Origin of the sequence: Nesiotobacter zosterae (assembly GCF_033843645.1) — a bacterium.
GTDB classification, from domain to species: Bacteria; Pseudomonadota; Alphaproteobacteria; order Rhizobiales; family Stappiaceae; genus Pseudovibrio; species Pseudovibrio zosterae.
Genome location: NZ_JAWXVZ010000009.1, coordinates 113,433 through 201,337, shown reverse-complemented (window position 1 = coordinate 201,337; position 87,905 = coordinate 113,433). Strand labels below are relative to the sequence as shown.

75 protein-coding genes, 2 tRNA genes and 1 rRNA gene (1 of these 78 only partly in view) are annotated in these 87,905 nt (G+C 56.6%); 46 read left to right on the top strand and 32 right to left on the bottom strand.

Translation table 11 applies throughout. The features are described 5' to 3' along the window. The 9 genes from rrf to otsA form a co-directional block, all read left to right on the top strand. A 5S ribosomal RNA gene (rrf, locus tag Q3Y58_RS14855) occupies nt 1-103 on the top strand; the annotation flags it as partial. 312 nt (nt 104-415) lie between these two features. Continuing rightward, the gene (locus Q3Y58_RS14850) at nt 416-1,117 is read left to right on the top strand and encodes an energy-coupling factor ABC transporter ATP-binding protein (protein ID WP_319622772.1); all 702 of its coding nucleotides are present in this window, start codon (nt 416-418) and stop codon (nt 1,115-1,117) included. A gap of 2 nt (nt 1,118-1,119) precedes the next feature. After that, a complete protein-coding gene (locus tag Q3Y58_RS14845) occupies nt 1,120-1,740 on the top strand; it encodes an energy-coupling factor transporter transmembrane component T family protein (protein ID WP_319622771.1) in 621 nt (206 codons plus the stop codon). Nucleotides 1,741-1,844: 104 nt separating this feature from the next. Continuing rightward, nucleotides 1,845-2,402, top strand: a complete 558-nt coding sequence (locus Q3Y58_RS14840) for a biotin transporter BioY (RefSeq protein ID WP_319622770.1) — start codon at nt 1,845-1,847, stop codon at nt 2,400-2,402. Continuing rightward, nucleotides 2,399-3,850, top strand: coding sequence for a class I adenylate-forming enzyme family protein (locus Q3Y58_RS14835; protein WP_319622769.1), 1,452 nt, complete (start codon nt 2,399-2,401; stop codon nt 3,848-3,850). Before Q3Y58_RS14840 ends, Q3Y58_RS14835 begins: the two co-directional genes overlap by 4 nt. A gap of 10 nt (nt 3,851-3,860) precedes the next feature. Then, complete coding sequence (locus Q3Y58_RS14830; RefSeq protein WP_319622768.1) at nt 3,861-4,997, top strand: thiolase family protein; 1,137 nt, start codon at nt 3,861-3,863, stop codon at nt 4,995-4,997. Nucleotides 4,998-5,347: 350 nt separating this feature from the next. Continuing rightward, the gene (gene otsB / locus Q3Y58_RS14825) at nt 5,348-6,085 is read left to right on the top strand and encodes a trehalose-phosphatase (protein ID WP_319622767.1); all 738 of its coding nucleotides are present in this window, start codon (nt 5,348-5,350) and stop codon (nt 6,083-6,085) included. Nucleotides 6,086-6,132: 47 nt separating this feature from the next. Next, complete coding sequence (locus Q3Y58_RS14820) at nt 6,133-7,959, top strand: glycoside hydrolase family 15 protein (protein WP_274219868.1); 1,827 nt, start codon at nt 6,133-6,135, stop codon at nt 7,957-7,959. Between the two features lie 38 nt (nt 7,960-7,997). Beyond that, a complete protein-coding gene (gene otsA, locus Q3Y58_RS14815; RefSeq protein ID WP_274219869.1) occupies nt 7,998-9,395 on the top strand; it encodes an alpha,alpha-trehalose-phosphate synthase (UDP-forming) in 1,398 nt (465 codons plus the stop codon). A gap of 55 nt (nt 9,396-9,450) precedes the next feature. On the opposite strand, the gene hppD is transcribed toward otsA, so the two are convergent. Beyond that, complete coding sequence (hppD, locus tag Q3Y58_RS14810; protein WP_274219870.1) at nt 9,451-10,563, bottom strand: 4-hydroxyphenylpyruvate dioxygenase; 1,113 nt, start codon at nt 10,561-10,563, stop codon at nt 9,451-9,453. A 120-nt stretch (nt 10,564-10,683) separates the two neighbouring features. Between hppD and Q3Y58_RS14805 the strand changes: the two genes are divergently transcribed. The 15 genes from Q3Y58_RS14805 (at nt 10,684) to Q3Y58_RS14735 (ending at nt 27,468) form a co-directional block, all read left to right on the top strand. After that, entirely contained in the window at nt 10,684-11,163 is a 480-nt protein-coding gene (locus Q3Y58_RS14805) for an Lrp/AsnC family transcriptional regulator (protein WP_274219871.1), read from the top strand. A 72-nt stretch (nt 11,164-11,235) separates the two neighbouring features. After that, nucleotides 11,236-12,003, top strand: a complete 768-nt coding sequence (locus Q3Y58_RS14800) for a tellurite resistance TerB family protein (protein WP_274219872.1) — start codon at nt 11,236-11,238, stop codon at nt 12,001-12,003. A gap of 76 nt (nt 12,004-12,079) precedes the next feature. Next, nucleotides 12,080-12,547, top strand: a complete 468-nt coding sequence (locus Q3Y58_RS14795) for a DUF1203 domain-containing protein (RefSeq protein ID WP_319622766.1) — start codon at nt 12,080-12,082, stop codon at nt 12,545-12,547. A 159-nt stretch (nt 12,548-12,706) separates the two neighbouring features. Further along, on the top strand, nt 12,707-13,471 hold the full coding sequence (gene modA, locus Q3Y58_RS14790) for a molybdate ABC transporter substrate-binding protein (protein WP_319622765.1): 765 nt from the start codon (nt 12,707-12,709) through the stop codon (nt 13,469-13,471). Then, complete coding sequence (gene modB, locus Q3Y58_RS14785; protein ID WP_319622764.1) at nt 13,464-14,165, top strand: molybdate ABC transporter permease subunit; 702 nt, start codon at nt 13,464-13,466, stop codon at nt 14,163-14,165. The genes modA and modB overlap by 8 nt, the downstream gene beginning before the upstream one ends. Beyond that, nucleotides 14,162-15,250 carry a molybdenum ABC transporter ATP-binding protein gene (modC, locus tag Q3Y58_RS14780; RefSeq protein WP_319622763.1) on the top strand — a complete coding sequence of 363 codons (1,089 nt, stop codon included), beginning with the start codon at nt 14,162-14,164 and terminating at the stop codon, nt 15,248-15,250. The genes modB and modC overlap by 4 nt, the downstream gene beginning before the upstream one ends. Before the next feature lie 57 nt (nt 15,251-15,307). Next, complete coding sequence (locus tag Q3Y58_RS14775; RefSeq protein WP_319622762.1) at nt 15,308-17,107, top strand: sensor histidine kinase; 1,800 nt, start codon at nt 15,308-15,310, stop codon at nt 17,105-17,107. 3 nt (nt 17,108-17,110) lie between these two features. Continuing rightward, entirely contained in the window at nt 17,111-18,454 is a 1,344-nt protein-coding gene (locus tag Q3Y58_RS14770) for a sigma-54-dependent transcriptional regulator (protein ID WP_319622761.1), read from the top strand. 198 nt (nt 18,455-18,652) lie between these two features. Beyond that, on the top strand, nt 18,653-19,657 hold the full coding sequence (locus tag Q3Y58_RS14765; RefSeq protein ID WP_274219879.1) for a DctP family TRAP transporter solute-binding subunit: 1,005 nt from the start codon (nt 18,653-18,655) through the stop codon (nt 19,655-19,657). 114 nt (nt 19,658-19,771) lie between these two features. Continuing rightward, nucleotides 19,772-20,395, top strand: a complete 624-nt coding sequence (locus Q3Y58_RS14760; protein WP_319622775.1) for a TRAP transporter small permease — start codon at nt 19,772-19,774, stop codon at nt 20,393-20,395. A 5-nt stretch (nt 20,396-20,400) separates the two neighbouring features. Next, nucleotides 20,401-21,801, top strand: a complete 1,401-nt coding sequence (locus Q3Y58_RS14755; RefSeq protein ID WP_319622760.1) for a TRAP transporter large permease — start codon at nt 20,401-20,403, stop codon at nt 21,799-21,801. A gap of 427 nt (nt 21,802-22,228) precedes the next feature. Next, complete coding sequence (locus tag Q3Y58_RS14750) at nt 22,229-23,191, top strand: LysR substrate-binding domain-containing protein (protein ID WP_319622759.1); 963 nt, start codon at nt 22,229-22,231, stop codon at nt 23,189-23,191. 194 nt (nt 23,192-23,385) lie between these two features. After that, the gene (locus tag Q3Y58_RS14745; protein ID WP_319622758.1) at nt 23,386-25,032 is read left to right on the top strand and encodes a U32 family peptidase; all 1,647 of its coding nucleotides are present in this window, start codon (nt 23,386-23,388) and stop codon (nt 25,030-25,032) included. Between the two features lie 243 nt (nt 25,033-25,275). Next, nucleotides 25,276-26,451 carry a M20 aminoacylase family protein gene (locus Q3Y58_RS14740; RefSeq protein ID WP_319622757.1) on the top strand — a complete coding sequence of 392 codons (1,176 nt, stop codon included), beginning with the start codon at nt 25,276-25,278 and terminating at the stop codon, nt 26,449-26,451. A 78-nt stretch (nt 26,452-26,529) separates the two neighbouring features. After that, complete coding sequence (locus tag Q3Y58_RS14735; protein ID WP_319622756.1) at nt 26,530-27,468, top strand: threonine/serine dehydratase; 939 nt, start codon at nt 26,530-26,532, stop codon at nt 27,466-27,468. 48 nt (nt 27,469-27,516) lie between these two features. Here the strand turns inward: Q3Y58_RS14735 and Q3Y58_RS14730 are convergent, their stop codons facing one another. Together Q3Y58_RS14730 and Q3Y58_RS14725 are read right to left on the bottom strand one after the other, a co-directional pair. Beyond that, nucleotides 27,517-28,215 carry a TenA family protein gene (locus Q3Y58_RS14730; RefSeq protein ID WP_319622755.1) on the bottom strand — a complete coding sequence of 233 codons (699 nt, stop codon included), beginning with the start codon at nt 28,213-28,215 and terminating at the stop codon, nt 27,517-27,519. A 276-nt stretch (nt 28,216-28,491) separates the two neighbouring features. Further along, the gene (locus Q3Y58_RS14725) at nt 28,492-29,526 is read right to left on the bottom strand and encodes an aspartate-semialdehyde dehydrogenase (protein ID WP_274220114.1); all 1,035 of its coding nucleotides are present in this window, start codon (nt 29,524-29,526) and stop codon (nt 28,492-28,494) included. A 1,340-nt stretch (nt 29,527-30,866) separates the two neighbouring features. On the opposite strand from Q3Y58_RS14725, the gene Q3Y58_RS14720 reads away from it, so the two are divergent. Together Q3Y58_RS14720 and Q3Y58_RS14715 are read left to right on the top strand one after the other, a co-directional pair. Then, entirely contained in the window at nt 30,867-31,370 is a 504-nt protein-coding gene (locus tag Q3Y58_RS14720; RefSeq protein WP_319622754.1) for a hypothetical protein, read from the top strand. Between the two features lie 173 nt (nt 31,371-31,543). Next, nucleotides 31,544-32,128 carry a DUF2726 domain-containing protein gene (locus Q3Y58_RS14715; protein ID WP_319622753.1) on the top strand — a complete coding sequence of 195 codons (585 nt, stop codon included), beginning with the start codon at nt 31,544-31,546 and terminating at the stop codon, nt 32,126-32,128. A 63-nt stretch (nt 32,129-32,191) separates the two neighbouring features. On the opposite strand, the gene Q3Y58_RS14710 is transcribed toward Q3Y58_RS14715, so the two are convergent. Beyond that, on the bottom strand, nt 32,192-32,608 hold the full coding sequence (locus tag Q3Y58_RS14710; RefSeq protein WP_274219888.1) for a hypothetical protein: 417 nt from the start codon (nt 32,606-32,608) through the stop codon (nt 32,192-32,194). Nucleotides 32,609-32,915: 307 nt separating this feature from the next. Between Q3Y58_RS14710 and Q3Y58_RS14705 the strand changes: the two genes are divergently transcribed. Continuing rightward, the gene (locus Q3Y58_RS14705) at nt 32,916-34,043 is read left to right on the top strand and encodes a choloylglycine hydrolase family protein (RefSeq protein WP_319622752.1); all 1,128 of its coding nucleotides are present in this window, start codon (nt 32,916-32,918) and stop codon (nt 34,041-34,043) included. A gap of 64 nt (nt 34,044-34,107) precedes the next feature. On the opposite strand, the gene Q3Y58_RS14700 is transcribed toward Q3Y58_RS14705, so the two are convergent. The 5 genes from Q3Y58_RS14700 to Q3Y58_RS14680 all read right to left on the bottom strand — a co-directional run bounded on the left by Q3Y58_RS14700 (nt 34,108) and on the right by Q3Y58_RS14680 (nt 37,688). Then, on the bottom strand, nt 34,108-34,647 hold the full coding sequence (locus tag Q3Y58_RS14700; protein ID WP_319622751.1) for a GNAT family N-acetyltransferase: 540 nt from the start codon (nt 34,645-34,647) through the stop codon (nt 34,108-34,110). Between the two features lie 137 nt (nt 34,648-34,784). Beyond that, nucleotides 34,785-35,903, bottom strand: coding sequence for a 3-isopropylmalate dehydrogenase (gene leuB / locus Q3Y58_RS14695; RefSeq protein WP_319622750.1), 1,119 nt, complete (start codon nt 35,901-35,903; stop codon nt 34,785-34,787). Nucleotides 35,904-35,999: 96 nt separating this feature from the next. After that, entirely contained in the window at nt 36,000-36,395 is a 396-nt protein-coding gene (locus tag Q3Y58_RS14690) for a VOC family protein (protein WP_319622749.1), read from the bottom strand. A gap of 106 nt (nt 36,396-36,501) precedes the next feature. After that, the gene (locus Q3Y58_RS14685) at nt 36,502-37,167 is read right to left on the bottom strand and encodes a carbonic anhydrase (protein ID WP_274219893.1); all 666 of its coding nucleotides are present in this window, start codon (nt 37,165-37,167) and stop codon (nt 36,502-36,504) included. Nucleotides 37,168-37,304: 137 nt separating this feature from the next. Continuing rightward, nucleotides 37,305-37,688, bottom strand: a complete 384-nt coding sequence (locus Q3Y58_RS14680) for a RidA family protein (RefSeq protein ID WP_274219894.1) — start codon at nt 37,686-37,688, stop codon at nt 37,305-37,307. A 201-nt stretch (nt 37,689-37,889) separates the two neighbouring features. Here Q3Y58_RS14680 and Q3Y58_RS14675 point away from each other — a divergent pair, with 201 nt between their 5' ends. Beyond that, nucleotides 37,890-38,951 (top strand): MaoC family dehydratase, encoded by a 1,062-nt coding sequence (locus Q3Y58_RS14675; RefSeq protein ID WP_319622748.1) that lies wholly within the window; start codon nt 37,890-37,892, stop codon nt 38,949-38,951. A 67-nt stretch (nt 38,952-39,018) separates the two neighbouring features. Here Q3Y58_RS14675 and Q3Y58_RS14670 read toward each other — a convergent pair whose 3' ends face one another. The 5 genes from Q3Y58_RS14670 to tsaD form a co-directional block, all read right to left on the bottom strand. Next, nucleotides 39,019-39,447, bottom strand: coding sequence for an EVE domain-containing protein (locus Q3Y58_RS14670; protein WP_274219896.1), 429 nt, complete (start codon nt 39,445-39,447; stop codon nt 39,019-39,021). A gap of 1 nt (nt 39,448) precedes the next feature. Next, entirely contained in the window at nt 39,449-39,739 is a 291-nt protein-coding gene (locus Q3Y58_RS14665) for a YciI family protein (RefSeq protein ID WP_274219897.1), read from the bottom strand. 86 nt (nt 39,740-39,825) lie between these two features. Beyond that, nucleotides 39,826-40,839, bottom strand: a complete 1,014-nt coding sequence (locus Q3Y58_RS14660; RefSeq protein ID WP_319622747.1) for an NAD(P)H-dependent glycerol-3-phosphate dehydrogenase — start codon at nt 40,837-40,839, stop codon at nt 39,826-39,828. 18 nt (nt 40,840-40,857) lie between these two features. Then, nucleotides 40,858-41,331, bottom strand: a complete 474-nt coding sequence (locus Q3Y58_RS14655) for an NUDIX domain-containing protein (RefSeq protein WP_319622746.1) — start codon at nt 41,329-41,331, stop codon at nt 40,858-40,860. Between the two features lie 39 nt (nt 41,332-41,370). Beyond that, nucleotides 41,371-42,474, bottom strand: coding sequence for a tRNA (adenosine(37)-N6)-threonylcarbamoyltransferase complex transferase subunit TsaD (tsaD, locus tag Q3Y58_RS14650; protein ID WP_274220115.1), 1,104 nt, complete (start codon nt 42,472-42,474; stop codon nt 41,371-41,373). A 104-nt stretch (nt 42,475-42,578) separates the two neighbouring features. Between tsaD and hemC the strand changes: the two genes are divergently transcribed. The 6 genes from hemC (at nt 42,579) to Q3Y58_RS14620 (ending at nt 49,391) form a co-directional block, all read left to right on the top strand. Continuing rightward, nucleotides 42,579-43,517 (top strand): hydroxymethylbilane synthase, encoded by a 939-nt coding sequence (gene hemC / locus Q3Y58_RS14645; protein ID WP_319622745.1) that lies wholly within the window; start codon nt 42,579-42,581, stop codon nt 43,515-43,517. Then, entirely contained in the window at nt 43,517-44,239 is a 723-nt protein-coding gene (locus Q3Y58_RS14640) for a uroporphyrinogen-III synthase (RefSeq protein WP_319622744.1), read from the top strand. The genes hemC and Q3Y58_RS14640 overlap by 1 nt, the downstream gene beginning before the upstream one ends. Before the next feature lie 123 nt (nt 44,240-44,362). Next, the gene (locus Q3Y58_RS14635; RefSeq protein WP_319622743.1) at nt 44,363-46,246 is read left to right on the top strand and encodes a hypothetical protein; all 1,884 of its coding nucleotides are present in this window, start codon (nt 44,363-44,365) and stop codon (nt 46,244-46,246) included. Nucleotides 46,247-46,264: 18 nt separating this feature from the next. Continuing rightward, nucleotides 46,265-48,097: a heme biosynthesis protein HemY gene (locus Q3Y58_RS14630; protein ID WP_319622742.1), complete on the top strand. Its 1,833-nt coding sequence runs from the start codon at nt 46,265-46,267 to the stop codon at nt 48,095-48,097. 158 nt (nt 48,098-48,255) lie between these two features. Beyond that, nucleotides 48,256-48,331: transfer RNA gene (locus tag Q3Y58_RS14625), tRNA-Thr, on the top strand. Between the two features lie 226 nt (nt 48,332-48,557). Continuing rightward, entirely contained in the window at nt 48,558-49,391 is an 834-nt protein-coding gene (locus Q3Y58_RS14620) for a hypothetical protein (RefSeq protein WP_319622741.1), read from the top strand. 398 nt (nt 49,392-49,789) lie between these two features. On the opposite strand, the gene nagA is transcribed toward Q3Y58_RS14620, so the two are convergent. From nagA to Q3Y58_RS14605, 3 genes are read right to left on the bottom strand one after another with little or no spacing between them, the layout of a single operon-like run. Beyond that, nucleotides 49,790-50,959: an N-acetylglucosamine-6-phosphate deacetylase gene (nagA, locus tag Q3Y58_RS14615; RefSeq protein WP_319622740.1), complete on the bottom strand. Its 1,170-nt coding sequence runs from the start codon at nt 50,957-50,959 to the stop codon at nt 49,790-49,792. Further along, the gene (locus tag Q3Y58_RS14610) at nt 50,959-51,996 is read right to left on the bottom strand and encodes an SIS domain-containing protein (RefSeq protein WP_319622739.1); all 1,038 of its coding nucleotides are present in this window, start codon (nt 51,994-51,996) and stop codon (nt 50,959-50,961) included. Before Q3Y58_RS14610 ends, nagA begins: the two co-directional genes overlap by 1 nt. 23 nt (nt 51,997-52,019) lie before the next feature. Further along, on the bottom strand, nt 52,020-52,781 hold the full coding sequence (locus Q3Y58_RS14605; RefSeq protein ID WP_274219908.1) for a GntR family transcriptional regulator: 762 nt from the start codon (nt 52,779-52,781) through the stop codon (nt 52,020-52,022). Nucleotides 52,782-53,082: 301 nt separating this feature from the next. Between Q3Y58_RS14605 and Q3Y58_RS14600 the strand changes: the two genes are divergently transcribed. The 3 genes from Q3Y58_RS14600 to nagE all read left to right on the top strand — a co-directional run bounded on the left by Q3Y58_RS14600 (nt 53,083) and on the right by nagE (nt 58,041). Beyond that, nucleotides 53,083-53,979 carry an N-acetylmuramic acid 6-phosphate etherase gene (locus Q3Y58_RS14600; protein WP_319622738.1) on the top strand — a complete coding sequence of 299 codons (897 nt, stop codon included), beginning with the start codon at nt 53,083-53,085 and terminating at the stop codon, nt 53,977-53,979. Then, the gene (ptsP, locus tag Q3Y58_RS14595; protein ID WP_319622737.1) at nt 53,976-56,531 is read left to right on the top strand and encodes a phosphoenolpyruvate--protein phosphotransferase; all 2,556 of its coding nucleotides are present in this window, start codon (nt 53,976-53,978) and stop codon (nt 56,529-56,531) included. The genes Q3Y58_RS14600 and ptsP overlap by 4 nt, the downstream gene beginning before the upstream one ends. A 67-nt stretch (nt 56,532-56,598) precedes the next feature. Further along, entirely contained in the window at nt 56,599-58,041 is a 1,443-nt protein-coding gene (gene nagE, locus Q3Y58_RS14590) for an N-acetylglucosamine-specific PTS transporter subunit IIBC (protein ID WP_319622736.1), read from the top strand. Between the two features lie 68 nt (nt 58,042-58,109). On the opposite strand, the gene Q3Y58_RS14585 is transcribed toward nagE, so the two are convergent. Continuing rightward, a complete protein-coding gene (locus Q3Y58_RS14585) occupies nt 58,110-58,457 on the bottom strand; it encodes a hypothetical protein (RefSeq protein ID WP_274219912.1) in 348 nt (115 codons plus the stop codon). Nucleotides 58,458-58,718: 261 nt separating this feature from the next. Here Q3Y58_RS14585 and Q3Y58_RS14580 point away from each other — a divergent pair, with 261 nt between their 5' ends. Both Q3Y58_RS14580 and Q3Y58_RS14575 read left to right on the top strand, forming a co-directional pair. Then, complete coding sequence (locus Q3Y58_RS14580) at nt 58,719-59,891, top strand: AGE family epimerase/isomerase (protein WP_319622735.1); 1,173 nt, start codon at nt 58,719-58,721, stop codon at nt 59,889-59,891. Between the two features lie 42 nt (nt 59,892-59,933). Further along, on the top strand, nt 59,934-60,956 hold the full coding sequence (locus Q3Y58_RS14575; RefSeq protein ID WP_319622734.1) for a Gfo/Idh/MocA family protein: 1,023 nt from the start codon (nt 59,934-59,936) through the stop codon (nt 60,954-60,956). A gap of 10 nt (nt 60,957-60,966) precedes the next feature. Here Q3Y58_RS14575 and Q3Y58_RS14570 read toward each other — a convergent pair whose 3' ends face one another. The 3 genes from Q3Y58_RS14570 to Q3Y58_RS14560 form a co-directional block, all read right to left on the bottom strand. Next, nucleotides 60,967-62,466 carry a nicotinate phosphoribosyltransferase gene (locus Q3Y58_RS14570; RefSeq protein ID WP_274219915.1) on the bottom strand — a complete coding sequence of 500 codons (1,500 nt, stop codon included), beginning with the start codon at nt 62,464-62,466 and terminating at the stop codon, nt 60,967-60,969. 87 nt (nt 62,467-62,553) lie between these two features. Beyond that, nucleotides 62,554-63,723: an alpha-hydroxy acid oxidase gene (locus Q3Y58_RS14565; RefSeq protein ID WP_319622733.1), complete on the bottom strand. Its 1,170-nt coding sequence runs from the start codon at nt 63,721-63,723 to the stop codon at nt 62,554-62,556. Between the two features lie 245 nt (nt 63,724-63,968). Beyond that, a tRNA-Arg gene (locus Q3Y58_RS14560) sits at nt 63,969-64,045 on the bottom strand. A gap of 249 nt (nt 64,046-64,294) precedes the next feature. Between Q3Y58_RS14560 and Q3Y58_RS14555 the strand changes: the two genes are divergently transcribed. Then, nucleotides 64,295-65,080, top strand: a complete 786-nt coding sequence (locus Q3Y58_RS14555) for a thermonuclease family protein (RefSeq protein ID WP_319622732.1) — start codon at nt 64,295-64,297, stop codon at nt 65,078-65,080. Continuing rightward, a complete protein-coding gene (locus Q3Y58_RS14550; protein WP_319622731.1) occupies nt 65,077-66,543 on the top strand; it encodes a M48 family metalloprotease in 1,467 nt (488 codons plus the stop codon). Before Q3Y58_RS14555 ends, Q3Y58_RS14550 begins: the two co-directional genes overlap by 4 nt. A gap of 47 nt (nt 66,544-66,590) precedes the next feature. Here Q3Y58_RS14550 and Q3Y58_RS14545 read toward each other — a convergent pair whose 3' ends face one another. The 5 genes from Q3Y58_RS14545 to Q3Y58_RS14525 form a co-directional block, all read right to left on the bottom strand. Continuing rightward, nucleotides 66,591-67,463 carry an RNA polymerase factor sigma-32 gene (locus Q3Y58_RS14545; protein WP_319622730.1) on the bottom strand — a complete coding sequence of 291 codons (873 nt, stop codon included), beginning with the start codon at nt 67,461-67,463 and terminating at the stop codon, nt 66,591-66,593. Nucleotides 67,464-67,635: 172 nt separating this feature from the next. After that, the gene (locus tag Q3Y58_RS14540; protein WP_274219920.1) at nt 67,636-68,211 is read right to left on the bottom strand and encodes a CarD family transcriptional regulator; all 576 of its coding nucleotides are present in this window, start codon (nt 68,209-68,211) and stop codon (nt 67,636-67,638) included. A 394-nt stretch (nt 68,212-68,605) separates the two neighbouring features. Next, nucleotides 68,606-68,944: a ferredoxin FdxA gene (gene fdxA, locus Q3Y58_RS14535; RefSeq protein ID WP_274219921.1), complete on the bottom strand. Its 339-nt coding sequence runs from the start codon at nt 68,942-68,944 to the stop codon at nt 68,606-68,608. A gap of 169 nt (nt 68,945-69,113) precedes the next feature. Beyond that, nucleotides 69,114-69,500 (bottom strand): RNA-binding S4 domain-containing protein, encoded by a 387-nt coding sequence (locus tag Q3Y58_RS14530; protein ID WP_319622729.1) that lies wholly within the window; start codon nt 69,498-69,500, stop codon nt 69,114-69,116. Between the two features lie 7 nt (nt 69,501-69,507). Then, a complete protein-coding gene (locus Q3Y58_RS14525; RefSeq protein ID WP_319622728.1) occupies nt 69,508-72,522 on the bottom strand; it encodes a helicase-related protein in 3,015 nt (1,004 codons plus the stop codon). 909 nt (nt 72,523-73,431) lie between these two features. Between Q3Y58_RS14525 and Q3Y58_RS14520 the strand changes: the two genes are divergently transcribed. From Q3Y58_RS14520 to Q3Y58_RS14510, 3 genes are all read left to right on the top strand, one after another. Then, complete coding sequence (locus tag Q3Y58_RS14520; RefSeq protein ID WP_274219924.1) at nt 73,432-74,151, top strand: LuxR family transcriptional regulator; 720 nt, start codon at nt 73,432-73,434, stop codon at nt 74,149-74,151. A gap of 287 nt (nt 74,152-74,438) precedes the next feature. Then, nucleotides 74,439-77,900 carry a pyruvate carboxylase gene (gene pyc / locus Q3Y58_RS14515; RefSeq protein ID WP_319622727.1) on the top strand — a complete coding sequence of 1,154 codons (3,462 nt, stop codon included), beginning with the start codon at nt 74,439-74,441 and terminating at the stop codon, nt 77,898-77,900. 228 nt (nt 77,901-78,128) lie between these two features. Continuing rightward, on the top strand, nt 78,129-78,734 hold the full coding sequence (locus Q3Y58_RS14510) for an acetate uptake transporter (RefSeq protein ID WP_319622726.1): 606 nt from the start codon (nt 78,129-78,131) through the stop codon (nt 78,732-78,734). A gap of 95 nt (nt 78,735-78,829) precedes the next feature. Here Q3Y58_RS14510 and Q3Y58_RS14505 read toward each other — a convergent pair whose 3' ends face one another. Together Q3Y58_RS14505 and Q3Y58_RS14500 are read right to left on the bottom strand one after the other, a co-directional pair. Then, nucleotides 78,830-79,573 (bottom strand): glutamine amidotransferase, encoded by a 744-nt coding sequence (locus tag Q3Y58_RS14505; RefSeq protein WP_319622725.1) that lies wholly within the window; start codon nt 79,571-79,573, stop codon nt 78,830-78,832. A 26-nt stretch (nt 79,574-79,599) separates the two neighbouring features. After that, on the bottom strand, nt 79,600-80,061 hold the full coding sequence (locus Q3Y58_RS14500) for a tellurite resistance TerB family protein (protein ID WP_274219928.1): 462 nt from the start codon (nt 80,059-80,061) through the stop codon (nt 79,600-79,602). 372 nt (nt 80,062-80,433) lie between these two features. Between Q3Y58_RS14500 and Q3Y58_RS14495 the strand changes: the two genes are divergently transcribed. Continuing rightward, nucleotides 80,434-83,310 carry an AsmA family protein gene (locus Q3Y58_RS14495; RefSeq protein ID WP_319622724.1) on the top strand — a complete coding sequence of 959 codons (2,877 nt, stop codon included), beginning with the start codon at nt 80,434-80,436 and terminating at the stop codon, nt 83,308-83,310. Between the two features lie 60 nt (nt 83,311-83,370). On the opposite strand, the gene Q3Y58_RS14490 is transcribed toward Q3Y58_RS14495, so the two are convergent. Then, nucleotides 83,371-85,653 (bottom strand): xanthine dehydrogenase family protein molybdopterin-binding subunit, encoded by a 2,283-nt coding sequence (locus Q3Y58_RS14490; protein WP_319622723.1) that lies wholly within the window; start codon nt 85,651-85,653, stop codon nt 83,371-83,373. Nucleotides 85,654-85,666: 13 nt separating this feature from the next. After that, nucleotides 85,667-86,119 carry a (2Fe-2S)-binding protein gene (locus Q3Y58_RS14485; protein ID WP_319622722.1) on the bottom strand — a complete coding sequence of 151 codons (453 nt, stop codon included), beginning with the start codon at nt 86,117-86,119 and terminating at the stop codon, nt 85,667-85,669. Between the two features lie 122 nt (nt 86,120-86,241). Between Q3Y58_RS14485 and Q3Y58_RS14480 the strand changes: the two genes are divergently transcribed. After that, a complete protein-coding gene (locus Q3Y58_RS14480; protein ID WP_319622721.1) occupies nt 86,242-86,910 on the top strand; it encodes a TetR family transcriptional regulator in 669 nt (222 codons plus the stop codon). On the opposite strand, the gene phnN is transcribed toward Q3Y58_RS14480, so the two are convergent. Both phnN and Q3Y58_RS14470 read right to left on the bottom strand, forming a co-directional pair. Continuing rightward, complete coding sequence (gene phnN, locus Q3Y58_RS14475; RefSeq protein WP_319622720.1) at nt 86,892-87,527, bottom strand: phosphonate metabolism protein/1,5-bisphosphokinase (PRPP-forming) PhnN; 636 nt, start codon at nt 87,525-87,527, stop codon at nt 86,892-86,894. The two genes, Q3Y58_RS14480 and phnN, sit on opposite strands and share 19 nt — an antisense overlap. Next, nucleotides 87,517-87,905: the 3' end of an alpha-D-ribose 1-methylphosphonate 5-triphosphate diphosphatase gene (locus Q3Y58_RS14470; protein ID WP_319622719.1), read on the bottom strand. It continues 805 nt past the right edge of the window; 389 of the gene's 1,194 nt are visible here — the last part of the coding sequence; its start codon lies beyond the right edge, outside the window — the gene reads right to left on this strand; the stop codon is at nt 87,517-87,519. Before Q3Y58_RS14470 ends, phnN begins: the two co-directional genes overlap by 11 nt.

Sequence of the window (87,905 nt, the reverse complement as noted above, 5' to 3'; positions counted from 1 at the left end):
GGCGGGGCGCCCCCACCCGATCCCATCCCGAACTCGGAAGTGAAACGCCCCTGCGCCAATGGTACTTCGTCTCAAGACGCGGGAGAGTAGGGCGCCGCCGGGCATGATAACAACAATCAAAAAAACACTCTCCAGCATCAAACAGAACAAGCAATCCAAAAGCCCCCGACGCATCATGCGCGGGGGCTTTTTGCATTCCAAAACAAAAACAAAACATGCATGCCCCGCGCAGAACAAACGCACAAAGGCAAAAGGCTCCATAAAGGCCTCTGGAGGCGGACATAAGGCGTCCGGAAGCTGCCATGTATCGAACACATGAGCAATGCTCATTTGACTTTGAAGCCTCGCCGCATTAGGCAATCCCCAACGTAAATTAATGAAGCAGGGCCCGCTTTTGGATCTCCAAGGCATTCATTTGACAGGCGTTTCAATAGAGCGCGGTGATCAGCTGGTTGTGAGGGATGTCACGGCTACGCTCAACTCGAAGCGTGTTGGGATCATTGGCCGCAATGGGTCAGGCAAGAGTTCCCTGCTTCGCGCTCTGAATGGCTTGTTGCCTCTGGCTGCCGGTTCTTTGAGTGTTCATGGCATATCCCACGCTACGCCGAAGGAGTTGAGCCGAACAGCAGGGTTTGTTTTTCAAAACCCTGATCATCAGCTTATTTTTCCGACGGCTGCCGAAGAGCTTGGGTTTGGACTGAGACAGCTTGGCGCCGACAAGAGGTCAGCTTCAGCCCAAGCGCTTGCCTATTTGAATGATCATGGGTGTGGCCGTTTTGCTGAAGAGCCCGTTCATCAGCTGTCCGAGGGACAGAAGCAGCTGGTATGCATATTGGCGATCCTCATAATGGAACCAAAGGTACTGCTGCTTGATGAGCCGTTTTCTAGCCTAGATCATGTTACCCGCCGGATTCTGCTGAATAAAATTGACGCGCTTGAGCAGCAGATAATATTCGTCAGCCATGAGTTGGACGCGCTCTCAACCTTTGATGAAGTACTCCTGATCGAAGGTGGTCAGCTGAAGGACCAGGGCAAACCAGCAGATATTATTGCGGGTTACCTTGAAGGCGAACTTGAAGAAGCTGCGCGCCGAAGCCAACTGGTGGAGGCACTCTGATCATGGTGTCACTCTACATCTCCGGTCCCAGTTGGGCGCATCGGTTACCTGCCTCAGTAAAGTTGGTGTTTTTGTGCCTGATAACGCTTCTACTGTTTCCCCTTGATCAATGGTGGCAGCAAGCGATTGGACTTGCTGCCGTGCTGGGGTTTTATGGTTCTCTTGGCAAGAAGGGTCTGAAGGCGCTGAAGGTTCTCAAGAACCTTCTATGGATGCTATCGTTTATTTTTCTGATCCATTTGGCTTTTACGAGCTGGGAAGACGGGATCGTCATCAGCTTGCGTCTGGTGACTTTGGTGCTGCTCGCGAACTTTCTGAGCATCACGACTAAGATGGACGATCTGATGGATGCGATTGAGCCTCTGTTCAGGCCGCTATCTGTCTTCGGCGTCACATCGAAGAAGATCGCCCTTGCCGTCGCCTTGGTAATCCGATTTGTCCCTATGCTGATGGCCGTCTTCATGAGTTTGCAGGAGGCCTATCGTGCGCGCACCGGGAAGGGGAGCAGCATGAGGTTGCTGGCACCGTTTGTCATTCACGCATTGAAGCTTGCAGACGAGGTTGCCGAGGCCCTTACGGCTCGAGGCGGTGCCGACGGCTATAAAAACACGGCGTCGCGATAATTGGAACTTTGGCCGAGGTGCCTCTGTGGATTGAGGGTCTTGGCCATGGCTGGTGAAAATGAAGTCTGTTTTGCTTCGGCTTCTTGAACAAATGGGGGTAGAGAATGGGTCAGGATAAGGCGCTTGTCCAAATTGCATTTTACGCAGCTTTGATTGCTGCACTCGGATTGTTGCCAGCCGTGGCGATTCCATTCGTCAGCGGTGTTCCCATTACTGCGCAAACACTCGGCGTGATGCTCGCTGGCGTGATGCTCGGCCCGCTCCGTGGCGGGCTTGCTGTTCTCCTAGTGCTGTTCCTCACGGCACTGGGCCTTCCGCTTTTGGCCGGTGGGCGTGGTGGTCTTGGTGTGTTCATGGGGCCGTCCGCCGGTTTTCTGATCGGCTGGTTCTTTGGTGCGATCACCACTGGCTACATAATGCAGCTGATGAAGAACCAGAGTGTGCTTGTAAGCGCCGCGATTGCGTCAATTGTCGGTGGGATTGGTGTTGTTTATGTGCTTGGCATTCCAGGGCTGAGTGTCATGGCTGGTTTGCCGTTGGACAAAGCGGCGTTGGGAAGTGCGGTTTACTTGCCGGGTGATCTGGTGAAAGCCGCAATTGCCGCTGTTGTGGCACAAACAGTTGCCCGTGGTATGCCTTCCGCGTTGCATTCACGCTCATGAGTTACATTGGCTCCTTCTTGAAAGAAAGATCCCGCCAGCGCCCTGATGCGCTGGCTCTGCACTGTGACGACCGAGTGTGGTCCAACCGCGCTTTCACAGATTGGGTCTGCCAGCTGAAGGTTGAGCTGAGGAAGCGTAGCGTGGCCGGTGACCGCATTGCTCTGGACTGTCACCGTGCAGACGCTCTGTTGGCGGGCTTTTTCGCTGTAGCGGGAATTAGGCGCACGGCTGCGGTGCTTGATCCACGATCCAACCTCGATGCGAAGACAGCCAACACGCTTGCCGCTGCCAGTGCCCTGCTTCTCGATGATGATTTCATCTGCCGTGAGGCATCGCACGGGGAACGGGGGCCACTGGCGGTTTTCAGCAGCTCGAGGGACCGTTCGGCAGATCGACCGAGCCTGGAGGATAGCTTTTACATCGGCTTTACCTCTGGCACCACCGGTGTTGCCAAAGGCTACATGCGCAGCCACGGATCATGGCTGCATAGCTTTCAAATCATTGAAGAGCTGCTTGGGTTTAACGAAAAGGACCGGGTGCTGATACCGGGTCCATTGGCTCATTCCCTGCATCTGTTCGGGGCGGTGCACGCTTTGCACGTCGGTGCGTCGGTCTACGCTCAGTCTGCCTTTCACCCGCGCCGTAGTCTGGAGATGCTCAGGCAGGGACGCTGCACGTTCGCCTATGCGACACCAACGCAGCTTCTCACTCTCAAGAAGCTGGCCGGTCAAGAGCGGTATCCGTGCGTTCGGACCATCCTTGTGGGTGGGGCCGAGTGGACGGAGGACATGGCTGCTACAGTGAAGCCGATGTTTCCGAATGCTCATATCCTGACATTCTATGGTGCTTCTGAGACGAGCTTCATCAGCATGCGGCGTCCGGGCGAGGTGCTGCCGACAGGAAGCGTGGGCAAGCCGGTGCCTGGCGTTATCGTGGATGTGCGCGCCGCGGATGGAGCCCATCTGCCAGCGGGTGAGGTTGGCCGCCTTTGGGTGGCAGGGCCGCAGAACTTCCAAGACTACGTTGGTGCAGCGAAGGATCAGTTGCTGCGTGAGGGCGAGTTCATTTGCGTCGGCGATCTGGGGTACTTTGACGCTAACGGCTATCTGTATGTGACGGGCCGTGAGAACCGGATGATCATTACTTCAGGCGTGAATGTGTATCCTGCAGAGATTGAGCAGGTGGTGCTGCGGATACCTGAAGTTCTTGATTGTGCAGTTGGCGCGAAGGTGGACGCAAAGCGTGGCTGGGTGCCGGTTCTGGTTGCTCATCTCTGTGACCATGCAGAGGATGACATCTCCGACTTCATCCTGAAGAGCTGCAGGAAGGAGCTGGGGCCCGTCAAGGCACCGCGTCAGTTGCTGATCCACAAAGAGCCCCTGCCGCTTACGCCAAGCGGCAAGATGGACTATAAAGCAATTGATCGCTTTATAGATGACCAGAACTGAGGCAGGGCCAATGGGAACGGCAGTTGTTCTTTCAGCGCGTCGATCCTCTGTGCAGCCGCGGGGAGGTGCCTATAAAGCGCTCAAACTTTGGGAGCTTTGGGCACCCGTGGGCCGTGCGGCGTTGCATGATGCGGGCATTTCCCCCCATGAAGTAGATGCGGTTCTTCTGGGCAATGGCATTTACGGTGGCGGCAATCCGGCGCGGCTCTGTGCTCTGGCGGCCGGGATCCCCGAGGATGTTGGCGCGACCACGCTGGACAGCCAGTGCTGCTCCGGTCTTGAAAGCGTGCTTCAGGCTATAGCCCTGATTGAAAGTGGGCAGGCCAATGTTGTCGTATGCGGCGGGGCGGAGAGCTATAGCCAGCGCCCCCTTCGGGCGCACCAAGCACATGAGGATGGCGGCGAAATCACCTTTTATGAGCGCCCCCCTTTCAGCCCCTGGCCAGAGCGAGATCCTGACATGGCGACGGCGAATGCACGTCTTGCAGATGCCGCCGGTATTTCGCCAGCGCAGCAGAGCGCTTATGCCGTTGAAAGCCACCAAAAGGCGCTGGATGCACTCGCCTCTGGTCGGTTCCGTCATGAGCTTGTGCCCGTATGTGAAGCTGATCCGCTGCGGGATGGATTTAGCCGCGCATTGAAGCTGCGCGTGGCGGAGCGGGCACCCGTTCTGGCGCATGAGGGGAGCGGCGTGATTACATCGGCAACCACGTCTGTTGAAGCTGATGGCGCGGCTGCACTCGTTGTGGCCAACTCTGAGCTCTATGGAACGGGCGGTTTGCGGCTCGTTGCAGGGGCGCGCAAGGGCGGAGCCTCAGAGAACCCCGGAATTGCTCCAGTTGCGGCGGCACAAGCGGTGTTGAGCCGCGTTGGGCAAGTGCCTGAAGCGTTGCATTCCGTCGAGTTGATGGAAGCTTACGCTGCGCAGGCCATTGCTTGTCTTCAGCCCTTTGGTTTCCCGCCGGAGGCTCTCAACAGAGGCGGTGGCAGCCTCGCACGGGGACATCCCATTGGGGCTTCGGGCGCAATTTTGATGGTGAGGTTGTTCCACGAACTGAAGATGGCCCCGCAGGGCGCCCGCGGGCTGGCAATGATTGCGGCTGCCGGAGGTCTGGGTACGGCTGCTTTGGTGGAGCGGACGGTTTAACGCTGTTACATCCAACTAAATTCCATCCATCGAGAAACTTTGCAAAACTGCGTAGCCGAAAAAAGTATAAATCGGTTGAAAACCGTTTGCCTGCCATTTCCCCGCGCCATTGATCGTTTCATCATCAGGCCTACTGTATTGAAAGAAGTCATCGCCTGTTTTGGGAGAGGGGTGATGATCCGGACCTATGGGGAGGCTAAAAGGGGTTAGATTCCCTTTTTAAAAGACGCACAATTTTGCGTGCTCGAAAAAGAGATCCGTTGCAGATCCTTTATATCGTCGTGCCAGTTTATTAATTGGACTAGGTATTTACTCTAGAACATGCCAAGAAAAGCGCTCATAGTTTTCCCATGACAAAGCCGCCACATCTATCCAGAGAAATGGCCCTGTTTCTTGACTTCGACGGCACTCTCGTTGAGATCGCCTCGACACCCGGCTCCATTTCTGTCGCCCATACACTTGTTGAGACTATTGCCAATGTGCAGGCGCTGTTGAACGGCGCTCTGGCCGTTGTGACCGGTCGTGATGTTCGCGATATTGACCGCTTTTTGCATCCCCTTGTGCTGCCCGCTGCGGGGCTCCATGGATTGCAGCGCAGAATGAGCCTGGGGGCTGAGCTTGATGCCGTAAAAGTATGGCCCGGTATTGCAGAACTTCGCCAAGGCATTCAGCTCTCCGGCATCCTGACCGAGGGGGTGACGCTTGAAGACAAGGGAAGTGCGCTGTGCGTGCACTACCGTGCTGCGCCGCACCGTGAAACGGATGTACGCGCGCGTGTTGATGAAATGACGGCCCGGTTCCCCAGCCTGCACACCGTGAAAGGCAACATGGTGGTTGAGGCAAAGCCAACAGCGGAAGACAAGGGAACGGCGGTGCGCCGCTTTTTGGATCAGGCGGACTTCAAGGGCCGCTTGCCGGTCTTTATCGGCGATGACACCACCGATGAAGACGGTATTGCAGCGGTTCAGTCTGTTGGTGGCTACGGCATCAAGGTTGGCACGCAAGAGAGCCAGGCCTTTTTTCGACTGCCAGATGTGGCATCGGTTCATGCTTGGCTGTCAGAGACAACACCAATCGAGATTACTTAAACGCCAGGGCACCGAGACCCGATGCCCCTTGAGTGAGAGGACTTTTCATGAGCGACAAGCAGCCAAGGTCATTTCCTGTCGTTCCGCTTTCCGAACCAAGCCTGAATATGGCGATGATCGGCAACTGCTCATATGCCGGTCTTATCGATACCATGGGGCGCGTGGTTTGGTGCTGTCTGCCGCGGTTTGATGGCGATCCTGTGTTTCATTCGTTGCTGGGTACCCGCGGCGAAGAAGGCGATGGTGCATTCACCATTGAGCTGGTCGGGGCTGTGCGCTCGGAACAAGAGTATGTCGACAACACAGCGATTGTGAAAACGCGCCTCTACGATGATGACGGCAATGGCATCGAGATCACTGACTTTGCGCCGCGCTTCAACCGCAAGGGACGCATGTTCAGGCCGAACGCGATTGCGCGCCGGGTGCGGCCAATTCTGGGACACCCGCGTATTGCGGTGAAACTGCGCCCGCGGTTTGACTGGGGGCAGCGGGATCCGGAAATTACGTTCGGGTCCAATCACGTACGCTTTATCGGCAATGGGCTGGCCCTGCGCCTGACGACAGATGCATCGATTACCTACGTTCGGGAAGAAACCCCGTTCCTGCTGGATGGACCACTGGCGTTCTACTTCGGGCCAGATGAAAGCCTGACTGAGAGTCCGGGGAAGATCTGCCGCGACTTTGAAGAGGAAACCGAGAAGTATTGGCGTATCTGGTCACGCCGACTGGGGCTGCCTCTTGAGTATCAGGAAGCAGTGATCCGCGCTGCGATCACGCTCAAGATTTGCACCTATGAGGAGACCGGCGCAATCATCGCGGCGGCGACCACCTCAATTCCGGAAGCGCACAACACGGTGCGGAACTGGGACTATCGCTATTGCTGGCTGCGGGACGCGTTCTTCGTGGTGCGGGCGCTGAACTCCCTCTCTGAAATGGAGACCATGGAGAATTATCTGCGGTATCTCAACAACATCATGAGTATGGCAGACGGCGGGCATGTTCAGCCGCTCTATGGCATTGGGCAGGAAGCGCATCTGGTTGAGAGCTTTGTCGATTTGCCGGGTTATCGTGGAAACGAGCCTGTGCGTGTTGGCAATCAGGCCTACGAACACTTCCAGCATGATGTCTACGGCAACATTGTTCTGGGTGCGTCTCAGGCGTTTTTTGACAAGCGTCTGCTGCGTCAGCCGGGCCTGGATGACTTTCAGCGTCTTGAGAAAGCCGGTGAGCGCGCCTTCACACTCTACAATGAGCCAGATGCAGGCATCTGGGAGTTGCGCACCCGTGCGCGGGTTCACACATCGTCCTCGCTGATGTGTTGGGCAGCTTGCGACCGCCTCGCCAAGATTGCCGATCACTTTGGGCTCGATGACCGCGCTGGGTTCTGGCAGGACCGGGCGGACGTCATTCACGCGACCATTTGTGAAAAGGGCTGGAACGAAGAGGTCGGAGCCTTCACTGAAAGTTTTGGCGGAAAGGATATGGACGCAAGCCTTCTGCTGATGGCGGAAGTGGGCTTCCTGCCTGCGAACGATCCGCGCTTCATCGCCACCGTGGACAAGATTGGCGAGCAGCTGCGCCGGGGTAATCACCTGTTCCGCTATCATCAGGCCGATGATTTCGGTGAGCCGGAGAATGCCTTCAACATCTGTACGTTCTGGTACATTGATGCGCTTGCTCGCATTGGCCGGGGGGACGAAGCGCGCGAGATTTACGAGGAGCTGCTCTCCTGCCGCAATCACGTTGGCCTTTTGTCAGAGGACACATCGCCCAAGACTGGCGAGCTTTGGGGCAATTTCCCGCAGACATATTCGATGGTTGGTATCATCAATGGTGCAGTACGGTTGTCAGCGCCGTGGGATAAGGTAACCTAGAGGGCATTGTTTCAAATGTAGATATTGGAGGAAGTAGCATGAGCCGTCTGGTTGTCGTATCCAACAGAGTTGGTCCCCTAAAGGATAGCGGCAAGGCGGGCGGCTTAGCTGTAGCTCTCGTTGATACCCTGCGCAAAACCGGTGGCATCTGGTTTGGTTGGACAGGGCAAGTCTCTGAAGAGGGGACCTTCGGTTTGATGCGTGAAGAAAAGCACCGCAAGGTGCTCATGCAGCAAATCGACATGACCCAGCAGGACTATGACGAGTTCTACATCGGCTACGCGAACCGAACGCTGTGGCCGGTTCTTCACTATCGTCTTGATCTGGCGGAGTTTGACCGCCGCTATGAAGAAGGCTACCGGCGGGTGAACGAACGCTTCGCCGCCCGTCTGCGCCCCAGCATCCAGCCGGGTGATGTTGTCTGGGTTCACGACTATCATTTCTTCGGCCTTGCAGCACAGTTGCGCGCCATGGATGTCGAGAACTCCATTGCATTTTTCTTGCACATCCCATTCCCGTCGCCGGAAATTCTGGCGGCGTTGCCGAATGCCGAATCCCTGGTGCGCCGCATGCTGGCCTATGATCTCATTGGGTTTCAGACGGAGCGCGATGCAGCCAACTTCCGACGCTTCGTGGTGGAAGAGCTACAGGGTGAAGACCTTGGGGAGGATCGTGTGTGTGCCGTGGGCCGCGAGGTTATTGCGCGTGCCTACCCAATTGGTATCGATGCGGAGGGGTTCTCACAGTATGTGCATTCGCAGGATGCGCGCCGTCATATGGCGCGTCTGGAAAAACTGCTGATCGGGCGGCAGCAGATTATCGGCGTAGACCGCATCGACTATTCCAAGGGGTTGCCAGAGCGCCTGAAAGCCTTCGAGCGATTGCTTGAGGATTACCCGGAGAACCGCGGGCAAGTCAGCATGATGCAGGTGGCCCCTCCGTCTCGCTCAGAGGTGAACAGCTACGTCGATATTCGCATGGAGCTGGAGCATTTGACCGGCCACATCAATGGCCGGTTTGCTGACCTGGATTGGACGCCAATCCGCTTTCTGACGCGGTCATTCAACCGGAAGGCCTTGGCTGGTATTTATCGTGGCAGCATGGTGGGGCTGGTGACACCGCTTCGGGATGGCATGAATCTTGTGGCCAAAGAATATGTGGCTGCGCAGCGTCCGGAAGATCCGGGTGTCTTGGTGCTCTCCCGCTTTGCAGGGGCAGCTGAGCGCATGAAGGAAGCACTGATTGTGAACCCGCACTCTGCGGAAGAGGTGGCGGCAGCATTGCAAACAGCGCTTACCATGCCGATGGAAGAGCGACGGGAACGGTGGGAGGCCATGTATGAGCGCATCTGCAAAGAAGATGCACATACCTGGGCTGATACCATTTTGAAGGATTTGCAGCGGGAGTTTGCCTCCTACGCGAAGAAGGCAAGTTAAGTAAAAAAACGGCGGGTTTCGCACCCGCCGTCTTTTGTTGGGACACAACAACCTCCTATTGAGCGGCGTCAGTGTTCAAGACGCCGCGCCGGATTTGGTCTTCTTCAATGCTCTCAAACAATGCACGGAAGTTACCCTCTCCGAAGCCTTCATCGCCTTTGCGTTGAATGAACTCAAAAAAGATTGGCCCGATGACTGTCTTGGAGAAGATCTGCAACAAGATCTTGGTCATGCCGCCGTCAATAACGCCTTCGCCATCAATCAGGATGCCGTGCTTTTTCATCCGTTCAATTGGCTCGTCGTGACCCTTTACGCGCTCATGGCTGCGTTCGTAATAGGTGTCTGGCGGGCCCGGCATGAACCGCAAGCCATTGTCGGCCAGCTTATCGGTGGAGCCGTAGATTTCGTCACTTCCAACGGCGATGTGCTGAATGCCTTCGCCCTTGTACTTCTTCAAGTACTCTTCAATCTGGCTGGTGTCGTCCTTGGACTCGTTCAGTGGAATCCGGATCTTGCCACAAGGAGAGGTGATCGCGCGGCTGACAAGGCCCGTGATGCGACCGTCGATGTCGAAGAAGTGGATTTGCTTGAAGCTGAACAGGTCACGGTAGAAATCCCACCACTTGTCCATGTTGCCGCGATACACGTTGTGAGTCAGGTGATCGAGGTAGTAAAAGCCAACGCCCTGCGGTTTTGGGTCGACCTCGTCAATCCAATCGAACTCCGCCGCATAAGCTGAGCCGTTGTCGCCATACTTGTCGATGAAGTAGAGCAGCGAACCGCCAATCCCGACAATAGCGGGTGCGTCGAGGGTCTTGTCTGACCCTTCATAAGGTTCTGCACCTTTGGCGACGGCATGGTCAAAAGCGTGCTTTGCATCAACGACGCGCCACGCCATGGACGGCGCGCATGGGCCGTGAGCCTCCACAAACCGGCTGGCAAAGCTGTTTGGTTCTGCGTTCAGGATGTAGTTGATGTCGCCCTGACGGTAGACGGTGATGTCCTTGGTCCGGTGTTTTGCAACGGGCGTGTAGCCCATCTTGCGGAACAGCACATCCAGTTTCTCCGGCTCCGGATGTGAGAACTCTACAAACTCAAAGCCGTCGGTTCCTGCAGGGTTTTCCTCGGAAATCCGGGCTGGGGGAGCGTCGTGCGGAAATGGTCCCATGGAAGTCTCCTTGTCTGTTCTATTACGTATGAGTATGTGAAATATCTGTTGCGACGTCCTTGCGTTTTTGCGTATGTAAGCGCCAATGAATGCACGAAATGTGCGCTTGGGAGGGAAGCAATGGCATCTACCGTCGATCTGGACCCGTTCGACTTGAAAATTCTTGCAAGTCTTCAAGAGGACGCGTCACGCACCAATCAGGAAATCGGTACCCTGATCCACCTCAGTGCCTCGCAGGTCTCGCGCCGACGGCAAAGGTTGGAGACTGCCGGTGTAATCCGTCGCTACCGAGCGGATCTATCACCGGACCATCTGGGATTTGGGGTGATTGCGTTTGTGGGCGTTACGTTGGACACGCACAACAACGAGAACTCTGTCAGGTTTCACGAGCTCACCCGGTCGCTAGATTGTGTGCAGGAGGCCTACACCATGACGGGGGACATGGACTACCTGTTGAAGGTGTGCGTGCCCGATCTGAAAGGCCTTTCAAAGTTCATCAACAATGACTTGCTTCCGCATCAGGCCGTCGAGAATGTGCGCAGCTCGATTGCAATGGAAACCATCAAGGATGAGAACCAGTTGCCTCTTGGCAAAGTGTAACAATGCCTTGTTTCTGCGGATCTGGTTCCCATTTCTGTATCATGAGAGTTTCTAAAGAGGTCAGGTGAGCAGATGTTTGATCCAAAGCAGCTTGTTGATCAGTTTCTGGGTTCAGGCGCACTCGGTGGCGGACAGAACGCACAAAGTGGCGGTGCTGGCGGTGCCATGCAGCAGGGCCAAAACTATTTGAAAAATAATGCAGGTGGCCTTGCCGGTGGAGCGCTTGCAGGCGGTCTTGCAGGTTTGTTGCTTGGCTCAAAGAAGGGCCGCAAGCTGGGCAAGAAGGCTGTTACCTATGGCGGTCTCGCGCTGGTGGGCGGACTTGCTTACAAGGCCTACACCAACTGGCAGAGCAATCAGGGCACATCGCAAGGCGGCCCAGCCCCAACACCGCCAAGCGCGGGCCCGAGCTCTGCTGGCAATGCAGCCGCGCTGCCAGACCTTTCTGGCACGTCTTTTGAGCCAGCAGCCGCACCGGGCGGCGAAAACCAGATGGCGCTCAACGTTCTGATTGCGATGATCCAGGCCGCCAAGGCAGACGGTCATGTGGATGCGCAAGAGCAAGCACACATCTTCGAACAGATCGATCGCCTCGGTCTGGGTATGGAAGAAAAAGCCTTCATCATGGATGAACTGCGTGCGCCGCTCGACATCGACAAGGTGGTGAATGCGGCAACAACGCCTGAACTCGCCATGGAGCTGTACACGGCTTCGCGTCTGACCATCGAACCAGACCATCCGGCTGAGCAGGCCTACCTGCAAATGCTGGCAGCACGTTTGGGTCTTGAGCCAGCATTGACCGCAGAGCTTGAGAAAGCCGTGGTGGAAGCGCAGAGTTAATCCTCGTTCCACTCGCAAATCGGGTGGTTGAGGCAGATCTTTGGACATAGGTTGCCCCCTACACGAGGAGGGACCTATGTCTTTTGTTATTACCGGATTGAATTCCGAAGAGTTTTCCGAATTGAACGGGTTGGGTGCAGAGGCACTTGCTGCCCGCAACGTGGTGGTTTACGAGGCCGATGCCAAACCCGGCTTTCCTTGTCGGGTCTCCTTGGCTGATGCGGAAGTGGGTGAACGGGTGTTCTTGCTGAACTACACGTATCAGCCGCACGAAACGCCCTACAGAGCATCTCACGCGATTTTCGTGCGGGAGAATGCGCCTGAGGCGCCGCCTTACATAGGCACCATCCCCCTGTCTCTTTCGTCTCGTCTGTTGTCCCTGCGCGGCTTCGACAAGGCACACATGATGATCGAAGCGGACATCGCTGAGGGGGAAGAAGTGAAGCCAATGCTTGAGCGGTTCTTCGCCAACCCTGAAGTTGACTATGTTCAGCTTCATTACGCACGGCGTGGCTGTTTTGCGGCGGCTGCCCATCGCGCCTGACGCGCCTTAATGAACTTGTCGATTGCAAAGCCTGCCCTTGGAGCGTCCATTGGGCAGGCTTTTTTGTCTTTTGACCCATTGGAAGACGAACCATTTAGGACATATGGTAGTAAGTATCGGAGCTTGTAAACAAATCCCGTGCCGTGGAAGAGGTGAGCGATGCTGAGCGTGCTGCGCGCAGTGATGGTTGTGTTTGTGCTGTTTGTTTTTGGCGGGGCTGTTCAGGCAAAGCCTGTGCTGGTTATGGCGGCAGCCAGTTTGAAGAATGTGCTGGAAGACGCTGGCGAGGCATTTACAGACGCGTCTGACACTAAGCTGGTGTTTTCGTTTGCGGGCTCGGCCAGTGTTGCAAGGCAGGTGGAGCAGGGGGCTCCTGCGGATATCGTGGTGCTGGCCGACATTGATTGGATGGCTTACCTTGCATCACACAAAGCCATTGATGTTCAAAGCACCGTGACTTTGGCCTCCAACTCTCTGGTTATTGTTGCCCCATCCTACGCTGCGGAGCCGCTACCTCTGACAGATGAGGCCTTGCGGGCGCGTTTGATGGACGGCCGTCTTGCGATTGCTGAACCTGAAAACGTACCGGCTGGGCGCTATGGGAAGCAGGCTCTCGAAAGCCTCGGGCTGTGGGAGGTTGTTCAGGAACACTTGGCACCTATGGAGCATGTACGTGTCACCCTTGCTGCGGTTGCGCGCGGCGAAGTTCCTCTCGGACTTGTTTATGCAACCGATGCCAAGATTGAAGAGCGCGTTGCGGTGGTCTCAAAGATACCCAAGGACTCGCATGCGCCGGTTGCAATCTCCGGTGCGCTCACGCAGGGCGCAAGTGATCCGGCGCGGGCGTTCTTCAGCTTTCTGCAAAGCCCTGAAGGGCGGGCGGTGTTTGCACGCCATGGCTTCCAGGTAAGCGGTCGTGACTGACGTTCTCAGCAATGCTGAGTGGAGCGCACTTCTGCTTTCTTTACAGGTGGCGGGCACCGCCATGGCCTTTGGGCTGCCGCTTGCGGTTTTTTTGGCCTATGCCTTGTCCCGCTGGAACTTTACCGGAAAGCTCATCCTGAATGTTCTGATCTATCTGCCATTGGTGCTGCCGCCGGTTGTGACCGGCTATGTGCTGCTGCTTGGGTTCGGGCGCAACGGCCCGCTTGGTCAGTTCTTTTCTGAGTGGCTCGGGGTTGGTTTTGCCTTTCAATGGACCGGCGCTGCCCTTGCTGCCGGCGTGATGGCCTTTCCCCTGTTGCTGCGCCCCATCAAGTTGGCGTTCGATGCCGCAGATCCCCTGTTGGAAGAAGCGGCGCGCTCTTTGGGTACATCTCGGCTGAAGACCTTTGCCATCGTCACGCTGCCGCTGGCACTTCCCGGCATTTTGGGCGGAACCATTCTCGGCTTTGCCAAGGCCATGGGGGAATTCGGAGCAACGATTACTTTTGTGTCCAACATTCCGGGCGAGACGCGCACCTTGTCCCTGGCGCTTTATACCGAGCTGCAAAGTGTGGACGGCGACGCGGCCGTTTTGCGCCTTGCTGCGATCTCGCTGTTGATCTCTTTCGTTGCGCTGGGCCTTTCCGAACTCTTGGCACGCTCCATCGAAACACGGGTCAGGGGGCGGGCATGATCCACGTGAATGTCAAAGGGCAGGCCGACACGTTTCAAACGGAAATCGCGTTTGATAGCGGTGGCCCGGTGACCGCTGTTTTCGGTCCGTCAGGCTGCGGCAAGACAACGTTGATCCGCATGATATGCGGGCTGCACGCCCCAGAGAACGGGCGCATTGCCATAGGCAACACGGTGCTGTTTGACAGTGTCGCCGGTGTTAATTTGCCCGCTCACAAGCGCGACCTAGGCGTCGTGTTTCAGGAAGCGCGGTTGTTCCCGCACATGAACGTCGCCAGTAACCTGCGCTATGGTGTGTGGGCCGGGGGGCGCAAAGGTTCTTTGTCCTTTGCTGCCGTCGTGGAGTTGTTGGGGCTTGCGCCTTTGCTCAAGCGGCGCACCGCGAACCTTTCGGGGGGTGAAAAGCAGCGTGTTGCCATTGGGCGGGCCCTGCTGGCTGGGCCAAAGCTGCTTATCATGGACGAGCCGCTGGCTTCATTGGACGCGGCTCGCAAAGCAGAGATCCTGCCGTTTCTGTTGGCGCTGAAAGAGCGCATCGGCATTCCCATGCTCTACGTTTCTCACGCGCTGGGAGAGATCGAGCAGATCGCCGATGACATGGTGATACTGAACGCTGGAAGGGTCACGGCTGCCGGCCCAGTAGCCGAACTTGTGAACCGGCTTGATGTGCCAGGCCTGTCTGAGGGACCGGATGCAGGTTCTCTTGTGCTCGGGCTGGTCGTGAAACATGACGCGGAGTGGGGTGTCACGCATGTGGCCGTGGAAGGTCAGGAGCTGCTGGTGCCGCTCAGTCGGGCCGTCGTTCAATCTCAGGTGCGATTGCACATTCGGGCCAAGGACGTGATCCTCGCAAGGCAGCGCCCAGTTGGCATTTCGCTTCGCAATGTTGTTGGTGCAACGGTTGAGCGGTTGAGTGCTCCATCCGGTCCTTTTGTGGAAGTGTTGTGCCGTGTGGGGGCGCAGTTCATCCGCGCCCGGATTACTCGGCTGGCCGCTGCCGATCTTCAACTCGAAGAAGGGATGCCCCTCTACCTATTGGTTAAGAGTGTGGCACTTGATCAGCCGCTTCCTGCTGGCGCAGACTGACACCTCTGCGATTTGGCAAGGAGGACGACCATTAGCGGCATGTGGGGCCTTTGGCCTTTGACCCCAAGCAGAACCGAAAATGATGGCATCGTTGGCCTTGTGGCTGTGGTGTTGATCCTGTTTGTGATCGGCGCTGCGTGGGGCACCATGCGGGTGAGTGAGCGTCTCTACTTCGAGGAGGTCAAGACCCGCGCCGAGGCCACACTTGCGGTGCAATCGGCTACGCTTGAGCGGCACCTGGATAAATACCGCTTGCTTCCTGCTCTGTTGGCGCGGCGGGCGGACATGATCGAAATGATTGCCACGCGAAACGCTGAAGACGGTGCCTCTGAAATGAAGGCCGTTGCTGGTATGTCCGGCGCGCGAGAAGCGTGGTTGCTCGATCATGGGGGAAATCTGATTGCTTCCAACTTGGCACTTCCTGTCGCGCAGCAAACGGTGAACCGGGCAGAGGTGCGCTCTGCCATCGCCATGGCACGTGATGGGCGCTTGGGCCGTGCTCTCTTGACATCCGGGGATGGGTTGTCGGCCAGCTATCTGTTTGTTTCTGCAGCGCGTTATGATCATCATCTCGTGGGCTTTATCGGCGTGCGGGTTGAGCTGGCGGAAGTGGAACAGTCGTGGGCGCTCAGCACCGCAGGGCTGCTGGCGGTTGATGCCCAGGGCCGTGTGGTTGCCAGCAACGTACCTGATTGGCGCAACTTGCCGCTGCGCGCCGGACGGGATTGGTATGAGGATGAGGGGGATCCCATTCGCGTTCTTCAGCGCGAAGAGACCATTGACGGAAACTCGCTTGTGCGCTTGCCAACACCGTTTTCGACCGAACCGTTTTTGATGATCAAACAGGACCTGCCTGTACTGGGATGGCGCGTTGCGGTTTTCTACGACATGTCCAGTGTGCGTGAGCAAGCGATGAGAGCCACCATTGTGGCTGTGCTTCTGTGTGTCGTTGCTGCGGGAATGATCTGGATTGCCCTTGACCGCCGCCGCCGGTTGCTTGCCCGCCACGAAGAACAGCGCGCCAATGCCGAGCAGTTGGAGGTGCGTGTCCGCGAGCGGACCCGCGAACTCTCGGAGGCCAATGCGCGACTTGCTGCTGAGATCGTCGAGCGCGAAGCGGCGGAACGTGAGTTGCAACAGGCACAGGCCGGTCTGGTTCAGTCGGCCAAGTTGGCCACACTGGGGGAGATGTCGGCCGCGCTCTCCCACGAGTTCAATCAGCCTCTTGGTGCCATCCAAATGCATGCAGACAACGCCCGAACCTTGATCAGCTCTGACAAAGCTGACAAGGCGCTGGGCAATCTCGACAAGATCGTTGCCATGGTCAAACGCATGGCTGCGATCAGCCAGACGTTGAAGGGGTTTACGCGAAAAGCTGGAACAACCATCGAACGGGTCGCAGTTGCGCCGATCCTTGATGAAGTGCTGATGCTCTCCGGGCATCGCTGCAAGCTGATGGGCGTGGCGCTGGAAGTGGACAAAGGCCCAGCAGCCCTGTTGGTTCAGGGCGGGCAGGTTCGCCTGGCTCAAGTGCTGATGAACCTCATCGGCAATGCACTGGATGCCATGAAGGACGCGCCACAGCCACGGCTGCGTCTGCAGGTTCTGGTGCAAGAGGGGCTGGTACAGATACGGGTGGAAGACAATGGTCCGGGCATCGACCCAGAGGTTGCCAAGCAGATTTTTGATCCGTTTTTCACCACCAAGGATGTCGGGCAGGGGCTGGGGCTTGGCCTCTCCATTGCCTACAAGATCATGAGAGATGTTGGCGGTATGTTGAGCTATGAGCCTTCGTCTTTAGGGGGCGCATGTTTTATCATGAGTTTGCAGCTCGCCGACGCAACGATGGAAGCCTGAGGAATGGCCAAAACGAACCCGACAATTCTTCTGGTTGATGACGATGCGGATATGCGTGAAGCGGTCGCGCAAGGGCTGGAACTCGCCGACTACTCGGTGCTGCAGTTTTCCGAGGGGCGGGAGGCACTGGAGCACATCAATCACGAGTTTCACGGTGTTCTTGTGAGCGATATTCGCATGCCCGGCATGACTGGCTTTGACTTGATGCGCGCGGCATTCGAGATCGACAGCGCGCTGCCTGTGGTGCTGATTACAGGACATGGGGATGTGCCGCTCGCAGTGGAAGCCATGCGCGCTGGTGCCTATGACTTCATGGAGAAGCCGTTTCCGATCTCTGGCTTGACAGCGGTGCTGGAACGAGCCGTCGAAAAGCGGCGGCTAACGCTCGAAAACCGTGTTCTGCGTGCGGAACTGGGCGATCTTTCCGGGCTGGAGCAACGCATTGTCGGCAAGTCCGCAGCAATTGAGCGGCTGCGCAATACGGTGCGGGCGCTCGCAGGCACGGATGCCGATGTTCTCATTCACGGTGAGACGGGGTCCGGGAAGGAAGTGGTTGCCCGCGCGCTGCATGAGGAAGGCCACCGAAAGGAGGGGCCGTTTGTGGCGCTTAATTGCGGGGCCTTGCCAGCCGAGATCATTGAATCCGAGTTGTTTGGCCATGAGCGCGGGGCCTTTACCGGGGCGAGTGGACAACGCATTGGCAAGCTGGAACATGCCAATGGCGGAACGGTCTTTCTGGATGAAATCGAGTCCATGCCGCTGGACCTTCAAGTGAAGCTGCTGCGTGTGTTCGAAACCCGGAGCATCGAACGCGTGGGTTCGAACAAGGCCATACCGTTGGACCTGCGCTTTGTGGCGGCCACGAAGGAGGATCTGGAAGCGGCAAGCAATGAAGGGCGCTTCCGTAAAGACCTGTTTTATCGCCTCAACGTGATTACCATTGCCATTCCTCCACTGCGTGAGCGCTTGGACGACATTCCGATCCTGTTTCACTATCTGGCTCGCGGCGCGCGGGCGCGCTATCGCCAGGAAGTTCCTGAAATCACGCAGGCGTTCTTGGCCGAGCTGATGCGCCATGAGTGGCCGGGCAATGTGCGGGAACTGCGAAACGTGGCAGACCGTTTCGTGTTGGGCCTGATGACGACGACTGGCGATGCGGGTTCTTCGGCACCAGCAGGTGAGGAAAGCCTGTCTGACCGCGTTGCAGCGTTTGAGCGTGATCAGATTGAGCAGGAATTGCGCCGTAACGAGGGACGGATAAAGCCTACCTATGAAGCGCTCAAGGTGTCGCGCAAGGCGCTTTACGAAAAGATGAAAAAGTACGACCTGAGCGGCGGACCGGACTGAGCAGCGGCAGCGCGCCGCTTGCGATGTGTCGAAAACGTTACATGGAACCCAAGCATGTTACGAACTCGACCCAAACGTAATTTGTATCTTCTCCAATTCCAATGAAATCCTGCGGATTTGTGAAACTGCGTAGTCTGGCACAGTGCTTGCGTAGTAACGCTTATGATGGCCGGGAAGCCATTCATTAGGGAGGATATCATGAAGAAATTGTATTTGGCCGCCGCCGCTGCCTCACTGTTCCTGTCCGCGCCAGCCTTTGCGTCTGCAGGGTGTGATGACGGCGAAGTCGTGATCAAGTTCAGCCACGTTGTGGCAGCGCAGGGGCACCCAAAGGGAGAGATGGCTGCCGCTCTGGCGGATCGCATCAACACTGAAATGGATGGCAAGGCCTGTATGCAGGTGTTCCCATCCTCTCAGCTGTTTGATGATGACAAGGTGATGGAAGCGCTGCTTTTGGGGGATGTGCAGATTGCTGCCCCGTCGCTTTCCAAGTTTGAAGCCTACACACTCAAGTACCGTGTTTTCGACCTGCCGTTCTTGTTCTCCGACATGGATGCCGTGACCCGTTTCACTAAGGGCGAAAAGGGGCAGGAGCTGCTGGGTGCCATGTCTGACGTGGGCTTCGTGGGGCTTGGCTATATCTTCAACGGTCTGAAGCACTTTTCTGCCAACAGACCGCTGCTGGAGCCATCAGACGCTGATGGGCTGAAGTTCCGTGTTCAGACTTCTGATGTGGCGGTCGCCATGATTGAAGCGATGAATGCCAATGCTCAAAAACTGGCGTTCAAAGAGGTTTACGGCGCGCTTCAAACCGGTGTCGTAGACGGTCAGGAGAACACCTGGTCCAATATCTATACCCAGAAGTTCTTCGAGGTTCAGGACGGCATCACGGAGACTAACCACCAGCTTCTGACCTATCTTGCGCTGACCTCTCAGGAGTGGCTGGACAGCCTTGACCCTGATGTGCGCGATCAGTTCCTCGCGATCTTCACCGAGGTGACGGATGAGTACAACAGCCGTGCGACCCAGATCAACGAAGAGAACAAGCAGAACATCATTAGTGCTGGCACGGAAGTGCGTCAGCTGACACCCGAGCAACGTCAGGCGTGGGTTGATGTCATGACACCGGTTTGGGCCAAGTTCGCGGATGACATCGGTCAGGATGTAATCGACGCGGCGGTTGCCTCAAACGCTTCCAACTAATCATGCTGCCTGTCTGCCCTGCGCTGGTGGCGTTGGGCAGACAGGTTGGACCGGGAAACATCCGTTTTCCTGATATCATTTTGCATGCCTTTGGGGGGCTGCGCCTTGTCTCGTATGAAAAACTTCGTCAACTCGCTGGAAGAGAACATCATTGCTCTCATTCTGGCGACCATGACCCTTGTTACCTTCTCTCAGGTGGTCGCCCGTTATGGCTTTAACTCCGGTTGGGGTGCGGCACTGGAGTTCACCCGTGTTTTGTTTGCCTGGCTGATCCTGTTTGGAATGAGTTATGGCATCAAGATCGGTGCCCACTTGGGGGTAGATGCCTTCATCCGATTGTTTCCCAAGCCGATTTTCCGCGTGTTCGCGCTCTTGGGGGCTGCAGCTACGGTTCTTTATGCTGCGCTTTTGATCGATGCCACATGGCTAGGGGTGTTGTTGGGCCTTGAGAACCGCGGCGCCAGCGGTGGCGCACTGCCCTATGTGGCGCGCTTCTATCAGCTTCCCATCGGCATGGAAGATCTGAAGTGGCCTTTGTGGGTGCAAGAAACCTTTGACGTGCGTGAGCGTGTGCCGCGCTGGATGCCTTACACCATTCTCCCCTTCGGGCTTGCGCTGCTTGGTTTTCGCGCCTTGCAGATGTTTTGGCTCATCCTGATTGGCAAGAGAGAAGCCATGATCGCGGCGCATGAGGCCGAGGAGTTGGTGGAAGAAAACAAAGACGTGCTGAAGGATTAAGGCCCATGGAAACCGCAGTTCTTTTTCTCATGGTTTTCGGTCTGCTCCTGATTGGTGCACCGATTGCCATCGCACTGGGACTATCCGCAGTGCTTTACATCGCGCTGTTCTCGCATGACTCCATGAGTTCCGTTGCCGTTCAGCTGTTTACCGCCTCGCAGAACTTTACGCTGCTGGCGATCCCGTTCTTCATTCTCGCCTCCAGCTTCATGTCGACGGGCGGGGTGGCGCGCCGTATCGTTAACTTCGCCGTTGCAACCGTTGGCTCCTTCAGAGGGGGGCTTGCCATTGCCGGTGTCTTTGCCTGCATGATTTTTGCGGCGCTCTCTGGTTCGTCGCCCGCAACGGTGGTTGCCATCGGCACCATCGCCATCGCCGCAATGCGCAAGGCGGGCTACAGCAAGGAGTTCGCTGCCGGGGTGATCGCCAATGCCGGTACGCTCGGCATTCTCATTCCACCTTCGATTGTTATGGTGGTGTATGCAGCAGCTACCAACGTTTCTGTTGGGCGCATGTTTCTGGCCGGCGTCGTGCCAGGTCTTGTAGCGGGCCTCATGCTCATGGGCGCGATTTACTTCATCGCCCGCAGGCGCAACTTGCCCGCTCAGCCTTTTCCAAGCCTGCGCGTCCTGTGGTCCACCTTCTCCGAGGCTGCTTTTGGCATGTTCTTGATCGTGATCATTCTCGGCGGGATTTATGGCGGCATCTTTACGCCCACCGAGGCCGCAGCAGTTGCGGCGGTCTATGCAGCCTTTATCGCGCTGTTTGTCTATCGGGACATGGGGCCGTTGGCGGAGGTGCCATGGCGTCGTCCAGGGGAGAGTTTGGGGGGCAGTGTGCTTCGCAATCTCTGGATGATCGGCAGCCGCTTTGTGCCAGCGCTGTTCCATCGGGATACCAAAAAGGTGCTTACCGACTCGGCCAAAACAACCGTGATGCTCATGTTCATCATCGTCAACGCGCTCTTGTTTGCGCACACGCTGACGGCAGAGCGAATCCCTCAGCTCATTACTGATTGGATGATTGATGCTGGCTTCAACTGGTTCACATTCCTGATCGCGGTCAACATCATGCTTTTGATCGGCGGTCAGTTCATGGAACCATCCGGCCTTTTGTTAATCGTTGCACCAGTTGTATTTCCTATCGGAATCGAGCTTGGCGTTGATCCAATTCATCTAGGCATCATCATGGTCGTGAATATGGAGATCGGAATGATCACGCCTCCGATAGGGCTAAATCTGTTTGTCACCTCGGGAATTACGGGCATGAGTCTGCTGCAAGTGGTTAAAGCCGCAGCGCCATTTGTGCTTGTTCTTCTTGTGTTCCTTATCCTTGTGACGTACGTGCCTTGGCTATCCACGGCGTTACCCACAGCATTGATGGGGCCGGAGGTAATAATTCGTTAACCTCACTTTGATTCATCAATTGCGCAGTATGCGTGTGCAATCTGCAATTGTTGAGGTCGACAACAGATATAGTTGCTTATTGCAACCAAAAGAAAGGGCCGTTGCGGCCCTTTTTGCTTGGTGACCATAGCGTCAATGTAGTCTACCCAGTTATTGTATATTTAAAATAACCTAGAGTAAGATATTTTATCCTATCTGGTAGCTTTGTCTCAATTGTACTATCAATAATATTTATGGAATACTTTTATCGAATATTGCATTATCGATAATCTAAGCGTGTGCTTTAAACTTGTTTGTGTCATGTCTAAATTCTTGCTGAGTGGTATTTGCAGCCTTAGTGGGTGTTTAAAATATATTTCAACTGTGGTAGTTCTCGCTGAATAAAGAAAAAACGGTATTCTCGTAACTATCTACAACAAGGCTTTTCATGGGTCGGTTACCTCCACTAAACGCTCTGGTTGCCTTCCGTGCTGTAATGGAAACGGGCAGCCTCGTATCTGCTGCGCAAAAGCTTTCAATTACAGCGAGTGCAGTCAGTCATCGTCTTAAAGCTCTTGAAGATCATCTTGGTCTAGAGCTTTTCGTTCGTCGTTCGCGGGCAGTCTTTCCAACTGCAGCGGCCTATCGCTATTTTGCAGAGATATCCGAAGCATTTGACCGCATCAGTGCCGCCACACGCACAATTGAAAGCGTGGGCAACAAGGACCTTCTCTCCATTCACGGGCCATCGGGTTTTACAAGCCGCTGGCTGCTAGGGCGTCTGAAGTCGTTCGCGACCCAGACCCCTGAGATCTCCGTCACCTTGACCAGCACGGAAGTGTCTGGTGTTTCAAACGACGGCAGATTTGATCTTGAATTTATTCGCGGCGTTGACGTGCCCAACGGTTTTGAGGGCATTTCCCTCGGAAAAGAAAAGTATCGTCCGCTGATTTCACCTGAGCTGCTGGATACCATTGGCTATCCGAAAAAACCGGCCGATTTGTTGAAGGTGCCGACGATTTCAAGTCGGTACTGCCCAATCAAATGGCAGGATTGGTATGAGGCGGCAGGGGTGGAAGACCCTGTGCCCAATGAGGTGATGAGCTTTGAGAGCTCTGCGCTCAGTCTTGATGCAGCCATCGAAGGCTTGGGGATCACGCTGGAATCCAGCTTGCTCAGCGCCGATGCGGAAGCTGCCGGAAAACTAGTTCCACTGTTTCCTGAGTATCAAAGCGTCTTCTCGAGTTATCGCCTGATCTGGCGTGAGAAACGTGGCGGCGAGCCAAAGATCCGCCGCTTCGTAGGGTGGCTTGAAGAGCAGCTCAGCGGCCGTGGCGACGGTGGCGAGGCCGTGACGCGTTACAAGGATGGTGCGCGCCAATCTGCTGACGTTGAGGAAATGGCTAATTAGTATTTATACGCAATGACTTCGTTAATATGGGCCGCGGTTCAGGATGCTGAGCCGCGGCTTTGTTTTGGGGGTATCCATGCCCTCGAAAATACCTTAAAAGCACTCCAGCCTTTACTGTCGCGGCCGCCCCGATCTGGGTTGAAGGCCGCATTTTGATCCGCCTTGTTGGGCGACAGCGAACTCCGGTCAGACAAATGAGAACATCTGAACTCCTGATGCCTGCGGGCAATCTGCAGAAGCTGAAAATTGCCATCCTCTATGGTGCCGATGCCGTGTATCTGGGTACGCCCGATATGTCGTTGCGCACCAAGGCTGAATTCACCTTGGAACAGGTGGTCGAGGGAATTGAGTTTGCGCACCAGCATGGCAAGCGGGTGTACCTGACGCTCAACCTGTTTTCGCACAACAAGGACATTCCCAAGCTTGACGAGTACGCCGACACCATTCGCGACATCAATCCCGATGGTTTGATCATCGCTGATCCGGGCGTGTTCCAGTACATGCGCAAGAAATTGCCTAATGTCCCGCTGCACATTTCCACCCAGGCGAATGTATGTTCCTGGCTTTCCGTTGATTTTTGGAAGGAACAGGGCGCGGATCTGGTGGTGTTGGCGCGTGAGGTGTCGTTCCCCGAGCTGGAGGAAATCCGCGAAAAGTGCCCGGATATTCGCTTGGAAGCCTTTGTGCATGGGGCCATGTGCATGACCTATTCTGGGCGTTGCCTGCTCTCCAACTTCATGGCGGAGCGCGGCGCGAACCAGGGGAACTGTGCCAACTCGTGCCGCTGGAACTACAAAGTGCGCATGCGCATGAAGGATGGCACCATCGACGAGCTGGAGCTGAATGAAGACAACATCGGCATGTTCGAATTTCTGCTGGAAGAAGGGTGTCGGCCGGGCGAGTTGATGCCCATCATGGAAGACGGGCGCGGGTCTTACATCCTGAATTCCAAGGATCTTTGCCTGATGCCGAAGCTCAATGACTTTCTGCGGATCGGCGTTGACTCCCTGAAAGTGGAGGGCCGCAACAAGTCCATGTATTACGTGGCCGTGGTCACGCGTGCTTATCGGCAAGCGATTGATGACTACTATGCGGATCCGGAGAACTGGCGCCCGCAAAAGTACATGGACGAGATGTATTCCGTTGCCAACCGGGGATACACCACTGCGTTCCATGATGGGCGCCTCAACAACTACGCCCACAATTATGAAGATACCCATTCAATCGGTGAGTGGGAATTCGCAGGCCTGATTGAAGATGTCACGGATGATGCCTTCTACATGAAGGTGAAAAACAAGATCACTGCAGGCGAAGTGCTTGAGTTCCTTGAGCCAATGTCTGAGGACAGCATTCTGCTGCGTATCTACGAGTTTGAAAACTCCAAGGATGGCGCAGTAACCAGCGAAGTTCACGCAGGCAAGCAGCCTGTCATCCGCATTCCTTTCTCCCTGTTTGACAAGGAAGAGGTTTCGACCTTTAAGGAGCGTTTCCCGGTCAACACCGTGGTTCGCAAGGAAAAGCCACTGACACCAGAACAGTGGAGCCGCTTGAAGCTGGACCGTACGGCTGAGCGCATTGAAGCACGCGGTGAGGCGACAGACGCCCAGCAGGGAAAGTATGAGAGCCTTAGGGACCAGCTGATTGATGCTATTGCCGATGGCAATCAGGACCGGACGCCCAAGTCTCCTCGTCTTGGGATTGATGGGTGCTGTGGCAGAGGCTGCAACGGCTGTATGATCTTTTGGGAAGACCCGAAGTTTGAGAAAGCGCGTGAGATTTTGAAGACCAAGAAACAGGGCGTTATGCTGGAGCGGAATGCGCTGAAGCATGAGGTGAGCTAAATACCCATTACAATTGGGTTTTCATGGAAGGCAGGTGCAACATGCATCTGCCTTTTTTGTTGTGCTTGCTGCAACTGTTGCGGCCAGATCGCCATTGGTATTGCAGTGTTTGGCATGAGTTCATGAGAAAATTGCAGCATTCCAATATCGCAATTGGGCTTGTGAGTATGCGCCAAATAGTTGCACATTAGGATTCTTCCAGATTGAGATAATTCAAACACTAATCCCCGGGGAGCTGCACCCATGCCGATTGTTAATCGACTTGCCGAGTTACACGATGAAATCACTGCTTGGCGTCGGGATTTTCACGAGAATCCGGAGATCCTGTATGAGACGCACCGCACTGCGGCGCGCGTTGCCGAGTTGCTGGAAAGCTTTGGCGTCGATGACATTACAACCGGAATTGGGCAGACCGGCGTGGTGGGTGTGATCAAGGGAAAGAATGGTGGAGCTGGCAAGACCATCGGGCTTCGCGCCGACATGGACGCGCTGCCGCTGACCGAGACATCCGGCAAGCCATGGGCCTCCAAGCACCCCGGAAAAATGCATGCGTGTGGTCATGACGGCCACACAGCCATGTTGCTTGGCACTGCGAAATACCTCGCTGAAACCAGAAATTTCGACGGAACGGTTGTTCTCATCTTCCAGCCTGCGGAAGAGGGCGGGGCGGGCGCCAAGGCGATGATCAACGATGGCTTGATGACGCGTTGGAACATTGATGAGGTGTACGGCCTGCACAACATGCCAGGTTTGCCGGTCGGTGAGTTTGCTATTCGGCCGGGGCCGCTCATGGCCGCAACGGATGAATTTCAGATTACAATCAAGGGTTTGGGTGGCCATGCGGCACGTCCCTATGAAACCATCGATCCGATCGTTGTGGGCGCGCAGCTGGTAACGGCGCTGCAATCCATCGTCAGCCGCAACACCAACGCGCTCGAGGCAGCTGTGATCTCCGTGACTGTGTTTGAGGCTGGCTCAGCGTTCAACATTGTGCCGGAGACTGCAAAGCTGCGCGGTACGGTGCGGACCCTGAGCAACGATGTGCGCGAGATGATCGAAACCCGGATGAAAGCGATGGTGGAGAGCGTTTGCGCAGCACATGGGGCTACTGCAGATATCCTCTACGACAAGGGCTATCCGGTTACCAACAATCACGCGGATCAAACTGATTTTGCCGTTCAGGTAGCGCGGGCAGTTACCGGTAGTGCGGATAAGGTGAATAGCGAAGTTAACCCGACCATGGGCGGTGAAGATTTCTCCTTCATGTTGGAAGAACGCCCGGGGGCATTCATCTTTGCGGGCAACGGTGACACGGCAAAGGTGCACAACCCTGCCTATGACTTTAATGATGAGCTTATCCCTTACGGTTGCTCCTACTTTATCAAACTGGTTGAGACGGCGATGCCTACCTCTGGCTAACCCAAACCGTGGTGCAGTGTATGCTCCCGATATTCGTCGGGAGCATACTTGTTTTTATCTGAAGCTTTGGCGGGATAGATGATCAATAAAGAAGAAATTACCAAGGCTTATCAACGCATTGCGCCGTTCATTCGGCGGACGCCAGTGGTGGAGAGTGGAGCTGGCACGTTTGGCCTGCCATTTTCGATCAACATGAAGTTGGAGCAGGTGCAGCACTCCGGGTCATTCAAAGCGCGGGGGGCGTTTAATTCCCTTCTGCAAATGAAGGTGCCGGAAGGAGGCGTTGCGGCTGCTTCTGGGGGCAACCACGGCGCGGCGGTGGCGTGCGCAGCGTCTGCCTTGGGGCATAAGGCCAAGATATTTGTGCCGGAAATCTCCAATCCCGCGAAGATTAAAAAGATCCGTCACTATGGGGCGGAAGTGAATGTTGAGGGCGCTGCCTATGCTGATGCCGCCGCATTGTGCGCCCGTCACCAGGAGGAAACTGGTGCGATAGATATTCACGCTTACGATGCGCCGGGCACAATCAATGGGCAAGGAACGGTTGCGCTGGAGTGGGCAGCGCAGGCGCCGGACCTTGATACGGTGTTGGTGGCTGTGGGCGGCGGAGGACTGATTGGTGGGATGAGTTGCTACTATCAAAATGGCATAGACGTGATCGCTGTGGAGCCCGTTGGCGCGTGTTCATTGCACGCTGCACTGGCTGCAAATGAGCCTGTGGACGTTGAGGTGAACAGTGTTGCGGCCAACAGCCTTGGCGCGAAGCGGTGTGGCACGCATACCTTCGCCTTGGCAAAAGACTATGTATCTCAGTCAGTTCTGGTGAATGATGCGGATATTTTGGATGCCCAAGCCAGGCTCTGGACGCAGATGCAGCTTGCGGTGGAACCAGGTGCTGCGACTGCGCTGGCGGCCTTGATCTCTGGTGCCTATCAACCCGAGCAAGGTGAGCGTGTGGGCGTTTTGATCTGCGGCGGGAATGCAGACCTTGGACAGCTGGAACAGGCGCTCGGCTGAGTTTATCCATGAGGCTGGCATCAACGCCAGCCTCTTTCAAGCCTTTGATCAGTCTTTGCTTACTGCGTCGAAAAAAGCTGCTTCGAGTTCGCACATGCGGCTAAACCGCTCTTGAACTTCCCGCTGGCGCCAAGCTGGCAAAGCGGGGCCGACGCGGTTCATTTCCGCCTTTAGCCAACCGACAAACTGCAGGAACGCGGGGTTGTCGTGAAGGTCGATCCATTCCGCCAACCAGAATTGGTCAGGGCGCGGTTTTGTTCCCTCTCGTGTGCACCAGTCCATATAGACCCACTCGGCGCAGAGCAGGCACGCAAGGCCGTCTTCGTATTTGCCTTTCCCGGCAGCAGAGAGCAGCGTGGCGGCAATGGAACGGGTGGTATCGTTCGCAACGGCGTTTTCATAGGTCTCTTTGGAGAGGCCAAGTGCTTCAAAAGAGCGAAGAAAATAGTCGTTCTCTGCAGAGGTGAGCTGTGCGAGGAAGGCGGAAAGGACGCCCTTGGCTTCCATTGTCGGCGCTTTGGCGACCAGATAGCCCAGTGCGGATGCCAGATCGACAACAAAGGCATAGTCTTCAATAAGATAGCGCCGATAGGCATCATCGGATACGGTGCCATTTCCAACCGCAATCGTGAACGGATGTTGGGTGGCTTGTTTCCAGTTCTCAGCGGACTTTGCCTGCAGCCAATCGCAGAAAGTGGCCTCTTTGTTCTCGGTGGTAAACAGCGCGAAGGTTGTTTGTTGCAGCATGTGTTGTTGTTCTCCCAGTGCCTTTTCTCCCGGCGCGGACAGGATGGGGGGAATAACTCATTCGCGCCAGTTCGCAAAATCCACTAATGCAACCGCTAGGTGGTGGAGGTCGAGGTGGCGAGGCAGGCTGAGGGGCGCAGAAGCGGCAGGGCAAGGGGCGGCTGGTTTTGAGCCCCACTTATTATTTCGCGCGACTGCCGAGACAATCGCGCGATTTTGTTTGTTTTGGGAAGGTGTTGCACCACGTGACGACCAGTTGCCGCCACGAGGTTCGTTTTAGGCCGCAGCGCTTTTTGGCTGGATCAAGCCTCGGTTCACGAGCACTTCGGCAATCTGAACGGTGTTAAGGGCTGCGCCTTTGCGCAGGTTGTCTGAGACAACCCACATGTTGAGGCCATTCTCAACGGTGGCATCTTCGCGGATGCGGGAGATGAAGGTCGCGTCTTCACCTGCGGACTCGTAAGGCGTGACGTAGCCACCGTCTTCGTGCTTGTCGACAACCAGACAGCCTGGGGCTTCGCGCAGGATGTTCTGAGCTTCTTCTGGCGTGATCGGGTTTTCGAACTCGAGATTCACGCTCTCAGCATGGCCCACGAAGACAGGAACGCGCACTGCGGTGCAGGTGACCTTGATCGCCGGATCAAGCATTTTCTTAGTTTCAGCCAGCACCTTCCATTCTTCCTTGGTGTAGCCGTCTTCCATGAAAACATCGATGTGAGGAATGATGTTGAATGCAATCCGCTTGGTGAACTGCTGAGGCTCGATCGGGTCGTTCACGAACACGGCGCGGGTCTGGTTGAACAGCTCGTCCATGGCGTCCTTACCACCACCGGATACGGACTGGTAGGTGGAGACGACAACGCGCTTGATCTTTGCAGCGTCATGCAACGGCTTCAACGCCACAACCAGCTGAGCGGTGGAGCAGTTCGGGTTTGCAATGATGTTTTTCTTTTTAAAACCAACAATATCGTCGGCATTTACTTCCGGCACGATGAGCGGCACGTCGGCGTCATAACGCCATGCTGAAGAGTTGTCGATGACAACGCAGCCTTTGGCGCCGATCTTTGGCGACCACTCCTTGGAGATGGTGCCGCCTGCTGACATGAGGCAGATATCGACGTCGGAGAAGTCAAAGTTCTCCATGGCCTGAACCTTCAGCGTCTTGTCGCCGAACGAAATGTCACGGCCCTGAGAGCGGCGGGATGCCAGCGGCACCACAACGTCTGCGGGGAAGCCTCGTTCTGCCAGGATATCGAGCATTTCGCGGCCCACATTGCCGGTGGCGCCTGCGATTGCGACCTTGTAACCCATTGGTTTCATTCCTCTTTGTCTCCCCCGTCGAGCGCCCGGGGGCAAGCCAAGCCGCCCGGTGAGCCCTCTGGCGCCCTCCGTCCCGGGGGAGAGCGCGGGAAAGAGAGGCACCGTCAGACGGTGGTTTTGGTCGTCATTGTTGTGTGTGTAGTCATTCGGGCAGCCGTCATCGCGCAGCCCGCCGTTGTTGCGGTTGCTGTTTTCGTCGCGATTTTGATCATCAGATCAGCCATTGTTGTGGCGAGGCCCGTTCTCGTGAAAGTTCCGGCAATTTTTCTGCCCCGACTTTCGTCGGTTGTCAACAGGCTTTGCTGGAACGAGTGCGATGGGCATAACTGCCGCCCGGCGCTGTGGGGTCTGAACGGCACAAAACCCCAGTTATTCCCTGCTGTTCCCCTATTGGGAGTTCAGTTGAATGCTGTGAAACACTGAAAGAAACTCAAGAAGTTTTTGCGTTGATGGATGCGTCGGTTTGAAAGAATCTTTCATTTGGTGCGTTCGAATGGTGCCGGGTTGAGGTGCTGCCGCCCTAGAGGGGCGTTGAGGGTCCTTAACCTGATTTGAAGCGGTGTCATTTTCTGGATCAGGTCGTTTGCGTTTACAGCAGGCGCCTGCCTGGCATGAAAGAGAGGGCGCTGATCCGATCTGGTGTTGCCAGTAGGGTGCCGGTTCGTTCAGCAACCTCTGCTCCGATCTTTGGGTAGGGCCAAGGACCGCTAGAACGAGACCTTTGTAAGATAAAAATGAATGCAGCATGCATAAAAGACAAGGGGGGCCCGGCGCAGCGGAGACGAGGGCCGGTGAGGTGTGGAGCTGGTAAGGCGCTTGGCAGGTAACGCGCGGCGCGGGTGATACATGGCAGGTGAGACGCTGGGCGGTGAGACGGTGGGGCAGGCAGAACGGGGCGGTGAGGTGATTGGGCAACTAGGGCTCTGGGATCGGCAAGGTGCCGGGGTCTGGGTTCCCTGAGGGGCAGGGGCAGGAGACGCTTGGCCCGCCAGACCGGTGGTTCGGTGAGTGGGCAGGTGACGCGCTCGGACTGAAGAGATGCTCGGACAGGGGAGGCGCTGAGCAGCTAAGGCACCAAGGCGGGAGCGCCCTCTGGACAGGAGGCGCGCCCGGATAGGAGAGCCCTTGAGCAGTTAGGGGGATTGGGAAGACAGCAAGCCAGAGATGCCCCCACCAGCGGCTGGACCCTCTGGCCTAATCCGGCATGCGCTTGAGCCCCCACAAGACAGCCCTGCGGAAATCGGTGGGCATACGGCGAAAACTGCGTCGGAAGCCTTGCTTCGCGTCCATGAACGCCGCAAGTTTGCACCGGGCAATTGCGGGCGAGATTGATGGACTTTCTGAAGATTGCAATAGACCTTGCAGGCGAGTTGGAGCGTTCTGGCATTCGCGCCGTGTTTGCTTATGGCGCATGGGTTTTGCCGACAACGCAATTGGCTCATTTGTTGGGTGCTGCGCTTTTGTTTGGCTGTCTGGTTCCCATGAACCTTAGAATGCTGGGCGTGTGGCCAACCGTTCCCCTGCATGACATGGCCCGCGTGCTGGTGCGTTCAAGCCTTGTGGGCGGCCTTGTGGCGATTGTGTCTGGCGTGCTCCTTCTGTCTCTCAATGCGCGTGGGTACATGCAAAACGAGATGATGTGGTGGAAGGCTGGGTTCTTCGTGATTGCGCTGCTGAATGCCTTGTTGCTGCGGTTCGTGCCAGCGTGGCGCTATCTGGCACGGGTGGATTCCCGGGGCACCATTCGCCGGTTTCGCTGGGCTGGCCTCGTGGCCTTGGTGGCGTGGGGCGGCGTGATGGTTTGCGGTGCGCTCTACGGGATGAAGTGGCCCTGATGCTTTGTGCGGTGCTTTGAGGCTAACATGCGTTGCGACGCCGTTTCGGCCTCTGTAGTCCGACGGATCAAATCCGTCGCACTGCAATTTCTCCTCCGAAATTTGAGTAATGCACACCCTTGATTCTATCTAGAGTTGTGATATTCGCTGCCGTGAGGGAGTGGCGTATTCTCATGACCAGTGTTTTTGCCGGTGCCGTCGGATTTGTGGCCTGCTTGATTTTGTGGAGGGTTCAATGGCAACTCAAGGCGCGTAAACGTGCCCGGAGAGACATTGATGACCCACTTAACCAGCTGCGTTTCGTGGACATCGCAGCCCTGCGGTCGCGAGTTGTGATGACCCGGGAAGAGCAGCAGGTCTACAAGCTGATCAATCACTTTCTTTGCAGTGAAGGCTTAGGGCGTTACAACGTGTTTCCGCAGGTGGCGCTTCAACGGGTTGTGATGGAAGATCAAGAAGGCAACCCAGATAGAGCCATCGTGGACAGCGCCCTGAACGCGCTCAGGGGAAAGGCTGTAAGCGCGTTGGTGGTAGACCCGAAAGGCCAGCCGGTTGTTGCGGTTGACTATCTCACCAACATCCCGCCGCGCGGTGTTAAGGGCGCGCAGGACAAGGTGAAAGCGCTGGCCCTTAAGAAAGTTGGAGTTGGGTATGTGGAAGTCTACCCGGCGGACCTGATGAACCCGACGGGTGTTTACGAGCAGCTCGAAGCGCATTTGAGCCAGAAGATCCGGCTTTCCGAGGCGCTAGACCCTTGAAAAAGGCGCCGGGTTTCTTGCGCCTCAAGCATGGTTCAGAGTGCAGGTCGTTCAGCGCACCACTTAGTTGGCGCGCAGATACACTGCTTCATTGGTGAAACTGCCGGAATCCAACAGATGCACCGTCTGATAAACCGTGAGGCGGTTCTCCGCGCTGTTCAGTTCCCGTTTCGCTGACATGATCGTCAGGCCGCCGCGTTTGGCTTCGGAGGTCAGAACCCGGTTGCTTTCAAACATGAGGGCGAGGGTGTCGGCAAATGGGTTTTCCGGCATTGGCCGATCTTCACCGTCTGGAATGCCGGAGAAATTGGCCTCATAGGTTTCGCCGTCAGCTTCCACCGTCTTCATGAAGAAGCCGATTTCACCTTCCTTTTCGGCGATGGTCAGGCTGCCGCCCAGCGGAAGGGCGCCCTGCTCATAATTAGACTGGTCCGGATCAAGGATCCACGTGCCGAGAAACGGCTTGAGGCGATCGTCCATAACCGTGCGCTCCTATTGCTGAATTTCATGAGTTGTTGTGGAGGCTATATGCAGGACCGGCCCGTGGGTTTCAAGGGAACAGTGGCGGGGCGGTGGATTGTGGTGGAGAGGCGCGGCCATGGCTGCGCTTTGTGTGAAGGCTCCGTGCCGGACGGTCGCCGGGGCCTGCTTTCTGATTTGGCATTCCAGTCTGGGCAGGCCAAGATCAGGTGGTTCAGAACTGGCTCAATTCTTAGAGGAAGGTTAAACGGCTTATTGGAGCCTTGCCGAAGATAACAAGGGCGCATACCAAAACATGGAGCGCACAATGAATAACGTATTCTGCAAAGTTCACCGCCGTTTACTGGCCGCCACATGCTCGGCGGCCCTATTGATTTCTGCCAGTACAGGGGCTTCGGCCTGTACCAGCTTTGTAATCAAGGCAAAGGACGATGGCCGGGTGTATGGGCGCACCATGGAGTTCGGATTTGAAACCGAGTCGACAGTTTCCATGGTGCCGCGAGGCTTTGAGTTTACCGCAACAACAGGCCTTTCTGACCCCATGGTGTGGCAAGCCAAATACGCTGTCATTGGCATGAATGCGATTAAGGATGACACCATGATCGTGGATGGCATCAATGAAGAAGGCCTGGCGGGCGGCGCGCTGTATTTTCCCGGATTTGCCAGCTATCCGGAGCCGACGCAGGACAAGGCCTCCAGTTCTCTCGGGCCGTTGAATTTTCTGGCTTGGGTTTTGACCAGTTTTGCGACCGTTGATGAAGTGCGGGACGCCCTTGCCTCCGTTCAGATCGTGGCGATTGAAAACACGGAACTCAAAGAAGTTCCGCCTCTTCACTTCACCCTGCATGATCGGTCCGGCAAGTCGATTGTGATTGAGCCGGTAAATGGCGAACTCAAGGTCTATGACAATCCTCTGGGGGTTATGACGAACTCTCCGGGGTTTGATTGGCATCTGATTAACCTGCGCAACTACGTAAATCTCTCGCCCGTGAACGCGGGGGAGAAGCAGGTTCTGGACGGTGAGGTTGTGTCTCTGGGCCAAGGCTCGGGCATGTTGGGATTGCCCGGCGATTCAACGCCGCCCTCTCGCTTCGTTCGGGCTTCCGCGTTTGTCTCTACCGTCGAAATGAGAGAGACAGCAGAGGAAAACCTGCATGTCGCCACGCACATGCTGAACAATTTCGACATTCCGAAAGGCTTTATCCGTCCCAACGCAGAGAAGGCCGTGGCGCCTGAGCTGCCGGACTACACCCAATGGTCCGTGATGGCGAACCTGGAGGACGCCACCTATTTTGTGCGCGATCAGGACGCCCTGAGTTTCAACTCTGTAAGCTTTGATGACTTCGACTTGGATGGCAGTGCCATACGCAGCCTTGTGCCGCCGACAACAGATCCTTTCGAGCCCCTGGTGAAAGCCGAGGGCAGCAGGCCTTGAGAGGCCATGGAATGAAAGGTCTTGGAAGGAACGGGGGCCGCTCAGGCGGCTCCCAGCGTCGCCGCTACCAGTATTCTGGGTGATTGAGGGCCGCGGCGCAGCGTGTGGCGCCGGATATGGGCGCAATCTCAGCGTTGGTCAGGGATTGTGCAATCCAGCCTTCGGGATAGGTGAGCTTCAGCGGCGGTGCGATCACCTCCTGCGCGATGGGCTTGAAGCCGACCTTGCCATAGAAGTTCGGGTCGCCGTAGGTGAGGGCGATTTCCACGCCGCGTTGAGCCAGTTCCTGCAAACCAAACTTGATGAGCGCTTGCCCGACGCCGTTTCCTTGAGCTTCTGGCGCAACAGCGACGGGCGAGAGCAGGTAAGCCAGCGCTGGGCTGTGCTCAAAATGGAAGCGCGTGAAGACGATTGCGCCCTGAATGCGGTTGTCTTCAAGGGCAAGGAAGGTCAGCAACTCGTCTTCTGGTGTTGTCGCCAGCAGGTTGGCCGCAAGGGTGCCGATCAGCTCGCCTTCGTTTTCTCCCTCGGAGGCGCTGAACGTTCGGCGAAAGAGCGCGGTGACTTCATCGGCTTGAGCTGGAGTGAAACTGGTAAACTGCATTGCGGCCTGTCTTCTGGATAGATTGGTGATGCTCGCTTCACCGATACTGGAGGGGGAACGGGCTGGCAAACAAAAATAAGGCTCGCATCCATGAGGGAAGCGAGCCTTGGCCTGTCAAACAGATTTGGTATGGGGTGCTAGCGGCTGGTTGCCAGCGCTTCCAGTTCGCCGACGATGGCGTTGCCCATTTCCTTGGTGGAGATGGTGGCCTGATCGCCTTGCGCGATGTCCTTGGTCCGCAGTCCCTTGTCGAGGGCGTTGGAGATCGCCTTTTCCAGCATGTCCGCTTCGGTGATCATGTTGAAGGAATAGCGCAGCGCCATGGCGAAGGACGCGATCATGGCAATCGGGTTTGCTGCCCCTGTGCCCGCGATATCTGGCGCGGAGCCGTGTACTGGCTCATAAAGTGCCTTGCGCTTGCCTGTGGCAGCGTCCGGGGCCCCAAGAGAGGCGGAAGGCAGCATGCCCAGAGAACCGGTCAGCATGGCTGCAACATCGGACAGCATGTCGCCGAACAGGTTGTCACAGACGATGACGTCAAACTGTTTTGGCCAACGCACCAGCTGCATGCCGCCTGCATCTGCCAGCATGTGCTCCAGTTCCACGTCCTTGTAGGACTTGTCATGGGTGGCGGTGACGACCTGGTTCCACAAAACGCCAGATTTCATCACATTGCGTTTTTCCATGGAGGTGACCTTGTTGCGGCGGGCGCGGGCAAGGTCAAACGCAACTCCGGCGATGCGCTCGATTTCATAGGTGTCGTAAACCTGTGTGTCCACGGCGCGCTGCTGGCCGTTCTCCAGCTCGGTGATGGTCTTCGGCTCGCCGAAGTAAACACCGCCTGTCAGCTCGCGCACGATCAGGATGTCGAGGCCTTCGATGACGTCTTTTTTCAGCGAAGAGGCGTCGGCCAGTGCCGGGTAGCAAATGGCCGGGCGCAAGTTGGCGAACAGGCCGAGGTCTTTGCGCAGGCGCAAGAGGCCCGCTTCCGGGCGAACGTCATAAGGGACGTCATCCCACTTAGGGCCGCCAACAGCGCCAAAGATGACGGCGTCTGCTGCCTGAGCCTTGGCCATGTCTTCTTCGGAGATGGAGGCACCATGGGCGTCATACGCAGCGCCGCCGACGAGGCCTTCATCGTAGTCGAAGGTGTCAGCCGTACGCTCGTTGAACCAGCCAATGACCTTCTTCACTTCCTCCATGATTTCTGGACCAATGCCATCACCGGGAAGAAGAAGCAGTCTATTGCTTGCCATGGGTCTCACTCGCCCCCTTTTTACGCTTGAATTCGGAACGGTGAGATATGGCCGGATTTCCGCGCCTTTTGCAAGGCGCGGACCCGATAGATGTCCTCAACGATATCTGCCGTGACGCTCAAGTATCTCAATGCGGTAGCCGTCCGGGTCGACGACAAAGAAGAAACGAGCGATGAGAACGCCGTCGCGGAAGAACTCCTTGATGTCTTCCGGATTGAGGCCTTCGTTCTGAAGACGGGCGTGTTCTTCGTCAAGTTTATCAACGCAGAAGGCCATGTGGCCGTAGCCGTTGCCAAGGTCGTAGGCTTCTGTGCGGCCCTTGTTGACGGTCAGCTCTACTTCGAAATCTGCCTCCTCGTTGCGCAGGTAAACGAGGGTGAAGCTTTCGAAGTCAAACCGCTCGGCGATCTCCAGCCCGAAGGCTTTTGAGTAAAACTCAACTGAGCGCGCCTCTTCCAGCACGCGGATCATCATGTGAATGGCTTTAGCCATGGGAGGCCTCACTGAATGGGATAAAACTAAAAAGAAAGGCTGGGTGAGCCACCCCAAAGGTGTGCCCGCGTGGCACGCTCTTCAAGGGCCCAGCCCAACAACTTGATCAGGCCAAGCCGAGGACGGAAAGCAGATCAACGGCCGGAATGAACTTGGATGTTTGCTTGTCCATGACCCGCAGCTCGCCCGCGCCAATGTCAAACCACGCGCCGTGAAGCTGGAGCGACTTGCTTTCCACCCGTTTGGTGATGAACGGGAAGGTGCGCAGGTTCTTCAAGCTCTGGCGAATGCCCGCATACTCCATGCCGAGCTGGGGGTCTTCATTGGGCTCTACCGGGTTACAGGCCAGCTCGATGGCCGCAGGCTCCAACTGCTTGATCCACGGGCCAAGGAATTGGCCGGGAGACTGCGGGTTGATGCCACGGGCCCGGAATGCCTGAACGCCGCCACACTTGCAGTGGCCAAGCACCACGATGTGCTCCACCTCCAGACCGGTCACGGCATATTCGATGGCGGCACTGGTGCCGTGGGTGCCGTTGTCATCCTCAAACGGTGGGACGAGATTTGCAACGTTGCGCACGACGAACAGTTCGCCCGGCCCAGCGTTGAAAATCCCCTCCGGGGTGACGCGGCTGTCACAGCAGGAGATGACCATCACCTTGGGGTCCTGACCATAAATGGCCAGCGCGCTGTACTGCTCGCGAAGGGACGGGTAGGTGTTCTCTCTGTAGCGGCTGTAGCCAGCAAGCAGTTCCTTCGGAAAATCTTTCATTCTGTCCTGTTGGTCCCTGGTTCTCTTGCCGCCTTTGAAACTCATTTGGGTTGGGTGGCGCCGGTCTCCATAGGTGAAAATACTTGCATCGCTGAAGTAGTCTCGAAGTGAAGTGGCGCCGAACCAAACGGCAATTGTTATTTTAGCTTCGCCGTTACTTCAATTTCAACCTTCATTTCCTCTTTGATGAGGTCACAGATTACCATGGTTGCAGCGGGCCTGATGTCGGCGAAGTACTCGCCCAGAACGGCGAAGACCGCATCCACATAAGCACGGTCAGTGACGTAATACCGCGCCCGAACCACGTCATTCAGGGTGGCTCCGGCTGTTGAAAGGGCGTCCTTGATGGTCTCCAAGGCGTTGGCGGTTTGAGCTGCAGCGTCATCTGGCATGGTCATGGTGCTGTAGTCATAGCCGGTGGTGCCGGACACATAGACAAAATCCCCTTCAACAACGGCGCGGGAATAGCCTGCAACTTTTTCGAAGGGCGACCCTGATGAGATGAGCTTACGGTCTGCCATGATACAACCCTCCTGTTGTCTTTAGAGTTTGAACGGTAGTCTGAGCGCTGGGCTCGGATCGTCCATTCTAACAGAGTTTGCCGCTGAAGCCTCTACGTTAATCTGGCGGAGGGACAAAGGTTCGGGTTGCCTGAGCCTGGGCCATCCTGTTGAATGGTGCCACTTAAGCGCGTGTTCGGGAAGGCAAGCTGAGGACCATCGATGAGCATCTCGGGAAAGACCAGTAGGGGCCACTTCTTCGAAGATTTTTATGTGGGGCAGGTGCTGCGCCACGGCACGCCGCGCACCATCACGGATGGAGATACGGCTCTTTACACGGCGCTTTTTGGTTCTCGTTTTGCGGTGCAGTCTGCGGATTCCTTCGCCAACGCGGTGGGCTATCCGCAAGCGCCAATTGATGATCTGCTGGTCTTTCACATGGTGTTCGGGAAGACGGTTCCGGATGTTTCCCTCAATGCCGTGGCGAACCTTGGCTATGCCGAGGGCCGGTTTCTCCTGCCGCTGTACCCCGGCGATACGGTGGTGGCGGTCTCTGAAGTGATTGGCGTCAAGCAGAACTCCAACGGCAAGACCGGCATCGTTTATGTGCGCACGGTGGGGTATCGGCAGGATGGTGAGAAGGCGCTGGAATATGTGCGCTGGGTGATGGTGCCGAAGCGCGATCCCCAAGCCACATGTGGGCCCGACCACGTGCCGCCGCTGGATACGGTGGTGGCGGTCGAAGAGCTGGGCGATGCGGTGCCTCACATTCATCAGTCGGGCTGGGATGAGGCGCAGTCGGGCTCCAGATTTCGCTACGACCACTATGAAATTGGCGAGAAGATTGACCACGTGGACGGCATGACGGTGGAAGAAGCGGAGCACCAGCTTGCAACGCGGCTCTTCCAGAACACCGCCAAGGTTCACTTCAATCAGCATTTGGCGCAAAACACGCCGCACGGCCGCCGGCTGATCTATGGCGGGCATGTGATGTCGCTCGCCCGATCCCTGTCATTCAACGGCCTGAGCAACGCGTTCCATGTGGCGGCCATCAACGGCGGGCGTCATGTGGCGCCTCTGTTTGCCGGGGACACGGTCTACGCGTGGTCTGAGGTGCTGGACAAGCGGGAGCTGTTGGAGCGGGACGATGTTGGTGCCTTGCGCCTTCGGACGGTGGCAACGAAGGACCGGCCCTGCCATGATTTTCCCTGGAAGTCCGACGCCGGGGACTATGAGGCGGGTGTGCTGCTCGACCTGGATTATTGGGTGGTGCTGCCCCATTGAGCGGGCCAATGAAAAAGGCCTGAACCGCAATTGGAACAGGCCTTCCTAATCATCATTTGTGCTGGTTTCAGATCTTGTCGGGATCCAGACCGCCCAAGCGGCAGATCAGATCCCATTCCTCTGGCTTTACCGGTTGAACGGAAAGTCGCATGGACGTGACCAGAGACATGTCTGAAAGACGCTCGTCGGCTTTCACATCTGCAAGGGTGATCGGCTTGGGCACATCGCAGACCGCCTTGATGTCCACGCATTCCCAACGTGGATCGTCGGTGGTGCTGTCAGGGTGGGCCAGAGCACATACTTCCACGATGCCAACAATCTCTTTGCCGATGTTGGAATGGTAGAAAAAGCCCCGGTCGCCGATCTGCATGGTGCGCATGAAATTGCGTGCCTGATAATTGCGCACGCCATCCCACTCTTCACCTTGATCGCCTTTAGCTTTCTGCTGGTCCCATGACCACTTGTTCGGTTCAGACTTGAAAAGCCAGTAGTTCAAATCAGGTCTCCGGATTGTTGATGAGCCAGTTCCATGGACGGATTTCTACGGATTCAAAGAGGCCAGCGCTTGAATATGGGTCTTCTTGAGAGATTGCCAGTGCTTCATCGCGATTTGCACATTCAACAATGAGCAAGGTGCCGGTTGAAGTTGTCATGTCGTCGGCCAGAAAGGGGCCTGCCGCCTTGACGCGTGGTCCCAGGTTCTTGATGAATTCCAAGTGAGCCGTGCGGGTTTCCTGCCGCAGGTTGGTGGCATGGGCCTTATCAGTGCAAATGATCGCATACAGCATGGGTTCGCCTCCCGAGTTCATGCAGAATCGCAGATTACGCGTATCTCATTACTATCCAACACGTAAACTTTAAAGGGAAACGGCGATTAGTGCGCCTCGCGCTTTAGCGGACGCGTCATTAGGTCGCTGAGCGCTTTTTCGATGCTCAGTTTGCCGGTTACGACCTCTGCCACGGCTGCTGCTATGGGCATGTCGACACCGTGTTTTGCGGCCAGAGAGACGGCAATGCGCGCTGAGTGCGCGCCTTCGGCAAGCTTTTGACCGGGGGCTACAAGGCTCTGCGGGTCCGTGCCGCGCCCAATGGAAAGGCCGAAAGCGAAGTTGCGGGATTGCTCCGAGGAGCATGTCAGCACAAGGTCGCCAAGGCCAGACAAGCCGGTAAGAGTTTCCTTACGGGCACCCAGAGCGGCCCCTAAACGGGAGAGTTCTGCGAATCCGCGTGCCGTAAGGGCGGCTTGCGCGCTGGCGCCGAGGCCGTAACCCACTGCCGCGCCGCAGGCGATGGCGAGCACGTTCTTGAGCGCGCCGCCGACTTCCACGCCGATGAGATCGTCCGTGGCGTAGGGCCGAAAGCTCGCGGAGGCGAGTGCTTCTGAAAGATGGTCGGCAACCAAGGCGTTTTCGCTGGCGATGGTCACGGCGGTGGGCAGGCCCTTGGCCACATCAACGGCAAAACTGGGTCCAGAGAGCGCGCAGGCGATGGCGTCCGGCAAGGATTCATCCACAACTTCTGAGAGAAGTCGGCCGGTGCTGGCCTCAATTCCCTTGGCGCAGAGCACAAGGGGCGTGCCTTTGGTGACCCATGGCTTGATTTGTTCAAGGACAACAGCGGTGGTTTGCGCCGGGGTGACAAGCAGGATCGCATCAGCCCCTTTAACCGCCTCTTCCAGATCTGTCGTGGCGGTGATGTGCTCAGCCCACGTGATGCCGGGAAGATACTTCGGGTTGGTGTTGTGCTCGTTGATGGCAGCAACGGTTTCTGCATCACGGGCCCATTGGCGCACGGTTCGTCCGGCGCGGCACGCGGCCAGCGCCAGCGCGGTGCCCCAAGAGCCGCCACCCAGCACAGCGATGGTCTGATAGGTTGTTGGGTCAGACATGAACAGGCCTTTCTTAACTCAAACCAAACCGAGGCGTTTGCGAAGTGCTGCGAGCGGGCGATCAAAATCCGCGTAGTAAAGACTTGGATCCAGATTGGCGGTCTCTCGCAGGTCCAGCCACTGATAACGCAACAGGATCGGATCGCTGCCGTCGCTTGGATGCATCTCGTAGTGATCCCAGGTTTCTGCGGGCTTTTCCCGCAGGCGGGCGTGATAAAACACACGGCGCTGCCAGCCGGGATTGCGAACCTCCTGTTTGAGGTATGTTTCCTCGTCGAGAAGGTCGAGCGCGCAAGACAGCCTCAAGCCGGTTTCTTCCTCAAACTCTCGCAGTGCAGCCTGAAGGAAGCTCTCGCCGGGGTCAACGGTGCCGCCTGCAACCTGAAAGCCCTCATCTTCCGGCACTTCCGGTTCATGCATGACCAACAGCTCCGGGCCACAGGTCAGGTAGATGTAGGCCTTGAAGGCCAGCTCTCTAGGAGAAGTGTGCATGGATTTCCTGCGTGAAAGAATGCTCTGGAGGAGACGCGCTCAGACCTTAGCGCCTTTTCGGCCGGAGCCAAACACACTTTCAGAGAGTTGGTCCAAGGGCCAGCGTGGGCGCGGCACTTCTTCCATGTCGTCGCCATCCCCGTTTGTGGCAGCCTGATCCAGCCCCTTGGTGCGCAGGCGTTCAATGCCCGCCCATGCAATCATGGCAGCGTTGTCGGTGCACAGTTTGTGCGGCGGCGCAATCAGGCTGGCTTCATTCTGGCTGGCAACCTCGGTCAGCCGGGTGCGGATGGCGTTGTTGGCAGCTACACCGCCTGCAATGACCATGACCGGAGCAATTTCCGGGAAGCGTTCTTTGAACAGCTCGAAGGCCCGCTGGGAACGATGGCCGATGACATCTGCCACCGCTTCCTGAAACGCGGCGCAAAGGTTGTTGATTGTTTCGTCGCTGACCGGCTCTTCCTTGAGCGCTGCGGTGCGCACGGCCGTCTTGAGGCCCGCAAAAGACATGTCGAGGCCGGGACGGTCCAACAACGGGCGCGGCAACTTGTAGGCCTTCGGATCGCCTTTGGCGGCTGCCTGTTCCACTGCAGGGCCGCCGGGATAGGGCAGGCCAAGCAGCTTGGCGGTCTTGTCGAAGGCTTCGCCAATGGCGTCGTCAATGGTGGTGCCGAGGCGTTCGTATTCACCGATGCCTTTCACCAGAAGGAACTGGGTGTGCCCACCTGACACGAGCAGGAGAAGATAGGGAAACGCCACCTTGTCTGTGAGGCGTGCGGTCAGTGCGTGGCCTTCCAGATGGTTGATTGCCAGCAGGGGCTTGTTGGCTGCCATGGCGATGGCTTTGGCTGTCATGAGGCCGACAATGACGCCGCCGATCAGGCCTGGGCCAGCAGTGGCGGCAACGGCGCTGAGATCATCCCAGCTGGTGCCCGCCTCATCCATGGCTTTTTGGGCGATTCCATCCAGAACCTGAATGTGAGAGCGGGCCGCGATCTCCGGCACAACGCCGCCGTAGGTCTCATGCTCATGGATTTGCGAATAGATGGCGTTGGAGAGGATTTCGTGCTCTCCGTTCTCATTTACGCGCACCACGGCTGCGGCGGTTTCGTCACAACTGGTTTCTATGCCGAGGACGGTCAGCACCCGGTGTCTCCTTATGACCTGTTCTTTGTTAATGCCCGAATGGCCGATTGATTTTATAGGTCGAACGCTTTAACCCGCTCCATTAGCACGAGGCCCTAGCGTTGGAAATGAGTTCCTTGCAAAAAAAACTGATCAAGATCGGCACGCGTGGAAGTGCCCTCGCGCTTGCACAGGCGCATGAAACCCGGCAGCGAATGATGGATGCCCACGGGCTGCCAGAGGAAGCATTTGAGGTTGTCGTCATCAAGACGACCGGCGACAAGATTCAGGATCGCCCTCTTTCCGAAGCGGGCGGGAAAGGCCTGTTTACAAAGGAAATCGAAGAGGCGCTGCTGGATGGCACCATTGATCTTGCGGTGCATTCTACCAAGGACATGCCAACGGTATTGCCGGAAGGGCTGGCGCTGACCACCTATCTGCCGCGGGAAGATGTGCGTGATGCATTTTTATCCCCAAAAGCGGCGCGGGTGGAAGATTTGCCACAGGGCGCGGTTGTGGGTTCTTCTTCCTTGCGCCGTCAGGCTCAGATCAAGCGGCTGCGTCCGGACATTGAGGTGGTCATGTACCGCGGCAACCTGCAAACGCGGCTGCGCAAACTGGAAGAAGGCGTGGTGGATGGCACCTTTCTGGCGTGTGCCGGTTTGCATCGCCTCGGTCTTGAGCATCTGATTACCTCGCGCGCTGATACCGAGCAGTTCTTGCCGGCGGTGGGGCAAGGGGCAATCTGCATTGAGGTGCGCGAAAACGACGCCGAGATTGCCAAGATGCTGGCACCCATCCACGATGCGGAGACCGAAGCGCGCGTGACGGTGGAGCGGGCGTTTCTGGCGGAAATGGACGGTTCGTGCCGCACGCCGATTGGGGGACTTGCTGTTGTAGAGGGAGAGCGGATACTCTTCAGGGGTGAAGTGATCAAGCCCGATGGCAGCCAAACCCACCGGGTGGAGCGGGAAGGCCCGATCAGCGAAGCAAGGAGCATTGGCGAGGCGGCCGGTAAGGAGCTTTACGCCAAGGCGGGGCCAGACTTTTTGGAGAGTTGATGCGTATTCTTGTGACCCGACCAGAGCCCGAAGCATCGCGGACAGCGGCGCAACTGCAGGCTATGGGGCACGAGGTAAGCATTGAGCCATTGCTGCAGTTTCAGGTGGTGCGCCCCAAGCCGGGCGCCCTGATGCTGGACGACGTGGGGGCGGTGGCGCTGACAAGCGCCCGTGCCTTGAGGTCGCTTGAAGAGCTGGGTGTTCTGCCGCAGCTGTTGAGTTTTCCAATCTTTACCGTCGGAGATCGCAGCGCTGAAGAAGCGCGTGCGGTTGGATTCGAGCGCATTTACAGCGCGTCAGGCACGCTAGAAGATTTAACGGCGTTGATGGCGCGGGTGGGTGCCCGGGGAACGGTTTTTTACCCCTGTGGGCAGGACCTGAGCGGAGATCTGCCAAAAGCTCTTAGTATTCATGGGATAAAGTGTCGCGGTGTTGTGGTCTATTCCATGGAGCCGAAGGCGCGCTTTTCTGCCGATACGGCACACCGGCTTGCGGCAGGGGAGTTTGAACGGGTGTTGTTCTATTCGCGGCGTACAGCGCACACGTTTACGCAGTTGATGCGCCTTGAAAAAATCTCAGTGTTCGTTAACTCTATGAAAGCTCTATGTGTTTCTGAGAAAATCGCGGCAGCGCTGGACGGATTTGCGGAGGTGGAAATCGCCCGCGAACCGACCGAAGCGGCTCTGCTCGATTTAATAGGACAGAAACCGCTGGCGGATTAGATCGGATTTCTCTTGATTGCGCTGCGCTGAAATATGTGGCGTAACATGAACGGTGGTGTTCACTGGTAATTGCCAGAGCAAATTGCGACACTGCCCCCAAGGCTTACAGATGGAGGATGTTTGATGGCAGCTGACAAACCAAAGACCGGAGACACCGGTAGCGGCAGCTCCACAAATCGATCTGCGGGCGCACGTCCATCAGGGCGGCGGCCAGCGCGGAAGAATGTGACCATTGATCTGGAAGCTAAAGAGGTGAAGGCCTCTCTTGCGGAAGAGCAGGAGGCAAAGGCGGAAGCTGCCAAGGTCGCTGAGGCCGCGAAGGAAGCCGCAAACCCTGCCAAGGACAAGGCTGCTGAGGCAAAGCCAGAAGCGCCGAAGCCGGAAGCCGCAAAGGCGGACCCTACAAAAAAGCCTGAGGAAGCTACCAAGCCTGCCGCCGCTGCCAAGGCGGCAGAGCCGGAGAAGAAGAGCGGTGATGGCCCCTTGAAGGGGGCAGCCGAGAAAGCGGCGGAACCGACCAAGCCTGATGCCAGCGCCTCCACTGCTGGTGCCAAAACGGGCGCGGACAAGCCAAAAGAAGCTGCTGCTCCAAAGGCGGACGACAAGAAGCCAGAGGACAGCAAAACCGCAGACAAGCCAAAGCAGGCCGCCCCGGCGGGTGCTGTGGCAAACGCAAGCGCCAGCCAAAAGCAGAGCGGAGCCGGACTAGGCTCGCTTATCGCGGCCGGTGTGATTGGCGGTCTTGTGGTGATGGGCGGCGGATATGGCCTGCAGCAGATGGGCGTGCTCTCGTTGGCCTCGCAGCAGCAGGAAGAACAGCAGACAGCGCTTCAGCAGCTCGTTGCTGCCTCGCAGGACCGTGTTGAAACGCTTGAACAGCAGATTTCTGACCTGAGAGCATCGGTGACGGCAGCGCCTGCGCAAGATCTTTTTGACGAGTTGCGCGAACGTGTTGCCAGCGCAGAGGAAAGTGCCAGCGCCAGCTTTGACCAGATGCGTGACATTTTGGGGGCGACCTATGACACGCAGGTTCAGGAACTGGCCAAGGGTGTTGAGGAACTGCGTGGGTTCGTGAATGAGGGCGCGGCCGGAGATGGTGCTGCAGTTTCCAGCTTGCGGGCCACACTGGAAGAGGTTCAGGCGCAGATCGCCGCGTTGAGCGAGGCTGGGCAGGGGGCCTCTGAAGAAGCGTTGGAGGCCGTGAAGGCACAGGTTGCGACCTTGCAGGAACAGGCTGCGCAGCTTCAGGAGGAAGCCGGGTCATTGGCCCAGTTGCCGGAGACAGTGCGCTCTCAGCAGCAACTGGTGACCTCTTTGGAAACGCGCATTGCTCAGACTGCAGCCAACCTGCAGGCGCAGGTTCAGACACAGGCTGAAACAAGAGTGCAAATGGATGCGCTGGTGAGCCAGCTGCAGAGCCTTTCAGACACGGTGACGGCTCAGCTGAACCGGTTGGAGCAGCGCGTGGGGGATGCCAGTGCGCAGGAGCGGGCCGCCCGTGCCATTGCGATTGCGTCACTGCAGGCGGCCGTCGAGGGCGGGCGTCCTTATGGGACAGAGCTTAGCGCGGTGGAAGCGGTCATGACCGGCGATAAAAGCCAGCTTGCCCCGCTCAAGGAATATGCGTCCTCTGGCATTCCGACACGCAGCCAGTTGATTGCCCGCTTCGGCGGTGCAGCCCGCGCCATGAGTGCTGCGGACGTGACCAGCCAGAGTGAAGGCGTGGTAGACCGGCTGATGAACAGTGCCCAGTCTCTCGTTTCCATTCGCACGCCGGGGGACAATGAGGGCACCACACCGCGGGATCGGTTGGGGTCGATGGAAGCCCGTGTGGCTTCCGGTGATCTGGAAGGGGCACTGGCCGCTTATGACCAACTGCCAGAACCGGTCAAAGCGGCGGGCGCTACATGGGCCGGTCAGGTTCGCGCCCGGTTGCAGGCCGATGCTCTGGTGGCGAAGGTTACCGACGAAGTTCTGAAATCCCTTGCTACGGCAAGCCAACAATAACCGGAAGGATCCAACGGCATGATCCGCGTACTGTTCTTTTTCGCTGTTGTCTTCCTGCTCGCGCTGGGCGGCGCGTGGATTGCTGACCGCCCGGGCATCGTGACACTGGACTGGGAAGGCTACCGCATTCAGGCCAGCCTGCTGACCACGTTGGTGGCGCTGGGCGTGTTGCTGGCGGTGACGGTGGTCGTCTGGGGCCTGATGCGCCTGATCTGGAAGTTCCCAAGCCTGACTGGCCGTTTCATGCAGCGGCGGCGCAAGGATCGTGGATTTGATGCCTTGTCCAAAGGGTTGCTGGCGTTAGGCGCAGGCGATGCAATGGCGGCGCGCAAGCACGGCTTGCAGGCAGACAAGCTGTTGAAGGGCGATGAGCCCGCTGCCAAGCTGCTGTTGGCCCAAGCTGCGCAGATGTTTGGTGACCATGCGGACAGCCGCAAGCGGTTTGAGGCTATGCTGGAAGACCCTCGCGCCAAAGCCGTTGGCCTGCATGGGTTGTTCATTGAAGCAGAGCGTCAGCAAGAGCCTGTGGCCGCCCGCCACTTTGCGCAGGAAGCCTCTGCTCTGGTTCCGGGCCTGAAGTGGGCCGGCAAGGCGGTGCTGGGCTATCAAGCGGTTTCTGGAGACTGGGAAGCGGCAATTTCCAGCCTGAACCGGAACTACACCGGCAAGCTGATCGACAAGAAGACCTATCGCCGCCACAAGGCTGTTCTGCTCACAGCGCGCGCGCTTGAGCTGGAAAGCCAGGATCCGGATCGCGCCCGTACACTGGCCGTGGAGGCGCATGGTCTGGCACCTGATCTGGTGCCTGCCGCGCTCGTGGCGTCTCGGCTGCAATCCCGTCGTGGGGACATTCGCAAGGCGTCCAAGACCATTGAAGCGACCTGGAAGCTGGCACCGCATCCTGACCTTGCCGATGCCTATGCCCATGTGCGTCCGGGCGATTCCATTCTCGACCGCTTGAACCGGGTCAAGCACCTTGCCAACTTGCGTGCGCATTCTGGTGAAGGCGCGCTGGCGGTTGCCATTGCGGCGATGGACGCGCGCGACTTTGATGAAGCGCGTGCCCAGCTGAAGAAGGTTCTGCGCTCGGAGCCAACGCAGCGTGCATTCTTGCTGATGGCCGATCTGGAAGAGATGGAATATGGCGATCAAGGCCGGGTGCGTGAATGGATGGGCCGCGCGGTGCGTGCGCCTCAAGACAAGGTCTGGATTGCCGATGGCATGATTTCCGCGCATTGGGCACCGGTATCGCCCAAGACCGGGCGTCTGGATGCCTATGAGTGGAAGCAGCCTGAAACCAATGAGGAAGACCGGCCGACCCTTGAGCCTTTGGAGGATGCGCTGTTTGAACCGCCAGTGCTGGCGGCCCCAACCGCCGCTGCTGGGGGCGCTGCAGCCGCGACAGCTGCCGAGCCGATGACTGCCGAGGCAGAGGCCGTGGAAGAGGCGGCTCCTGTTTCCCGCGAGGCGGATGAGGCCGAGCTGGTGAGCGAGCCGGAGCCAGCAAAGGCTGAGGCAGCCAAGCCCGAACCGGTGAAGCCTGCTGAGCCCGAGACTGCGGCCAAGGCCGCACAGGCCACGGCAAAGCCCGAGGTGAGTTCCAAACCCGCGGTGAAGGCAGATGCGCCGATCCCGGATGAGCCTGCAACCGCTGAGGCCGATCTGGTGATCATTCCTGATGCCCATCAGCCCCCGGTTGAAGGCGAAGAGGCAAAGCAAAAGGCTCCGCAGATGAAGGACGGCAAGCTGGTGGAGTTTCCGCTTTCTCATCTGCCGGATGACCCGGGCCCAGACGGCGAAGAAGATCTTGAGGCGCCTAAACCAAAGGGCGTGAAGGTCTACGACGCATGACAGAAAAAGACGCCGCGTTGAGGTCTCCTCGCGCGGCGTTGTTTATTGCTGGTGGATGACTGCAGGGTTTAGCGAAAATCCCCTCTTGCATCTTTAAGGGGGCTTGGGTATCAAGCTCGAACTTACCCGCGTCCGTTGATTTGATCCGGACATGGAAAGCCGCTGTAGCTCAGTTGGTAGAGCACGTCATTCGTAATGATGGGGTCGTAGGTTCGAGTCCTATCAGCGGCACCAGTCACTTCAAAAACTTGCATAAGCTTCGCAAAGTTGCCCTGCAGGAAGTGACGCATTCCCCGACATCCTCTTGTGCCGCAATTGCAGCGCGGTTCTCTTGGGGTCTTTCCCTAGGGTGAGGGGGCTGCGCTTTTCGCTGAGGTTGTTTTCAGGGATGTGTTCTCGGGGTTTGAGGGGGAAGGCCGGTTCCGTAATCATGTTGTGAATCTTCGGGGGATTCCAGTCAATGGTTCGGTGTGGTCAGGTGCTTCAGGTGTTGAAGGGCGTCGCTGTGGCGCTCGTGCTGATGTGCCTCGCTGGTCCTGTTCAGGCTGCGGATCTGGGCGATGGGTACGAACTCGACACGTTTCCTGAAAAGAAGAGATTTGCTGTGGTTCCGTACTTTTGGGCACCGTTTTTCAATGGGTCAATGACGGTCAACAATCAGCGCGTGGAGTTCAACGGTATTAATGTGCTTGAGCTTATTTCCGATGGGGAACTGAGCTTTCCACCCTTCGTGTTGGCTGGGGAGTGGAGCCATGGGCCGTGGGGCGTGATGCTGGACACGACCATTTTGGGGCTCGAGTTTGCCCGCGATGATTTCAACCTGCGCTCCGGGCCTGTGTCGTTGGCGGCTGGATTGGACTATGACTATGTGCTTTCTCACGCAAATCTGAATTACGACTTCTTTGAGAGGACCAGTGCCAATTGGCACACTGTTTTTGAAGGGCATTTGGGGCTGCGCTACACCTACTACCGTGCGGCTCTGAATGTTTCCATCGGCCCACTTGAGCGGGATTTCGACGAAACACTGACCTGGGTGGATGGCATTGTGGGTGCGCGTCTGTCCGGTGCGCATGTGGATGGCTGGAACTATCGCCTTTACGCAGATATCGGCACGGGCGGCGCTGACATCAGTGCGCAAGGCCTGGCGGTGCTCGGAAAGCAGTGGCAGCTTGACCGGTTCGATCTGGAGGTGTTTGGCGGTTACCGAGCGCTCTATCAGGATTGGTCCAGCGGCAACGACGCCGTGGATTTGACAAGTCATGGGCCTTTGGCGGGACTGCGCTTCACTTTCTAGCGCAACGTCAAGCAGGGGAGACCAGGTAGGCTCTGAGGGGAGAGTAGGCAGGGTGAAAGGCGCGGTGCAGATGAGCGCTGTAATGGGCTCCTGTGGCACCACGTTTCGACACGTGCTGTGCTGTCTTGCGGTTGGATTGCTAGCGGCACCACAGGTGCGGGCGTAGCGCTAGCTAATGTTTATATGTAGGTGCATGTGCATGTGTGCGTGAAGGCAGAGGCCAGTCACGGTTCCGGTTTGCGGGCGGTTTGTTTGAAAGAAAAACCGGCAGCCGCTTGATGCGAACTGCCGGTGAAGGTGCGAACTGAGTCGCAAGGGAGGTATGTGTTCTTGTGCCCTTTCGGGCAACCCGGAGCGCTCTGGGGGACGTTCCGGGGTGGGAGCTTGAAATACTTTTTTTAGTCCTTGGACCAAACGGAATTGCCTGCCACGTAGGTCTCTAGTGGCTCGACATCGTCGTTGATGATGGCAAAGTCTGCCGCGTAACCAGGTGCGATGCGGCCATACTTCTTTTCGAGACCAATAAAGCTTGCTGGATAAAGCGAGGCCATGCGCAAGGCTTCGTCCAGCGGCACATCCAGCATGGTGACGCAATTGCGCAGGGCGCTCGCCATATCGATGTCCGCCCCGGCAAGGGTGCCATCGGCCGTTGTGAGGCGTCCGTCGCGGCGGTAGATCGTCTGTCCGTAAAGAATGAAGGTCTCTGCGTCGGTGCCAACGGGCGGCATGGCGTCCGTCACAAGGAAGATGCGGCCTTGTGGTTTGGCTGCAAGCATCACCTTCATTAGTCCGGCATGAACGTGGATGCCATCGGCGATGAGGCCGCAATAGGTGTCGCGGGTGGACAGCGCCGCTGCAACGGGGCCCGGTGCGCGGTTCTGGATCGGCGGCATGGCATTGCCCAAATGGGTAAAGCCTGTCACGCCGTTGCGGGTTGCCTCTACCGTACGTTCATAGCTGGCGGCAGTGTGGCCCGCAGAAAGCACGACGCCGTTTGACGCCAGTTGCGCCAATGCCTCGTCTGCCACATTCTCTGGCGCAATGGTCAGAAGGATGCGTGCGTCATTCTCGTTCAGATCCTTGGCCAGATTGCTGATCAGATCGAGATCGTCCTGATCTGGCTGGCGGATGTAATCAGGATTGTGAACGCCCTTGCGCTCCACGCTGATGAACGGGCCTTCAATATGGACGCCCAGAACACCGCTGTTTTCTGCCGCAATCGCTTCACCCGTTGCAGAGCATGCGGCTTCCAGCGCTTCCTTGCTGTCGGTGATCAGGGTTGGCAGAACGCCTGTGACACCATGGGGGCGCACGGCTTCGGCGATGCGCCGCGCGGCGTCTGCGGTTGGCGTTTCGTTAAAGAGAACGCCGCCCGCGCCATTAACCTGAAGATCGAGAAAGCCCGGCACGATGATGGCGTCCGGTGAGAAGCGGACAATCTCCGCTCCTTCTGGTGTGGCGGTGGCTGGCAGCAAGGCTTCGACCTTGCCATCTGCCAGTAAAATACCCGTGTCGTTCAAGAAGCGGTCGCCATTGAAAACGCGGGCTCCTGTAAGGAAGCGTCTCATCAGCGTGTCTCCGTGACTTTGCGCAGGTTCGGTGGGTTGTCAGGGTCGATGCCGCGGCTCACTGCAAGATGCTGCACCGCTACATAAAAGCTGAGCAGCTGAGTGAGCGGCTGGATGACAGGCTGAATACCCGGAACCGTTGGCAGCCGTGTTGTGTTCGGAGCATCGATCGCGGAAAGCACTGTGCCTTCCAGCTCGGTGATCCGAGCAATGGTATCGCGAATGGTCTGGGCCGCTTCGTCTTCCTGACCCAATGCGAGAACCGGCAGACCGGTGCCTGCCAGACCCAGCGGGCCGTGAATGACTTCTGCTGCGCTGAATGCCTCCGCATGAATGCGAGAAGTTTCCTTCAGTTTCAGCGCTGTTTCAAGTGCCGCGCCGAAGCTGAGGCCGCGGCCGAGCACGAACATGTTGCGGGTGTCCTGCAATTGCTGCAGGTACGGCCACCAATCCAGCTTGGTTGCGGCTTCAAATGCGTCCGGCAGCTGGGCGACGGCTTCGTTGAGGTCTTTGTCGTCTGTCCACTTGGCAACAAGGTTCAAGAAGGCAGAGCACGACAGAAGGTAAGACTTTGTTGCGGCAACGCTTTTTTCTGGACCCGCGCACAGCGGCAAGGCGACATCTGCCAGCTCGTTCAACGGCGCGGTTTCATCGTTGACGAGACCAACAATGGTCGCGCCCTGATCCTTCGCCATTTCAGTGAGGCGCAGGAGGTCTGGGCTGCGACCTGATTGAGAGACTGCGATGAAAAGGGAATCGGTCAGGTCCAGCTTCCGGTCGTAAACGGATGCGATGCTCATGCCAACGGAGGCAACGGCGCGGCCTGCAAAGTTCTCAATCAGCGTCTTGCCATACATGGAGGCGTGGTCAGAGCTGCCTCGGGCACAGGTGACAACGAAACGCGGTGGCTTGGTGCGCAGGCGCGCGGCAAGGTCATTCAGAACTTCAGCGTTCTTTTCGAACTGAACGCGGACGCGTGCAGGCGTCTCCAACGCCTCCCGGCCCAGTGCGGTCCGTTCTGCTTGGGTCAAGGTCATAACAAAGCCTTTCCTGACTGGTGCTACGTCAGTGTTAATTCAACAACGAAGTCATAGGCATCGCCTCTGTAATGAGAGGCGACGAACTCGAGCGGTGTGCCGTTTTCAAGGAAAGTACGGCGCTCGATGTAAAGTGCTGGCGCGCCTTCTGGCAGTTCCAGTTGGCGAGCAAGGTCCGGTATCAGCCGAACGGCGCTCAGGCGTTGAAGGGCGCGATGGGGTGCGTGACCCAAATTCCGCAGGTGCTGGTACAGTGATCCGTCAAAGGCAAAAGGATCCGGGAGAAACTTTGTTGGCACCACGCTGAGCTCTATGGCCAGTGGAGTGGTGTCTGCCAAACGCAGGCGGTTGAGGCGTACAACCTCTTCTCTCGGTCGCAAGTTGAGGGCAAGAGCTTCTTCCGGGGTTGCATGGGAAATCGACCGGCCAAGCCAAACCGTTCCAGACTGCAGTCCCCGAGAGGACATGTCTTCGGTGAAACTGGTCAGGGCTGACAGGCGCTGCTCCACATGCGGGCTGTTATTGATGAACCAGCCGGAGCCCTGGCGCTTGTTCAGCAATCCCTCGGCTGTCAGCGAAGACAAAGCCTTGCGCACTGTGACGCGGGAAACACCAAAGGTCTCGGCCAATTCACGTTCGCCCGGAAGCGCGTTGTACTCAGCCAGCTTTCCGCTGGTGATCTGATTCCGCAGATGCTTTGCAAGCTGCAGGTACAACGGCAAAGGCAGACTTGGCGACAGCTCGATTGGCTCGATGCCTGAAGCCTCTGGCGCATTAATAGACATGGTGAACTCCCAAGTTCCATGAGAACGACTAAAGCATACCAATACCGTACCAATTTGCAAGGGATGTTTTTGATTGGTCTCTCAACATGTTAATTTTGAGGTAAGGATTACTGCGAATTGGTGTAATATATAAATAGCAAAAACAACTAGTTGCAAAAATTGGTATGCATGGTGATATCCATAATCGGTTCTCTGGTATTAAATTGGTATTAAAAATTGGTTGCGTCCGGATTGTGTCATCGGTATGTTCATATGCAGTCCAATATAGCTCCAATTGGAGTTTCGTGCGCTGGGAGGACACATGTCGGACAGCACAGAAAAAGCAGCAGAAAGGTTTCGCGGCTTAGACACCTGGAACACCACGGAGATTCTTTCTGCGTTGTGGGATGGCCAGATGCGCGCGATCTCAGCGGTTCTGCCAGCGCTGGAGAAGATGGCTCCGGCGGTGGATGAAGCTGCGGTTCGGCTTGGCTCTTCTTCAGGTCGATTGATTTATGTAGGCGCGGGCTCTTCCGGCGTCATTTCCCTGCTAGACAGTTTGGAACTCGGTTCCACCTTCGATTGGTCCGACGAACGTGCGGTGGTGATCCTCCCCAGTGGGCTGGATCTGTCGAACGGCATGGCGGACTCTGTTGAAGATGAAGGCGATGTGGGTGCCGCCCGCATTGATGATCTGGATGTAACAGCAGACGATGTGGTGGTGGGTGTTTCTGCCAGCGGTCGCAGCGCATTTACCGTGCAGGCGCTCAAGCGTGCAGGGGAACGCGGTGCCCTGACCATCGGTTTTGCAAACAACACCGGATCTCCACTTGAAGCTGTTGCTCACCACATGATTGTTGCGCTCACCGGTGCAGAAGTGGTGGCTGGCTCTACGCGCCTCGGTGCGGGAACCTCGCAGAAGGTTCTGTTCAATCTCTTTTCTACAACGCTGATGACCCGACTGGGCGGAATTCACGACAACCTGATGGTGAACGTGCGCCCGTCCAACGCAAAACTTCGCAAACGCTGTGCGGCCATGGTGGCGCAGATTGCCAACACAAGCGAGGAGGAGGCCGCCGACGCGATTGTGCGCTTTGGCTCTGTGAAACGCGCCGTGCTTGGTCTTGCCGGAGTTGCTGAGGACGCCATTGAAGCGCGGTTGCAAGCCGCCGGAGGCGTTCTGCGTCGGTCACTTGAAGCTGAGGATAAAAACCAATGACCGCTGTTCGTTTGCAGTCCCCGATCACTGGCTGGACGACACCTCTCACAGACGTGCCGGATGAGGCGTTTGCACAAGGCCTGATTGGTGATGGTCTGGCGGTAGACCCGTTCGAGATGGACCTTTGTGCTCCTTGCGATGGCACAGTTGTAACCATTCACCGTGCGAAGCATGCCTGCACGATCCGCGCTGCCAACGGCGCTGAAATTCTGATGCATATTGGCGTTGATACGGTTGAGCTTGGTGGCGACGGGTTTGAGACTTTTGTAAGTGACGGTCAGGCTGTTCGCGCGGGCGACAAGCTGATCTCCTTTGATATGGACAAGGTAGCGACAGCAGCTCGCAGTCTTCAGGTAATCATGGTTGTGGCTAATGGTGATGGGTATCCCATTGAAGACCGTGTCTTGAACTGTGAGGTCAAAAGTGGCGACTTCATCATGGCTGTTGAGGGCGAAGCAGTAGAAGCGTCCTCTTCTGTCTCCTCCGATGCAGATGAAGTCGCCACTAAAGATGTGCGGCTGATGATTGCAAGCGGCCTGCATGCCAGACCAGCCGCAGCCCTTGCAAATGCAGCGCGTGAGTTCTTTGGGTCGGTAACCATTGAGCTCAATGGCAAGAGCGCCGACGCAAAGAGCGTCGTGTCCCTGATGGCTCTTGGCACCGCATATGGCGACACGCTGGCTGTGACCGTGCGCGGACCTGGCGCAGGTGAAACGCTTGAGAAGCTGACAGCTGCCATCGCGGCGGGTCTTGGAGATCCCGTTTTTGAAGATGAGCAGGCTGTTCCGGCTGCCGCCGCCAAGAAGGCAACACTGTCTTCGACACCCATTCAGCTTGCCGATGATCTGCCTCCGTTCGAGCCGGGCCAAGAAGAAGTGCTGGCCGATGGCACAACGGCGGTACAGGGCGTTGCCGTTGGTGCGGCAGTTCGCTTGTTCCATGCAGCTCATCAGTTTTCCGAGTATGCCGAGGATGCAGGCAGCGAAAAGCAGCGCTTTGAGCAAGCCATGGCGGTGATGAATGACCGTCTTGCAACCGCGGCGAAGGGGGAAGGTCATGCCTCCGAGATTTTTGAGGCGCATCGTACGTTGCTGAGCGAGCCTGAGCTGGCAAGCGGCACGCTCGACTTGATCTCAAATGGCAAGAGTGCTGAGTGGGCCTGGACCAACGTGGTTGGCAAGATGGTTGCGGTGCTTGAAGGCCTTGCTGACAGCCGGATGTCTGAACGGGCGGCAGATCTGCGCGATCTTGAAGCTCAGGTTCTGGGCATTTTGACCGGTCATGATCCTCGCGCAACCCTTGCTGATTTCCCAGAGGGCGGCATTCTGGTGGCCGACGAGGTGTTGCCATCCGAACTAACGGCGGTTCCTCGCGGTCGCCTTGCAGGCATCTGCATGGCAGCCGGTGGCAAGACGTCTCACGCCGTGATCCTTGCTGAATCCATGGGCATTCCAACCATCGTTGCGGCTGGGCCGCATGTGGTGCGGGTGCCGGAAGGTGCGCCTGTCATTATTGATGGCCCAACGGGTGCGATGCGTGTGTTCTCCTCCGAGGAGACGCAGCAAAAGACACGGGATGCAGCGGCAAAGCGCGTGAAACAGCGTGAGTTGAACCGCAAAACCGCCCATGAGATTTGCTATACGGCGGACGGTGTCCGCATAGAGGTTTTCGCCAATCTGGGTAAAGTGGATGATGCCACGGTTGCCATGGCGGAAGGCGCTGAAGGCTGCGGTCTGCTGCGCTCAGAATTTCTTTATCTCGGCCGGGCGTCTGCGCCGACTGAGGATGAGCAGTTCCAGGAGTATCAGGCGATTGCGGATGCCATGCAGGGCCGTCCGGTGATCATCCGCACTCTTGATGCGGGCGGGGACAAGCCTCTGGCCTATTTCCCGATCCCTGAGGAAGAAAACCCGGCACTGGGTGTGCGCGGTGTTCGCGCAACACTGAAAGAGCCGGAACTGCTTCGCACTCAATTGCGCGCAATTCTGCGGGTTCGCCCATACGGCATCGCCAAGATCATGGTTCCAATGGTGACATCGGTTACCGAACTGCGGGCCGTGAAGGCGATGATCGAAGAAGAGCGCGTTGCGCTTGGACGGGACGAGCCGATTGAAGTGGGCGCCATGATTGAAGTGCCTGCAGCGGCGCTGACTTCCGCTCAGCTGGCAGAAGAAGCGGCGTTCTTCTCGATCGGCACAAACGATTTGACGCAATACGGGCTGGCCATGGATCGCGGCAACCCAGCTCTTGCGCCGAGCATTGATGCTCTGCATCCCGGTGTGCTGCGCCTGATAGAGCAGGTAGCCATTGGGGCCGCAAAGAACGAACGGACAGTTGCTGTATGCGGTGGGGCCGCATCAGACGTGGCAGCGGTTCCGTTCCTTATCGGATTGGGGGTGACCGAGCTTTCGGCCACGCCTGCGGTGATCGCTGATGTCAAGGCGCTCATTCGCACCCTGAACATGGCGGATTGCCGAGCTTTGGCTCAGTCCGCTGTAACGGCCGAAACATCCAAGGATGTGCGGGCACTCGTGGCAGATACTGGAGCGTGATCTGATGCGAGTTGCCAAAGGTCAGAAACCACTGTTTTCGATTTTTATTGAGCGGGAGGACAATTAAATGTCAAACAACGCATTTGCGGGCGTCCAGCATCTTGGTCGTTCATTGATGCTACCGATCGCGGTGCTGCCTGTCGCAGCTATCCTGCTGCGTGTCGGTCAGCCTGATCTGTTGAACATTCCATTCGTGGCAGCGGCAGGTGGAGCAATCTTCTCCAACCTCGGCATGCTGTTCGCGGTTGGTATCGCAGTTGGCTTTGCGAAGGAAAACCACGGCGCGGCCGGTCTTGCAGGCCTGGTGGGCTTCCTTATTGCACAGCAGGGTGCTGTAAATCTGGCAGGTCTTGAGCCAGACCTGGCAAGCACCATGGAAGGCCGTATTGCAATTCCGGTTGGTATCATCATGGGTATCGTGGCCGGTATTCTTTACAACAAGTACAACAACATCAAGTTGCCTGACTATCTGGCCTTCTTCGGCGGTCGCCGTTTCGTGCCAATCGTCACCGGTCTGGCCGCTCTGGTTGTTGCTGCTGCCTTCGGTTATGGCTGGGCCTTCTTCGATAGCGCCCTGACAGGCCTGACAAACGGCATCACACACATGGGTGAGCTGGGTCTGTTCCTTTACGGCGCCCTGAACCGTCTGCTGATCGTAACTGGTCTGCACCACATCTTGAACAACATCATCTGGTTCCTGATGGGTGACTTCACCAATGCTGCTGGCGAAGTGGTAACTGGTGACCTGAACCGCTTCTTCGCAGGCGACCCGACTGCCGGTGCCTACATGGCTGGTTTCTTCCCAGTGATGATGTTCGGTCTGCCAGCTGCATGTCTTGCAATGTACACCTGCGCAAAGCCTGAGAACCGTTCTGCTGTTGGTGGTGTTCTTGCCTCTATGGCTCTGACCTCCTTCCTGACCGGTATCACCGAACCAATCGAATTCGCGTTCATGTTCCTGGCTCCAGCCCTGTACCTGATCCACGCGGTTCTGACCGGTGTGTCTCTGGTCGTCATGGACATGCTGAACGTGAAGCTCGGCTTCGGCTTCTCAGCTGGTCTGTTTGACTACGTGATCAACTTCGGTATTGCGACCAACCCGATCATGCTGATCCCAGTGGGTATTGCGTTCTTCGCGATCTACTACTTCCTCTTCGTGGCTGCCATCAAGTTCTTCAACCTGAAGACAATGGGCCGTGAGAGTGCAGAAGAAGCTGCAACCGAAACCACTGCAGAAGTTGCCGGTACAGCAATGGCTGCGGCGGGCGATGCGAAGGCTCGGGCTTACCTGAACGCCCTTGGTGGCGCCAGCAACCTGACCAACGTTGATGCCTGTGCAACACGTCTGCGCCTCAAGGTTGTTGACAATGCGCGGATTGATGAAGCTGCTCTGAAGCGTCTCGGTGCCCACGGTGTGGTACGCCCGGCAGCAGGGTCTGTGCAGGTCATCGTCGGCCCGGTTGCTGACCAATTGGCATCCGAAATCAAGGGTGAGATGGTTACTGCCTAACCTTCTGAGAACTTGAAAACGAATAGGCCGACCCGGAGGGCATCCGGGTCGGCTTTTTCATTTTGTTGTTACTGGGCGCGGCGAACTTCCAAAACATGAATGCCGGGAGATGGCTCATTCTCGACAGTGAGTTGCTGTTCAGCGCAAATGAGGGCGGGGGTGAGACACTCAAGGTCCGCTGGCGGTTCAGCAGCGATGATCATGGGCACCCCATCAAGGAACAGGATTGCCAGTTTGGTATCCGTCAGGCGCTCGAACCAGCTGTTGTCATTGGAAGGGGGCTTTACGAGGAAAACGCGATCGTAGGCGATGCAGGGGACAATTGCGTTGACCGGCTTGTAGCCGCAGGCCGTTTGCAGGCGAATGGCCTGGGCGCTGCGGATGGTATCCAGCATATCCTCTGGGAAGTTGGCCATGGTCGGCTCCTTGTTTGTGCGCAGAGTGCGCTGCTTCTTCGATATTACCTTACGTCATCTTGCGCCTGTTGGATCTCACGGATGTGTGCGTTCGCGCTTTTGTGACGCATTGCAGATCTTGCCTTCGGGTCAGCTACTTATTGTTTGACCCGCTGGTTGTGGGTAGGATGCGCGGTGCTGGCAATGCCGGTGCATACCCTATTCTTATTCCGACCGTGCGATCTGTTCTTCGCAATTTATCCGATCACGAAAGGCTAGTTCTTGACCCATCACGCGCAAATCACCGAGCTGAAACAGTGGTTGTTTGACAAGGCATTGCCAATCTGGTGGCGGCAGGGCGCGGATCGGCATCAAGGGGGCTACTTTGAGGCCATTGGCTTGAATGGCATGGGGGCGCTTGGCCCGCGGCGGGGGCGCGTAAACCCGCGCATGACCTATTCGTTCTGTCAGGGCGGACGCCTTGGCTGGACGGGCGACTGGGAGGCCGCTGCCAAGCATGGGCTTGATAGCATGCTGGACTCCTTTCGCACCGATGAGGGGTATGTTGCTGGCCTGATGGATGACGATGGCCGGATCGTTGACGGGAAGTTTGATCTTTACAACCAAGCCTTCGCGTTGTTGGGCCTTGCTGCCATGGCAGCCAGCAATGAAGTGCACTACGGCGAAGCGCGGCAGATCGCAGGGCAGATATTCGACTTCATTCGGGCCAACTACGCCCATCCTGAAGCTGGATTTGAAGCGACCAACCCGCCTAGCGAGCCTTTGGCCTCCAATCCGCACATGCACATGCTGGAAGCTGCGCTTGCCTGGGAAGCGGTTGACCCGGATGGGCCGTGGGGCGATCTGGCAGATGAGATCGTGGGCCTTGCCATGGGCCGGTTTGTCGACCCAAAAACGGGAGCCGTGCGGGAGTTTTTTGACCGGACTTGGGCCCCCATGAAAGGCGATCAGGGCCGACGCATTGAACCTGGTCACCAGTTCGAATGGGCATGGCTGTTTGTGCGTTGGGGCGCTGCGCGCAAGAACGAGCGCGCGTTGGACCTTGCCAAGCGCTTGTTCGATATCGGAGAGACGTACGGCATCGACAAAGAGCGCGATGTCGTGTTCATGGCAATGGACGACAGCTTCGCGGTGACGGATCCGGTTGCGCGTATGTGGGGGCAGACTGAGTGGATCAAAGGTGCCATTGTGATGCTGGAGATTTGCGAGGACGCCGAGCGTGAACGCTACGAGGCTTCGTTGGTGCGCGCCATGACCGCTTTGCAAAAATTCTTTGAGGGCGTACAGCCCGGCCTTTGGCGTGATAAGCTGTTGCCAGACGGGACGTTTGTGGAAGAGGCAGCGCCTGCGAGCACGTTTTATCACATTGTCTGCGCCATTGCGGAGCTTATGGCCCATGAGGCCACACAAGGAGACCGCAAACTGGGGCGCTGATCGGCACTTCAGGTCCTTGCGCAAGGGCCGATGGGAGGAAAAATGGCAACCAAGACCACCAAGTGGGGTATTCTCTCTACGGCTCGTATCGGCATCGAGAAGGTCATTCCGGGCCTGATGAAGGCCAATGGCGTTGAGGTGGTTGCCATCGCCTCTAGAGATTTGGCAGGGGCGCAGGAAGCGGCCAGCCGTCTCGGGATCCCGCAGGCTTATGGCAGTTATGACGAACTGTTGGCGGATCCGGAGGTGGAGGTGATCTACAATCCGCTGCCAAACAACATGCATGTGCCGTACACCATGAAAGCCACCGAAGCAGGCAAGCATGTGCTTTGCGAAAAGCCGATTGCGCTGGATGGCGATGAAGCCTCACTTCTGTTGGACGTGCCTAGCGACCTTTATGTCATGGAAGCGTTCATGGTTCGCTGCCATCCGCAATGGCAACGAGCACGCGAGATTGTGCTCTCCGGAGAGCTGGGGGACATTCTGCTTGTTCAGTCTGTCTTCGCCTATAACAACTCGGACCCGAAAAACATTCGCAATCAACTGGCGACCGGCGGTGGTGCCCTCATGGATATTGGTTGCTATCCCATAGTGGCTGCACGGTATTTTCTGGAGAAAGACCCGGTGCGCGTGATCAGCCTCGTGGACCGAGATCCGACCTTTGGAACAGACCGGCTGACGTCTGCGCTGCTTGATTTTGGCGGAGGGCAACGGGCGGAGTTTACTGTTGCCACGCAATCTGTGCCGTATCAGCGGATCAACATTCTGGGCACTTCCAAGCGGCTGGAAATGCTGATCCCCTTCAATGCTCCGCTGGGCGGGGAGACAGTGCTGCGGCTTGATGATGGCAAAGTGCTGGGCGATGCCGCACTCGAGACGGAAGTGATCCCACCTTGCGATCAGTATCAGCTTCAGGGTGAGCTGTTCTCTCGCGTTGTGCGCGGTGAAGAAGAGCTGCCTTATGGGACGGGCGATGCCATTTTGAACATGCGCATTATTGATGCGATCTTTCGCAGTGAGGCGACGGAGGCATGGGAGACCGTGCACACCTCGGTCTCCGACTAGTCTAGCGTTTCTAGCGAATGCCGGGCCAGCGGCCTTGAGCCTTCGCAGCCATCATCTCATCGTATTCCTGAGCGGCTCTGGCACGGACGTCTTCGAACAGGTGCACTTTGGTGACTTCGCCATCAAGGAACACGGTTTCAAGCTGATCGTCACGATCTGCCAGCTCCTCTTGGCGGACGGTCTCATAAACACCCGGCTGCTCCTTGACCACCGCAAGGCGGCCGGGGCGAGAGGCCTTCAGGCCGGCAACGGAGGTGGCCGGAGCCTTGAACACGTCGTGCCACTCATCCTCAATGCACACGGCTGAGGCCTTCATGGCAAATCCAAAGGTGTCGCGGTCGATCTTTTGCAGAAGCCCTGCACCCATGCCGAATGCAACGTTGCCGATGGCCAGCTTGTGGTTCATGAGGGCCTGCATGATGTCGATGATGGATTGTGGTGTGACGCCATCGCCCTGAATGACGCGAACCTTGTCGTTGAGCAGGCGGTAGCCAGTTGCGGTTTCGGTGAAACCAAACTTTTCGCCAAGAGCTTCGATGGTGCTCGGCAGGATCTCGCAGGGGTTTCCGCTGTCCGGACGCACCACGAGAAAGCCGTTCTCACGAGACAGAACCTGATCCTTGAGCTTGTCGCCCCAATACTCGTTGAGCGCGCGGAACAGGTCATAGCTGTCTGACACACATGCCACGAGCCCATCAGGAAACTGGCGCAGCATGTTTTCCATCGCGTCGATTTCACCAGCTTCGCCACCCCAACTGGTCATCGTGGAGTGCTCGGAAGCGGGAATGGAATAGCCCGCCATGTCTGCGCCATAAAAATTGCGCGCATAGACGAGGCCGCTGATGGTGTCGGTTCCTTGAGACGCCACAAGGTGGGCACAGCCGCCGATGCCAGCCGCTTCAAACGATGTGGTCCCCCGCGCGCCGAAGTCGTGCAGCTTGAACTCAACCCCTTCAGAGGAGCCATCAGTGATTTGCATGCGGCGTGCAATTTCACGTGTTGTCGCCAAGGAGTTGGTGGCCACCGTGCTTGGGTACCAGATGGACCGTAGCAAGCGCGTTTCCAGAAAGGTTGGCAGCCAGTAAAACTCGGGATCTGTGTTGGTGATGCGCATCATTGCCGTGCGCAGGCCAGCCACAGAGCCCTCTGGCAGGGCATCAATGCGAACTGGCAGGCGTCCGTCATGGCTTTCCTGGATACGTCGCCAACTGTCTATGGCGGGATCAAGGCCATGGGCGCGAATGAAAGGCTCTGCTTCGGCAATGATGTCTTCGGTAATTACCACGCCCTGAAGCTTGGCAAGCTCCATCTGAAGGCCGAAGAAAACGGTGTAGTCTATCGAGCCGTTTGCTTTGCGTGCCTCCACATAGGATGACACATACTGGGTGCCGGGCTTGTATTGTCGATAGTGGGAGTGTTTGTAACTGTCGGTGTCCAGCAGCAGGTTGTCCAAGTCCATGGCGCGAACCCGCGAGGAAATATCATTGAAGAAGCCGGGTCTGTAGGTCATTCGGGGCCTTTCAGCTCACGCGAAGCAACGGAGATCAAAAAGGCAGTGATCTCAACGACCACTACCTGATTGACGAGCTAGCGTGTTTTACCCCCAAGAACGCGTGTTTTGCAAACCCTCCGGTGGGTAAATAATGCTGCGATCCAAGTCGTTTATGTCTCTCTTGCCACAAAGAGCCATGGTGACATCAAGTTCAGTGCGAATGATGTCGAGGGCCTTTGCAACACCTGCTTTGCCGTCTGCCCCAAGGCCGTAGAGGAAAGGGCGGCCAATATAGGTTCCCTTGGCGCCAAGGCACTTGGCTTTCAGCACATCCTGACCGGAGCGGATGCCGCCATCCATATGAACTTCAATCTGGTCACCCACCGCATCGACAATGGAAGGTAGCACTTCAATGGAGGACGGCGCGCCATCAAGCTGACGGCCGCCATGATTGGAGACAATGATGGCATCAGCACCCGTTTGTGCCGCCATGCGTGCGTCCTCTACATCCAAGATGCCCTTGAGAATGATCGGGCCGCCCCAACGCTCGCGGATCCACTCCACGTCTTTCCAGTTGAGCTGCGGGTCAAACTGCTCTGCAGTCCATGAAGACAAGGAGGACAAGTCAGAGACACCTTTGGCATGGCCAACAATGTTTCCGAATGTGTGGTTCTTGGTTTTCAGCATGCCAAGGCACCACAGCGGGCGCGTTGCCATCTGATAAATGTGCTTGGGTGTGAACTTGGGCGGGGCGGACAGCCCATTGCGCAGGTCCTTGTGGCGCTGGCCAAGGATCTGCAAATCGAGTGTAAGCACCAGCGCGGAGCACCCCGCTGCCTTGGCGCGGTCAATAAGGTTGCCGATGAAGTCTTTATCCTTCATCACATAAAGCTGGAACCAGAAAGGTTTCTTTGTTTTTTCTGCCACTGCTTCAATGGAGCATATGCTCATGGTCGAAAGAGTGAACGGAATGCCGAACTCTTCCGCCGCTTGGGCCGCCAGAATCTCTCCATCTGCGTGCTGCATGCCTGTCAGGCCCGTGGGGGCCAATGCCACTGGCATGGCAACATCCTGCCCGACCATCTGCGTTTTCAGGCTGCGATTGGTCATGTCAACGGCAATGCGTTGTCGCAGTTTGATCTTGGCAAAGTCGCTTTCGTTGGCGTGGTAGGTGCTTTCGGTCCATGAACCGGAATCAGCGTAATCAAAAAACATCTTGGGCACGCGGCGGCGTGCTTTGTTTTTCAGGTCATTAATCTCCAGAATGGGCGACATACCTGCTCCCTTTTATTTCTCCCGGGAGTTAATGAACGCCTGTCTGCGAGTTCTGTCAATAACGCCTAGAAACAAAGATTAAGGTTTATACAGATGCCCTATGGTTATATGAAGGTATATTACTAATTTGTACTTGATCTATACCTTAGTATTAGGAAGTAAGGCCGTGCGTGTAGACAGTGGCGCCTTGGATCCATTTGTCTTCTGAGTGTTTTATGAGGCTTTTGATAAGTGGCCATACAAGATGGTGACCCCGACAGGGTTCGAACCTGTGACCTGCCGCTTAGGAGGCGGCCGCTCTATCCAGCTGAGCTACGGGGCCTGGCGCCGATGTTGCCAAGTAAGGCGGCGCAACTCTGCGCATAGCATGATTTTTTTTGCGATGCGAGGGGGCTTTCCGCAGTTTCCAGAGCGCGATTTCAGCTGTGCCACGAACGGGATGGCATCCCCTATTCGGGAGATACGGTTCCGCCTTTCCCATGGCGTGTGTCCGTAACCGGAAGATTCCCGGGGTTGAAGGGATGTGCAGCTTCTAGTTTAGATCGGCATTGTCTTCGTGTTCAGGTGTTTTATGTCGCGTTTGCGGGTCATCTTTCTCGGGTTGCTTGCTGGTCTCCTATTTCTCTCTGGTTCTCATGCCAAAGAAGAAGACTGCTTCGCTCTTGCTGAAACAGAGGTGTCGGCGCTTACTGTTGCGCCCGGCGATCTGCTACGGGCGCCAAGCGGCAACCTCTATGGGTTGGCTGGGTTGAAAATCCTTGATGATCGGGCGGCAGCAGCGCTTTCAGCATGGCTTGAAGGTCAAAGTGGTGCCGTGGGTGTTACGCAGGTTGGCAAGGAAGATCGATGGGGTGTGCAGGCGGCTTTTATGCGGGGCGCTGATGGCACGGACCTGGGAGGCTTTCTGATTTCGCAGGGGCTTGCTGTCCTGTGGGATCCCGAGGAGGTTCTGCGCTGCCGAAAGGGGCTGCGCGCGGTCTATGAGGCAGCTGAAAACCAAGCCAGGCAACAAAAGAATGGCTGGTGGGGAAGCAGTGGTCCTTTTCTTGCCACAGACTCGAGGCTTTATGGCGCGCGCGGGAGCTTCCAGATCGTGAACGGCAAGGTGGTTTCCGTAGGGAAAACCCGCAGAATCCTCTATCTGAATTTCGGTGAGCGCTGGACACGCGATTTCACTGGCATTATTGAGATAAAAAAGTTGAAGGCTTTTCGAGGATCGGGGCTGGATCCGGAAAAGCTGACAGGGCAAATTGTTGAAATGCGCGGTATTGTGCAGTTGCGTGGTGGGCCGGAAATTCGGCTTCATGAACCTCCTGCGCTAAGACTACTGAAGTTGGAGCAACCAGGGCCACTATGAAATTTGGGATGACCCTTGGCACCGTAGGACGCGGGCTACGCATCCTCGCTGTACTCGTGTTGGCGGGTGCAGTTGCTTCGTGCCAGCTGGTTGGGTCCACGGGTACTGACGCCAAGCCCGGCACGCTCCGCCCCACATTGGCTGCAGATATTGGCGCACGAGAGCATCCACGCGTCGTGGCCACGTATGGCGGCATTTACAAGGATCCCGGCGCAGAGAAAGCCATTGCGAAAATTGTAGGTGGCTTGGTGGCAGCTTCGGATGATCCACGTGCTCAGTACCGAATTACCATTTTGAACTCTCCGGCCGTGAACGCGTTCGCGCTGCCGGGAGGATACCTTTATGTAACCCGTGGTCTTCTGGCCCTTGCAAATGACACATCCGAGCTCGCGGCGGTGCTTTCTCACGAAATGGCACACGTGACCGCAAACCACGCGATACAGCGTCAGCGCCGTGCGGAAGCCGCCGAACTGGCCAATCGTGTGATGAGCTCCGTGGTTGAAGATCAGAGCCAGTTGGAAGATGCAGTTCGCTCCTCCCAGATGTCCTTTGCCCGGTTTTCTCAGGAGCAGGAGCTGGAGGCGGACGACATTGGCGTGCGCACGCTGGCAGCGGCGGGGTATGATCCCTATGCGGCCTCTCGTTTCTTGAAGACGATGGACAAGTTTGCCAAGTTCCAAAGCCTTGGCGGCGACACCAGCAATGCGCCGGATTTCTTATCCTCCCACCCCAATACGCCGGAACGCGTGCTGCGCGCCATCAACAGTGCTCGCCAGATTGGTGCGCCGGGCATTGGGCGCAGGGATCGCGCCGACTATCTGACCAACATTGATGGGATGTTGTTTGGCGACGATCCTCTCGAGGGGTACATCCGCGGTCGCAGCTTTCTTCACAAGGCTTTGGGTATCTCCTTCAGTGTTCCCTCCAATTTCGCGCTGGAAAACAGCCCGGAGGCTGTGCTTGCCAGTGATGGCAAGGGCACAGCCATGCGGTTTGATGGGGCTGATCTGACAGAGTTCAGCAGCCTTGATGAGTACATGCGCAGTGGTTGGGTCAACGGTCTGATCGACAACAGTGTCCGTCCAACCACCATCAACGGCCTGCCTGCCGTGGTGGGGTCAGCAGTCACCGATGGGTGGTCGTTCCGAATTGGCGTGGTGCGCATCGGGTTGACGGGCTACCGTTTCATATTTGCAAGTCGGTCGCCAAACGCCAGCTTTAACAAGGCCTTTGAGCAAACGTTGAACAGCTTTGAGCAACTGACACCTGCCGATCAAGCGCGGCTGCAGCCGTTGCGGTTAAAGGTGTTACAAGCCAAATCTGGCGACACGGCCCGCAAGCTTGCCGTGCAAATGAGCGGCATAGAGCCTTCACGCCGATTGCAGCTCTTTACGATCCTCAATCAGGTGGACAATGGTCACCGTTTCAAAGCTGGTGACTTGGTCAAGGTGATTTCGGACTGACAAAAAAGCCGCGAGGGACGCGGCTTTTTTATTAGAACGGACGAAGCCTATTGCACAGGGATGAGGCCAGGGCCTTTATCTTCAAGCGAGGACCGCAGCTTCTTCAATGCGGCGCTCTCGATCTGTCGCACGCGCTCTTTTGATATGCCCATGACTTCCCCAAGGGCCTCGAGTGTCATGGCTTCATCTGCTAGGCGACGCTTTTTCAAGATCATAAGCTCTCTTTGGTTCAGCGACTTCATCGCGTCAGCCAACCAATTACGCTTTCGATCCATGTCGATTGCATCAGACGCGATGTCATCTGGCAGAGGTCCAGTGTCTTCTAAGAGATCGATTTTTTCCGCTGATGTCCCATCGCTCTCGCTGATTGGTGCGTTGAGTGAAGCGTCTGGGGCAGAAAGGTGAGAAGACATGCGTTCCACGTCACTCTTCTTTACGTTCAGCTTGGTCGCGATTTCGGACTTGATTTCGGTGTCATTCATCTCCGGGTGCTGGCGCGCGATCTCCAAATGCAGTCTTCTGACGCTGAAGAACAGCCGCTTTTGGACTGAGGACGTTCCGCCTCTGACAATCGACCAGTTGCGAAGGATGTAATCTTGGATCGATGCTTTGATCCACCATGTTGCATAGGTGGAAAACCTTACCTCGCGAGACGGATCAAACCGGGCGGCTGCTTCCATCAGGCCAATTTGACCCTCTTGGGCCATATCTGCGAGCGGCAGGCCGAATGAGCGAAACTTCATCGCTTGTGCGAGCACCAGACGGAGGTGTGCGAGCGTAAGACGCTCAAGCGCTTTGGCATCTTTGTTGTCGTGCCACTTGGTGGCCAACTCAAATTCTTCTTCGCGGGACAGGTAAGGTGCCCGGCGTGCCACTTCGAGGATCTGGTTGGAATAGCCTTGGTAATCTACCGTTCCCATGCTCGCCTCCGCCCTTTCGGGTTTTGTTGTTTGCACGGGTTGTTACGCCAGGTGGGTAGGGTTGGTTCACTGATGCGTCAGCAGTAACGCTTAAGTGTGGCGCAATGTCGCGTCTCATAAAAAAACCCGGCGCACGGCCGGGTTCTTTTTCTCATCAGGTTGCGAGCTTGGTTTAAGCTGCTTCTTCCTGACTGTCGTCATCAGCCGGAGCTGCCTTGGCCGCACGGCCGGGAGACTTGGCAAGTTCCTGCTCGATCTGACGAACGGCTTCAGAGTCGGACAACTTCTGAACTGCGGCAATTTCACGTGCCATACGGTCCAGTGCTGCTTCGTAAAGCTGACGCTCAGAGTAAGACTGCTCCGGTTGGGTATCGGCACGGAAAAGGTCGCGCACCACCTCAGCAATCGCAAGCAAGTCACCAGAGTTGATCTTTGCTTCATATTCCTGAGCGCGGCGGCTCCACATTGTGCGCTTTACCCGCGGCTTGCCCTTAACGGTCTCAAAAGCCTTCTTCACGGTCGCTGCATCGGATAGCTTGCGCATACCAACACTAGGAATTTTTGCCACTGGTACGCGAAGTGTCATCTTCTCCTGATCAAACTCGACTACCAGAAGCTCGAGGGAGAAGCCTGCGACGTTCTGCTCTTCGATGGCAGTGATCAGACCGACGCCGTGGGACGGGTAGATGATGTGTTCACCTGTCTTGAATCCATGACGCTGAGCGGTCTTCTTAGCGGGTGTGGCCATACGCTGTCTTTCTCCTGCGAAGAATGCGCGCCCCTCCGGGCGAGCAAAAGCGCCGCTGGGGTGCGACGCCTGTTTAGTGTCAAAAAATGCGAAAAGCCCACCGTGGCGCGCGAGATGCGCGCACAGGGATTTGCGCTCAACTGTGATCAGTCAGCATTCAGCGGCGGTTAAGGTGATGAGAATGGGGAGTCCGTAACCGCACATTGTCGGCTAGAATTTGCCCATAAAAAAACCTCCGAAACGGAGGCATGACCGTGCCACCAAGCGACTGAACTTAGTGTATAGCACATTATCCACGGTTTTCCAACCTCTGCTTCAGCAAAGGTTAGAATTTCCGATCGGTAACACGATCAGTTAATTATGTTTAGATCAATATAGGGGGAGAAAGGGGATATCAATCCCCTTCGCCCGGTTTATCAGAGAAATACTTTTCCATCTTGTCTTTCACGCCATCGAACTCCGGCGCTTCCGGCAGCGGGTCCTTGCGCGCCGTGATGTTTGGCCATTTCGCGGCGTATTCCGCGTTCAGTTCAATCCAGCTTTCAAGCCCGGGCTCCGTGTCTGGACGGATCGCATCCGCTGGGCACTCTGGCTCACACACACCGCAGTCAATACACTCATCCGGATGAATGACGAGCATGTTTTCGCCCTCGTAGAAACAGTCTACCGGGCACACTTCAACGCAGTCCGTGTACTTACATTTAATGCAGTTGTCAGTGACGACGTATGTCATCGCAATCCTCTTAGGTTGCAGCTCACCCGCCGGCTGTGCCGCTTCGAAAACAGCGGCGGATGGTTAAATCTTGGCTCATTGCCTAGCGCTTTTCCGTGGCCTTCGCAAGCACGTGGCGACTGGGCGCACAGCAAAACGGGAAAAACATTTTGCGCGGCAAGGCCGGTGTTTAGAAACCATCGTCCATGCTGTCCTTTTTCATCCGGATCAGCTGGCGTCGGTCTCTTTTGGTGGGTCTTCCAGTGCCACGATCTCGTTGCTCCGGTTGCCCGTCTTCTTTCGGTGTTGGGGGAGGGGAAAGGTCTTCGTAAAGCAGTTGAGCTTCACTGGCCGGCCCGCGGCGACTGCCCAGATCGAGGACCTTGTAAACCATAAGGCGTCTGGGGAGCGCGATGGTCAGGACGTCGCCGAGCTTGATGCCCTGCTTTGCAGTCGTGACCTTCTCTTTATTAAGTCTGACGTGTCCGGACACTGCCAGTTTCTGTGCCAGTGTCCGGGATTTGGTAACGCGGGCATACCATAGCCATTTATCTATGCGCTGCGATGCCTGCTGCATGGACTGGTTACTTGTCGTCGCCCTTCTGCATGTTCTCCTTCAGAGAAAGGAGCGCTGCAAATGGTGAGTTTGGATCCAGAGGCTTGTCGCGCTGTGGCTGTGGCCGACCTGCATTGCCGGTGCGGTTCGGCTTGCCGCCGCCTTTGTGACCGCCGCCATCACGTCCCTTGCCCTTGGCATTGTGACGCTTGTTGTTATTGCGCGGGCCGCCCTTGCGTTCGCCCTCAGACTGGCGGTTCTGGTTGTCGCCATGCTGACGACGCGGGCGATTGCGATCTCCACCCTGGCGGCGGCGATCTGCCCGGCCGGGACGCCAGATCTCGATGGTGACGGTTTCCATTTCTGGCTCACCATCGGTCTCAGCGGCCTCTTCACTAGGCGCAGCTTCAATCGGCGTGTCGTTTGTCGCTTCTGCAGGTGTTGCTTCAGCAGCTGGCTCAGCTTCCTGGCTCGGCGCGTCGGCTGACTCAGCGGGAACGTCGGCTGTAGTTTCTGCGGAGGCTTCGACTTCACCAGTAGCTTCTGCTGGTGCTTCTTCCGCCTTTTTAACGACGGGTTGCTGCACTTCCTTGGTCTCAAGGCGGTAGCCCAGAGATTTAAGAATGCTGGAGAAGTCCTCGCCAGCGCAGCCGAGAAGGGACGTCATGGAGACGGTGACGGTAAATGCTCCGCCTTGCGCCAGCGCACCTTCCGGTGGCTCGATACCTTCTTCAAGCGGTTTCCAGGCGATCAATGGACGGATGATGTCCGCCAGACGCTCCAGAATGTCGACGCGTACAGCACGGGGGCCGCAAACACGGAAGCCGACGACCTTGTAAAGAGAAGGTTCAATCTCTGTATCAACCGGAACGGAGGTGCGGCCTGAAGCGGAGAGCTGTGGCAACTCCACGAGGCCCTTGGCGTCTTCCTTGCCTTCTTTCAGTGCCCAAAGCTGTGCGAGTAGCTGGCTTGGTGCCGGCTTAAGCAGCGCAGGGACGAAGATGTGGTAAGCGCCGAAACGAACACCCAGCTTGCGCAGCGTGCCGCGCATGGTCTGGTCGAGCTGGCGAATGTCCTCGGAAATGTCGTGGCGATCGATGATGCCAAGGCTTTCTGAGATCCGGAATGCAACACCGCGGGCGATGCCTTCAACGCCTTCAGCTGCTTCAAGGTCAAACAGAGGCTTCAGCAGGGTCTCGATATGGGTCTTGACCCATAGAGCCACGCGTTCCTCTACCTTGTCGCGGGCTGGACCCGTGAGCTGCTCGTCAGCCAAGAGCAAAATGCCCGGGCGCAGCGTATGATCAGAAGCTGAAAGGCGTGCGACGATCTCGCCCTGCCATCTCAGAGTGCCTTCTGAAGAGAGGATGAAGTCCTCATTAGGGGAGCGCGACAAGCGGTCAGCTCGGCTCTCGATTTCACTTGCCAGGGCCTTTTGGGCAGCGGCGCGAACCGCTTTTTCTTCTTGCCCTTCAGCCGAGGCGTCCGGCGCAAACCGGAAGCCCTGAAGCTGGCCAATGTGTTCACCTTCGACGAGTACGTCACCGCTGGCGGTGATCTCCGCTTCGAGCATCTTGTTCTCTCTCAGACGTCGCATCAATACGCTGGTTCGCCGATCCACAAACCGCTGTGTAAGCCGTTCGTGAAGGGCATCAGATAATCTGTCTTCTATGCCGCGAGTGACGCCCTGCCAGTGAGCAGGATCTGTCAGCCAGTCGGCACGGTTCGCTACAAAGGTCCAGGTTCGGATATGTGCAATCCGATTGGCCAATGTATCAATATCCCCGTCTGTCCGGTCTGCAAGCGCTATTTGCTTTTGGAACCAGTCATCCGGGATCGCGCCCGAATGAACCAAATGGGTATAGATGTTAACTACAAGGTCTGCATGGTTGGCCGGCGCAATTTTTCGATAGTCCGGAACCTGACACACATCCCAAAGCAGCTCTACTCTTTCTCTCGTTGTCGCGATGCGGCGAATGGCCTCGTCGCGATTGGAGAGTTCAAGCACTCCGATATCCTCTGCGGGAGGTGCTTTGGTCAAGCCCTCTTCACCGGGAGATTGGTCTAAAGAGCGCAAAAGTGCGGATAAAGAGGAAAAATCCAGCTTTGGGTTCCGCCACTGAAGCACTTTCAGCGCGTCAAACTCGTGAGATTCGACCGAATGCACCAAATCGTCGTCAAAGGTGTTCACTCTGCCAGTGACCCCGAAAGTGCCATCTCGGAGGTGGCGCCCGGCGCGCCCGGCGATCTGGCCTGTTTCTGCAGGCGTGAGCTGGCGGTATTGATAGCCATCAAATTTGCGGTGTCCCGCGAACGCCACATGGTCCACATCAAGGTTCAGGCCCATGCCAACAGCGTCGGTCGCAATCAGCCAGTCCACGTCGCCGTTCTGAAAGAGCTCGACCTGCGCGTTGCGTGTGCGCGGAGACAGGGAGCCAAGAACAACGGCGGCGCCGCCGCGCTGACGGCGGACGAGTTCTGCAATGGCATAAACCTCATCGGACGAGAAGGCTACGATTGCAGAGCGGCGCGGCAGGCGTGTGATTTTCTTCGAGCCTGCATAGGTGAGAATGGACATGCGCGGGCGGGTGATGATGTTCAGGCCCGGCAAGAGCTTTTCCAGCAATGGACGGATGGTCGCTGCGCCAAGCAGCAGTGTCTCCTCCCGTCCGCGCAGGTTTAACAGTCGGTCCGTGAACACATGTCCGCGCTCAAGGTCTCCGGCCAGCTGAACTTCGTCAATGGCGACGAAGTCGACCTTCAGATCTTTCGGCATGGCTTCCACGGTGGAGACCCAGAACCGAGGGTTCTTCGGAATGATCTTTTCTTCACCGGTGATCAGCGCAACAAGGTCTTCTCCCTTGCGTTCCACGATCTTGCCGTAGACTTCACGGGCGAGCAGGCGCAAAGGAAGGCCAATAAGGCCGGACGAGTAAGCGCACATGCGCTCAATGGCAAGGTGCGTCTTGCCGGTGTTTGTCGGCCCAAGAATGGCAGTTACTGTTCTGGAGCGCTGTGCGCGGGGCAATGGGAGTGTCTGCATTACGGCATCAAGATGTTTGAATTATCACTTTAAGCCATGTGGCGCGAAGACCGGCTTTGGGTAGAAGGCCTCAATTTTGGTCTCGAGGTGTGAATGGCGTTGTGGTTGATAGTTCGTTCGCAGCCCTTCGGATGCCGTTAAAATATGAGGGGTCTATACAAACTGCTGGCGGGCTCTGTAAAGCCTCAAACCTGCGTTTTGCCGGATATATACGTCACACCTTGGGCGAGGGTGTGTCAGCTGGTTCGGATTCCTCAGCTGATAGGGCTTTTAAGAGTTAATCAGGTTGGTATCTATTGGTCCGACATTGGTATCAGTTGCAACCATCTTCCGGCGGGGCTTATTTGCTGGCTCTGCGGCAGTATTTCAGCAGACGAGTCGAGGCCTACTGTCTGAACTAGCCAATAAATTTTCAGTGTAAATTTTCAGGTGATGGTTGACATTTAGGTTCAAATCAGAGTTATCCACGATTTCCCCAAGGTTACATCGCTTAGATTTTTGCATCTATGCGTGTCTTGCGCTTGATGAGAATCATTTGCGTCTTCGCGCCCAGGTGCGTGGTGCAGCTTTCATCTCATTTTCATTATAAACCTCGCGAAACTTTACAGGCACCCTTAACGGAAGCTTAAGGCGTTCTGAGGCCTAGGGGTTTTACTGAGTTTCCTGATTTGCTACCTCCAAAACTCAAGTTTCAATTGAGTGACGCAGAGGAAGATCTCTCAAAAGCCGCATTGTCAATATGCGGGATGTAACAGCAAACAGTCAGGAAGAATTATTGAATAGTTCTTTTTCTGAATACGCGAAAACAGAGCCCTTAATAGCAAATGGTTTGTTGATACACCTTCTAAATGGGTAGGTCGTTGCGTAAGGTAATTAGGCATCGGAGAGCGTTTTGTAGGGGTGAATAAAATGAATCCATTAACTGCTGCACTTGAGTTCGTTGATTCAATTAACAACGAGGAAACAGCCGATGGGGTAGCCCGCCGCATCGCTGATCTTGGAACTACCTTTGGTTTTACTAGTTTTGTCTTGGCGGCCATTCCAGAGCAGGGAGCATCTCTGGACGGGTCAATCATGCTGAGTGGTGGCAATCCAGAATGGCAACAGCGATATCTGGATCGTGATTATGTCCAGCATGATCCAATTGTCGCGAAGGCTCGGTCTGCTTCTCGTCCGTTCCTGTGGTCGAGTATTGCGCGAGATCGGTCTCTCTCGACCATTGGGCAGCAGATTCTTGCTGACGCACGGGACTACGGCATCATGGATGGGGTATGTGTGCCGATCCACGGTCAGCAGGGGTATCAGGGCATGCTGATTTTCGCAGGTCCTGAAGTGCATCTCACTGAGCGGGAGATCAGTGTGCTGCACCTTGTGGGGATCTATGCCAGCAATAAGATGCGTGAGTTGAGTGGCGCGAACACCAATCGCCCTCGCCATCGCCTTACGCCTCGCGAGCTGGAGTGCCTCAAGTGGTCAGCAGCTGGAAAGACAAGCTGGGAGATCAGTCAGATCTTGAATATTTCTCAACATACGGCGGATTGGTACCTCGCTTCTGCGGCGCGCAAGCTGCATGCAGCCAACCGGACGCACGCAGTGGCTGAAGGCTTCCGCCTTGGTTTGATCCGCTGATTTTGACTGGTGCCCGGCAAGACTACGCAAGGTCAGCCGGGCCCTTTTCTATGAGAAGTTGTTTCGATACTCCATGTATTTAGAGAAGTACTGGGGTGGAAAATCTCGCAATAATATATTAGGGCGCTCCCCACAGTTCTGAGGCCAGTAGAAAGATTGGCCACGAATACTGAATAATATGAAAAGTGCTGGGTTTGGCAGCGCTAACTGCGCACAAAAATTTCTTCCCTTTAGCAAATCATAAATGTAAACAAGTTGCGATAACCATGAAAATAGAGGGGGCGCACTTGGCTATTCGACGTTTGTTGGTGGCGAACCGGTCCGAAATCGCAATTCGCGTTTTTCGCGCTGCAAACGAGCTTGGTTTGCAGACGGTCGCAATCTTCGCCGAACAGGACAAACTTGCGCTGCATCGGTTCAAGGCAGATGAGGCCTATCAGGTTGGGAAGGGTCTTGGTCCGATTGAAGCATACCTTTCAATTGAAGAGGTAATGCGTGTCGCAAAAGAACAGAAGGTGGATGCGATCCACCCCGGCTATGGTTTTCTTTCCGAAAGCCCCGAGTTTGCAGAGGCTTGTGCCGCCAACGGCATAGCCTTCATTGGTCCGTCTCCGGACACGATGCGCCAGCTTGGCAACAAGGTGGCCGCCCGCGAGCTTGCCATTCGTGCAGGCGTGCCTGTGATGCCGGCCACCGATCCGCTTCCAGATGACATGGAAGAGGTAAAGCGCCTCGCGCTTGAGATCGGCTATCCTGTGATGCTGAAAGCTTCTTGGGGCGGCGGCGGACGCGGAATGCGGGTCATTCGCGACGAGTCTGCCCTCGTTCGAGAGGTGATGGCGGCAAAGCGTGAAGCGAAAGCTGCTTTCGGCAAAGACGAAGTTTATCTCGAAAAGCTTGTTGAGCGTGCGCGCCACGTGGAAGTTCAGATCCTTGGCGACAAGCACGGTAATCTGGTTCACCTTTTTGAGCGTGACTGTTCCATTCAGCGCCGACACCAGAAAGTGGTCGAGCGTGCACCGGCTCCTTACCTGAGCGACAAGAAACGTGCGGAGCTCTGCGAATATGGGCTGAAGATTGGCCGCGAAGTCGGCTACTATGGCGCAGGCACGGTCGAGTTCCTGATGGATGCGGACACTGGTGAGATTTACTTCATTGAAGTGAATCCACGCATTCAGGTGGAACACACGGTAACGGAAGAAGTCACCGGCATTGATATTGTCAAGGCACAGATCGCAATCGCTGAAGGCGGCAAGATCGGTGATGAATCGGTAACTGGTGTTCCTGAGCAGGACAAGATCCAGCTTAGCGGCCATGCGTTGCAGTGCCGTGTGACCACTGAAGATCCGGAGCAAAACTTTATTCCGGACTATGGCCGCATCACGGCTTATCGCGGAGCGACCGGCTTCGGTATCCGTCTTGATGGCGGCACGGCTTACGCCGGTGCGGTGATCACGCGCTACTACGATCCGCTGCTTGAGAAGGTGACCGCTTGGGCGCCAACGGCAGATGAAGTGTGCAGCCGTATGGACCGCGCGCTTCGCGAGTTCCGTATTCGCGGCGTTGCCACCAACCTGATCTTCCTTGAGCGTGTGATTGCGCACCCGGATTTCCGGGCGAACAAATACACCACGCGGTTTATCGATGAGACGCCGGAGCTGTTCTACAACATCCGTACATCTGACCGCGCGACGAAGCTGCTCAACTACATCTCTGATGTGACCGTTAACGGCCATCCAGATGTACGTGACCGGCCGAAGCCACCGGAAGATTCTCCCGAGATTGTAATTCCGTATCTGGATCGCCCAGTGCCAGAGGGCACCAAGCAGGTCTTTGACAGGCTAGGGGCCGAGGGGTTTGCCAAGTGGATGAAGGATCAAGAGCGTGTGCTCGTGACCGATACCACGATGCGTGATGCGCACCAGTCTCTGCTGGCGACCCGTATGCGGACCTATGACATTGCGCAGATCACAGACACCTATGCGAAAGGGCTGCCGCAGTTGCTTTCGTTGGAGTGCTGGGGCGGTGCAACGTTTGACGTGGCTATGCGCTTCCTGAGTGAAGACCCTTGGGAGCGTCTGCGTATGGTGCGCCAAAAGGCGCCCAACATTCTGCTGCAAATGCTGCTGCGCGGTTCCAACGGCGTTGGTTATGCCAACTATCCGGACAATGTAGTCAAGTTCTTCGTCAAGACGGCTGCAGAGAACGGCGTTGACCTGTTCCGTGTGTTTGATTGCCTGAACTGGGTTGAGAACATGCGCGTGTCTTTGGATGCGGTGCAGGAAAGTGGCAAGCTGTGTGAAGCAACTCTTTGTTACACCGGCGACATTCTGAACAGCGCCCGTCCGAAGTATGATCTCAAGTACTACGTCAATCTGGCGAAGGAACTGGAGGCTGCCGGCGCCCATATTCTGGGCATCAAGGACATGGCGGGGCTGCTGAAGCCGCAAGCTGCCAAGGTCTTGATCAAGGCGTTGAAGGAAGAAGTTGATCTGCCGATCCACTTCCACACGCATGATACTTCCGGCATTGCTGCCTCCAGTATTCTGGCGGCCGTCGAATCCGGTGTGGACGCGATTGATGTTGCCGTGGACAGCTTGTCAGGGCTGACTTCCCAGCCTTGCATGGGCTCGGTGGTGGAAGCGCTGCGAGGATCTTCGCGCGATCCTCAGTTGGACACGGAAGTGATCCGCGAGATTTCCTTCTATTGGGAAGCGGTGCGTTATCAGTACCGCGCGTTTGAGAGCGATCTGCGCTTCGGTGCATCCGAGGTGTATCTCCACGAAATGCCGGGTGGTCAGTTTACCAACCTCAAGGAGCAGGCACGCTCACTTGGGCTGGAAACGCGTTGGCACGAGGTGGCCAAAGCCTATGCCGATGTGAACATGATGTTCGGTGACATCGTGAAGGTGACGCCAAGCTCCAAGGTGGTTGGTGACATGGCCGTGATGATGGTCAGTCAGGGCATCACGCCGGAAGAGGTGGTGGATCCGCGGGTTGAAGTGGCCTTCCCGGACTCCGTCGTGCAAATGATGCGCGGTGACCTGGGTCAAAGCCCGGGTGGCTGGCCAGAAGCGTTGCAAAACAAGATCCTGAAAGGCCAAAAGCCAATCACGGTGCGCCCTGGTTCGCTGCTGGACGAGGAGGATCTGGACGAGAAGCGGTCCGAGCTTTCCGGTCTGTTGAACAAGGATGTCAGTCAGGTTTCTGATGAGGAGCTGTGCTCCTACCTGATGTATCCCAAGGTGTTCATGGAGTTCGCACGCATTCAAACCCAGTTCGGGCCCACCAGCGTTCTGCCGACCAACACTTACTTCTACGGTTTGCAGCCGGGTGAAGAAATCATGGTGGAGTTGGAGCCGGGCAAGGTCATGGTGCTTGCTTGTCTTGCCCTCGGTGAGACCGATGACCAAGGCGAGAAGCGTGTCTTCTACGAGTTGAACGGACAGCCGCGCAACATCCGCCTCATGGATCGGGCACACGGGGCCACTGGCAATGCCATTCGCCACAAAGCCGAGACTGGGAACCCAAATCATGTTAGCGCACCAATGCCGGGTGTCGTTTCCACCGTCTGTGTTCGTCAGGATGCGGAGATAAAGGCGGGCGATGTGATTCTGACCATCGAGGCCATGAAGATGGAAACGGCAATCCACGCGGATCGTGATGGGATTATCGATGCTGTAATGGTCGCACCCGGTGATCAGGTTGACGCCAAGGATTTGCTGGTCAAGTTCAAGCCAGTCGAATAAAGATCTATGCGCCCGAGCTGAATACTTGGGCGCATACCTTCCTTCAACTATTCCCTCATGTATATTACAAAAACTATTTGTACGCTAAGGCATTTAGCCTAAGCGTTTGTACGGTTGATTTCGTCGGGGCATGTGTCTAACTCCGCGCCGAAAGTAATTCGCCAATCTATACAATAAAGGCGAGATAAACTGGCTGCATTGCGCAACCCTTAATATGCCGGAGTGACTATGTCTTCTGTTAAGTCTGGAAATCCAGCCGTTGTAGGCTTGGCTGGATTTGGTATCACCACTTTTGTCCTGCAGATGCACAACATTGGCCTTTTAGAGAGCATGGGCCCTGTGTTGTGGTTGGGCGTTTTCGTTGGCGGTCTGGCTCAGTTGGTCGCTGGCTTTCAGGTCAAGGCAACCGGAAACAACTTCGGTTACAGCGCCTTCACCATCTACGGTGCGTTTTGGCTGGCATTCGCTGGCATCCTGATCAGCAACGAGTTCGGTTTCTACACCTCTTCCCATGAGGAAATCGGCTTCTTCCTGATCCCTTTCACCATCTACACAGGCATCATGCTTTATGGTGCACTTTATATCCATAAAGCCGAAGCAACCATTTTTGGCACTCTGTTCTTTGGTTTCCTGTTTCTGGTGATTGGTCACTTTGGCCCGCCCGTATTCAACGTCATCGCTGGCTACGTGCTAATCGCATGTTCATGTGCAGCTTGGTACGTGATGGCTCATTACATTTACAAGGATGTATGTGGCCGCGATGTTCTGCCGGTTGGCGCGCCAGTTCTCGGTGAGAAAGCAAGCCTTTCTCCAGTGCTTCAGCCTGCCGAGTAAGCTTGTTTCCGGTGGTATGATATGAAAAAGGCCCGCTTTAAAGTGGGCCTTTTTTGCATCTACATAAATGTTCACCTCTGGCGGAGGCCCATAATCTAGCTGGCAATCAGATCGCGGCATGCCTGGTTTTTTGGAGCATCGGCGGTGCCGATCCACATGTCCAGGAAATCCTGCAGCCACTGAAAAAGCGGCGGATCAAAGACAAAGCGGCCTTTGAAGTGATCCCTTCGCCCTTGTGCCCCCGGCAGAGACATGCGGTCTGATGCAAGTGTGGTCCAACGGTTCATCATCAGGTAGGTCAGCTCGGGATGAAATTGTATGCCGTATGCATTCGGTCCCACGCGCATGGCCTGATTTTGATAGGTCGCCCCCTTTGCAAGCAGAGTTGCTCCGGTGGGCAGGGAGAACCCCTCCCGGTGCCACTGGTAGACCCGGTTCGGCCATTTCATGAGCGTTTTGCCCTCAACAGTGGCTTCAATGGGGTAGTAGCCGATTTCCACCAAGCCGTCTTTGTGAGAGGTAACTGTGCCACCGAGATGGCGGCTTAGCATTTGAGCTCCAAGACAGATGCCAAGAAACGGTTTTTCTTCCTTCAGCGGTACGCCGATCCAGTCGATTTCTTTGGAGATAAAGGCGTCTGGGTCATTGGCGCTCATGGGCCCGCCGAATACGATCGCGCCAACATGCCCGTCCATCGTGCTTGGCAGGCTGTCTCCAAAACGGGGCTTGCGGATGTCCAGTTGAAAGCCGCGTTTGACCAGCTCCTGACCAACCCGACCGGGCGTGGATGTCTCCTGGTGGAGGACAATCAGGATCTTTGGCTTTTTTGCTTGGATCATGGGTAAAATATGTTTCCTAAAGCTATCTACTGTTGGTGACGCTCGCTGACTTGTTTCTTCAGCTCCATGCGCTGGCGAGATGAAACGCCCAGGAGTTCTGCGACCCGCCAAATGGTGTTGTCCTCGAACTCATGAACTGAGCCGTCGGCAAAAACCATTTCCCACATCATCTCGATGACCTTGACGCGTTCCTCTTCGCTCAATTGGCGCTTCAGGACAGAGGTGAAACCATAAAGGTCCACTGCCTCGTCATCGCGTTCTTTAGCGAGCTTGATGAGATTGTCAGTTTCTTCCTCAGACAAGCTGTAGGCATTTTTCAATGTCTTGTTGAGGGCCGAAAGCTCTTCAGTTTCCACTTCGCCATCCACAGCAATGATGTGGAACATCAAAGCCGCTGCAGCGAGACGGTGGTCATCATCCTGATAGGGCAGCTTTTCCTGCTTGCCGAGCGTGATTTCCTTTAAAAAGCTTTTCAGAGAGTTCAGCATATAAGTCGCCTAAAGTAGTCACTTGAGAGTGCCAACCTAGCGCGGAGCTCCCAACCTGCCAAATTTAAAATTGCCCAGTGGCATATATTTGTTTTTCTTTGTGCCGTTTTGGACAAATACCAGATGAATCATCTAGGTATCTGTAGAATTAAATGGGGCTGGCGCTGGGGGTTGTAAATGCTCTATTGGTTAGGGCCTGTTATTCTGCGGGCCCTGCGAAGTGGGGCATTGGGAAACCTGCTCAATATGTTAGGTAGGTTCGCATAGTCTTATTTTAGACGTTTTCTCAGGGCCTGTGAGGGCTGTAAAAGTCATCTGGTGGCGCTAAAAGGTGGCTCAGGGTAATTCTGTTAAACGAGTTTGTATCTGCTTATGAAACCTATCGTTCCAGTGTTAGGCATTGCGGCTGTCCTGCTTGGTGGCGGTGTGGTTGTTGCTCCGCAATTCGTTCCTCAAGATGCGATCAAGACGCTGGTCAAGGAGCAACTCGCCAAAGCGACAGGCTGGCAGGTCCGTCTGGATGGGCGCACAACGGTTGGCGTATTTCCCGCCCCGGTGCTTCAAGTCGAAAACGTGGGCATTGCGGGGGTGGCCGCCGCAGACGGTGTTGAGTTTGCGCAGGTAGGCCGTGTTGATTTCGGCATAGGCTGGCTGGGGCTGTTCACGGGAAGTCCGTCCATCAACTCCATTGAACTAAATGACGCGGACTTGTTCCTTGAAGTTTCGCGCGGTGGTACCCGCAGCTGGCAACCGCACGCAGCGCTTTTGAAGAGCACACCTGAGGCAAGCGCTTGGGCCTCTGCCATTTCAAGACTTCAGCAGGCTGGCATATCGCAGTTTGTTGTCAATGGCGGGCGCCTGGATTATCGCGATCAGGGGCGTGACCTGCGCTTTGAGTTGACGAACCTGCAGCTCTCAGGCGGTGTGAGTGGTGGGTCTGCTGCATTGGAAATCAACGGCTCTGCCAGTCATCACAACACAGCCTACAGCCTGTCAGCGCATCTTGGTTCGCTGCCTGGCTTTTTGAGCGGAACTGCGACTTCAGTGAGCGCGGAACTCAAAAGCGGGGAGGCCTTGTCAGTAAACGCGGCAGGGCAACTCGCTTACAAGGATGCACCTGTTGGCTCGCTGAAGGTTACGGGAGCTGGTAACTCGCTTTCCCAAGCTGCTGGGCTGTTGGGCTTTGACGTTGCCGAAGGGCTGGAAAGCTACTCCATTGATACGCAGGTTCAGTTCTCCTCGACCGGTGTTCGAACGCGCGGCCTCAAAGGTGCTGTCAATGGATTGGATCTGACCGGGGAAGCGCAGGCGACTTATTTGGAAGACGGTATCGAACTGAAGGGGTCTCTGAATGGGGATGCCGTACCGTTTGAAACAATTCTCAGATTGGCAGGTATTGAGCAGCCCGGGTCGGGTATCGCTGAAGTTGATCTGTCCTACCTTGCTGTAGGTCATGACATTGCGCAGCTTCAAGACAGGATGGAGCTTCTCGGAACCGCTCAGGTGCGCAATGGGCGTATCTCTGAAATTGCCCTTCCTTCTATGCTCAGCGTTGAGGGGCAACACGAAGCGCTTGATGACATTGATTTGGATATTCAGTTTTCCGGTCTCAATGCGCCGACCTTGATAACGGGAAGCGCGCGTTGGCGCGGGGAGCCGCTCGCTATTGAAGGTGAGGTAGGGAACGGAGGCTTTGCGGACCTCAAGTTTGCCACCGAGCGATTTACCGGCGGCCTTTCTGGAAGCCTTGAAGACATTCGCCGAGCGGAGGGCCGTATTTCCTTCTCAACAGAAGATCTGCCTGAGTTCACCCGGTGGTATGGCAAGCGTTTGCCAGACTATCTTCGCGGAGATCGACTGCGTGTTTCCGGGCATTTCGCCAGTGAAGGCGATTCCCTGAATTACCGAGATGTTGAGCTGTTTCTGGATGACTTGCGTGTCGAGGGTGGTGGTCGCATCGAGCAGGGGGAGCGGCCCAAGCTAACAGGTCGATATGCGCTTTCAGAGCTGCAACTCGACCACCTGCTGACCCGCGATGGAAGTCTTGCCGTTGGTGGGGCAGAACGCCCCTATGATTTTTCCGTGCTGCGCAATGTGGACGTGGACTTGTCGCTGGCGTTTGATCGGTTCTCAGCCGGGGATTTGCGCGGACAACAGGGTGTCCTGCGCGCCACTTCTGAGGCGGGCCGCGTTGATGTGGAGCTGAACAAGTTGCAGCTCTACGGCGGTGATGTGACCGGCACGCTCTTGCTCAACGGTGCGACAGTTGAGCCGCAGTTTACCGCTGACCTGACCGTTAGCAATGTGAATGCTGCGCCCTTCTTTGCAGCGGTTTCTGATCTGCCCCGGGTTGATGGTGCGCTCAATGCGGTCATGAGCATTGCTTCTGAAGGGGAGGCACTCGAGAAGCTCTGGAAGAACATGGATGGCGCCGTTAGCTTCCAACTGGGCAGCGGCGTGCTTTATGATCTTGATTTGAATTCCATGATTGCCTCGTTGAGCGCCGAGCCTGTGCGCGGCTGGCCTTTGACAGAAGGCAGCCAGACGAGTTTCCGCACTTGGGGCGCTGATGTAATGTTCGGTCAGGGCCGGGCGCAATTTCAGGGGCTCACCTTCATGAGCGATGCGGCCCTTATTGAGGGCAGCGGGGAGGTGAACCTGAGCGATGGTCGTGTCGAGTGGGACTTGCAACCGAGCCTGCTGGAAGGCGCGGAACAGGCTTCTTCATCTGAGGATGATCACCCGCATGTGGCTGTTGCAGGGACGCTGATGCGTCCGAGTTTTGCCATTGGTACACCGGGAGAGGCGGCAGCTTCTGCCAGTCTTGCCCCTGTCAATGAAAGGGTGAAGAACACCGTTGCGGCTAAACTGCGTGCACGCTTGGCTTTGCAGGCCAAGGCCGAACAGCTGGCCCCTGTGGCCGAGCCTGCCGAACCGGTTGCGACTGCTTCTGTACCCAATGGCATCGATGGCGCGGTTATCACGCGGGATGGTCCGGTTGTGCCTTTGCAGAAGCCGCAGACTGATGGGAACGCTGGCGCTTTACAGCCGGAAACCGCTGCGGACACTGCGGCTCCGGATCCAGCCACCGCCTCAGACGAGCTGTACGCCGAACCTCGGGAGCCCGGCTCAGCACCAGAGACGATCAGTGTTGAAGGCATTGCTTCAGGCGAGGCGGATGCAGAGGACGCACTTAGCACTTTGGAAGAAGGGTTTGGTTTGCCAGCAGGGTTCTTGACCGGACAGTAATGGCGAGACCAAGGTTTGAATGAAAAGGCCAGCGGCATGGATTTCTCGCTGGCCTTTTTGTCACGTGAAGTCGATTTCTTTGCTCAGTGGCATGGTGCGGATGCGCTTGCCGGTTGCCGCGAAGATGGCGTTCGCCAGCGCAGCTGGTGCGGGCGGGGTGCCGGGTTCGCCTGCTCCGCCCATGTGGGGTGAATTCTCCAACAGCTCAATGTGAAACACTGGCGTTTGATGCATGCGCATTGCATCAAAATCGAAGAAGTTGGACTGCTCCACCTCTCCGTTGCTAAAGGTAATTTCCTGACCAAGCGCCTGACTCAGGCCGAAGATGGCCCCTGAGATGAGCTGCGCCTTGAAGTTTGCAGGATCAAGCACGAGGCCCGGGTCTGCAACGCACCACACTTTCTCAATGGTGACGTATCCATCTGATACATCCACCTGCACCACCTGAGCTACCCATGTGCCGAATGAAATCGTATGGGCAATGCCGCGTCCTTTCCCCGCGGAAAGAGGTGAGCCCCACTCGGAGATCTCGGCAACCTTTCGAAGAACGCCTTTGGCCGGGGCATGTTCTTCGTCGTTCATCATGGTCAGCCGGAACGCCAAGGGGTCTTTGCCAGCTTTGTGTGCCGCTTCATCGATAAAGCTCTCGTGAAAAAAGCCGTTGTAGGAGTTGCCAACCGAACGCCAAAAGCCAATAGGAATGGGCAGGTCCACCTCGTGGGCCGCATAGCGCCTGTTCTCAATCGTGGTAGGTTGGTCGTAGGCACCCTCTAAAAGCAGTTTGTCAGGCCCTGCCAGCGGCACGCCCGGAAACAAGCGCCCCACCACTTTCTTGAATAGAGGCGGCACCGCAACGTCCACGTCAACGGCACTTAAATTGCCCTGTTCCGTCAAAGCACCGCGATACCTGGCGACTGCCATTGGCCGATAAGCATCGTGGCGGGTGTCTTCTTCACGGGTCCACGTTACCTTGACCGGACGCCCATCGGTTTCTTTCGCGACGATTGCCGCATAAAGGGCATAATCCACTTCAAGGCGGCGACCAAAGCCCCCGCCAAGGTGCGTGGTGTTGACGATGATGTTCTCGCCTTCAATGCCAAAATGGCTGGCGCATACATGCCTCACCATTGTTGGGGTCTGGTTAGGGCACCAGATTTCGAGCGTCTCACCGCGCCATTGGGCCGTGGCGTTCATGGGCTCCATGGTTGCATGGGCCAAGAAAGGGACTTCGTACGTGACTTCCAGACGCCGATCTTCAGGTGTTTGCGAGAGTACACCCGCTGGATCTCCGGAGCCGCCAAGGGAAAACGAAGCGTCTTGATTGAGTGCAGCCATGAAACGTCGTCGCATGCCCTCGGTATCCGCCGGATACTCAGCCTCTTCCCATACGACTTTGATGGCGTCTGCACCTTTGAATGCTGCCCAGGTGTTGGTGGCAATGACTGCAAGGCCATGTCCATATCGAGAGCTCAGCGGTATCACCTTCTCCACTCCCCGTATTTGCAGCGCAGGTGCCGGGTCATGGGTCTTTACGGCTGCGCCGAACCGAGGAGACATGCGAACCGTTGCATAAAGCATCTCCGGCAATTCCACGTCGATGCCGTAAATCGGAGCGCCGGTTACCTTCTCGCGCAGCTCTACACGCGGTTGCGACTTGCCCAGCAGCTTCCAGTCCCGAGGAGATTTCAACTTGATGTCTGATGGCGGAGTTAGTTCCGCGGCCAATGCTGCGACTTCCGCATAGCGCACACTTTCCCCAGACTGAGGATTGGTTATCACGCCGTTCTCGGCCTTCAAGCCCTCCGGTGCCACATCCCACTGGACCGCTGCTGCCTGAACCAAGATTGTACGCGCTGCAGCTCCTGCCTCCCTCATCTTCTGAAAGGCATCAATCATGGCGGAGGAACCACCTGTAACTTGAACGCCCAGGAACTTCGCGGCTACGCCCATGGTTTCGCGCGCACTTTCTGCAAGCAAGCTGGTGTCGAAGGCTGCGAAGGGGCCTCCTTCCATGAACATGGCAGAGTTGTAGTAGGCGGCGCTTGCCGGGCCATGTTCCACCTTGATCTGATCCAGCGAGACCTCAAGCTCTTCAGCCACCAGAGCGGCGAGTGTGGTTTGTGTGCCCTGACCCATTTCTGCCCGTGGGGTGATGATGGTAATCGCCCCCTCTTTGCTGATGGTGACATAAGGGTTGAAGACGGCATCTCCCTCAGCTTTGCGGGCATCCAGCGGATTAGCATGCGGCTTTTGGTAGAAGTAATAACCGATTGCGACGCCGCCAGCAGCAAGGGCCGCAAAACCGAGGAAGGAGCGACGGGTGATCTTTCCAAGTTTGCTCATTGATCAACCCTCCTTACGCGCCTTGGGCTTTGGCAGCGTCTTTGATCGCCGCCTTGATCATGGGGTAGGTTCCACAACGACACAGGTTGGTCATGGCGTTGTCGATGTCCTCATCCGTGGGGTCGGGAGTTTCATCAAGCAAGGCAACCGCTGCCAGGATCTGACCAGATTGGCAGTAGCCGCATTGCGGTACGGCATGGCGCATCCAAGCTTCCTGTACCGGGTGCAAATTGCCGTTCTGCTCCAGCCCTTCGATGGTGGTTATCGCGCCTTCAGTATCCGCCACGGCTTGCGAGCAGGACCGAACGGGGAAGCCATCAATCAAGACCGTGCATGAACCGCAGGCGGCCACACCGCACCCAAACTTGGGGCCTTTGATATTCAGGATATCGCGTAGCACCCATAGCAAGGGCATCTCTGGATCTGCATCGACCTCATAGTCGGTTCCATTCACGGTCAACTTCATGGCTTCCATCTCCGGCTATAAGTGACTCTTGTTCACTAAAGCTACGTGATCTTGCGAAGGAGTCAATAGGTGAACAGGGGTCACTTATTGACAGCGGCGGCAAGCGAGCGTATTCCAGCTTCATGGCAGAGGTTGAATTCAAGCGAGCTCGAACAGCGGCGGCGAAAGCTCAGCGCACAAAAGACCTTCTTGCAGCAGCGGGGGAGTTGCTGAAGGAAGAGGGAATGCAAGCTGTTACGCTGAAACGCATTGCGGAGAAGGCGGGCGTCGTTAAGTCCAATGTCTATCGCTACTTCGAAAGCCGTGAAGACATCATGCTTCAGCTGCTGCTTGCTGATCTCAATGCCATGTTGGTTGCGCTGGAACAGGCGGTCACGGGTCCGATGTCTGCCGAGGAGACAGCAGTGTTGCTCGCTCGCGGCTATTGCGGCAGTTCTAGAACGTGCCTGTTGCTGACCGAACTGGCTCCCACTTTGGAGCACAACGTCAGTCAGGAAGGGCTCAGGGCCTTCAAGCGGGTGTTGCTCGAGGTTATCACTCGTGCTTCCAGCGCGCTCCATAAAGCGCAGCCCCATCTTGAGCGGGCGCAGTGTGAGAGCCTGATCTTCAGCGTCAATGCGGTCGTCGCCGGCCTGTGGCCCGTGACCCACCCCTGCGCCGAGCTTGAAAAGGTGATGGCTGAGGCGGAATTTTCCCGCCTCAAAGTTGATTTTGAACAAGCCTTGATTGCCAACATTCACGCATTGCTGCTTGGCGCAGAGGCTTTCAAGGATCAGGCCTCTAGAAACTGACCCTTGAACGGCGCGTAGAAGGCGCTGATCGCCTCTGAAAGCTTGCGGACACCTTCTTCGATGGAGCCCACGTTCTCGATCCGGGCCACATTGGGAGCCGAGCCAAAAGTCATTTCGGCACGCTTCAAACGGTTGGCGATGTCCTCTGCGGTTTCGCGGCCGCGCTGGGCCAACCGTTCTGCAAGCACTTCCACTGGAGCGGTTATATGCACCACCAGTACATGCTCATACTTGAGCAGAGCATATGGAATGATCCTGCGAGAGCCGTTGGCGATTGCGACACTGCCAGCTGCAATGTGGGCATCAACCGATTTTGGTAGCGCATAGAGAAGGTTGTGTGCGGCCCATGAGAGAGCCACTTCGTCCTTCTTGATCATCGCTTCCAGTTCAGAATAGCCGACTTCTTCGTGGTCTTCGCTGCCAGCTTCTGCAGGCCGTGTAATCAGGCGCTTCACGAACATCAGCTCGTTGTGGCCTTCGGCGTCCGCCTTGAAACCGTCAATGAGGGAATCCTTGCCAGCTCCGCTTGGGCCCACAACAATGACCAGGCCACCGGGGCCGAGCTTTTCCTCGGCCCTGCTTTCACTTGGTGTTGATCTGCGCTGATCAGGCAACACGACGACCCTCACGCCATACACCGCGTACGATTGGAATGTCGTCGACCATGCGAACCTGAACAAGGTCAGCGCGGCGACCCTCAATGATGGCCCCTCGATCCATCAAACTCACGGACTCGGCTGGAATTTTTGTGACCTTCTGGATCGCATCCGGCAGGGTTATGCCCTCAATGTCCTTTGCCAGAACAAACGCGCCGTGCAGCAAGGAAACCGGCACATAGTCGGATGAAAGGATGTTCAGGTAGCCAGCGGATGCCAGCTCCTTGGCAGAGATGTTGCCGGAATGGGACTTGCCGCGCACCACGTTTGGTGCGCCCATGAGAACGGCCATTCCCGCTTCCGTAGAAGCCTTGGCCGCTTCCATTGTGGTTGGAAATT

What these genes read in the sequence shown, in the direction of transcription:
- Q3Y58_RS14480 (WP_319622721.1), top strand. Translation starts at nt 86,242, where the DNA reads ATGGCAGAGGTTGAATTCAAGCGAGCTCGAACAGCGGCGGCGAAAGCT.
- Q3Y58_RS14575 (WP_319622734.1), top strand. Translation starts at nt 59,934, where the DNA reads ATGGCAACCAAGACCACCAAGTGGGGTATTCTCTCTACGGCTCGTATC.
- Q3Y58_RS14835 (WP_319622769.1), top strand. Translation starts at nt 2,399, where the DNA reads ATGAGTTACATTGGCTCCTTCTTGAAAGAAAGATCCCGCCAGCGCCCT.
- Q3Y58_RS14745 (WP_319622758.1), top strand. Translation starts at nt 23,386, where the DNA reads ATGAGAACATCTGAACTCCTGATGCCTGCGGGCAATCTGCAGAAGCTG.
- Q3Y58_RS14735 (WP_319622756.1), top strand. Translation starts at nt 26,530, where the DNA reads ATGATCAATAAAGAAGAAATTACCAAGGCTTATCAACGCATTGCGCCG.
- Q3Y58_RS14610 (WP_319622739.1), bottom strand. Translation starts at nt 51,996, where the DNA reads ATGACCTTGACCCAAGCAGAACGGACCGCACTGGGCCGGGAGGCGTTG.
- Q3Y58_RS14490 (WP_319622723.1), bottom strand. Translation starts at nt 85,653, where the DNA reads ATGAGCAAACTTGGAAAGATCACCCGTCGCTCCTTCCTCGGTTTTGCG.
- fdxA (WP_274219921.1), bottom strand. Translation starts at nt 68,944, where the DNA reads ATGACATACGTCGTCACTGACAACTGCATTAAATGTAAGTACACGGAC.
- Q3Y58_RS14510 (WP_319622726.1), top strand. Translation starts at nt 78,129, where the DNA reads ATGTCTTCTGTTAAGTCTGGAAATCCAGCCGTTGTAGGCTTGGCTGGA.
- Q3Y58_RS14635 (WP_319622743.1), top strand. Translation starts at nt 44,363, where the DNA reads ATGGCAGCTGACAAACCAAAGACCGGAGACACCGGTAGCGGCAGCTCC.
- Q3Y58_RS14520 (WP_274219924.1), top strand. Translation starts at nt 73,432, where the DNA reads ATGAATCCATTAACTGCTGCACTTGAGTTCGTTGATTCAATTAACAAC.
- Q3Y58_RS14665 (WP_274219897.1), bottom strand. Translation starts at nt 39,739, where the DNA reads ATGCTGTATGCGATCATTTGCACTGATAAGGCCCATGCCACCAACCTG.
- Q3Y58_RS14570 (WP_274219915.1), bottom strand. Translation starts at nt 62,466, where the DNA reads ATGACCTACAGACCCGGCTTCTTCAATGATATTTCCTCGCGGGTTCGC.
- Q3Y58_RS14710 (WP_274219888.1), bottom strand. Translation starts at nt 32,608, where the DNA reads ATGGACGATCGCCTCAAGCCGTTTCTCGGCACGTGGATCCTTGATCCG.
- Q3Y58_RS14840 (WP_319622770.1), top strand. Translation starts at nt 1,845, where the DNA reads ATGGGTCAGGATAAGGCGCTTGTCCAAATTGCATTTTACGCAGCTTTG.
- Q3Y58_RS14555 (WP_319622732.1), top strand. Translation starts at nt 64,295, where the DNA reads ATGTCGCGTTTGCGGGTCATCTTTCTCGGGTTGCTTGCTGGTCTCCTA.
- Q3Y58_RS14805 (WP_274219871.1), top strand. Translation starts at nt 10,684, where the DNA reads ATGGCATCTACCGTCGATCTGGACCCGTTCGACTTGAAAATTCTTGCA.
- modA (WP_319622765.1), top strand. Translation starts at nt 12,707, where the DNA reads ATGCTGAGCGTGCTGCGCGCAGTGATGGTTGTGTTTGTGCTGTTTGTT.
- Q3Y58_RS14800 (WP_274219872.1), top strand. Translation starts at nt 11,236, where the DNA reads ATGTTTGATCCAAAGCAGCTTGTTGATCAGTTTCTGGGTTCAGGCGCA.
- nagE (WP_319622736.1), top strand. Translation starts at nt 56,599, where the DNA reads ATGTCAAACAACGCATTTGCGGGCGTCCAGCATCTTGGTCGTTCATTG.
- Q3Y58_RS14765 (WP_274219879.1), top strand. Translation starts at nt 18,653, where the DNA reads ATGAAGAAATTGTATTTGGCCGCCGCCGCTGCCTCACTGTTCCTGTCC.
- Q3Y58_RS14655 (WP_319622746.1), bottom strand. Translation starts at nt 41,331, where the DNA reads ATGCACACTTCTCCTAGAGAGCTGGCCTTCAAGGCCTACATCTACCTG.
- hppD (WP_274219870.1), bottom strand. Translation starts at nt 10,563, where the DNA reads ATGGGACCATTTCCGCACGACGCTCCCCCAGCCCGGATTTCCGAGGAA.
- nagA (WP_319622740.1), bottom strand. Translation starts at nt 50,959, where the DNA reads ATGAGACGCTTCCTTACAGGAGCCCGCGTTTTCAATGGCGACCGCTTC.
- Q3Y58_RS14585 (WP_274219912.1), bottom strand. Translation starts at nt 58,457, where the DNA reads ATGGCCAACTTCCCAGAGGATATGCTGGATACCATCCGCAGCGCCCAG.
- Q3Y58_RS14495 (WP_319622724.1), top strand. Translation starts at nt 80,434, where the DNA reads ATGAAACCTATCGTTCCAGTGTTAGGCATTGCGGCTGTCCTGCTTGGT.
- Q3Y58_RS14600 (WP_319622738.1), top strand. Translation starts at nt 53,083, where the DNA reads ATGTCGGACAGCACAGAAAAAGCAGCAGAAAGGTTTCGCGGCTTAGAC.
- Q3Y58_RS14505 (WP_319622725.1), bottom strand. Translation starts at nt 79,573, where the DNA reads ATGATCCAAGCAAAAAAGCCAAAGATCCTGATTGTCCTCCACCAGGAG.
- Q3Y58_RS14685 (WP_274219893.1), bottom strand. Translation starts at nt 37,167, where the DNA reads ATGAAAGATTTTCCGAAGGAACTGCTTGCTGGCTACAGCCGCTACAGA.
- Q3Y58_RS14675 (WP_319622748.1), top strand. Translation starts at nt 37,890, where the DNA reads ATGAGCATCTCGGGAAAGACCAGTAGGGGCCACTTCTTCGAAGATTTT.
- Q3Y58_RS14755 (WP_319622760.1), top strand. Translation starts at nt 20,401, where the DNA reads ATGGAAACCGCAGTTCTTTTTCTCATGGTTTTCGGTCTGCTCCTGATT.
- Q3Y58_RS14820 (WP_274219868.1), top strand. Translation starts at nt 6,133, where the DNA reads ATGAGCGACAAGCAGCCAAGGTCATTTCCTGTCGTTCCGCTTTCCGAA.
- Q3Y58_RS14830 (WP_319622768.1), top strand. Translation starts at nt 3,861, where the DNA reads ATGGGAACGGCAGTTGTTCTTTCAGCGCGTCGATCCTCTGTGCAGCCG.
- Q3Y58_RS14680 (WP_274219894.1), bottom strand. Translation starts at nt 37,688, where the DNA reads ATGGCAGACCGTAAGCTCATCTCATCAGGGTCGCCCTTCGAAAAAGTT.
- otsA (WP_274219869.1), top strand. Translation starts at nt 7,998, where the DNA reads ATGAGCCGTCTGGTTGTCGTATCCAACAGAGTTGGTCCCCTAAAGGAT.
- Q3Y58_RS14500 (WP_274219928.1), bottom strand. Translation starts at nt 80,061, where the DNA reads ATGCTGAACTCTCTGAAAAGCTTTTTAAAGGAAATCACGCTCGGCAAG.
- Q3Y58_RS14760 (WP_319622775.1), top strand. Translation starts at nt 19,772, where the DNA reads ATGAAAAACTTCGTCAACTCGCTGGAAGAGAACATCATTGCTCTCATT.
- Q3Y58_RS14730 (WP_319622755.1), bottom strand. Translation starts at nt 28,215, where the DNA reads ATGCTGCAACAAACAACCTTCGCGCTGTTTACCACCGAGAACAAAGAG.
- Q3Y58_RS14640 (WP_319622744.1), top strand. Translation starts at nt 43,517, where the DNA reads ATGCGTATTCTTGTGACCCGACCAGAGCCCGAAGCATCGCGGACAGCG.
- Q3Y58_RS14630 (WP_319622742.1), top strand. Translation starts at nt 46,265, where the DNA reads ATGATCCGCGTACTGTTCTTTTTCGCTGTTGTCTTCCTGCTCGCGCTG.
- Q3Y58_RS14720 (WP_319622754.1), top strand. Translation starts at nt 30,867, where the DNA reads ATGGACTTTCTGAAGATTGCAATAGACCTTGCAGGCGAGTTGGAGCGT.
- otsB (WP_319622767.1), top strand. Translation starts at nt 5,348, where the DNA reads ATGACAAAGCCGCCACATCTATCCAGAGAAATGGCCCTGTTTCTTGAC.
- Q3Y58_RS14705 (WP_319622752.1), top strand. Translation starts at nt 32,916, where the DNA reads ATGAATAACGTATTCTGCAAAGTTCACCGCCGTTTACTGGCCGCCACA.
- Q3Y58_RS14845 (WP_319622771.1), top strand. Translation starts at nt 1,120, where the DNA reads ATGGTGTCACTCTACATCTCCGGTCCCAGTTGGGCGCATCGGTTACCT.
- Q3Y58_RS14660 (WP_319622747.1), bottom strand. Translation starts at nt 40,839, where the DNA reads ATGTCTGACCCAACAACCTATCAGACCATCGCTGTGCTGGGTGGCGGC.
- leuB (WP_319622750.1), bottom strand. Translation starts at nt 35,903, where the DNA reads ATGGCAAGCAATAGACTGCTTCTTCTTCCCGGTGATGGCATTGGTCCA.
- Q3Y58_RS14700 (WP_319622751.1), bottom strand. Translation starts at nt 34,647, where the DNA reads ATGCAGTTTACCAGTTTCACTCCAGCTCAAGCCGATGAAGTCACCGCG.
- Q3Y58_RS14740 (WP_319622757.1), top strand. Translation starts at nt 25,276, where the DNA reads ATGCCGATTGTTAATCGACTTGCCGAGTTACACGATGAAATCACTGCT.
- Q3Y58_RS14525 (WP_319622728.1), bottom strand. Translation starts at nt 72,522, where the DNA reads ATGCAGACACTCCCATTGCCCCGCGCACAGCGCTCCAGAACAGTAACT.
- Q3Y58_RS14690 (WP_319622749.1), bottom strand. Translation starts at nt 36,395, where the DNA reads ATGGCTAAAGCCATTCACATGATGATCCGCGTGCTGGAAGAGGCGCGC.
- Q3Y58_RS14530 (WP_319622729.1), bottom strand. Translation starts at nt 69,500, where the DNA reads ATGCAGCAGGCATCGCAGCGCATAGATAAATGGCTATGGTATGCCCGC.
- Q3Y58_RS14795 (WP_319622766.1), top strand. Translation starts at nt 12,080, where the DNA reads ATGTCTTTTGTTATTACCGGATTGAATTCCGAAGAGTTTTCCGAATTG.
- ptsP (WP_319622737.1), top strand. Translation starts at nt 53,976, where the DNA reads ATGACCGCTGTTCGTTTGCAGTCCCCGATCACTGGCTGGACGACACCT.
- Q3Y58_RS14770 (WP_319622761.1), top strand. Translation starts at nt 17,111, where the DNA reads ATGGCCAAAACGAACCCGACAATTCTTCTGGTTGATGACGATGCGGAT.
- Q3Y58_RS14550 (WP_319622731.1), top strand. Translation starts at nt 65,077, where the DNA reads ATGAAATTTGGGATGACCCTTGGCACCGTAGGACGCGGGCTACGCATC.
- Q3Y58_RS14620 (WP_319622741.1), top strand. Translation starts at nt 48,558, where the DNA reads ATGGTTCGGTGTGGTCAGGTGCTTCAGGTGTTGAAGGGCGTCGCTGTG.
- Q3Y58_RS14565 (WP_319622733.1), bottom strand. Translation starts at nt 63,723, where the DNA reads ATGTCGCCCATTCTGGAGATTAATGACCTGAAAAACAAAGCACGCCGC.
- Q3Y58_RS14605 (WP_274219908.1), bottom strand. Translation starts at nt 52,781, where the DNA reads ATGTCTATTAATGCGCCAGAGGCTTCAGGCATCGAGCCAATCGAGCTG.
- Q3Y58_RS14545 (WP_319622730.1), bottom strand. Translation starts at nt 67,463, where the DNA reads ATGGGAACGGTAGATTACCAAGGCTATTCCAACCAGATCCTCGAAGTG.
- Q3Y58_RS14750 (WP_319622759.1), top strand. Translation starts at nt 22,229, where the DNA reads ATGGGTCGGTTACCTCCACTAAACGCTCTGGTTGCCTTCCGTGCTGTA.
- Q3Y58_RS14540 (WP_274219920.1), bottom strand. Translation starts at nt 68,211, where the DNA reads ATGGCCACACCCGCTAAGAAGACCGCTCAGCGTCATGGATTCAAGACA.
- Q3Y58_RS14725 (WP_274220114.1), bottom strand. Translation starts at nt 29,526, where the DNA reads ATGGGTTACAAGGTCGCAATCGCAGGCGCCACCGGCAATGTGGGCCGC.
- modC (WP_319622763.1), top strand. Translation starts at nt 14,162, where the DNA reads ATGATCCACGTGAATGTCAAAGGGCAGGCCGACACGTTTCAAACGGAA.
- Q3Y58_RS14485 (WP_319622722.1), bottom strand. Translation starts at nt 86,119, where the DNA reads ATGAAGTTGACCGTGAATGGAACCGACTATGAGGTCGATGCAGATCCA.
- Q3Y58_RS14715 (WP_319622753.1), top strand. Translation starts at nt 31,544, where the DNA reads ATGACCAGTGTTTTTGCCGGTGCCGTCGGATTTGTGGCCTGCTTGATT.